106 protein-coding genes, 3 tRNA genes, 1 riboswitch and 1 other annotated feature (1 of these 111 running past the window's edge) are annotated in these 115,343 nt (G+C 40.0%); of the genes, 44 read left to right on the top strand and 65 right to left on the bottom strand.

Features of this window, described 5'->3' with window-relative positions; translation table 11 throughout:
* The 6 genes from PR834_RS11095 to pspA all read right to left on the bottom strand — a co-directional run.
* Nucleotides 1-118, bottom strand: partial view of a YcjF family protein gene (locus tag PR834_RS11095; protein WP_094961775.1) — the 5' portion only. 938 nt of this gene lie to the left of the window's left edge; the window shows 118 of its 1,056 coding nt (coding positions 1-118); it begins with the start codon at nt 116-118; the stop codon falls past the left edge of the window.
* The gene (locus tag PR834_RS11090; RefSeq protein ID WP_004910478.1) at nt 115-1,512 is read right to left on the bottom strand and encodes a YcjX family protein; all 1,398 of its coding nucleotides are present in this window, start codon (nt 1,510-1,512) and stop codon (nt 115-117) included. Before PR834_RS11090 ends, PR834_RS11095 begins: the two co-directional genes overlap by 4 nt.
* Nucleotides 1,513-1,594: 82 nt before the next feature.
* Nucleotides 1,595-1,774, bottom strand: a complete 180-nt coding sequence (locus PR834_RS11085) for a hypothetical protein (protein ID WP_004263903.1) — start codon at nt 1,772-1,774, stop codon at nt 1,595-1,597.
* Nucleotides 1,775-1,856: 82 nt separating this feature from the next.
* On the bottom strand, nt 1,857-2,213 hold the full coding sequence (gene pspC, locus PR834_RS11080; protein WP_004263899.1) for an envelope stress response membrane protein PspC: 357 nt from the start codon (nt 2,211-2,213) through the stop codon (nt 1,857-1,859).
* Nucleotides 2,213-2,443: an envelope stress response membrane protein PspB gene (gene pspB, locus PR834_RS11075; RefSeq protein WP_004263897.1), complete on the bottom strand. Its 231-nt coding sequence runs from the start codon at nt 2,441-2,443 to the stop codon at nt 2,213-2,215. The genes pspC and pspB overlap by 1 nt, the downstream gene beginning before the upstream one ends.
* Before the next feature lie 80 nt (nt 2,444-2,523).
* A complete protein-coding gene (pspA, locus tag PR834_RS11070; protein ID WP_004263893.1) occupies nt 2,524-3,189 on the bottom strand; it encodes a phage shock protein PspA in 666 nt (221 codons plus the stop codon).
* Nucleotides 3,190-3,467: 278 nt separating this feature from the next.
* On the opposite strand from pspA, the gene pspF reads away from it, so the two are divergent.
* The 7 genes from pspF (at nt 3,468) to sapF (ending at nt 11,267) form a co-directional block, all read left to right on the top strand.
* Nucleotides 3,468-4,484: a phage shock protein operon transcriptional activator gene (pspF, locus tag PR834_RS11065; RefSeq protein WP_004263890.1), complete on the top strand. Its 1,017-nt coding sequence runs from the start codon at nt 3,468-3,470 to the stop codon at nt 4,482-4,484.
* 488 nt (nt 4,485-4,972) lie between these two features.
* Nucleotides 4,973-5,578, top strand: coding sequence for a hypothetical protein (locus PR834_RS11060; protein WP_004263883.1), 606 nt, complete (start codon nt 4,973-4,975; stop codon nt 5,576-5,578).
* Nucleotides 5,579-5,943: 365 nt separating this feature from the next.
* On the top strand, nt 5,944-7,629 hold the full coding sequence (gene sapA / locus PR834_RS11055; protein ID WP_094961772.1) for an ABC transporter substrate-binding protein SapA: 1,686 nt from the start codon (nt 5,944-5,946) through the stop codon (nt 7,627-7,629).
* Complete coding sequence (sapB, locus tag PR834_RS11050) at nt 7,626-8,591, top strand: putrescine export ABC transporter permease SapB (protein ID WP_172767277.1); 966 nt, start codon at nt 7,626-7,628, stop codon at nt 8,589-8,591. Before sapA ends, sapB begins: the two co-directional genes overlap by 4 nt.
* Entirely contained in the window at nt 8,578-9,468 is an 891-nt protein-coding gene (gene sapC / locus PR834_RS11045) for a putrescine export ABC transporter permease SapC (protein WP_094961770.1), read from the top strand. The genes sapB and sapC overlap by 14 nt, the downstream gene beginning before the upstream one ends.
* Nucleotides 9,468-10,463 carry a putrescine export ABC transporter ATP-binding protein SapD gene (sapD, locus tag PR834_RS11040; RefSeq protein WP_094961769.1) on the top strand — a complete coding sequence of 332 codons (996 nt, stop codon included), beginning with the start codon at nt 9,468-9,470 and terminating at the stop codon, nt 10,461-10,463. Before sapC ends, sapD begins: the two co-directional genes overlap by 1 nt.
* On the top strand, nt 10,464-11,267 hold the full coding sequence (gene sapF, locus PR834_RS11035) for a putrescine export ABC transporter ATP-binding protein SapF (protein ID WP_004263864.1): 804 nt from the start codon (nt 10,464-10,466) through the stop codon (nt 11,265-11,267).
* Nucleotides 11,268-11,325: 58 nt separating this feature from the next.
* On the opposite strand, the gene PR834_RS11030 is transcribed toward sapF, so the two are convergent.
* Nucleotides 11,326-12,192 carry a DUF817 domain-containing protein gene (locus tag PR834_RS11030; protein WP_094961768.1) on the bottom strand — a complete coding sequence of 289 codons (867 nt, stop codon included), beginning with the start codon at nt 12,190-12,192 and terminating at the stop codon, nt 11,326-11,328.
* Between the two features lie 306 nt (nt 12,193-12,498).
* Here PR834_RS11030 and gstA point away from each other — a divergent pair, with 306 nt between their 5' ends.
* Nucleotides 12,499-13,104 carry a glutathione transferase GstA gene (gene gstA / locus PR834_RS11025; RefSeq protein ID WP_272536671.1) on the top strand — a complete coding sequence of 202 codons (606 nt, stop codon included), beginning with the start codon at nt 12,499-12,501 and terminating at the stop codon, nt 13,102-13,104.
* A 114-nt stretch (nt 13,105-13,218) separates the two neighbouring features.
* On the opposite strand, the gene pdxY is transcribed toward gstA, so the two are convergent.
* The 4 genes from pdxY to anmK all read right to left on the bottom strand — a co-directional run bounded on the left by pdxY (nt 13,219) and on the right by anmK (nt 17,548).
* Complete coding sequence (gene pdxY, locus PR834_RS11020) at nt 13,219-14,082, bottom strand: pyridoxal kinase PdxY (protein WP_262960816.1); 864 nt, start codon at nt 14,080-14,082, stop codon at nt 13,219-13,221.
* Nucleotides 14,083-14,316: 234 nt separating this feature from the next.
* Nucleotides 14,317-15,591: a tyrosine--tRNA ligase gene (gene tyrS / locus PR834_RS11015; protein WP_094961766.1), complete on the bottom strand. Its 1,275-nt coding sequence runs from the start codon at nt 15,589-15,591 to the stop codon at nt 14,317-14,319.
* Between the two features lie 161 nt (nt 15,592-15,752).
* Complete coding sequence (pdxH, locus tag PR834_RS11010) at nt 15,753-16,406, bottom strand: pyridoxamine 5'-phosphate oxidase (protein ID WP_272525187.1); 654 nt, start codon at nt 16,404-16,406, stop codon at nt 15,753-15,755.
* Between the two features lie 20 nt (nt 16,407-16,426).
* On the bottom strand, nt 16,427-17,548 hold the full coding sequence (gene anmK / locus PR834_RS11005) for an anhydro-N-acetylmuramic acid kinase (protein WP_172412250.1): 1,122 nt from the start codon (nt 17,546-17,548) through the stop codon (nt 16,427-16,429).
* Between the two features lie 530 nt (nt 17,549-18,078).
* On the opposite strand from anmK, the gene PR834_RS11000 reads away from it, so the two are divergent.
* Nucleotides 18,079-18,546, top strand: coding sequence for a glycine zipper 2TM domain-containing protein (locus PR834_RS11000; protein ID WP_036958672.1), 468 nt, complete (start codon nt 18,079-18,081; stop codon nt 18,544-18,546).
* Nucleotides 18,547-18,982: 436 nt separating this feature from the next.
* Here PR834_RS11000 and slyA read toward each other — a convergent pair whose 3' ends face one another.
* Nucleotides 18,983-19,417 (bottom strand): transcriptional regulator SlyA, encoded by a 435-nt coding sequence (gene slyA, locus PR834_RS10995; RefSeq protein ID WP_094961765.1) that lies wholly within the window; start codon nt 19,415-19,417, stop codon nt 18,983-18,985.
* 535 nt (nt 19,418-19,952) lie between these two features.
* Complete coding sequence (locus PR834_RS10990) at nt 19,953-20,192, bottom strand: DUF1289 domain-containing protein (protein ID WP_004263835.1); 240 nt, start codon at nt 20,190-20,192, stop codon at nt 19,953-19,955.
* A gap of 168 nt (nt 20,193-20,360) precedes the next feature.
* Between PR834_RS10990 and gloA the strand changes: the two genes are divergently transcribed.
* Together gloA and rnt are read left to right on the top strand one after the other, a co-directional pair.
* Entirely contained in the window at nt 20,361-20,768 is a 408-nt protein-coding gene (gene gloA / locus PR834_RS10985) for a lactoylglutathione lyase (protein WP_036958666.1), read from the top strand.
* Between the two features lie 144 nt (nt 20,769-20,912).
* Nucleotides 20,913-21,557, top strand: a complete 645-nt coding sequence (gene rnt, locus PR834_RS10980) for a ribonuclease T (protein WP_096863975.1) — start codon at nt 20,913-20,915, stop codon at nt 21,555-21,557.
* A 100-nt stretch (nt 21,558-21,657) separates the two neighbouring features.
* On the opposite strand, the gene PR834_RS10975 is transcribed toward rnt, so the two are convergent.
* Nucleotides 21,658-22,005, bottom strand: coding sequence for a Grx4 family monothiol glutaredoxin (locus PR834_RS10975; RefSeq protein ID WP_262961204.1), 348 nt, complete (start codon nt 22,003-22,005; stop codon nt 21,658-21,660).
* 481 nt (nt 22,006-22,486) lie between these two features.
* On the opposite strand from PR834_RS10975, the gene sodB reads away from it, so the two are divergent.
* The gene (sodB, locus tag PR834_RS10970; RefSeq protein ID WP_262961205.1) at nt 22,487-23,065 is read left to right on the top strand and encodes a superoxide dismutase [Fe]; all 579 of its coding nucleotides are present in this window, start codon (nt 22,487-22,489) and stop codon (nt 23,063-23,065) included.
* A 441-nt stretch (nt 23,066-23,506) separates the two neighbouring features.
* Nucleotides 23,507-24,532, top strand: coding sequence for an HTH-type transcriptional repressor PurR (gene purR / locus PR834_RS10965; protein ID WP_110591620.1), 1,026 nt, complete (start codon nt 23,507-23,509; stop codon nt 24,530-24,532).
* Between the two features lie 9 nt (nt 24,533-24,541).
* Here the strand turns inward: purR and punR are convergent, their stop codons facing one another.
* Nucleotides 24,542-25,447 carry a DNA-binding transcriptional activator PunR gene (gene punR / locus PR834_RS10960; protein WP_004263815.1) on the bottom strand — a complete coding sequence of 302 codons (906 nt, stop codon included), beginning with the start codon at nt 25,445-25,447 and terminating at the stop codon, nt 24,542-24,544.
* A 123-nt stretch (nt 25,448-25,570) separates the two neighbouring features.
* Between punR and punC the strand changes: the two genes are divergently transcribed.
* From punC to PR834_RS10945, 3 genes are all read left to right on the top strand, one after another.
* Nucleotides 25,571-26,797: a purine nucleoside transporter PunC gene (gene punC, locus PR834_RS10955; protein ID WP_094961763.1), complete on the top strand. Its 1,227-nt coding sequence runs from the start codon at nt 25,571-25,573 to the stop codon at nt 26,795-26,797.
* Nucleotides 26,798-27,113: 316 nt separating this feature from the next.
* Entirely contained in the window at nt 27,114-27,872 is a 759-nt protein-coding gene (locus PR834_RS10950; RefSeq protein ID WP_004263811.1) for a helix-turn-helix transcriptional regulator, read from the top strand.
* A gap of 24 nt (nt 27,873-27,896) precedes the next feature.
* On the top strand, nt 27,897-28,169 hold the full coding sequence (locus PR834_RS10945; protein ID WP_004263806.1) for a putative quinol monooxygenase: 273 nt from the start codon (nt 27,897-27,899) through the stop codon (nt 28,167-28,169).
* A gap of 213 nt (nt 28,170-28,382) precedes the next feature.
* On the opposite strand, the gene PR834_RS10940 is transcribed toward PR834_RS10945, so the two are convergent.
* Complete coding sequence (locus PR834_RS10940) at nt 28,383-29,048, bottom strand: riboflavin synthase (protein WP_004263802.1); 666 nt, start codon at nt 29,046-29,048, stop codon at nt 28,383-28,385.
* 275 nt (nt 29,049-29,323) lie between these two features.
* Between PR834_RS10940 and PR834_RS10935 the strand changes: the two genes are divergently transcribed.
* From PR834_RS10935 to PR834_RS10910, 6 genes are all read left to right on the top strand, one after another.
* Nucleotides 29,324-30,697 carry an MATE family efflux transporter gene (locus tag PR834_RS10935; RefSeq protein ID WP_110591619.1) on the top strand — a complete coding sequence of 458 codons (1,374 nt, stop codon included), beginning with the start codon at nt 29,324-29,326 and terminating at the stop codon, nt 30,695-30,697.
* Nucleotides 30,698-30,855: 158 nt separating this feature from the next.
* Nucleotides 30,856-30,932: transfer RNA gene (locus PR834_RS10930), tRNA-Val, on the top strand.
* 30 nt (nt 30,933-30,962) lie between these two features.
* Nucleotides 30,963-31,039 (top strand) — tRNA-Val (locus PR834_RS10925).
* Between the two features lie 30 nt (nt 31,040-31,069).
* Nucleotides 31,070-31,146, top strand: a tRNA-Val gene (locus PR834_RS10920).
* A gap of 418 nt (nt 31,147-31,564) precedes the next feature.
* Entirely contained in the window at nt 31,565-32,977 is a 1,413-nt protein-coding gene (gene pykF, locus PR834_RS10915; RefSeq protein WP_181489631.1) for a pyruvate kinase PykF, read from the top strand.
* Between the two features lie 481 nt (nt 32,978-33,458).
* Nucleotides 33,459-33,695 (top strand): major outer membrane lipoprotein, encoded by a 237-nt coding sequence (locus PR834_RS10910; RefSeq protein ID WP_004263789.1) that lies wholly within the window; start codon nt 33,459-33,461, stop codon nt 33,693-33,695.
* Between the two features lie 96 nt (nt 33,696-33,791).
* Here the strand turns inward: PR834_RS10910 and PR834_RS10905 are convergent, their stop codons facing one another.
* The 9 genes from PR834_RS10905 to ydiJ all read right to left on the bottom strand — a co-directional run bounded on the left by PR834_RS10905 (nt 33,792) and on the right by ydiJ (nt 44,617).
* Entirely contained in the window at nt 33,792-34,856 is a 1,065-nt protein-coding gene (locus PR834_RS10905) for a L,D-transpeptidase family protein (protein ID WP_004263785.1), read from the bottom strand.
* Between the two features lie 228 nt (nt 34,857-35,084).
* Nucleotides 35,085-35,501, bottom strand: coding sequence for a cysteine desulfuration protein SufE (gene sufE / locus PR834_RS10900; protein ID WP_036958665.1), 417 nt, complete (start codon nt 35,499-35,501; stop codon nt 35,085-35,087).
* A 33-nt stretch (nt 35,502-35,534) separates the two neighbouring features.
* Nucleotides 35,535-36,773, bottom strand: coding sequence for a cysteine desulfurase SufS (sufS, locus tag PR834_RS10895; RefSeq protein ID WP_272536653.1), 1,239 nt, complete (start codon nt 36,771-36,773; stop codon nt 35,535-35,537).
* A 5-nt stretch (nt 36,774-36,778) separates the two neighbouring features.
* Nucleotides 36,779-38,086: a Fe-S cluster assembly protein SufD gene (sufD, locus tag PR834_RS10890; RefSeq protein ID WP_112307417.1), complete on the bottom strand. Its 1,308-nt coding sequence runs from the start codon at nt 38,084-38,086 to the stop codon at nt 36,779-36,781.
* Entirely contained in the window at nt 38,061-38,807 is a 747-nt protein-coding gene (gene sufC / locus PR834_RS10885; protein ID WP_004263776.1) for a Fe-S cluster assembly ATPase SufC, read from the bottom strand. Before sufC ends, sufD begins: the two co-directional genes overlap by 26 nt.
* 45 nt (nt 38,808-38,852) lie before the next feature.
* Nucleotides 38,853-40,352 carry a Fe-S cluster assembly protein SufB gene (gene sufB, locus PR834_RS10880; RefSeq protein ID WP_004263774.1) on the bottom strand — a complete coding sequence of 500 codons (1,500 nt, stop codon included), beginning with the start codon at nt 40,350-40,352 and terminating at the stop codon, nt 38,853-38,855.
* A gap of 16 nt (nt 40,353-40,368) precedes the next feature.
* Nucleotides 40,369-40,737, bottom strand: a complete 369-nt coding sequence (sufA, locus tag PR834_RS10875) for a Fe-S cluster assembly scaffold SufA (RefSeq protein ID WP_004263773.1) — start codon at nt 40,735-40,737, stop codon at nt 40,369-40,371.
* A gap of 410 nt (nt 40,738-41,147) precedes the next feature.
* Nucleotides 41,148-41,564, bottom strand: coding sequence for a 1,4-dihydroxy-2-naphthoyl-CoA hydrolase (gene menI / locus PR834_RS10870; protein WP_094961759.1), 417 nt, complete (start codon nt 41,562-41,564; stop codon nt 41,148-41,150).
* Nucleotides 41,564-44,617 (bottom strand): D-2-hydroxyglutarate dehydrogenase YdiJ, encoded by a 3,054-nt coding sequence (ydiJ, locus tag PR834_RS10865; RefSeq protein ID WP_004263769.1) that lies wholly within the window; start codon nt 44,615-44,617, stop codon nt 41,564-41,566. The genes menI and ydiJ overlap by 1 nt, the downstream gene beginning before the upstream one ends.
* Before the next feature lie 256 nt (nt 44,618-44,873).
* On the opposite strand from ydiJ, the gene ydiK reads away from it, so the two are divergent.
* Nucleotides 44,874-45,989: an AI-2E family transporter YdiK gene (gene ydiK / locus PR834_RS10860; protein WP_004263767.1), complete on the top strand. Its 1,116-nt coding sequence runs from the start codon at nt 44,874-44,876 to the stop codon at nt 45,987-45,989.
* Between the two features lie 706 nt (nt 45,990-46,695).
* Here ydiK and ppsA read toward each other — a convergent pair.
* Nucleotides 46,696-49,074, bottom strand: coding sequence for a phosphoenolpyruvate synthase (gene ppsA, locus PR834_RS10855; protein WP_272536652.1), 2,379 nt, complete (start codon nt 49,072-49,074; stop codon nt 46,696-46,698).
* Nucleotides 49,075-49,335: 261 nt separating this feature from the next.
* Here ppsA and ppsR point away from each other — a divergent pair, with 261 nt between their 5' ends.
* From ppsR to PR834_RS10830, 5 genes are all read left to right on the top strand, one after another.
* Nucleotides 49,336-50,199, top strand: coding sequence for a posphoenolpyruvate synthetase regulatory kinase/phosphorylase PpsR (gene ppsR, locus PR834_RS10850; RefSeq protein ID WP_004263762.1), 864 nt, complete (start codon nt 49,336-49,338; stop codon nt 50,197-50,199).
* 123 nt (nt 50,200-50,322) lie between these two features.
* A complete protein-coding gene (locus PR834_RS10845; protein ID WP_272525189.1) occupies nt 50,323-51,372 on the top strand; it encodes a 3-deoxy-7-phosphoheptulonate synthase in 1,050 nt (349 codons plus the stop codon).
* 367 nt (nt 51,373-51,739) lie between these two features.
* On the top strand, nt 51,740-53,884 hold the full coding sequence (locus PR834_RS10840; protein ID WP_196724790.1) for a TonB-dependent receptor domain-containing protein: 2,145 nt from the start codon (nt 51,740-51,742) through the stop codon (nt 53,882-53,884).
* 115 nt (nt 53,885-53,999) lie between these two features.
* Entirely contained in the window at nt 54,000-55,049 is a 1,050-nt protein-coding gene (locus PR834_RS10835; protein WP_196724789.1) for a hemin-degrading factor, read from the top strand.
* 630 nt (nt 55,050-55,679) lie between these two features.
* A complete protein-coding gene (locus tag PR834_RS10830; protein ID WP_004910390.1) occupies nt 55,680-56,051 on the top strand; it encodes a helix-turn-helix domain-containing protein in 372 nt (123 codons plus the stop codon).
* Between the two features lie 78 nt (nt 56,052-56,129).
* Here the strand turns inward: PR834_RS10830 and PR834_RS10825 are convergent, their stop codons facing one another.
* The 11 genes from PR834_RS10825 to btuC all read right to left on the bottom strand — a co-directional run bounded on the left by PR834_RS10825 (nt 56,130) and on the right by btuC (nt 67,107).
* Nucleotides 56,130-57,146: a lipoate--protein ligase A gene (locus tag PR834_RS10825; RefSeq protein WP_110591611.1), complete on the bottom strand. Its 1,017-nt coding sequence runs from the start codon at nt 57,144-57,146 to the stop codon at nt 56,130-56,132.
* 63 nt (nt 57,147-57,209) lie between these two features.
* Nucleotides 57,210-57,695 carry a C40 family peptidase gene (locus PR834_RS10820; RefSeq protein WP_036958662.1) on the bottom strand — a complete coding sequence of 162 codons (486 nt, stop codon included), beginning with the start codon at nt 57,693-57,695 and terminating at the stop codon, nt 57,210-57,212.
* 82 nt (nt 57,696-57,777) lie between these two features.
* Nucleotides 57,778-58,185, bottom strand: a complete 408-nt coding sequence (gene arnF / locus PR834_RS10815; RefSeq protein WP_004263744.1) for a 4-amino-4-deoxy-L-arabinose-phosphoundecaprenol flippase subunit ArnF — start codon at nt 58,183-58,185, stop codon at nt 57,778-57,780.
* Nucleotides 58,182-58,529: a 4-amino-4-deoxy-L-arabinose-phosphoundecaprenol flippase subunit ArnE gene (arnE, locus tag PR834_RS10810; protein ID WP_004263742.1), complete on the bottom strand. Its 348-nt coding sequence runs from the start codon at nt 58,527-58,529 to the stop codon at nt 58,182-58,184. The genes arnF and arnE overlap by 4 nt, the downstream gene beginning before the upstream one ends.
* Complete coding sequence (gene arnT / locus PR834_RS10805) at nt 58,526-60,184, bottom strand: lipid IV(A) 4-amino-4-deoxy-L-arabinosyltransferase (protein ID WP_004263740.1); 1,659 nt, start codon at nt 60,182-60,184, stop codon at nt 58,526-58,528. The genes arnE and arnT overlap by 4 nt, the downstream gene beginning before the upstream one ends.
* A gap of 7 nt (nt 60,185-60,191) precedes the next feature.
* Nucleotides 60,192-61,085 (bottom strand): 4-deoxy-4-formamido-L-arabinose-phosphoundecaprenol deformylase, encoded by an 894-nt coding sequence (gene arnD / locus PR834_RS10800; protein WP_004263737.1) that lies wholly within the window; start codon nt 61,083-61,085, stop codon nt 60,192-60,194.
* Nucleotides 61,085-63,070 carry a bifunctional UDP-4-amino-4-deoxy-L-arabinose formyltransferase/UDP-glucuronic acid oxidase ArnA gene (arnA, locus tag PR834_RS10795; RefSeq protein WP_272525190.1) on the bottom strand — a complete coding sequence of 662 codons (1,986 nt, stop codon included), beginning with the start codon at nt 63,068-63,070 and terminating at the stop codon, nt 61,085-61,087. The genes arnD and arnA overlap by 1 nt, the downstream gene beginning before the upstream one ends.
* Nucleotides 63,070-64,062, bottom strand: coding sequence for an undecaprenyl-phosphate 4-deoxy-4-formamido-L-arabinose transferase (arnC, locus tag PR834_RS10790; RefSeq protein WP_004263733.1), 993 nt, complete (start codon nt 64,060-64,062; stop codon nt 63,070-63,072). Before arnC ends, arnA begins: the two co-directional genes overlap by 1 nt.
* Nucleotides 64,062-65,207, bottom strand: a complete 1,146-nt coding sequence (gene arnB, locus PR834_RS10785) for a UDP-4-amino-4-deoxy-L-arabinose aminotransferase (protein WP_096863957.1) — start codon at nt 65,205-65,207, stop codon at nt 64,062-64,064. The genes arnC and arnB overlap by 1 nt, the downstream gene beginning before the upstream one ends.
* A gap of 119 nt (nt 65,208-65,326) precedes the next feature.
* Nucleotides 65,327-66,103: a vitamin B12 ABC transporter ATP-binding protein BtuD gene (locus tag PR834_RS10780; protein WP_272536651.1), complete on the bottom strand. Its 777-nt coding sequence runs from the start codon at nt 66,101-66,103 to the stop codon at nt 65,327-65,329.
* 2 nt (nt 66,104-66,105) lie between these two features.
* Entirely contained in the window at nt 66,106-67,107 is a 1,002-nt protein-coding gene (gene btuC, locus PR834_RS10775; RefSeq protein ID WP_272536650.1) for a vitamin B12 ABC transporter permease BtuC, read from the bottom strand.
* A gap of 116 nt (nt 67,108-67,223) precedes the next feature.
* On the opposite strand from btuC, the gene PR834_RS10770 reads away from it, so the two are divergent.
* Nucleotides 67,224-68,273, top strand: coding sequence for a RhoGAP domain-containing protein (locus tag PR834_RS10770; RefSeq protein ID WP_272536649.1), 1,050 nt, complete (start codon nt 67,224-67,226; stop codon nt 68,271-68,273).
* A 63-nt stretch (nt 68,274-68,336) separates the two neighbouring features.
* Here PR834_RS10770 and ihfA read toward each other — a convergent pair whose 3' ends face one another.
* From ihfA to PR834_RS10715, 12 genes are all read right to left on the bottom strand, one after another.
* Entirely contained in the window at nt 68,337-68,633 is a 297-nt protein-coding gene (ihfA, locus tag PR834_RS10765) for an integration host factor subunit alpha (protein WP_004263721.1), read from the bottom strand.
* A gap of 4 nt (nt 68,634-68,637) precedes the next feature.
* Nucleotides 68,638-71,025, bottom strand: coding sequence for a phenylalanine--tRNA ligase subunit beta (pheT, locus tag PR834_RS10760; RefSeq protein WP_272536648.1), 2,388 nt, complete (start codon nt 71,023-71,025; stop codon nt 68,638-68,640).
* Between the two features lie 14 nt (nt 71,026-71,039).
* Nucleotides 71,040-72,023, bottom strand: a complete 984-nt coding sequence (pheS, locus tag PR834_RS10755) for a phenylalanine--tRNA ligase subunit alpha (protein WP_004263717.1) — start codon at nt 72,021-72,023, stop codon at nt 71,040-71,042.
* A gap of 123 nt (nt 72,024-72,146) precedes the next feature.
* Nucleotides 72,147-72,276, bottom strand: a sequence feature (Phe leader region).
* A complete protein-coding gene (gene pheM / locus PR834_RS20445) occupies nt 72,226-72,270 on the bottom strand; it encodes a pheST operon leader peptide PheM (RefSeq protein ID WP_136134757.1) in 45 nt (14 codons plus the stop codon). Its footprint overlaps the feature before it by 45 nt.
* Nucleotides 72,277-72,365: 89 nt before the next feature.
* Nucleotides 72,366-72,722: a 50S ribosomal protein L20 gene (gene rplT, locus PR834_RS10750; protein WP_004263714.1), complete on the bottom strand. Its 357-nt coding sequence runs from the start codon at nt 72,720-72,722 to the stop codon at nt 72,366-72,368.
* 46 nt (nt 72,723-72,768) lie between these two features.
* Nucleotides 72,769-72,966 carry a 50S ribosomal protein L35 gene (rpmI, locus tag PR834_RS10745; protein WP_004263702.1) on the bottom strand — a complete coding sequence of 66 codons (198 nt, stop codon included), beginning with the start codon at nt 72,964-72,966 and terminating at the stop codon, nt 72,769-72,771.
* A 95-nt stretch (nt 72,967-73,061) separates the two neighbouring features.
* Nucleotides 73,062-73,601: a translation initiation factor IF-3 gene (gene infC / locus PR834_RS10740; RefSeq protein ID WP_071524539.1), complete on the bottom strand. Its 540-nt coding sequence runs from the start codon at nt 73,599-73,601 to the stop codon at nt 73,062-73,064.
* A 346-nt stretch (nt 73,602-73,947) separates the two neighbouring features.
* Nucleotides 73,948-74,487, bottom strand: coding sequence for a translation initiation factor IF-3 (gene infC / locus PR834_RS10735; RefSeq protein ID WP_071524538.1), 540 nt, complete (start codon nt 74,485-74,487; stop codon nt 73,948-73,950).
* 3 nt (nt 74,488-74,490) lie between these two features.
* On the bottom strand, nt 74,491-76,419 hold the full coding sequence (gene thrS, locus PR834_RS10730; protein ID WP_004910357.1) for a threonine--tRNA ligase: 1,929 nt from the start codon (nt 76,417-76,419) through the stop codon (nt 74,491-74,493).
* A 256-nt stretch (nt 76,420-76,675) separates the two neighbouring features.
* Entirely contained in the window at nt 76,676-77,263 is a 588-nt protein-coding gene (locus PR834_RS10725; protein WP_272536647.1) for a hypothetical protein, read from the bottom strand.
* Between the two features lie 85 nt (nt 77,264-77,348).
* Entirely contained in the window at nt 77,349-77,798 is a 450-nt protein-coding gene (locus PR834_RS10720) for a methyltransferase family protein (protein ID WP_272536646.1), read from the bottom strand.
* Nucleotides 77,799-77,901: 103 nt separating this feature from the next.
* Entirely contained in the window at nt 77,902-78,300 is a 399-nt protein-coding gene (locus PR834_RS10715) for a hypothetical protein (RefSeq protein ID WP_094961745.1), read from the bottom strand.
* A 657-nt stretch (nt 78,301-78,957) separates the two neighbouring features.
* Between PR834_RS10715 and PR834_RS10710 the strand changes: the two genes are divergently transcribed.
* On the top strand, nt 78,958-79,662 hold the full coding sequence (locus PR834_RS10710) for a MarC family NAAT transporter (RefSeq protein WP_004263665.1): 705 nt from the start codon (nt 78,958-78,960) through the stop codon (nt 79,660-79,662).
* Here the strand turns inward: PR834_RS10710 and PR834_RS10705 are convergent.
* Complete coding sequence (locus PR834_RS10705) at nt 79,656-80,282, bottom strand: transglycosylase SLT domain-containing protein (RefSeq protein WP_233618327.1); 627 nt, start codon at nt 80,280-80,282, stop codon at nt 79,656-79,658. The genes PR834_RS10710 and PR834_RS10705 overlap by 7 nt on opposite strands.
* Nucleotides 80,283-80,592: 310 nt before the next feature.
* Between PR834_RS10705 and PR834_RS10700 the strand changes: the two genes are divergently transcribed.
* Genes PR834_RS10700 through PR834_RS10685 form a run of 4 tightly spaced genes read left to right on the top strand, consistent with a single transcriptional unit; the run spans nt 80,593 to nt 84,142 of the window.
* Nucleotides 80,593-81,504, top strand: a complete 912-nt coding sequence (locus PR834_RS10700; RefSeq protein ID WP_036958656.1) for a metal ABC transporter substrate-binding protein — start codon at nt 80,593-80,595, stop codon at nt 81,502-81,504.
* A 1-nt stretch (nt 81,505) separates the two neighbouring features.
* Entirely contained in the window at nt 81,506-82,396 is an 891-nt protein-coding gene (locus tag PR834_RS10695) for a manganese/iron ABC transporter ATP-binding protein (protein ID WP_109911242.1), read from the top strand.
* Entirely contained in the window at nt 82,393-83,283 is an 891-nt protein-coding gene (locus PR834_RS10690; RefSeq protein ID WP_004263652.1) for a metal ABC transporter permease, read from the top strand. Before PR834_RS10695 ends, PR834_RS10690 begins: the two co-directional genes overlap by 4 nt.
* Nucleotides 83,276-84,142 (top strand): metal ABC transporter permease, encoded by an 867-nt coding sequence (locus PR834_RS10685; protein WP_096863947.1) that lies wholly within the window; start codon nt 83,276-83,278, stop codon nt 84,140-84,142. Before PR834_RS10690 ends, PR834_RS10685 begins: the two co-directional genes overlap by 8 nt.
* A 103-nt stretch (nt 84,143-84,245) precedes the next feature.
* Here PR834_RS10685 and PR834_RS10680 read toward each other — a convergent pair whose 3' ends face one another.
* Genes PR834_RS10680 through PR834_RS10665 form a run of 4 tightly spaced genes read right to left on the bottom strand, consistent with a single transcriptional unit; the run spans nt 84,246 to nt 94,386 of the window.
* Nucleotides 84,246-85,598, bottom strand: coding sequence for a hypothetical protein (locus PR834_RS10680; protein ID WP_272536645.1), 1,353 nt, complete (start codon nt 85,596-85,598; stop codon nt 84,246-84,248).
* Nucleotides 85,595-91,903 carry an AAA domain-containing protein gene (locus PR834_RS10675; protein ID WP_272536644.1) on the bottom strand — a complete coding sequence of 2,103 codons (6,309 nt, stop codon included), beginning with the start codon at nt 91,901-91,903 and terminating at the stop codon, nt 85,595-85,597. Before PR834_RS10675 ends, PR834_RS10680 begins: the two co-directional genes overlap by 4 nt.
* Before the next feature lie 16 nt (nt 91,904-91,919).
* The gene (locus PR834_RS10670; RefSeq protein ID WP_197701515.1) at nt 91,920-92,552 is read right to left on the bottom strand and encodes a 4Fe-4S single cluster domain-containing protein; all 633 of its coding nucleotides are present in this window, start codon (nt 92,550-92,552) and stop codon (nt 91,920-91,922) included.
* Between the two features lies 1 nt (nt 92,553).
* The gene (locus PR834_RS10665; protein ID WP_036958655.1) at nt 92,554-94,386 is read right to left on the bottom strand and encodes an AAA family ATPase; all 1,833 of its coding nucleotides are present in this window, start codon (nt 94,384-94,386) and stop codon (nt 92,554-92,556) included.
* A gap of 277 nt (nt 94,387-94,663) precedes the next feature.
* Here PR834_RS10665 and PR834_RS10660 point away from each other — a divergent pair, with 277 nt between their 5' ends.
* Nucleotides 94,664-95,533, top strand: coding sequence for a fructosamine kinase family protein (locus PR834_RS10660; protein ID WP_004263637.1), 870 nt, complete (start codon nt 94,664-94,666; stop codon nt 95,531-95,533).
* A 425-nt stretch (nt 95,534-95,958) separates the two neighbouring features.
* Here the strand turns inward: PR834_RS10660 and PR834_RS10655 are convergent, their stop codons facing one another.
* Nucleotides 95,959-96,498, bottom strand: coding sequence for a YniB family protein (locus PR834_RS10655; protein ID WP_110591598.1), 540 nt, complete (start codon nt 96,496-96,498; stop codon nt 95,959-95,961).
* A 295-nt stretch (nt 96,499-96,793) separates the two neighbouring features.
* Here PR834_RS10655 and hxpB point away from each other — a divergent pair, with 295 nt between their 5' ends.
* From hxpB to PR834_RS10635, 4 genes are all read left to right on the top strand, one after another.
* Nucleotides 96,794-97,459, top strand: a complete 666-nt coding sequence (gene hxpB / locus PR834_RS10650) for a hexitol phosphatase HxpB (protein WP_004263628.1) — start codon at nt 96,794-96,796, stop codon at nt 97,457-97,459.
* 192 nt (nt 97,460-97,651) lie between these two features.
* Nucleotides 97,652-98,227, top strand: coding sequence for a metal-dependent hydrolase (locus PR834_RS10645; RefSeq protein ID WP_272536643.1), 576 nt, complete (start codon nt 97,652-97,654; stop codon nt 98,225-98,227).
* A 181-nt stretch (nt 98,228-98,408) separates the two neighbouring features.
* Nucleotides 98,409-99,800, top strand: coding sequence for an L-cystine transporter (locus tag PR834_RS10640; protein ID WP_004263624.1), 1,392 nt, complete (start codon nt 98,409-98,411; stop codon nt 99,798-99,800).
* A 246-nt stretch (nt 99,801-100,046) separates the two neighbouring features.
* Entirely contained in the window at nt 100,047-100,436 is a 390-nt protein-coding gene (locus PR834_RS10635) for a YkgJ family cysteine cluster protein (protein WP_094961737.1), read from the top strand.
* Nucleotides 100,437-100,531: 95 nt separating this feature from the next.
* Here PR834_RS10635 and PR834_RS10630 read toward each other — a convergent pair whose 3' ends face one another.
* The gene (locus PR834_RS10630; RefSeq protein ID WP_272536642.1) at nt 100,532-101,536 is read right to left on the bottom strand and encodes a luciferase-like monooxygenase; all 1,005 of its coding nucleotides are present in this window, start codon (nt 101,534-101,536) and stop codon (nt 100,532-100,534) included.
* 179 nt (nt 101,537-101,715) lie between these two features.
* Between PR834_RS10630 and PR834_RS10625 the strand changes: the two genes are divergently transcribed.
* On the top strand, nt 101,716-102,111 hold the full coding sequence (locus PR834_RS10625) for a hypothetical protein (RefSeq protein WP_272536641.1): 396 nt from the start codon (nt 101,716-101,718) through the stop codon (nt 102,109-102,111).
* 379 nt (nt 102,112-102,490) lie between these two features.
* Entirely contained in the window at nt 102,491-102,679 is a 189-nt protein-coding gene (locus tag PR834_RS10620; RefSeq protein ID WP_004263611.1) for a YegP family protein, read from the top strand.
* A 144-nt stretch (nt 102,680-102,823) separates the two neighbouring features.
* Here PR834_RS10620 and PR834_RS10615 read toward each other — a convergent pair whose 3' ends face one another.
* Nucleotides 102,824-103,141, bottom strand: a complete 318-nt coding sequence (locus PR834_RS10615; RefSeq protein ID WP_172767286.1) for an AzlD domain-containing protein — start codon at nt 103,139-103,141, stop codon at nt 102,824-102,826.
* A gap of 2 nt (nt 103,142-103,143) precedes the next feature.
* Entirely contained in the window at nt 103,144-103,809 is a 666-nt protein-coding gene (locus tag PR834_RS10610) for an AzlC family ABC transporter permease (protein ID WP_272536640.1), read from the bottom strand.
* 82 nt (nt 103,810-103,891) lie between these two features.
* Between PR834_RS10610 and PR834_RS10605 the strand changes: the two genes are divergently transcribed.
* Both PR834_RS10605 and PR834_RS10600 read left to right on the top strand, forming a co-directional pair.
* Nucleotides 103,892-104,452: a helix-turn-helix domain-containing protein gene (locus tag PR834_RS10605; RefSeq protein WP_144140111.1), complete on the top strand. Its 561-nt coding sequence runs from the start codon at nt 103,892-103,894 to the stop codon at nt 104,450-104,452.
* A gap of 67 nt (nt 104,453-104,519) precedes the next feature.
* Nucleotides 104,520-104,696 carry a DUF2526 family protein gene (locus PR834_RS10600; RefSeq protein WP_196724778.1) on the top strand — a complete coding sequence of 59 codons (177 nt, stop codon included), beginning with the start codon at nt 104,520-104,522 and terminating at the stop codon, nt 104,694-104,696.
* A 127-nt stretch (nt 104,697-104,823) separates the two neighbouring features.
* On the opposite strand, the gene PR834_RS10595 is transcribed toward PR834_RS10600, so the two are convergent.
* From PR834_RS10595 to dalD, 6 genes are all read right to left on the bottom strand, one after another.
* Nucleotides 104,824-106,008, bottom strand: a complete 1,185-nt coding sequence (locus PR834_RS10595; protein WP_272536639.1) for an amidohydrolase — start codon at nt 106,006-106,008, stop codon at nt 104,824-104,826.
* Nucleotides 106,009-106,064: 56 nt separating this feature from the next.
* The gene (locus tag PR834_RS10590) at nt 106,065-107,300 is read right to left on the bottom strand and encodes a Zn-dependent hydrolase (RefSeq protein WP_272536638.1); all 1,236 of its coding nucleotides are present in this window, start codon (nt 107,298-107,300) and stop codon (nt 106,065-106,067) included.
* A gap of 6 nt (nt 107,301-107,306) precedes the next feature.
* Entirely contained in the window at nt 107,307-108,530 is a 1,224-nt protein-coding gene (locus tag PR834_RS10585; RefSeq protein ID WP_004263585.1) for a hypothetical protein, read from the bottom strand.
* A 640-nt stretch (nt 108,531-109,170) separates the two neighbouring features.
* Nucleotides 109,171-110,460, bottom strand: coding sequence for an MFS transporter (locus PR834_RS10580; protein WP_004263579.1), 1,290 nt, complete (start codon nt 110,458-110,460; stop codon nt 109,171-109,173).
* A gap of 90 nt (nt 110,461-110,550) precedes the next feature.
* Entirely contained in the window at nt 110,551-112,020 is a 1,470-nt protein-coding gene (gene xylB / locus PR834_RS10575) for a xylulokinase (protein WP_004263576.1), read from the bottom strand.
* 11 nt (nt 112,021-112,031) lie between these two features.
* Nucleotides 112,032-113,420, bottom strand: a complete 1,389-nt coding sequence (gene dalD, locus PR834_RS10570) for a D-arabinitol 4-dehydrogenase (protein WP_272536637.1) — start codon at nt 113,418-113,420, stop codon at nt 112,032-112,034.
* A 177-nt stretch (nt 113,421-113,597) separates the two neighbouring features.
* Here dalD and PR834_RS10565 point away from each other — a divergent pair, with 177 nt between their 5' ends.
* Nucleotides 113,598-114,548: a sugar-binding transcriptional regulator gene (locus PR834_RS10565; RefSeq protein ID WP_094961245.1), complete on the top strand. Its 951-nt coding sequence runs from the start codon at nt 113,598-113,600 to the stop codon at nt 114,546-114,548.
* Between the two features lies 1 nt (nt 114,549).
* Here PR834_RS10565 and crcB read toward each other — a convergent pair whose 3' ends face one another.
* Entirely contained in the window at nt 114,550-114,930 is a 381-nt protein-coding gene (gene crcB, locus PR834_RS10560; protein WP_004263566.1) for a fluoride efflux transporter CrcB, read from the bottom strand.
* 236 nt (nt 114,931-115,166) lie between these two features.
* A riboswitch (Fluoride riboswitch) is annotated at nt 115,167-115,236 on the bottom strand.
* Nucleotides 115,237-115,343: the final 107 nt, after the last annotated feature.

Below are 115,343 nucleotides of genomic sequence, written 5' to 3'. Positions count from 1 at the left end.
CTGGAGTGAATTTTTCGAGTTCTCGTTCATCAAAAACTTGGGCTTTTTTTAGCGATTCTTTCGTATCATTTTCACTACTTTCAGCGAAATCTAAACGCTGTTTTAAAGGTTCATTCATTTCAGTTTATCTCCCAACAAAAATTCAAGCGCACTGTCCATACGAATATGTGGCAATGGTTGATCCATTGGCGTTGGCCTTGGTCTGAAATCTTCAAATTGAAAACCTTGAGTTTGCCAGAATTGCTCATTTGGCAACCGTTTTGGGACTTCACCAGGATAAAACATTAGCGGTTGTCCATCACTTAACCGATTCCCTTTTAACGCAGGTAATTTTTCACCTTTATAATCCACAAGGCCACTTTCGGTTGCTTGTATTGATGCTAAACCAACACAATCCATGCTGATCCCTTCAAATGCAGCATGCTGCCATGCCTCTTGCACTAATTGTTGCAATAAAGCCACTAAATTTGCATGCTGATCTGGTGTTACATGGTCTGACTTGCTCGCCGCAAAGAGTAATTTATCAATACAAGGTGAAAATAAACGCCTCAATAATGTGCGTTTACCATAATGAAAACTACGCATTAATTGAGTTAACGCCATTCTCATATCATTAAATGCATCAACACCACTATTTAACGGTTGCAAACAATCAACTAAAACAATTTGTCGGTCAAAACGTTGGAAATAATCACGATAAAAACCCTTTACAACATGCTCACAATAATATTGATAGCGTTGCTGTAATGCGCCAATATTGGTGTTTTTTCCTGCCTGTGCGAGCTTTTTATCACCATATTTGGCTACATTCGGCCATGGGAAAAATTGGAGTGCGGGTGCTCCTGCTAATTCAGCCGGTAAAACGAAACGACCTGGTTGAATAAAATGTTGCCCTTGGGCCTTGCATTCAACTAAATACTGGGTGTAGGCAGCAGCAATTTCAGCCAGCAAATTTTCGTCAACAGGCGCTAAAGGGTCACATTTTTCACACAATGCCAGCCATGGTTGGGCTAAATGTGCACGCTCTCCCTTTATTAAGGTGTTCATTTGTTCAGACCATGCTAGATAATTTAAATCTAGCATAGGTAAATCCAACAACCATTCGCCGGGATAATCCACAATCTCTAAATATAATGATGAGTTATCGACAAAATGGCGCAAAAAAGAGTCTTCTGAACGGTAATGCAATTTAAGGCGTATTTCACTGACACCCCGTGTTGGTGTTGGCCATTGCGGTGGTTCCCCATAAAGGGATGCAATACCTTCATCATACGCAAAGCGTGGTACTGACAAATCACGGTGAGGTATCCGTTTCACCCCTAACAACCGCTTATCACGCGCGGCAGAAAATAAAGGGAGCCGTGCGCCCGCATTCACATTCAATAATTGGTTCACCAGTGAAGTAATAAATGCGGTTTTTCCACTACGGCTAAGCCCTGTTACTGCGAGCCTAACATGACGATCAACACTTCTATTCATCAAATCAGTTAATTCACTGTGCAGTCGTTTCATGCTCCTCCCAAGACTTATCCTTTCAATTTAAACTCATTTTACGTCATATTGCGTTCTATAATTTAGCATAAAACAAATTGTATTAGGTTAACCGTTTAATTAGTACATTAAGCAACCATTTACTTGTCAATAACTTAATAAGTTTACCTATGAACCCTGCTGGGCCATACGTCATGAGCAACACTGCGGCTAATCGAATACCTTTTCGTAGCAAAAGTTTCTTTGCAAATTTTTTAATTCGATAACGAACGTTGTTTGCCATATTTCACTCACTTTTTTATCAAAAACAAAAGGGATTTGGTTTTGAAACCTAATCCCTTATCATGTGATGGTGATGCGATTTATTATAGATTTCGAAATTTACTGTTCACTGTATAAGTATCTGACGTAACGTATCTTTCAATCTGGCGTAGCTTCATTTCACCTGATTTTAATTGTGTATCGATTTGGTTAATAAGACTACTGACTTCTGGGCCAATATCTTGCTGTGAACGGTAGCCACTTGGTGCCGTTTCTACGACAAAGCACATCACGATATACAAAATCAAAGTAATACCAAAACTGACAAATAGAGCCAATACGGCTAATGCTCTAACCAAAGCAACTGGAAGTTCTAAATACTCAGCAATACCCGAACACACACCACCGAACACACGTCTATCCGTTAAACGGTAAAGTTTGCGGTTGCGAAATTGAGTCATTATTTTTGCCTCCAATTTGGGTGTTCTGCATCCAAAATATCTTCAAGCGTTTTAATGCGTTGCTGCATCTGTGATGCTTGTTCTGCTAATTGCATCAAACGTTGTACTTCATTTTCAGTTAGCTGACTCCCTTGCCCACTGTTTTTTTTGCTGTAATGTAGCCACAGCCAAATAGGCAGAATAAAAATGAGAAAAATGATTAATACGAGAGACAGAAAAACGTAGCCCATCACATATCCTTATACATATGGTTAACCTATCTATGGCACTGATACGATATTACTAACGTACCAGTGCATCAAAATAACTGTTACTGATCTTTATTGATTTTAGCTTTAAGTGCCGCTAATTGCGCACTTATTTCGTCGTCTGCTTTTAACTCTGCAAACTGTTGATCCAGTGATTTTTGTTTCCCAATACCATAACTTTGGGCTTCACCTTCCATATGGTCTATACGGCGCTCAAACTGTTCAAAACGCGCCATTGCTTCATCCAGTTTGCCGCTATCCAGCTGGCGACGTACATTACGACTAGATTGTGCGGCTTCCATACGAACAACCATTGATTGCTGTTTCGCACGAGTTTCTTGCAGTTTGTTTTCTAATTCAGTGATTTCACCTTTCAAACGAGTCAAGGTTTCATCAACAATAATCAGCTCGTGTTTTAAGGTATCGACCATTGCACTCACTTTTTGCTTTTCAATCAGTGCCGCACGCGCTAAATCTTCTTTATCTTTCACCAGCGCTAATTCTGCTTTTTCTTGCCAATCAGCAACTTGTTTTTCGCCCATCTCAATGCGACGTTCTAAACCTTTCTTTTCTGCTAAAGTACGTGCTGATGTTGACCGGATTTCAACTAACATATCTTCCATTTCTTGAATCATCAGACGGATCATTTTTTGCGGATCTTCTGCTTTGTCTAACAAAGAAGCGATGTTTGCATTAATGATATCGGCAAAACGTGAAAAAATACCCATTGTTTATATCCCCTTGATGGATTTAATCATTCTGTAGCGCCTCGACCTGATTTGGCTTCCAACCCATACCTGACGCTCCGTAAGTCTAACAACAATTCGCATGTTGCTGTATTTAGCTATTGCTATTACATATTTCAAATAGCAATTCGCGTGCCAACTTTTAAATTAATTCATATTGATATGATTTTAAAGAGAATAATTATAAGCTTCCCCTGAAAATCATTTTAGTCTATAGTTCAAATATCGGCATTTTAAACCAACTATTGGTGAAAAAAACCATGAAAGAAACCAATGAACCTATTCTTGGCGTTTCAAGTAACTTTCTCGATGTACTCGAACAAGCCTCTGAACTCGCACAACTCAATAAACCTGTTTTAGTTATCGGTGAACGCGGCACGGGTAAAGAGCTTATCGCAGATAGACTCCATTATCTTTCCCCTCGCTGGCAAGAAGCTTTTATCTCTCTCAATTGCAGCGGACTCAATGAGAATTTGCTGGATTCTGAATTATTTGGACATGAAGCGGGGTCTTTTACGGGAGCCCAAAAACGCCATCAAGGGCGCTTTGAACGAGCTGACAAAGGTTCTCTTTTTCTTGACGAACTCGCGACTGCACCTATGTCAGTTCAAGAGAAACTCCTGCGTGTCATTGAATATGGCGAGCTTGAACGTGTCGGTGGAAGCCAAGCTTTACACGTAGATGTGCGTTTAATCTGTGCCACAAATGCCAATTTACCCGAACTCGCCAAACAAGGTCGTTTTCGAGCCGACCTCTTAGATAGACTGGCTTTTGATGTCATTCGCCTTCCCCCATTACGTGAACGGCAACCTGATATATTATTATTAGCAGAGCATTTTGCTATTTTAATGTGTGGTGAATTAAAACGTTCGCACTTTACAGGTTTTACACGACATGCCCAACAAGCCCTGCAAAACTACCCATGGCCAGGTAATGTACGCGAATTAAAAAATGTCATTGAGCGTTCAATATACCGCCATGGAAACCATGCTGAACCCGTTGATAATATTATTTTCAATCCATTTGGTGAAAAACTTGCTGAGCTGCATGAATCACCAAGCCCCCAACCCATACAGCCTTCCCAACAAGCAAATACCATTTTACCTTCACTACCTTGTGACTTACGTCAGTGGCAACAGCAATCTGAAAAAGCACTATTAGAACAAGCGCTAGCAGATTGTCATTTTAATCAGCGTAAAGCAGCACAACGGTTATCTCTAAGTTATGACCAACTGCGTGGTTTAATTAAAAAACATCAAATAAATATTGAAATTTAATAGTCATTAGTTCAAACAATCCAAATTTATTGTTTGAACTAATGCAATATACTTAGAGATAAAAAGTTTAAATTTGAAAATCGTGGGCTTTATTATTACTAAATGTTTCCAATTTCACATTGCACTTTTAAATATTACTTATCACTTAATTACTAACAGCATTAGTAAAAAACCAAATAAAATAAAAACAATAAATAACAATTAGTTAAAAGATAACTTCATCATAAAAAATTAAGCAAAATTACACTAAAAACCATTTTGACACCCCCAAAAAAAGTGATAATTAGTAATTTCCACTAGCTATTATATAAAAAATATAATTTTCTTTAGCACGTTTAGTTAATTATATATAGATAGATAATTCTATTTTAATATGATTAATGCTGTTTTATTATTTGTATTTACACCTTGTCATATTTAACTACTGTGCGAAATATATTTATATGATATCTCTATTAATATAATTCTTATTATATGAGGAGCCTATTATGAAAAATATAAATGTACTAGCGATCACCTTTTTTCTTCTAGGGTTATCTCCTACGGTTAATGCGCAATCATTGATGAAAACATTTTCTTACTGTGATGCCGCTTTCTTCAAGAAAATAAAAGATGACCCTGTTTTAAACGATATTTCTAATGCATTGAAAAATAACCAATTAGGCACCAATGAACACGTTTCTGTTAATCTCAATTTTTCACCAACCGGTATTGTGACTTTTAACCGTTTTTTTGTTAGTCATAGTAATTTTGATAAATATGATGGCTTCGCCTATTTAGGCTTGCGTGGTCAATACTATTTTTGGGGATTTGAAACAACACAAAGCCTTGAAGAGGTTGTCCGCTATACGTCATCAAGAATTGCGATTATAAAGGTAGGAAATACTTATATCTACTCACCGATGATCCGCCATAATTTGCAAAGTAAATGGGTATTTAACGAACACGCAACGCAAGATTACAACTTGGAACCAAATGCTGCTGAAAAAATGCTGATTATTGAAAAAGATGAGCAAAGAGGTGTTGTTCGTTTCTTATGTACCCTTCAAGGCAACGTAACCGATGAAGACTTACACTATGTGGGTTTAAAATAATAGCTAGAAATTAAGCTAAACAAGCTCATCTATTTCTCCATAAAAAAAAGCCAGCACCCAAGCTGGCTATCAAATAAAACACTGGAAGCAATGTGAGCAATGTCATGCCTTGTCTACATAAGCACTCGGCTTAAGTGACAAAACGAATGATAATCGTTATCAGTGTCATTTGTAAAGCTTTTTAATGAGATTTTTTCTCATTAAGACATACTTCAATGATTAATATAATAATTTAAGTTGATTATTATATTAACATCATCCATTTTAGCTTAATTTTCATACGTTATGAGGCTAAATTTTGCTTATACCCTGTATCCCCATTTTTACGCTACAATAGGTCAATTCTCGTTAACGATGTCAGTGGTATGCGCCTATTAACTGTTTGGTTTTTATTTATCATTTCTGTGTCTGCACAAGCGCTTAATAACCAAGAGCGCTTTACCGATATTGTGGCTAACGAGGTCCCTGCAGATATACGCCAAAAAGGCTTTATTTACTGTGTAAATGGGGTCGTTACCACGTTTAACCCACAATTAGTTAGTAGTGGGCTAATTGTCGACCCTCTCGGTGCTCAAATTTATGATCGGCTATTAGATGTTGATCCGTTCACTTATCGCTTGGTTCCTGAACTGGCTGCTAGATGGGAAGTTTTAGATAACGGTGCAACTTACCGTTTATACTTGCGTAAAGATGTAAAATTCCAAAATACAACTTGGTTTACACCTACACGCAATATGAATGCTGATGATGTTGTGTTCAGCTTTTCCCGCATGTTTGAGGTGAATCACCCCTATCACTACATCAATGGGGGGCATTACCCTTATTTCGATAGCTTACAGTTCGCCAACAGCGTGCAAAGCATACGTAAAATTAATAACCATACAGTGGAGTTTCGTTTGAACTCTCCTGATGCGTCTTTTTTATGGCATTTGGCGACACATTATGCTCCTATTCTTTCATCCGAATATGCCGATTTCCTTTCAAGCATAAATCGCCAAGAGCTGATCGATTGGCGACCAATTGGTACGGGGCCATTTCATTTAGATGACTACCAAGCAGGGCAATTCGTTAGACTTCTTAGAAATGACAATTATTGGAAGGGCTTGCCTCGTATGGAAGAAGTGGTTGTTGACATGGGAGCAGGTGGAACTGGCCGTATTTCAAAATTACTCACTGGGGAATGTGACGTTTTAGCTTACCCTGCCGCAAGCCAGTTAAAGGTATTACGCGATGACCCGCGTTTACGAATTTCTATGCGTTCTGGGATGAATATTGCCTACCTCGCATTTAACACCAGCAAGCCGCCATTAGATAAGCTAAAAGTACGCCAAGCAATTGCGTATGCAATTAATAATGAACGTCTAATGCAATCAATTTATTACGGCACGGCAGAAACAGCCGCATCTATTTTACCAAGAGCATCATGGGCTTATGACAATCAAGCAAAGATCACCGATTATAATCCCGAACTTTCTAAGCAAATGCTCAAAGAGATGGGATTAGAAAATCTAAAACTAGATTTATGGGTACCAATCGCCTCCCAATCATATAACCCAAGCCCACTTAAGATGGCAGAGCTTATCCAAGCTGATTTAGCGCAGGTCGGTATTGTGATGAATATCCGTTCTGTCGAAGGCCGTTTCCAAGAAAACCAATTAATGGATAGAAGCCATGATATGACATTAGCGGGTTGGACAACTGACAGTAATGACCCAGACAGTTTTTTCCGTCCGCTACTGAGTTGTGCAGCAATTGGTTCCCAAACCAATTTAAGCCATTGGTGTAACCCTGCCTTTGATGAAATCTTACATAAGGCACTATTGACACAGCAATTAGCCGCACGTATAGATTATTACCACCAAGCACAGCAAATTTTAGGGGAAGATTTACCCGTCTTACCCCTCGCCTATTCTTTACGTTTACAGGCCTACCGCTATGATATAAAAGGCCTAATGATCAGTGCGTTTGGTAATACCTCATTTGCTGGCGTGTATCGTGAAATGGAGCAGCCTGAAAAAGTTTCTCCGAAAAAACAGAGGCAGAAACCATGATTATTTATTCACTGCGTCGTTTTTTACTTTTATTAGTCACGGTGTTCTTCTTATCGCTAGTCAGCTTTAGTTTAAGCTATTTTACGCCTAATGCACCTCTGAGCGGCGCATCACTTATCGATGCCTATATTTTTTATTTTGAAGGCTTACTCCATTTTGATTTTGGTGTTTCAAGTATCAACGGGGAACCCATAACGGAACAATTAAGGGACACATTCCCTGCAACCATGGAGTTATGCATTTTAGCGTTTATTTTTGCTTTAACGACAGGTATACCACTCGGTATCATTGCTGCATTTTGGCGTAACAAGCCTGCAGATATTGCTATCAGTGTCTTTGCTTTATTAGGATTTTCTGTCCCTGTATTTGTACTTGCACTGGTTTTAACTCTCTTTTTCTCATTACATCTAGGATGGCTTCCTGTATCTGGCCGAATTGACCTATTATATAATTTAAAAACGGTGACTGGCTTTGCCTTGGTTGATGCATGGCTTTCTGACTCCCCCTATCGTAACGATATGATTATCAATGTACTTGAGCACATGGTGTTACCTGTCCTCACTTTAGCACTCGCACCAACAACCGAGGTTATTCGGTTAGTACGTAATAGCACCGAAGAAATCGCCAGTGAAAATTATATCAAAGCAGCCGCTATTCGAGGGCTTTCACGGATTAAAATCATTCGCCGCCATATTTTTCATAATGCTATTCCACCGATTATTCCTAAGCTTGGCTTACAGTTTTCTACGATGTTAACACTGACCATGGTCACTGAACTCGTTTTTAACTGGCCGGGGCTTGGTCGTTGGTTGGTTACAGCAATCCGCCAAGAAGACTACTCTGCGATTTCTGCTGGGGTGATGCTAATTGGTGCGCTCGTGATTACTGTAAATGTGCTGTCTGATATTTTAGGTGCCATGATGGACCCATTAAAACATAAGGATTGGTATGTCCTCAGATAATTTTTATCGTGAACAAAAAATGCCATCCCCAACTCGAGTGGTATGGAATATCTTCTCATCAGATGTAACCTCTATGGTGGGGTTTGTTGGTGTGTTGGTTTTATTAATTTTATGTTTTGTTGGCTCTTATCTGGCACCTTATGCACTAGATCAACAGTTTCTAGGTTACCAACTAACGCCGCCGTCTTGGTCTCATTATGGCGAAGTGGCATTCTTCTTTGGTACAGACGATCTGGGCCGTGATATTCTAAGTCGGCTATTGATTGGTACTAAATCGACATTTGGTGCCGCTATTTTAGTCACACTGATTGCGACACTCATTGGATTAGTTCTCGGCTGCTTAGCTGGGATGACTCGTGGGTTAAAATCTGCAATTTTTAACCATATACTCGATACGTTACTGTCAATTCCTTCCTTATTACTGGCAATTATTGTTGTCGCCTTTATGGGCGCTAGCCTACAAAATGCAATGTTAGCTATTTGCCTTGCATTAATTCCACGAATGGTAAGAACTATCTATGTCGCTGTACATGATGAGTTAGATAAAGAATACATCGTTGCCGCACGCCTTGATGGCGCTTCAAACATTTTTATTTTATGGTATACCGTACTTCCTAACATTACCCCTATTCTCGTCACTGAACTGACTCGAGCACTTTCTATCGCTATTTTAGATATTGCTGCTTTAGGTTTTCTTGATTTAGGTGCGCAACTTCCCTCTTCTGAATGGGGTGCAATGCTAGGTGATACTTTAGAGCTTATCTATGTGGCTCCTTGGACGGTTATCTTGCCAGGTGCTGCCATCATGATAAGCGTGCTTTTTGTTAACCTTTTAGGTGACGGGCTACATCGTGCCATCAACGCGGGGGTTGAATAATGCCACTTCTAGACATCCGCAATTTAACTATCGAATTTATGACTGCAAATGGCCCCGTCAAAGCGGTTGACCGCGTTTCAATGACGCTATCTGAGGGGGAAATAAGAGGTTTAGTTGGCGAATCAGGTTCCGGAAAAAGCCTTATTGCAAAAGCTATCTGTGGCGTGACTAAAGATAATATTCGAGTAAAAGCTGACCGTTTTCGCTTTCAAGACATTGACTTACTAAAACTCAGCCCACGTAAACGCCGCAAACTAATTGGCCATAATATCTCGATGATATTTCAAGAGCCACAATCTTGTCTCGATCCAGCTGCTGATATTGGTAAACAGCTTATCCAAGCTATCCCAGGGTGGACTTATAAAGGCCGCTGGTGGCAACGTTTTAATTGGCGTAAACGTCGTGCTATAGAGCTATTGCACCGTGTGGGGATAAAAGATCATAAAGATATCATGCGCAGTTATCCTTATGAATTAACCGATGGTGAATGTCAAAAAGTCATGATAGCGATTGCCATCGCTAACCAACCCCGGTTATTAATCGCTGATGAACCCACCAATGCGATGGAGTCAACTACTCAGGCTCAAATTTTCCGTTTATTGGATAAATTAAACCAAAACAATAATATGGGAATTTTACTCATTAGTCATGATATGGAAATGATGTCGAAACTTGTTGATCGCATCAATGTACTCTATTGCGGGCAAACAGTTGAAAGCGCAACTCCTGAAGATATTCTACAACGGCCACGCCACCCTTATACTCAAGCACTAATCCGCTCAATCCCTGATTTTGAAAGCCCTCTTCCCCATAAAGGGCGGTTAAATACGTTACCTGGTGCAATTCCTTCACTTGAACATTTGCCCATTGGTTGTCGCCTTGGACCTCGTTGCCCCTATGCACAACGAACTTGCATCAACGCGCCACAATTACGCAATATTAAAGGCCATCTCGTTGCTTGCCATTACCCGCTAAACACCGAGGAACAACCCTAAATGGAAACCTTACTTGAAGTCCGTAATCTCACAAAAACTTTCCGTTTTCGTGAAGGGTTATTTCATCGACACGAATTACAAGCCGTCAAACCCGTTAGCTTTAACTTACAGGCAGGCCAGACATTAGCTATCATTGGCGCCAATGGCTCAGGAAAATCAACCCTTGCGCGAATGTTATCAGGCGTTGTAGAACCCACCAGCGGCGATATTTTCATTCGTGGACAACGCCTGAATTTTGGCGATTATAGCTACCGTTGCCAGCGTATTCGCATGATTTTCCAAGATCCAAGTACATCCCTAAACCCAAGGCAGCGTATTGGTCAAACGCTTGAGCTCCCTTTAAAATTAAACACTGACTTAACTGGAATAGAACGTGAAAGGCGTATTATTCAAACGCTTCGCCAAGTCGGGTTACTCGCCGACCACGCTGAATATTATCCACACATGTTAGCATCTGGACAAAAACAACGTATTGCATTGGCAAGAGCACTTATTCTACAACCCGAAATTATTATTGCTGATGAAGCGTTAGCTTCGTTAGACATGTCCATGCGCTCGCAAATCATCAACTTAATGTTAGATTTACAAGCAAAACAAGATATTGCATTTATCTATGTTACCCAGCACTTGGGGATGATGAAACACGTCAGCGATAAAATGCTTGTCATGGATAAAGGCGAAGTTGTTGAGCGTGGTAATACCGCAGAGGTTTTAGCTGCCCCTCTTCACGACGTTACTCGCCGGTTAATTGAAAGTCACTTTGGTGAACCCCTGTCGATTGATGCTTGGCGACAAGACTTGTAACTGTTATTCAGTTGTCTGTGGGTAAACACCTTCACAGGCAACAAATTAAACATCTTATTTAACGTGCTATCGTCACATTGGCTTTAATATGTTTAAGGTGAACGACTATCGTAAATGTGACAATCACCAACAGTGACCATGCTCCCCACTTACCTGCATGTACCATTGACCAAGCACCAATTTGGTTTGGATACTGCCAAACACCAAAAAATGTCCCAAAATTCTCAGCTAGCCAAATAAAAAAACCAATTAGCATAAATGCAAGTAATAATGGCATTTTTCGCTCTTTATCTAGCGGAGTGTAAAAAACCATACTGCGCGCATACAACCCCATAATAAACGTCGCTAAATACCAACGATAATCATCAATATAATGGTGGCTAAAAAAATTAATATAAATAGCCAGTGCGACTAGTGTCGCCATCCAATAAGGTGGATAGTGTTCAATTCTTACTTTAAAAAATCGCCAAGATTGAATGATATAGCTCCCTACGGCGGCATACATAAAACCAGTAAATAGAGGAACTCCCCAAAGTTTCGTATAAGCCTCATCGGGATATTGCCAAGAACCTATCGTTGCTGAAGTTTTAAATAGCTCCATCATAAAACCGACTAAATGGAAAACACAAATAGCCTTTAATTCATCCCAAGTTTCTAACTTTGACCACACTAACAAAGCTTGAAAAGCAACGGCAAAAATTAGTAACAGGTCATAGCGAGGGATACCTATTAATCCTTTAGCTGGGACTAAGAATAGTGCCAAAAAGAAAAAACCAGCGAATAAACAAGAACGAGCATTAATTAAACCGAAAAACCAAAACTCTAATAGAAAGCGTTTAATTCCATGGCTATTATTCGGCTGGTGAGCCATTAAAATTTGGTCTAACTTTCCTAAAAAATTCAATTTCTGACACAAACTGGTCATCTATTCACTCACCTATTCTTTTATTATTCGGTTTGTTTTCTTTCCGAAGATTAGGCGAGGAGTTTAGCAAAATCGAATTACTCTACATAAGGTAACTATCTTAAATTTATGCATTTTTATTATTTATAGCTTTAATCACTAGATTTACACTACCTATTAATATTGACGATACTTTCCATCCAATTATGGGTTTTATTGTTTAACTCGCACCTGATGGCAATTCGTTAATAGAAAGTAATGATATACTTAAGCAATATGTGTTTATTTGCTATATGAATGCCAACTCAACAATTTAGGAGTTTTATGATGAAATTATATTACGCTCCCGGTGCTTGCTCACTTTCTCCTCACATCATTCTGCGTGAAACAGGTTTAGATTTCAGTATTGAACGAGTAAATATAAAAGAGAAAAAAACCGAGAAAGGTGAAGACTTTTTAGCAATAAACCCAAAAGGACAAGTACCCACTTTAGTGTTAGATAATGGCGAACAACTCACAGAAGGTGCTGTAATTGTCCAATATATTGCGGACCAAAAACCGGATCGTAACCTAATCGCACTTCCTGGTTCTATGAAACGTTATCACCAATTAGAAGCTTTAAACTTTATTTCGACAGAACTACATAAAAATTTCTCACCTTTATTCACTCTAGGAACACCAGAAGAGTATAAAGATACTGTCCGTAATGTATTGTTTAATAAGTTTGCGTATGTTGATAACGTGCTCGCTAAACAGGCTTTCTTTGCTGGAGATACTTTTAGTGTCGCAGATGCCTATTTATTCACTGTGAGTAATTGGGCAAAACACGTTGGGCTCGATTTGACTAGCCTGACCCACCTGCAAGATTACAGTGCTAAAATAGCTAAACGCCCTAATGTTCAAGATGCATTAAAAGCGGAAGGACTAATCTAATCTGTAAAATAGCACGCTTTCAGTAGTGCGCTGTATGGTTGTTGATAAAGCGGGATAAAACATAGTTTTCCCGCTTTATGTTATCAACTAAAATTTTATCAGCTGAAAAGCAGCTTAATCTAATTGTGTTGCACAGAAGTTATGTTCTGGGTTAACCATTTTGTCTTGAGCAGCGACGAGTTGTAATTCGTACTCCCCCATCTCTTTGGTTTTTATCATCACTTCATATACTGCAGCAGCAACGTGCTCTAACCCCTTATCTAAAGGCTCACCTTTCAATAAGTTAACCAACATTAAACCACTGGTCAAGTCACCAACACCTACAGGTTGTTTTTCACCAAAGTCAACAAGAGGACGGCTAACATGCCAACTGTGCTCTGCTGTTACAAGGATCATTTCAAAACGATCTGCGCGATACCCTGCTCGGCTTAAATGTTTAACAAGAACGATTTTAGGGCCTTTGTGACACAATTCACGTGCAGCTTGGGTAGCTTCTTCAACATTTTTAATTGTTCTACCCGTTAATGTTTCTAATTCTAATAAATTTGGTGCGATAACATCACTCGCGGCCAATGCACGCTCACAAAGGAATTCAGCAACTCCCGGAGCAACAATACAGCCTTTCTCCGGATGCCCCATTACTGGATCACAAAAATAGAGGGCTTGCGGATTAGCTACTTTGACCCTTTCCACGATAGCAAGAATATCATTTCCTTGCTCAGCTGAACCGATATAACCGCTTAATACAGCATCACAAATTTCTAATTTATGGATTTTAGCTAAACCATCAATGATGTCGGTTAAGTGTTGTGCGGAAAAAACACTTCCGGTCCATTGTGAATACTGTGTATGATTCGAAAACTGTACGGTATTGAGTGGCCACACATCTACGCCCATTCGGCACATAGGAAATGCGGCAGCACTGTTTCCTGCATGGCCGAAAACAACATGGGATTGAATTGATAATACGCTTTTCATTGAAAACCCAAAGAATTGTTATGTCGAATGAAGAGAAATCAGTGATTATCCGTTGCTAATATGGATATACTCCAAATAATTCTAATTACATGTAAGCGGCTTGAGAAAATAGCTCGAATTATATACATCGATATATAATTCGAAGAGCATAGCACAATTAACACTCATGCAACTTGAAGTATGACGAGTATAGCCCGGAAAATTCCGGGCTGATATTACAAAGGTTAGTCAGAGCTATTTCCAATTAATTAAACAGTCGTTTTTCTTACCACGACGGATCAAGGTATAACGACCAAACAGGCGATCTGCGTCAGAGAACACATACATTGGCTCTGTTTGTTTTTGGCCATTAATTGATACCGCGTTAGAACTAATTGCCGTTCTTGCTTGCCCACGAGAAGGCACTAACTCTGAATCAACTAAAGCTTGCTGTAAATCCGCACCTGCTTCCAAAGTGATACAAGGCATGCCATCTTGAGCCAATTGCTCAAAATCAGCTTCAGTTAAATCAGATACTGCACCAGAGAATAAGCTTTCTGTAATACGTTTCGCTGCTGCTAACCCTTCTTCGCCATGTACCAGTTTAGTGACTAACTCCGCTAATACATATTGAGCTCGAGGTGCCTTTCCACTGTTTTTATCTTCTTCTTCTAGCGCATTGATTTCATCTAGTTCCATGAATGTGAAGAATTTTAAGAAGCGATAAACATCCGCATCTGCAGTGTTGATCCAGAACTGATAGAATTTATACTGGCTGGTTTTCTTGGAGTCTAACCAAACTGCACCACCTTCAGTTTTACCGAATTTAGTGCCATCTGCTTTAGTAATCAGAGGAACCGTCATACCAAATACTTGGTTTTGGTGTAAGCGACGTGTTAAATCGATACCGGAAGTAATGTTACCCCATTGGTCTGAGCCACCAATTTGCAGCTCTACACCCATCTCTTTGTTCATATTTGCGAAGTCATAACCTTGTAAAAGGTTATAAGCAAACTCAGTAAAAGAGATACCAACGTCATCACGATTTAAACGTTGCTTAACAGACTCACGGTTAATCATTTGGTTAACCGAAAAATGTTTACCAATATCGCGCAAGAAAGTCAGCACATCCATTTTGCCAAACCAATCATAGTTATTAGCAAGGCGTGCACTGTTATCACCACAATCAAAGCTTAAAAACGGTGAAACTTGGTTACGGATTTTTTCTACCCACTCTTGAACGGTTTCTGTGGTGTTTAATTTACGCTCAGTAGCTTTAAAGCTCGGGTCGCCAATAAGGCCCGTTGCACCACCGACCAACGCCACAGGCTTGTGCCCGGCTAGTTGGAATCGTTTTAAACACAGCAAAGGAACCAGATGTCCCAAATGCAAGCTATCAGCGGTAGGATCGAAGCCACAATAGAGAGAGATAGGGCCCTGCGCCAGTCTCTCTGCTAACGCATCCTCATCCGTTACCTGGGCAACGAGGCCCCGCTCTTGCAATTGTTTAATCAGGTTATTGCTAGACATCAATGACTCCATCAGTTGTATTTTGTCTATCTATTTTGGTTTGAATGACCAGTAAGTTTGAGAGGCTTATCAAAAACTCACCAGTGTAATTTGTCAATTTACTTAAATGAGGCTATAGCATAAAGCGCATATCAATTAAGTGCCAGCTAAAAAACATGATCCTAAGGGGCTAATCTATCAATTTTCCAGCCATCACCTTCTCGCTGGTATAAAAAACGGTCGTGCAAACGGTGTGCACCGCCTTGCCAAAATTCAACACTATTAAATACCACTCGATATCCTCCCCAAAAACTAGGCAATGGGACGTCACCGTTCTTAAATTTTTGTTTTAGTTCTAAAAATTTCCCTTCTAAAATACCACGCGCTGAAATTCTAGAAGACTGAGCTGATGCCCATGCTGCAATTTGGCTATCTTTCGGCCTACTATGAAAATATTTTACAACTTCAATAGGGTTTAAACGCTCAGCAACCCCAGTGAAATTGACTTGGCGCTCTAATGGGTACCATGGGAAATGTAGACTAATTTTATTATTTTTTTCTAAATGCTGTGCTTTTCGGCTACCTAAATTGGTATAAAATACAAGGCCTTTATCATCAAAATGTTTTAAAAGTACAATACGCTGGTAGGGTTGCCCGGCTTCATCCACAGTAGCAACACACATTGCTGTTGGGTCACTCAAGCGAGCTTCACACGCCTGCTTCATCCAGAGTTCGAAAAGCGTCAGTGGGTTTGGCGTTAAGTCATTACGTCTTAACCCACCTTTTGTGTATTCACGACGTACCGATGCAAGATCTATTTCACCTAGCTCGTTCATTTTTATGTCCTTTACCACAGTTATTTTTTATCGGTATTTTTAGGGTATATTGCCCCAAGCACAGTCTCTTTACTTGCCCCAGTAACAGAGGCTAAATTTCCAGGAAGACCAGATACCGTTCTAGCAGCTAGCCATGCAAAAGCCAAGGCTTCCATGTCATCACCACTTAAACCAAATTTATCACTTGGTGCCACTTCAATTCCCGGAAGCAAGGCTGCCATCCGTTGCATTAGAAAAGTATTCTTTGCCCCTCCACCACATACTATTAAGCGCTCACAACCGCCACACAGTAATACTTGTTCTGCGATAGAAGCTGCGGTTAATTCGCACAGAGTGGCTTGAACATCGTCAGCTGAAATTGATGGAAAATGAACTAAATGCTGCTCTAACCATTGTGTGTTGAAATACTCACGCCCCGTACTTTTCGGTGATGAACGTCTAAAGTATGGGTCACTTAGCATCGCTTTTAGTAATGCATGATCAACTTGACCTCGACTTGCCCATTCACCGTCTTTATCATATGCCTGTTGCTTTATACGCCAGCTCCACGTATCCATTAACATATTTCCCGGCCCTGTGTCATAACCCTTAACATAGGCACCAGGTAATAAAGCTGTGACATTAGCTATTCCACCAATATTTAGTACAATTCGTTTTTCTGTAGGGTGACCTAAAACAGCTAAGTGAAATGCAGGAACTAAAGGTGCTCCCTGTCCCCCATAAGCCATATCTCTTCGGCGAAAATCACCTACCGTCGCGATCCCTGTTAAAGCGGCAATACGGTTGTTGTCGCCTAATTGCATAGTAAAAGGCTGTTCGCCATCGGGCTCATGCCAAACAGTTTGACCATGGCAACCGATAGCAATGATATCTTCAGATGTTAAACCAGTTTGAATAAGAAGTTGGTTTACCGCATCTGCATATAAAGAGCCTAACTCTCGATCAATTTTACCAACCTCTGATAGCGTTGTTGTTTGCCCTTGGCATATATCTAAAATTCTTTTTTTTAATTCAATGGGAAATGCAACACTCAAACTGGATTGCTCTGCGACAAATTTGTCACTAATTGCGGCAAGAACGACATCAACACCATCTAGGCTAGTTCCTGACATAACCCCTATGTAACGACCTGATTTCATCATTATTCTTGTTCCTTCAGAGTGCACATTAACTTTACAACGCTCAGCTACAAAAGATTGTGCTTTGATGACAAATTTTGTCAACAATTCGATGCAATTTCTCGGAGCGCTTCGCAGGAATAATAAATAAATGCTCTAAAACTAAAAATTGCTAGACAACCCAACTAAAAAGACGTTTTGTAATATCTGAAACTTTCATTTTCAATATAATGATACATAATACATTTATCAGCTTAGCAATACTGTTTAGTATTTCAGCTAAAGTTTTAACGACTATTCTTTTAGCAACTGGTGCGAAATGATGCTCATAAGCTGACTACCCTATATGAATATTTAACAAAGAGTGCCTTATTGAATGAAATCATCTCGAATTTGAGATATTTTACCTAGTGTTTACACTCTATTTAAATCAAAATCGGTAATCTAACCATCGCTTTTTAATATCATTATTTTGATACTTGTTGTGTTTATGGTGAAAACAAATATACGATGCTATGTTAGTGCCACAGACAGCAAATCTCATAGGAGTTCTTATGCTTAAGAAAGTTTTTGTAGGTGTTGTAGCAGTTGCAGCTTTATCAGGCTGTGTCAATACCAGTACGCTTTCTGGTGATACTATTTCAGCCAAGGATGCGAAACAGGTACAGACTGTGACTTATGGTACTGTTCTGAATGCTCGCCCTGTGACTATTCAAGCTGGTGAAGACGGTAACGTGATTGGTGCAATTGGTGGTGCTGTTCTTGGTGGGTTATTAGGTAACACCATCGGTGGTGGTACAGGTAACACATTAGCAACTGCCGCAGGTGCTATTGCAGGTGGTTTAGCTGGTCAGGAAGCTCAAGGCGCATTAAATAGAAGCCAAGGTGTTCAATTAGAAATCCGCCTCGATAGCGGTAAAAACATTGTTGTTGTTCAAAAACAAGACCCAAGCACCTTCCGTAATGGCCAACGTGTTATGATTGCGAATAGCGGAAATACTGTTACTGTGTCTCCTCGGTAATCATACAGTACTAAATTAGGCATGCTCACCGGCCATGGCCGGTGAGCATTACTTACAAATAGTATTGCTGAATGATATCGTTACTTTATGGTAGATAATCATATTTTTTATTTATTGTGCATGGCTTTTGAATGACACAATTTCTTGTTTACATATAAATGCCTTGCATTCAAATCAATAAATTTATTTTAGCCTATCTCCTTTAATAAAGTATTTATTAGTATCTACCGATAAATTAGCTAGCTAACAATTAAAAATGAAGGTATCACAGCGAAAAAATAATTAATAGCCTTAACTATATTTCATAATAATAATGATTTAATGAAAATTATAACCAAGTGTAATTACTATTTCATTAAAAAATCATATACTAAATTATTTTAAACACAAATTTAATAATTAATATGTCATTCATTAGCTAGGCATATTTTTTACATCAAGAGTCATTTTGTAGCCTCAAGATATTTTTTTCAAGTTTCATAAGTAACTGTGATAGTTGGTAAAGCTCATCTTTACTAATGTTGTTCAGTATTTCTATACGCGTATTATTTATGACTTGGTCTACCGTTTTAATAAAGGGTTCAGACTCTTCCGTTAATTTTATTCTTTTAGCTCTCCTATCATTTGTACAAGTATGTCTAGAAATCAATTTTTTTTCCTCTAATTGATCTAGAGTCCTTACTAATGAAGGCTGTTCAATACCAATCGCTTTCGCTAACTGTATTTGAGATTGCTCAGGTGGTAGTTGACTTATATTATGCAATGTAACCCAATGTGTCTGTGTAAGCTTAAGAGGCTTCAAACGATAGTCGATTAATGCTCTCCACATGCGAACAACACGTGATAACTCTGTCCCAATTTGTGATTCCAATTTACCCTCCTTTATATAATTATAATGTCTAAAAAATATACCGTCCTCATATTATTTTTTGAATTATATATTAATTTCCTTTTATATTTACAGCTTTTTATTTATACATTAGCTATTAAATACCTATTCCTAGTTATAGTAGCTGTTTTATTATGCGATATATCTCTAATTAATACATCACTGATTCATCCATTATCTCAATCTAGGATTAATCAGATAACCTATCAATTATCTTATTAATAAGAATAGCCGCACTCTCCTTTTTGATCTATCTATTTTAGCTCTTATAGTAGCCATGAATAACAATAAAAAAAGTAACGCCAAATAATTCTTTAAAAAACAAATAAATATAGTTAATCTTAAAATCATGTTAATTACAGTCATTTTGATTCAACCTATACCTATTTTGAATAAATAAAATTTTATTGAAATATAAACCAAGAAATAAATATTTTGCTAATAATTCAACCTGAATTAGTTTACATTAGAAATAAAACATTTGATTTATTTTTATGATTATATTTAAAACTGTGAACTAAAATAGTTGTTGTTGTGTATCTATGATTTTTTCTTGTTCTGTTTTTTTATTTAATATTCTTAAATAACGTTGACGACATAAACGAAGTACATTTCGTTTTTCAGTATCAGAGAATTTTAGCCAATTAAAACGCTCATCACGAGTGCGATAGCAACCTCGACAATAGCCTTGTTCATTACTTTGGCAAATACCACGGCAAGGGCTGGGGATCTCAAAAAATTCAAGTTGTTCCGCCATAAGTTTCCCCTTCAAAAGAAAAAATCACTGATAAATGTATGATATACTCCTGAAAATGAGTATTACCATTATTTGTTCAAAAAACAAACTGTAATCATTGTATTTATTAATTTAAGCACGTTATATTAATAAGTAAATCGATTCAGGCTGATTCTAAGAGGTTTAAAAATGCGCTTACTCCATACTATGTTACGTGTTACTGATATGCAGCGTTCTATTGATTTTTACACGAAAGTGTTAGGCATGCGTTTATTAAGAACTAGTGAAAATACAGAGTATAAATATTCTCTCGCATTTGTTGGCTACAGCGATGAAAGTGAAGGCGCTGTAATCGAGTTGACCTATAACTGGGGGGTTGACCAATACGATATGGGTAACGCATATGGTCATATCGCCTTGGGCGTCGATGATGTTGCAAAAACATGCGATGATATACGTAGTGCAGGAGGTAACGTAACACGTGAAGCCGGCCCTGTTAAAGGTGGAACAACAGTGATTGCTTTTGTTGAAGACCCTGATGGCTATAAGATTGAGTTGATCGAAAACAAAAGCGCAAGTAAAGGGTTAGGCCATTAATTAACTATATAATTTAAAAGTACTATATAGTTTAAAGTTTAGGTGCCAAATCTAGCGCCTAAACTTTTATCACTGTTTACCTGCAAATTTTTACTGGTTTTGGCATAATGTTACCTAACCAGAAAACTAAAATTGAAAGTCCTAATGTCTGAAAAAAACAATCCAAATGCCCTAGTGAACCGTTTCAGGGGATACTATCCTGTCGTTATTGATGTTGAAACAGGCGGGTTCAATGCTAAAACTGACGGCCTGTTAGAGATTGCTGCCATCACCTTAAAAATGGATAAAGACGGCTGGCTCTCCATGGATGAAACATTACATTTTCATGTAGAACCTTTTGAAGGTGCTAATCTTGAGCCATCTGCTCTTGCCTTCACAGGGATTGATCCAACAAACCCTCTACGCGGTGCTGTTAGTGAATATGAGGCTCTTCATGCGATATTCAAAGTCATTCGCAAAGGAATGAAAAATACAGATTGCAATCGTGCAATTATTGTCGCTCATAATGCAAATTTTGATCACAGTTTTGTGATGAATGCAGCCGAACGAGCAGGTTTAAAACGTAATCCTTTCCATCCATTTGCAACCTTCGATACTGCGGCACTGAGCGGCTTAGTATTCGGTCAAACAATTCTAGCAAAAGCTTGTGTTTCCGCAGGTATTCCATTTGATGGTAAACAAGCTCATGGCGCACTGTATGACACCAATCGAACGGCTCTGCTATTTTGTGAGATCGTTAATAAATGGAAAAAGCTGGGTGGTTGGCCAATTATTGAAGAACCCCAATAATTTTTTAATTAATCGCTATTACATAAAAAAACCGTGTTTGATAAAAAGTAATAAGTGCTTTCATCAAATACGGTTTTTACGTTTTTATTTATGGCTTAATTTAGTCTGTGCTAGCTTCATCTGCTGGACGATACTTATCAGCAGTTTCTTTAATTAGAGATTGGAGCTCACCACGCTGGAACATTTCCATGATGATATCACAGCCACCGACCAGCTCACCGTCAACCCATAGTTGAGGAAACGTTGGCCAATTTGCGTATCTTGGCAATTCAGCGCGGATATCTGGGTTTTGTAAGATATCGACATATGCAAAACGCTCACCACAAGAAGACAGAGCTTGTACTGCTTGAGCAGAAAAACCACAGCTCGGAAGTTTAGGAGAGCCTTTCATATATAATAAAATTGGGTTTTCTTTAATTTGGCGCTCAATTCTTTCAATAGTTGTCATTTTTTAACTTCCTTAAAACAAAGATGCAGGTTTTGCAGTCAGCCGGTAACTGAGAGTCTACCGCAACTTAACAGAATACATTGACTGATATAATAGGAAACTGAATTGTTTCATACAATATGCCAGTTTTATAGGGGCATTACTATAGCATTCCAAAAAACAAAAAGGCACCTTTTCTATCTTCTCTCTACTTAAGTCAAACAAGTAGCTATTTCTAGATAAAAACCGAAACTTAATATTTTTAGATTTTTCGATTACAATATCTATATGATTTTTATGTGTAATATCTCTATTTATTTGTTAACATCTTAGTAACGCCATTACCTTTATCTTTGTATGGTTTATCGTGTTATCATTAATGTATTAAGTATCATATCGCCAATAGGCGAAACTGTAATGATAAGCTGTCACATATTATTTCGCTCATTTTAAGAGCAAACACCCTAAGTATATTGATATAAAAGCAATCAAGGAGTACGCAATGTCATTTGAACTACCCGCTTTACCGTATGCAAAAGATGCTTTAGAACCTTATATCTCTGCTGAAACCTTAGAATATCACTATGGTAAGCACCACAACACTTACGTTGTTAACTTGAACAACCTCATCAAAGGCACTAACTTTGAAGGAAAATCTTTAGAAGAAATCATTAAAACTTCTGAAGCAGGCGTTTTTAACAACGCGGCACAAGTTTGGAATCACACTTTCTATTGGAATTGCTTAGCACCAAACGCTGGTGGCGAGCCAACAGGTAAAGTCGCTGAAGCTATCAATAAGGCATTCGGTTCTTTTGCTGAATTTAAAGCTCAATTTACTGATGCAGCAACCAAAAACTTCGGTGCGGGCTGGACTTGGTTAGTGAAAAAAGCAGATGGTAAACTTGCTATCGTAAATACATCCAATGCTGCAACACCTATTTCTGGTGATGATAAGCCTGTGTTAACTGTCGATATTTGGGAGCATGCTTATTATATCGATTACCGTAACGCTCGCCCTAAATATTTAGAAAATTTCTGGGCGCTAGTTAACTGGAAATTTGTGGAAGAAAATTTAGCATAACAATTTCTGCTTATTGCTAGGTATAGATACAATAAGGGCGAGATATTCTCGCCCTTATTAAATTCACCCTATTCGAGGCTGAAATAAAATCAGAAAATATGTGCAGCAAGAAATATAATCAATGCTAATGAGCCCAACGCAGCAAGCAAACCATATTTAACATCTGTATCCATGAGTTCCTCTCATCCAAACGTAGTTAGACAACCAAATAACCATACAAAAATCAATGTTATTCAGTATACATATCTAAAAAAGTAAAACTAGTGTCTATATCACATGTTATAACATCAATTATTTCTTTCGTTTTTGCGCTAGATCAGACAAAATCGACAACAAATCGCTAAATTATTGCCAGCAAAGGATCAATGCATCAATATGCAGGTAATTTTTTAACAAGAATTCTTATAGAGACCGGTTATTGGTCAGGAGTTTTTTCCCCCCATGGCAACGATTAAAGATGTGGCGAAACGCGCTGGCGTATCTACCACAACCGTATCCCATGTTATTAATAAAACGCGCTTTGTAGCTGATGACACTAAAGCTGCGGTTTGGGCTGCAATTAAAGAGCTCAATTATTCGCCAAGTGCGGTTGCCCGTAGTCTAAAAGTTAACAACACAAAGTCGATTGGGTTGTTGGCAACCTCATGTGAAGCTCCTTACTTCGCAGAGGTAATTGAATCAGTTGAAAATAGCTGTTATGAAAAAGGTTATACGCTAATCCTTTGTAATTCTCATAATAATTTGGGAAAACAAAAAGCGTATTTGCAGATGCTGGCACAAAAGCGTGTTGATGGTTTACTCGTAATGTGCTCCGAATATCCTGCCCCCTTAATCAGTATGCTGGAAGATTACCGCAATATCCCAATGGTAGTGATGGACTGGGGAACTTCCCGTGGCGATTTTACCGATAGTATTATTGATAACTCATTCCACGGTGGCTATCTTGCAGGACGTTATTTGATTGATAGAGGGCATCGTGATATCGGAGCCATCCCTGGTTCTCTTGAAAGAAATACGGGTATTGGTCGATTAACTGGCTTTAAAAAAGCGATGGAAGAGGCCAAAATCACCATAAAAGATGAATGGATTGTTCAAGGGGACTTCGAGCCAGAATCAGGCTATAAGGCAATGATGCAAATTTTAAGCCATAAGCAACGCCCTACTGCCGTTTTCTGTGGCGGTGATATCATGGCAATGGGGGCAATTTGCGCCGCTGATGAGATGGGATTGCGTGTCCCACAAGACATTTCAATCATTGGCTATGATAACGTGCGAAATGCGCGCTATTTTACCCCGGCATTGACCACAATTCACCAACCAAAAGAGCGTTTAGGCCAAATGGCTTTCACAATGCTGCTCGATCGTATTGTAAATAAGCGCGAGGATGCTCAAACAATTGAAGTCCACCCTCGCCTTGTAGAACGCCGTTCCGTTGCTGACGGCCCATTTATCGATTATCGTCGATAATACGCATAATTAGTTTGAAAGCCACTCGGCATTGAGCGTTTCGTTATCGCCAAGGTAATCCAATAACCAATTCAACGCTGGTGATGTATTATTTTCCACCCAAGTTAGACAACAAGGACTGGGTGGAAATGGCTGTGCTAATGCTAGTTCAACTAATAAGCCTTTTTCGCAAAACGAAGCCGCACGATGCTCTGGCACCATTCCGACACACAACCCGTTAACCAAACAAGCTAGACCATTTTCCCAAGAAGGTACGACAAGACGACGTTGATTATCAAGAGCCCATGTATCACGTTTTGGTAGATTACGAGAAGTGTCTTCGAGACATAAACTTGGAAACTCGCGCATTTGGTCGTCTGTTAGCTTGCCGCTTATATTCGCTAATGGGTGTTTAGGGCTCGCCACACACATCCATGACATAAAACCCATATCACGGAAACTATATCTTTCACCAATCGGTGAGGCTCGAGTAGCTCCAATAGCAACATCTACACGCCCATCAGCAAGTGCATCCCAAACACCATTAAATACCTCAGGATGAATGAAAAGTTCAATATCTGGAAAGTGACGATAGAAATCCAGTATCAATTGCTCTGCTCTCTGTGGTTTTACAATGCAATCAACAGCAATACTAAATTGCCCCCGCCAACCATTAGCAACCTGCTGGCATTGATGCCTTGTATCTGTCATTTTTTTGATAACAGAACGACTTTCCTTAATAAATATCGTTCCAGCTTCTGTTAGAACAACATCGCGATGTCGACGCTCAAATAGCGGAACCGCAAGCCATTCTTCAACTTGCTTGACGGTATAACTGATTGCAGAAGGTACACGGTGTAACTCTTCAGCAGCACCACTAAAGCTCCCAGTTCGGGCAACAGCATCAATCACTTCTAGTGCATGCGCAGACCACATAACCTCTCCTTTCAAAAATTTTGATAGCAAGATCCAAATATTACCGTTTCACAACCTAAAAAAATAGCCTATACAATGGCATCATCATTAACATTTTTTTTAAATATCAGATAAGTAATAATTATGTCGAATACTGTGAAAAAAAATTCCCCTGGATTTATGGTTTACCTTGCAGGACTTAGCATGCTGGGGTTTTTAGCTATTGATATGTATTTACCTGCATTCGGTGCTATGCAAGACACCCTGCATACATCAGAAGGCGCTATCAGTGCTTCTCTCAGTATATTTTTAGCCGGTTTTGCCTTCGCTCAATTGTTATGGGGACCATTGTCAGACAAACTTGGCCGTAAGCCTGTGCTCATTGTGGGCTTAACTATTTTCATTATCAGTAGCTTAGCTATTTATTGGGTGGAAACCGCAACACAGTTATTAACACTACGATTTTTACAGGCTGTTGGTGTCTGCTCCGCTGCAGTTTTATGGCAAGCTCTTGTTATCGACCGCTATGATGAAGCAAATACCCAAAAAGTTTTTGCTTCTATTATGCCGTTAGTTGCGCTATCCCCTGCTTTAGCACCATTATTAGGAGCATGGGTACTAGAACACCAAACATGGGAAGCAATTTTCCTGATCCTAATGGCTGTGGGTATATTACTTTTATTGCCAACACTCTTTTTGAAAAATGTTTCAGTTAAAACAATAATTGATGACAGCCAACCACAAGCTAAGATTTCTTTCTCAAACTTACTCAGTTCACCAGTTTTCAGCGGTAATGTGCTCGTTTACGCTTCATGCAGTGCGGGTTTTTTCGCTTGGCTAACCGGCTCGCCTTTTATCTTACGTAATATGGGTTTCAACCCTGCGGATATCGGTTTGAGTTATATTCCACAAACTTTAGCCTTTATTGTTGGTGGGTATGGCTGCCGTATTTTATTAGCAAAAGTCCGAGCAGAAACAATATTTCCATTGTTACTTGTTGGTTATGCGGTAAGCATGTCTATTTTATTCATCATGGCTATTTATACCACACCATCATTAACTATGATCTTGATCCCATTCTGCTTTATGGCAGCTATGAACGGAGCCTCTTACCCAATTGCAGTATCCAAAGCACTAAATGCATTTCCTAGCGCCAGTGGTAAAGCTGCCGCATTACAAAATGCCTTACAACTAGGTTTATGTTTTTTAGCCAGTCTACTTGTTTCTGCTCTTACTTTCGACCCATTGTTAGCAACAACTGGGGTGATGGCAGTAACGATCATTCCAATGGCCATTGGCTATTTTATGCAACGCTGTGCAAGCAAAAATAACCAAACTATTAAGCAGGTTGATTGCCAAACGAATTCATAAAGTATAGCTTACCGACTCAATCATGCCGAATCTTATCGGCATGATTTTTATTTTAGCAAATTCATAAAAATTTCCTTCAGTGTATAGCACTAGTGACCATACGGTAATATATGTTCAGTATTTTGCTATATAACCAATAGCCGATTATTCTTGGCTGGTAAAACCTTACCTTTCTCATCAATTTTCTTAATTCAAAGCGGATTTCACTAAAAATTAAAGTTTTAATTTTGTCATCTACTAAGATATAGATATTTCATGGTTAATTTTCTTGTTAAAAAACGTTATCATTGCGACATTAAATAATGAGTGCTCAAGAATGATGTTAAAACAGTACTATCCACCAGATGAATTAAAATCCTTTGTTAGTTCTATTTTGATAATCAAAGAGTTTACAGAAGCAATTAAAATTTTCCCTGGAACAGGTGCTGAAATCTGGGTTTCATCAGATGCATTTCGCATGACAACTGATAACGATTCAATAACAGACCCTTACCAGCTGATTATTCCTAGGGTTAATACATTTACTGCTAGCCCTAATCATTCAAAAGTCATGGTATTACGTATTCGTCATGATGCCTTACGTTTTCTACTGCCTCAAAGAACATTAAACTATACTGACACCCCAATCGCACTAAATGAGATATGGAAAGACCGCTGGTTTGAAGCTTTAGCTAATTCTTCATTTAAAGAGTTGTTAGATTGCTTTAATAGGACTAAAGCTAAGAAAAAGCCTCACTTCATTGATGAAGTTTTAGAATTACTGTATCGAAATCCAACAAAAAAAATCACAGAAATTGCTGAAGAGACAGGATTACACGTCCGAGTCATTCAAAAAGAGTTTTTGAAAGAATACGGCATTACACCAAAAAGGTACCAGATCAATTGCCGCTTAGAACATGTTTTAAAAAGTATGGTAGTAGAACAAGACACCTACCGTTGGTTTGAAACAGGGTATTATGATCAATCCCACTTTTACCGTGATTTTAAAAGATACTTTACTATGACGCCGTCGGCATTTTTAAAATCGAGTTATTCGCTTTTTTACAATACAAAAACTAAGTACCCATTAAGATAGTTCTTAATACATAAGGAGAACGGAATGAGTATTGTTGTGTATGCCCAAATTACAACAGAAAGGACAGATGGGTATTTAACGAAAGAAATCGTTCGCGACTTAGCAAAACTGAGCCGCCGAGAGAAAGGATGCATTCAATATGATCTTATGGCTAAAGAAAATGGTTATATTGTTTTTGAGGAATGGGAAGACACTCAAGCATTAGAGATGCATAAAAATAGTCCGCATTTCAGGCGATTAGTTGAAGCAATTGAACGTGATAACGCCAGCTTCTCTGTCAACTTCAGTGAAAAATGATCTATTAATATTGAAAACCGGAACTAGTCATATTTTTTGATAATGTTAATTTTCATTATTTAATAGAACTTCATGACAGACATTCAATAAACAAAGACTAACCATATTTTATTTAGGCTATAGCATAAATCATTATAGCTATAGCCTACTTGGCTGTTTCTTCTGCTATTTTTCTTTAAAGTAAATAACGCGGTTATCACCTTTTACGTCTGTTTACTCTGTTTTCGCTATATCCGCCATCTCTTCTGCTTGCTGTAGTAATTTTTCTTGTTCTTTTTGATTTAAAACACGCTCAACGGTATCAACAATAGCCTGAGTTTGAGGGTCTATCTCAATATTTATTTTATCACCCAACCGTTTTTTACCTAATGTTGTTCTCTCTAATGTTTCAGGGATGAGATGTACGCAGAACCGATTGTTGATTACATCTCCGACCGTTAAACTGATACCGTCAATCGCGACAAAGCCTTTATGCAAAATATATTTCATCAAAGATTTATCACGAATTGATAACCAAATCTGGTGGTTATCTTCAGATGTGAAGATCTTACTAATTTCAGCTGTTGTCATAATATGACCTGAAACAACATGGCCACCGATTTCGTCACCATATTTTGCAGCCCGTTCGATATTAACAACATCACCTTCTTGTAATTCCCCCAAGTTAGTTAATCTCAGGGTTTCTTTAATTAGATCAAAACTAACTCTTTCACCATCAATCTTTGTTACCGTCAAACAACAACCATTATGTGCAACGGAAGCCCCTGTTTCTAAACCTATAAGTAATTCTGGGGTAAATTTCATTACATGAGTTCGAAAGTTGGCCCTTTCTGTAATTTCAACAATAGGAGCAGTCGCTTGAACAATGCCTGTAAACATAATGATTCTCAGTGTAGTGGATTAATAGGCTCAGTTTACATCAGAATTGTTAGAGATCTATCCTATTTGAGTGATAAACAAAACGATAATAAACCTAGTATGTAACAATATATTAGGTTCTAAAATGCTCTTTTATAGTTTGTTACCATATCATTATTGGAATCCATTTAGAAACGGGATAGAATAAGCGGTTTTTAGCAATCGATGTGTTTTTAGTAACTCATTTATTTTTCTAGTTTTTTTCTCTTACTTGCTTTTATTACAAAGGTGTATGCGTGCAGAAATATTTTACAGAAGCGCGTAGCTTGTTGGCACTTGGTATTCCTATCGTTTTAGCTCAATTTTCACAAACTGCAATGGGGTTTGTGGATACGGTTATGGCTGGAAGTGTTAGTGAAATTGAGATGTCCGCAGTTGCAGTTGGGTTTTCCATCTGGCTGCCAGCTATTCTTTTTGGCCAAGGAATTTTGATGGCATTAACCCCAATCGTTGCACAAATGAATGGGTCAGGCCGTCGCAACCTAATAGGCGACCAAATTCAACAAGGTCTATGGTTAGCGCTACTTTTAGCCTTAGGCATTATGTGCCTTCTTTATAACAGTCAGCTTATTATTAGCAATATGCCCCATATTGATAAAGAATTGGCAGATAAATCTGTCCGTTTTTTACATGCCATTATGTGGGGAGCTCCAGGCTACTTATTTTACCAAGTATATCGTAGCCAATGTGAAGGGCTTTCAAAAACCAAGCCGGGGATGGTGATTGGTTTTCTTGGCCTAATGATTAATATTCCTATTAACTATATCTTTATTTATGGTCACTTTGGTGCACCTGCTTTAGGTGGTGTGGGTTGTGGTGTCGCCACTGCATCAGTGTATTGGGCTATGTGTCTGATGATGAGATGGTATGTGAAACGTGCTACTGCGCAGCGTGATATTCGCCCTACACTCTCTTTCACATCGCCAAATCCATTAATCTTAAAGCGAATTATCGTGTTAGGTACGCCTATTGGCCTGGCACTTTTCTTTGAGGTCACTTTATTTGCCGTCGTTGCACTGCTAGTCGCCCCATTAGGGGTTGTTGCAGTAGCTGGTCACCAAGTTGCGTTGAATTTCAGTTCTGTGATGTTTATGTTCCCATTATCATTAGGAATAGCAGCAACCATTCGCGTAGGTTATAACTTAGGACAGAAATCGACTGAAGCTGCTAAAGTTTCATCTTATACTGGTATTACTGTTGGCTTAATGGTCGCTTGTTTTACTGCAGTTCTCACCGCCGTTTTCCGTGAGCCGATTGCAATGATGTATAACAAAAACCCAGAGGTCGTTGTTTTAGCAAGCAGCTTAATGTTATACGCAGCTATTTATCAGCTGTCAGATTCTGTGCAAGTTATTGGTGCCGGAATTTTACGTGGTTATAAAGATACGCGTTCAATTTTCTTTATTACCTTCACTGCATATTGGTTACTTGGCTTGCCTTCTGGTTATATTTTAGCGTTAACTGATTTCATCGTACCAGCTATGGGGCCTAAAGGCTTCTGGATTGGCTTTATTATTGGTTTAAGTGCCGCTGCAATAGGAATGGCAACACGAATTATATGGATCCATAAGCAAACAGAGGATGTTGTCTTACTTCGCTCAGCTCGCTAATTGACGGTTTTTTAAGCTTTTTATTATGGGAGAAGATGTATTTCGCACCAGATAGTTTTAAATACGAACAAACTATCGCGAAAATACATTTTCCCCTTGCCAGATGAACTTCATAACGTTAATATTCATCCCCGTTGTCACCGAGATATCTTTTAGATGCGTCCGTAGCTCAGTTGGTTAGAGCACCACCTTGACATGGTGGGGGTCGGTAGTTCGAGTCTACTCGGACGCACCATTTCTAGTGAACACAATGTTAATTTTCAGCGCGTCCGTAGCTCAGTTGGTTAGAGCACCACCTTGACATGGTGGGGGTCGGTAGTTCGAGTCTACTCGGACGCACCATTTCAAATTAACACAATCAAATTTTCCAGTGCGTCCGTAGCTCAGTTGGTTAGAGCACCACCTTGACATGGTGGGGGTCGGTAGTTCGAGTCTACTCGGACGCACCATTTTATTTATCTCCCTGCTACCTAAAATTTCTCTTGATTGTCTATTATTATTCCCTTAATTTGTTGCGCAACAAATTAACTTCCTTAATTTTAAATGAATTTTTGATCTGAATGGTCTCTTCTTTCAATTTAGTAAAATTTGATTTGTCTCACAGTTTTTTGTTGTCTATAATACTCACACTGGCTGAAAGGTTTCACCAGTAGTAAATCAATACGTTAGCTTTAATTGAATTTGTCATCTACACTATAATAAGAAACAAAATGTGACAAATTTAAGTGTAAAAATGCATTAAACACCAGACTGTCGCCTATTCTTATAAATGAGTTGCGCAACAAAATTTACCATGCGTACGATTTATAAAATGTACTAAGCATCGGCGACAATACCGATTTCCTTTATAACATTAGATAGACTGCCATGAAAAAAACCAAAATTGTTTGTACTATCGGTCCAAAAACCGAATCAGAAGAAAAACTGACCCAACTTCTTGATGCTGGCATGAATGTCATGCGCCTCAACTTTTCTCACGGTGACTATGAAGAACATGGTCAACGAATCAAAAACCTTCGTTCTGTTTGTGCCAAAACCGGCAAACAAGCAGCTATTCTGCTAGATACCAAAGGCCCTGAAATTCGCACCATGAAATTGGAAGGTGGTAACGATGTTTCTCTCGTTGCGGGTCAAACTTTTACATTTACTACCGATACCTCTGTTGTAGGCAATAAAGATAAAGTTGCCGTGACCTATGCAGGCTTAACTTCAGATTTAAAAGTTGGCAATACCGTATTAGTTGATGATGGCTTAATTGGCATGAAAGTGACTAATGTCACTGCAACTGAAGTCGTTTGTGAAGTTTTAAATAACGGTGACCTCGGAGAGAAAAAAGGGGTTAACCTGCCAGGTGTTTCTATTGGCTTACCTGCATTAGCAGAGAAAGATAAAGAAGATTTAGTTTTTGGTTGCCAACAAGGTGTTGATTTTGTTGCTGCTTCATTTATTCGTAAACGCTCAGATGTCGAAGAAATTCGAGCTCACCTGAAAAAACATGGTGGTGAGAACATCCAAATCATTTCTAAAATTGAAAACCAAGAAGGTTTGAATAATTTTGATGAGATTTTAGAAGCCTCTGACGGCATCATGGTTGCTCGCGGTGACTTAGGGGTCGAAATCCCGGTTGAAGAAGTTATTTTCGCCCAAAAAATGATGATTGAAAAATGTGTTGCTGCGCGTAAAGTCGTGATTACTGCTACACAAATGTTAGATTCAATGATCAAAAACCCACGCCCTACTCGTGCAGAAGCGGGTGACGTAGCCAATGCTATTTTGGATGGTACTGATGCAGTTATGCTTTCAGGTGAAAGTGCGAAAGGTAAATACCCTGTAGAAGCCGTAACTATTATGGCGACTATCTGTGAGCGTACTGACCGCATCATGCAAACTCGTATCGATAGTCAAAAACCAAGCCAACGCCTACGTGTCACTGAGGCTGTATGTCGTGGTGCAGTGGAAATGTCTGAAAAATTAGATGTTCCACTAATCGTTGTAGCAACCTACGGCGGTAAGTCTGCTAAGTCTGTTCGTAAATATTTCCCTACTGCACCAATCCTCGCGTTAACGACTAATGAAGAAACTGCACGTCAGTTATTGTTAGTAAAAGGTGTGATCCCAATGATAGTTGGTGGATTTACATCTACAGATGACTTTTATCGTGAAGGTAAACGCGCAGCTCTAGAAAGTGGATTAGCGGTTCCTGGTGATGCTGTTGTGATGGTTTCCGGTGCGTTAGTACAAAGCGGTACAACCAATACCTCTTCAGTTCACGTGCTGTAATTAAATTTTATTTGTCTTTTAAAAGGCCGATAGAGATCACTTGAAGTGAACCCATAAAGTTGGACACTTTTAGTTAAGCGGCTTGTAAGGCCTGATTTCGATATTCAATCGGAGTCAGGCCTTTTAATTTGAATTTAACATATAGTGCTGCCCTGATGTAACTATTCATTTATTTCATTTTCTCTAGTAAATATCTTATTGCTATTTAAGCGTAATATCATAAAACGCACTCAAATTGGTCAAATAACAACCTTCATTGATCTTAATTTAAATTTTTCTTCTTTTTCCTAGTACTAAATATAAAGTATTTCTAGCAAAACTTTATATTTAGTACTAGCATAAGACATAGTAAGTGCCATACCCTAATTTTCATTAGGTTGTTTTAAAGGGATATAGCAAGCTGTAAATAACAGTCTTAGCTCTATTGTTTGGTGACTTGCTTTTTATATTTTCAAGATAAATCAATCTAGAGGGTAAAATAATGATTCGTACTAAAATTGTACTGGGCTCTATCGTATTAGCTTCAGCATTACTAGCGGGTTGTTCTAACAGCACTGAAGTGCAAAAACTCTCTTCAGACGTACAAACTCTGAATGGTAAAGTTGATCAACTGAGCAACGACGTTCAGTCTCTGCGTTCTGACGTACAGACAGCTCAAGAAGAAGCAGCACGTGCTAACCAACGTTTAGACAACCAAGTTCGTACTTACAAAAAATAAGTTAGATTTGGTCGTTGTCTAGTTGAAACGGCGCTTCTTTGAAGCTAATAGTATTTATGAGGGCCTATGAAAATAGGCCCTTATTATTTGGAGTAGTTATTCAACTACAGAGGAAGAGCGATATTTAGTAGGAAGCACTGCGCTGACTTTATGGTCATAGATAGGCTGTGGCTGTGAAATAGTAAAAGGTTCAATAGGAACTAACCCTTCGTGCTGCGTTTCAGAGTCTGAAGAACTATTACCCTGATCATTATTCACACGCACAGGCATCCCAGAACGCCTTGCTAGCTCTTTTTCTACTAAAGCCTTATCAACCCCTTCATTTTCCAGAAAACGCTTGAAATCGTCAGTCAGTTTGATTGGCATTGTTTGTGGGTCATCATTACTTGTCCGAGATAATGGCTGATGCACCTCAATGTAATAACTACCATCAGTTTCTTTGGAGTATTTTACAGGCTGATCAATAACTTGGACACGAGTTCCTTTTGGTACTGTCTTGAATAACGCTTCAATATCATCAGGACGTAAACGAATACAACCGGAGCTCACCCGCATACCAATACCAAAATCTGCATTAGTACCGTGGATCAGATATTCACCACGCCCATATGCTAGTCGTAATGCATACAAGCCCATTGGATTTTCAGGACCTGCTGGAACGACTGCAGGAAGCGTTATACCTTCTTTAGCATAATTTTTACGGATGTTCGCCGTTGGCGTCCATGTTGGATCTTTAATTGATTGGCTTACTGAAGTTACCATTTCAGGTGTATCACGACCTAATTGGCCAATACCTATAGGGTAAACAATCACTTCTTCGCTGTTCGCCGGATAATAATATAAACGCAGCTCTGCTAAATTAATCACAATTCCGGTTCTTGGCGTTGACGGTAACAACATTTGTGCTGGAATGATAAGCTCTTTTCCAGCTTCAGGAAGATACGGGTCCGTTCCAGGGTTTGCTTCAAGCATGCCTAGTAGCCCAATTTGGTGCTCACTGGCAATGGCTTCCAGTGGACGCCCGTCATTGGGTACGATATACGTGTAATTTTCCCCGATAAGTCGAGTGTTACTGTCAGGTAATGGATATTCTTTTGCTTGAGCTGGAGCCAATAAGGCGCTCATGACAAACAAACTTGCCACCGTCAAAACTCTTTTCATACCTACTCCAAGGAAAATAATGTTCTTACAATAATTCAATGATTATTGTTCATAATAGCAACTATCTCTCATATCTTTAATACTAAATAAATATTTTTATTAAGTATTAATATGGAAGTAGTCTTTTTATGATAACTAAATACGATGACTTTAAAGAATTGCTCGGATAAAGAATAATACCCAAGAAGTAAAATATAAGAGAGGGAGCATAAGGCTCCCTCGGTAAGATTATACTAATTGTGCCGCTCGCGATAAAATTGTGCGGATCATCGCATTCAAACCTTGAGTACGTGAAGGTGTTAAATGCTGCTCTAATGCTAATTGTTCAAAAAATGACTTCACATCAAGTGCTAATATTTGTTGCGCTGTTTTACCTTGAAAAAGAATAATAACAATTGCAACTAGCCCTTTAACGATGGCTGCATCGCTATCACCTGCAAACGTAATTGTCCCGTCCGCTTGTTTTTGCATATCAATCCACACTTGGCTTTGGCATCCAGCGATTAAATTATTATCGCTTCTTTGTGCCTCAGAGAGTTCAGGTAAACGCCCCCCTAGCTCTATCATATAGAGGTAACGCTCCTCCCAGTCCTGACAGCGAGAGAAATTACGTAATAACTTACTTTCATCGGGTAATGCGGGCATGCTCAGTTCCTTTACCATCTGTTTCTTATGTGCTTAGCCTAACAATTTTTTGATGCGCTGTAACGCATTGCATAAAGAATCGATTTCTTCTTTGGTGGTGTATATCCCTACAGAAGCGCGGCACATAGCGGGAACTTGGTAATGTTCCATTAATGGTAAAGCACAATGATGCCCAGTACGGATTGCAATGCCATACCTGTCAAGGAAAGACCCAACATCATAAGCATGGTGCTTGCCTAAATTGAAAGCCAGAACACCTTCCCGTTGGTCATTGCCATATAATATAACTGAAGGTATTTCTTGCAATTTCTTAGAAGCATAAGCCATCACTTCAGCTTCATGAGCAAATACATCAGATAAATTTAGTGCATTTAAATAATCAAATGCCGCCCCTAAACCAATAATTGCGCTTACATTCGGTGTTCCCGCTTCAAAGCGCCAAGGTGCGTCAGCAAAAGTGATCCCTTTGGTCAGGCTGACTTGGCGGATCATCGCCCCACCACCTTCCCATGGTGGCATCATATCCAAAATAGCTTTTTTACCATAAAGGATACCAATACCCGTCGGGCCATATAGCTTGTGACCTGAAAACACATAGAAATCACAGTCTAAGGCTTGTACATCAACCTGCTGATGCATTGCACCTTGCGCACCATCAACCAATACCGTGATTTCACCGCCTTTTGAAGCAGCAATTGCTCGTGCTTGCTTGATTATCTCCTGTACGGGATTAACTGTTCCCAATACATTAGAGATATGTGTAAAGCTCAATAATCGCGTACGTGAATCAATGACATCATTTAATACCTCTAACTGTAGCCTACCATCATCAGAAATTGGGATAACTCGGATTTCAAAACCAATTTCTTCAGCTAACATATACCAAGGTACAATATTCGCATGATGTTCCATTTCAGTGATGACAATATTGTCCCCTTCATGGAAATACTTTAGACCAAAACTATTTGCTACTAGGTTAATACCTTCCGTTGTGCCTTTAACAAACACAATTTCTTCATTTGAAGCTGCGTGAATGAAAGCGGCCGCTTTTTGACGAACCTCTTCCATCATTGTTGTAGCATTTGCGCTGAGAGTATGTATACCGCGATGAACCGCAGCATATTGATTCAACGTAAAATCACTTTCTTTTTCAATGACTTGAAAAGGCTTTTGTGCACTTGCTGCACTATCCAAATAGACTAATGGATGATTATTGACAAACTGAGATAAGGCAGGAAAATCCTGCCTGACTGAAGCGACATTGAATAGCATGGGGATTAAACCTCCGCTAAGCGCTGGCGGATGTTTGCCATCACAGCGTGTTTTAACTCTTCCGATTCAATAGATTCTGTAAGTTCTGCAGCAAATGCGATGATAATCATATGTTTTGCTGCTTTACCCTCAATGCCTCTTGAACGCAGATAAAACAGTTGTTCGTCATCAATACGGCCGACCGTTGCACCGTGACCACACTTTACGTCGTCCGCATAAATCTCAAGCTGAGGTTTAGTATCAATTTCAGCTTTTTCACCTAACAACAACGTATTGTTAGTCATCTGACCATCTGTTTTTAATGCATTCGGCGCTACTTTAATCATGCCATTAAAGACAGCTTTACTGCTATCCATCGCAATGACTTTATGTAGTTGGCGGCTATTACAGTAACCCTTATTGTGCTCTAAATACGTACGAGTATCTGCAATTTCATTGCCTTTAGGCAGCAATAAACTGTTAAGTTCAAATTCTGTATTTTCACCATCAAGGCGAGCACTGGTATGGTTTCGCGTTAATAATGCGCCAAGTAAAAAGCTCGTACTTTTCACCCGACTATCACGCCCAATAACAATATCATTGTGAGCAAAATGCTGAGCCAGACCATTTTCAATATTTAACTTAAAGTGACTAAAATCTGCATTATCACCGACTTCAACCGTTAAACGGCTGCCCGTCATGTGCATTTGGTCATTCAAACTGACATAATGCTCAATCACTTGAGCTTTGCTGTTCGCATCTAACGTTAAATGGTAGCGATACTGGCTAATATTCGTAGCCTGTTTATCGCTGCTACCCGTTGAAATATTCAGCAGATACAATGGTTTCTCTGCTATTTTATTTGCAGCAAGATGAACAACTAACGGTTGTACCGCCAAGCTTTCTGTTAAATGCAAGAAAATCTCGCTATTTACAGGCGAAGGAAGCAAGTCTTGGTTATCAAGCAAAGACACTTGGAATGGCCCCATATCAATGGAGCTTAGTGCTGAACTATAGCGCCCATCAATTAAAACAAGGCGATAGGCGTCAATCGGCAGAGCCAATGCTTCACAGTCTTTTGCTTCAACATCGCTATCACTAAAACGATACTGAGCCTCAAGTACCGTATTTAGTGGTGTATAGTGCCAATCTTCATGGCGAAACGCAGGCAAGCCAACTTGTTTTGCCATTTCCCAATGCGTTTTAGCATGTTGAGAATTCACACCGTGTCGTTGCTCAAACAATTCAGAAAAACGTGACATTGCTTGCTCATTGAGCTTTGCAACTTCAGCACGTTTTTGTGCTCTTTCACTGTTGGTCAATAAGCCAGCCATAACCCTGCTCCTCCAGTTTTTTCGCTAAACTGAAATCACCTGATTTGATGATTTTCCCTTGATATAACACGTGGACAAAGTCAGGCTTTACATAATCCAAAATGCGTTGATAGTGGGTTACGATAATAAATGAACGTTCAGGCGAACGTAATGAATTCACACCGTTAGCCACAATTTTCAGCGCATCAATATCTAAACCGGAGTCAGTTTCATCAAGAATACACAATTGAGGCTCTAGAGCTGCCATCTGCAAGATATCGTTACGTTTTTTCTCACCACCGGAAAAACCCACGTTAACAGAACGAGCAAGTAAATCTTCTGGCATTTCTAATAATTTGATTTTATCTTCAATAAAATCTTGGAAATCAAAACGATCTAATGCTTCTTGCTGGCGATATTCTCTGACCGCATTAACGGCGGTTTGTAAGAAAAATTGGTTACTGACCCCTGGAATTTCAACAGGGTATTGGAATGCGAGGAAAACGCCTTCCCCTGCACGCTCTTCTGGATCTAACTCAAACAGGTCTTTACCTTTAAACGTCACTTCACCGCTATCAATTTCATACTCTTCGCGGCCAGCAAGTGTGGCTGATAATGTACTTTTACCAGAGCCATTTGGGCCCATGATGGCGTGAACTTCCCCTGGTTTTACTTCCAGAGATAACCCTTTTAAAATCTCATTACCTTCTACACTCACGTGTAAATCTTTAACACTTAACATATTTACATGCCTTTAGCGCCTTAGCGCAAATAAACTCGATTAGGATCAACCAACACTGTGCTCTAAGCTGATTGCCAGTAATTTTTGTGCTTCTACGGCAAATTCTAATGGAAGCTCCGAGAACACATCTTTACAGAAACCATTTACAATCATTGATATCGCATCGTCTTCGCTGATACCACGTTGTAAACAGTAAAATAACTGGTCTTCTCCAATACGTGAGGTTGTCGCTTCATGTTCGAGCTGTGCCGTATTATTTTTAACTTCCACATACGGGAAAGTATGTGCACCGCACTGTGTACCAATTAACATAGAGTCACATTGGGTAAAGTTACGAGCATTATGTGCACTTGGTAAAATTTTCACTAAACCGCGATAACTGTTTTGGCTCTTACCTGCTGAAATACCCTTAGAAATAATCGTTGAACGGGTGTTTTTCCCGATATGGATCATTTTCGTTCCGGTATCTGCTTGCTGATTACCATTTGTTAATGCAACAGAGAAAAACTCACCGACAGAGTTATCCCCTTTAAGGATAACGCTTGGGTATTTCCATGTGATGGCAGAGCCAGTTTCTGACTGCGTCCATGACATTTTTGAATTTTCACCTTCACACAATGCACGCTTAGTCACAAAGTTCAGGATCCCACCGGCTTCGCTATCTCCACCGGAGAACCAGTTTTGGACAGTCGAATATTTAACTTCGGCATCTTTATGAATAATCACTTCAACAACCGCCGCATGGAGCTGATAGCTATCACGAACAGGCGCAGAACACCCTTCGATATAACTGACATAGCTACCTTCATCGGCAATTAAAATCGTACGCTCAAACTGGCCTGTTTTGGCTGCGTTGATCCTAAAATAAGTTGATAGCTCCATTGGGCAATGTACGCCTTTTGGTACATACACAAACGTACCATCTGAAGCTACCGCCGCATTTAATGCCGCAAAAAAGTTATCATGGCTCGAAACGACTGACCCGAGATATTTCTGCACCAGTTCAGGGTACTCTTGAATAGCCTCACTGAACGAACAAAAAATAACCCCATGTTTGGCTAAGTCATCACGGTAAGTTGTAGATACCGAGACCGAGTCAAAAATGGCGTCAACCGCAACAGCCTTCCCTTCACGTACAGGAACACCCAATTGGTTAAAAGCTTCTTCAACTTCAGCCGTTAAATAATTATTGGTTTCCGCTACACCTGTGCCTTGGGTTGCACCAGATTGCGAACCACAGGTATCATCACATGAGCCACAAGATGGCGCAGAATAATAGCTATAGTCTTGATAATCGAGATTTGGGTAATTCGCTTTAAGCCAATGAGGCTCTTCCATGCCTTTCCAGTGATTAAAGGCATCAAGACGGAATTGGAGCATCCACTCAGGCTCATTACGTTTTGCTGAAATTGCGCGGATCACATCTTCGTTGATGCCTTTCGCCATTTCATCAGTCGCGACTTCGGTAAAGAAGCCTTCTTTATAACGCTGGTCATCAAGCCAGCTTTGAACATCATCGCCAACTTCTACATTGCTCTGTGACATAATCTGACTTCACATGTTAAACGCCGAAGCTTTCACCACACCCACAGGCATGTTGGGCTTTCGGGTTATTGAATTTGAAAATTTGATTCAGCCCTTCTTGGACAAAATCAACGACTGTGCCATCAATAAATGGCATTGCTTCTTTTGGCACATAAAGATGTGCGCCATCGAGTTCAAATAACAGGTGTTGCTCTGTTGGGTTTTCGATCATTTCAAATACATAACCAAAACCCGCGCAGCCGGACTGTTTTACGCCAAGTGAAAGCCCTTTAGTGTTTGGGTTTTGCACCATCAATTTTTTGATTTGTTTTGCAGCGCTTTGTGTCAGGCTAACTCCCTGCCAATTGTTTTCATCAAATGAAAATGTCTCTACACCGTCAGTCATATTGACCCCACATTTCTTATGGCTTTTCAGCCTGTTATCAGGAGATTAACTCTGCCTACCCTATGGTAATGATTAGCTAATTGACTTCAACCATTTGTTTTAAGAGGTTATAGCTATTTTAGCTCTTTTCTTGCTCATTATCAGGTTAAAAAACAAACAAGCACCTAGCAAAATAAGATCAACCCATTGATAAATAATGAATAAGTAGAGTTGTGTTTTTTATTTAAATTTGTACTAAATAATACACTTAAATGACACAAATTAATAAAGATGCATTTATTATACAACTTAATTAACTTGATAAAAAATGAATTTATAGAAAGAATGGCCATATAACCATACAATAATAAGGGTTTTATAGGGTGTTCTGGCATTTAATTAGCCAAAAAACCCTATATATAGAATGGTTATTATTCAAATAATACCGCAGTTGTCAGGCGAGAAGTACAACACAATTTGCCTTGTTCATTGAAAATTTCAATATTCCACACTTGCTGGCGACGTCCTAAATGAATAGGCTTACAAATACCTTTTACAACCCCTGAGCGAGCAGCACGAACATGATTTGCATTGATTTCCAACCCGACCACCTTTTGTTCCCCTTCCGAGCACATATAACCCGCAATTGAACCCAAGGATTCGGCTAACACAACAGAAGCACCGCCATGCAATAACCCAAAAGGCTGTTTGGTACGATGATCGACAGGCATTATTCCCTCTAAATAATCATCTCCAATTGCCGTGATTTCAATGCCAAGATGCCCTAACATGCAGGTTTTTGACATTTCAGCGAGTTGTTGCAAATTAAATTGACGTTTCCAAATCATTAAACTATCTCCAACAGTGCTTGAATCGGATGTTTTATCGATACATTTTCCATTCGCTTAACTTGGCTACGGCAAGAATAACCTGAACTTAAACAGCGATCTTTTGGCAAAGAAGACATCGCGCCTTTCCACGATAAATCATAAATTCCTTTTGAATTTTGAAGATTGGCCACTTCGTGCCCATAAGTCCCTGCCATGCCACAACAGCCAACACTAACATTATTTAATGTTTGCCCAAAGCGAGCAAATAACGCTGCCCATTGATTCGCACTATTAGGTAAAGCCGTTGATTCCGTACAATGACCGAAAAAATACCATGGTTGTGTCGAAGCCACTTGCACATTGTGTGGTTCAGGCAATGTCATTAACCACTCATGCGCCAACATCACCGTAAATTGGCACTGTTCTTTGCCTAAAATTTCATGATATTCATCGCGATAACAAAGTACCAGTGCAGGGTCAACACCGACCATTGGTAACTGTAATTTTGCCACTCGATTTAAAAAGTCCGCTGTCTTGCGAGCTGTTTTAGCAAATTTCGCTAAAAAACCTTTGATATGTTGCGCTTTTCCATTCGGTGAAAACGGTAACAATACAGGTTTAAGACCTAACTTTTCAATTAAGCGGACAAAATCTGCCACCACTTTGGCATCGTAATAGCTAGTGAAAGGGTCTTGAACCACCAGCACATATTTTTCACGCTGTGAATCCGCCATACTTTCAAGTTGTTCAAGCGTAACAGAAACCGCGGCATGGCCTGAAAGTTCTTGTTTTAATGTGGGTTGAGAAAATAACGGTAAATCCACCATACCAATGGTGTGTTGGCTCAGTTTTTGCACCACCGGTTGACGTAAAAAGAAATTAAATACGCTAGGTACCTTGGAAAGTATTGGTGCACTCGCTTCGACGTTTGCAACAATATGGTCCCGAATAGGTCGCAAATAACGCCCATGATACAATGCTAAAAATTTAGCTCTAAATGATGGCACATCAATTTTAATCGGGCATTGTGTTGAGCAGGCTTTACAGGCGAGGCACCCAGCCATTGAAGCTTTCACTTCATGAGAAAAATCATAATCCCCTTGCTTCGCACGCCAAGTATTACGGGTTTTCTCGATTAAGCCTCTTAATGAAGGCTGGTTGTGCGTAATTCCTTTTTCAAGGTGTTCTGGTGTAACGCCTTGTTCCGCTAGCAACCTTAACCATTCACGAACAAGTGTTGCACGGCCTTTCGGAGAATGGACTCGTTGACCACTCACCTTCATCGATGGGCACATTGGGCTCTTTACATCAAAATTGAAACACAGCCCATTGCCATTACACTCCATAGCACCACGGAACTCTTGGCGCATTTGGACTGGAATTTGCCGGTCATACGTTCCTCGCTTGATGTCATCAACCTGCTTCATCGGTGCATCCAACCCCGCAGGTGGGCAAATTTTACCTGGGTTCAAACGGTTATCGGGGTCAAATGCCGCTTTAATATTCCGAAGCTCACCGTATAATACATCGCCAAAAAATTCAGGACTATATTGCGCACGGAAACCTTTCCCATGTTCCCCCCACAAAAGCCCACCATATTTAGCGGTTAATGCCACAATTTCATCAGAAATTTGTTTCATCAATACTTCTTGCTGCGGATCACACATATCAAGCGCAGGACGCACATGTAATACCCCTGCGTCCACGTGGCCAAACATGCCATAATTCAAGTTGTGACTGTCTAATAATGCACGGAATTCCACTATATAATCAGCAAGATGCTCAGGAGGAACACAAGTATCCTCAACAAACGGAATTGGCTTTGCAGCCCCCTTGCTGTTCCCTAACAGCCCAACTGCTTTTTTACGCATGTTATAAATGCGCGTAATATCTTCAAGGTCATGACAGGTTTGATAACCAATCACGCCGGCTTGGTTATTCGCCATTAACTCATCAAGCCGCTGACAAAGGCTTTCAGTTAATTGGTTAATTTCCGCTTCATCATCACCACTAAACTCAACAATATTCAGCCCCAACATTTCCTTATTTGGAATGTCAGTAATCAATGCTTTAACTGAGTGCCAAACAATATCTTCACGCGCTAAATTCAATACTTTCGAGTCAACTGTTTCAACAGACAAGGCTTTTGCATCAACCATAAAAGGTGCATTACGCAATGCGGACTCAAAAGAGTCATATTTGACGTTTACTAAGCGGCGTACTTTTGGCAAAGGTGTGATATCAAGCGTCGCCTCGGTAATAAAGGCTAAAGACCCTTCAGACCCAGTCAAGATACGGGTAAGGTCAAATTCTGTTAGTTCATCATTAAATACATGACGTAAATCATACCCTGTCAGGAAACGATTTAACTTGGGAAATTTTTCTTCAATTAATGGACGTTGCTCTAAACAGCGTTCTAATACTGTTTTATATATACGCCCCACTGTTGAATCTTCTGACGCAATCGTTTGGGCGAGTTCGATAGGCATAGCACGTGTATCTAGGCATTCTCCACCTAACACCATGGCTTTAACGCCTAACACGTGATCAGAGGTTTTACCATATACTAATGAGCCTTGACCAGATGCGTCAGTGTTGATCATTCCACCTAATGTTGCTCGGTTGCTGGTAGATAGCTCCGGCGAAAAGAAATAACCGTAAGGTTTGAGGTATTGATTTAATTGGTCTTTGATGACCCCAGCCTCAACTTTAACCCAACCTTGCTCTGGGTTTATTTCTAAAATCCTATTCATATAACGGGACATATCCACAACAATCCCTTCAGTTAAGGATTGCCCATTAGTTCCCGTCCCACCACCCCGAGGTGTAAAGCTGAGCTCACGAAATTTCGCTTGCCCCGCAAGCCGAGTGATAATTTGTACATCTGCACTCGAACGCGGAAATACAACCGCTTGGGGTAATAGTTGGTAAATACTATTATCTGTTGCCATGGATAAACGCTCAGCATAGCTGGTGCCGTTATCCCCAGTAAAACCCTGTTCTTGTAGCTCATGCAAGAACTCAATAACTAGATGACTAAGATGAGGAGCTTCTGATATACGCGGGATCATTATTAACGATGACTCTTGTTGTTTAGTGTTCGCATTACTCGTTATGTACTATCTTTATTTTAAGTTGCACAATAGTGTCTTAGGTCTATGATGGGTTACCTTCACAGCCTGTAAAGACAGCACAGCCGCTGATGACATTGTCATTATGAACCATATCACAATATTGTTTTTTTTAACCGTGAAAAAAAATTACGTTATTTTCACCTAAAAATTTGCCACAGACACAGAATTTTCATTTGTAAAGGACCAGTCATTAATGGAAAAATCGCAAAAACGCTTGGATCTTCCCAAACTTATTTTCGGCCTATTATCCATCGTTTTAATGATAGCAGCCTGCTTTTGGGTACTTAATCCATTTATTCTTGGCTTTGTATGGGCTGGAATGATGGTAATTGCTACTTGGCCACTATTATTAAGACTGGAAGCTCGCTTATGGCATAAGCGCTGGTTAGCTACATTGGTGATGGTTCTTCTTATATTACTGCTGTTCGTTATTCCATTGGGTATTCTAATTGGCAGTATCATTGAAAATAGCACACCACTTATTGATTTAGCGAAATCGCCGTCAAGCTTAACATTGCCTGATTTAGAATGGCTCAATACCATTCCAATGGTGGGTGAGAAAATTTACTATGCATGGCATAGCTTAGTCGCCAGTGGGGGGAATGCTTTACTTGCTAAAATTCAACCCTATTTTGGCCAAGCTGCTGGCTGGTTTGCTACACAGGCCATTAGCGCAGGAAGATTTGTTTTTCACTTGATGCTAATGCTGCTATTTAGTGGATTGCTCTACCTTAAAGGCGAATCTGTCATGGTTAGCATCCGTCACTTTGCGGTCCGTCTCGCAGGGATCCGTGGGGATGCTGCCGTCGTGTTAGCGGCACAATCTATTCGAGCTGTTGCCCTTGGTGTAGTCGTCACCGCGCTAATTCAAGCCATCGTCGGAGGAATTGGACTTGCCTTGTCGGGTATTGGTTATGCGGCCATCTTAACTGTCTTACTGTTTATATGTTGTGTGGCGCAATTGGGGCCTCTACTCATTATGGTGCCATCCGTCATTTGGCTATTTTGGACAGGTGATACGACATGGGGAATTATTCTTGCTATATGGGCCGCCGTTGTTGCCACTATGGATGGCGTTCTTCGCCCATGGCTCATTAAAATGGGGGCTGACTTACCAATGGTTCTGATCCTTGTTGGTGTTATTGGTGGAATTTTATCATTTGGCATGATTGGTTTGTTTATTGGCCCTGTTGTATTAGCCGTTTCATATAGCTTATTAAAAGCTTGGATGAATGAGGTTGCAGTTCCAAGTGAAGACTTAACAGAAACTGAAAAATTTCTAGAAGAAGAGTTTTCGATTAAAAAGTAGTGCGCAGTTGATTAGTAGCAGGCATGTTCAAGCAAGACATGTCTGCTAACTTAATAAGTATTGCTCCATTAATATTTAGAAACAATATTTAACATTCTAACGTTAGTATTTAGTCTAATTTATGTTAACATAAATCTATTGAATTAATTCTCTTTAAGTAACAATGAGTAATATTAATATTGAGAGTGTTCTTAATGATTGTATAATATGAATAGTTTAATATTCTATTATTGAATCATATGGATATAAAAAGCTATGCCCCTCCCTTTTTAGGCGTCGCTTTATTTAACTGAATTGCTGTGTGTAGTCTTTGCCTGTCAGCCCATGATAGGCTTTTTTTTATCTTCATTTAATATGAATATTATTCATATCGTAATCAGAACATCACTTTATAATTATTGATTAATATCAATTTTTGACATAACTAGCAGTTTTCATACTCCTTTAGCGTTATATAATTAAATAAATTTCGTTATTTCTATTTAAGGTATATTTTCTGCCCAAACTAAATACACAAAATAAGAGTAATTATATTCTTTTTTTATTTATATCTAAAAAGTATTATATGAATATTTATTTAGAACTGTTTGCTATCAACCTATTAATAATAGTATTAATCAATTTCTGTAATAGGTAATTTTAATCAAATAAATGCGAAGGCTGAATGTTATTCACATTCAGCCTTGATGATTAAAAAACGAGATAACTATTGATTCTCAGCTATCGTCAGCCATGTTTGTACCACGGTATCTGGATTCAAAGATAAACTATCAATACCTTCATCTACCAGCCATTGAGCAAAATCTTGATGGTCGGATGGCCCTTGACCACAAATACCTACATATTTGTTTTGTCGTTTTGCAGCCTGTATAGCCATAGATAACATGGCTTTTACCGCATCGTTTCGTTCATCAAATAACTCAGAAACAACACCAGAATCCCTATCAAGACCTAATGTTAACTGAGTCATATCATTCGAACCGATAGAGAAACCGTCGAAATGTTCGAGGAATTGATCTGCCAGTAAAGCATTTGATGGAATTTCGCACATCATAATGACTTTTAGACCGTTTTCACCACGTTTCAAATCATGTTTAGCCAGCTCAGCAACTACAGACTCAGCTTGTGCAACTGTCCGCACAAATGGGATCATAACTTCAACATTCGTTAATCCCATAGTGTTGCGAACACGTTTAACCGCTTCACATTCTAATGCAAAACAGGCACGGAAACTGTCAGATACATAGCGCCCTGCACCACGGAAACCTAACATTGGATTTTCTTCTTCAGGTTCATAAATATCCCCACCGACTAAGTTGGCATATTCATTAGACTTGAAGTCAGATAAACGGACAATAACGCGTTTTGGCCAGAAAGCAGCGGCTAGAGTAGAAATCCCTTCGGTTAATTTACCGACATAAAATTCAATCGGGTCATCATAACCCACCATCATTTGGCGAATTTCTGCTTGTAACTCAGGAGATTGCTGATCAAATTCCAGTAATGCCCTTGGGTGAACACCAATCATACGATTGATGATAAACTCAAGTCTAGCTAGACCCACACCTTCATTAGGTAAGCAAGCAAAATCAAATGCACGGTCAGGGTTACCGACATTCATCATGATTTTGACATCTAGATTTGGCATATCACTCACTTCAGAACTGTGAATTTCAAACGCCAGTTTACCTTCGTACACAAAGCCCGTATCACCTTCTGAACAAGAAACTGTCACTTCTTGGCCTTCTTGCAAACGGTCAGTCGCATCACCACAACCCACAACCGCAGGAATGCCTAATTCACGCGCGATAATCGCAGCATGGCATGTACGTCCACCACGATTCGTAACAATCGCAGCGGCTTTTTTCATGATAGGCTCCCAATCAGGGTCTGTCATATCGGTAACAAGTACATCACCCACCTGAATTCTATCCATTTCACTCAAGTTATGTATGACTTTAACAGCCCCAGAGCCAATACGATGACCGATTGCACGTCCTTCAACTAAAACTTGTCCTTGTTGTTTTAATTGATAACGCTCCATCACTTGTTGATTAGAGCGAACGGTTTCTGGCCTTGCTTGGACAATATACAAACGCCCATTATGACCATCTTTTGCCCACTCAATATCCATTGGGCGACCGTAGTGCTTTTCAATCTGTATAGCTTGGCGTGCAAGCTCTTCCACTTCGAGATCAGTTAAAGAGAAACGATTGCGTAGTGCTTCTGGCACATCTTCAATTTGTACTTGTTTACCGTGCTCTTTACTGTTGGCGTACACCATTTGTAATTTTTTAGAGCCCAGGGTACGGCGCACAATTGCAGGACGGTTATTGGCTAACGTTGGTTTATGGACATAAAACTCGTCTGGATTCACGGCGCCTTGCACCACCATCTCACCTAAACCATACGCAGAGGTAATAAATACGACTTGGTCGAAGCCCGATTCAGTATCAATCGTAAACATAACACCCGATGAGGCTAAATCTGAACGTACCATGCGTTGAACGCCCGCGGACAGTGCTACACCGCGGTGGTCATAACCTTGGTGAACACGATATGAAATCGCACGGTCATTAAACAATGAAGCAAAAACGTGTTTAATCGCAACTAATACAGCGTCAATTCCTTGAACGTTAAGGAATGTTTCCTGTTGCCCTGCAAACGAAGCGTCAGGCATGTCCTCAGCAGTTGCCGATGAGCGGACAGCAAATGAAGCTTCCGCTTCACCTTCTGACAGTTGTGCGAAAGCATCACGAATATCTTGTTCCAACTCCTTCGTCAATGGTGTATCAATCACCCATTGACGGATCTGAGCACCTGCTACAGCCAGTTGGTTCACATCATCAATATCCGTTTCATCTAGCAGGTTATAAATGCGTTGATTTACACCGCTCTGCTCCAGAAAATCATTAAACGCCTGTGCGGTTGTCGCGAAACCGTTAGGTACGGATACTCCCAGATCAGATAAGTTAGTGATCATTTCACCGAGAGAAGCATTTTTGCCCCCGACACGGTCAACATCATTCATCCCTAATTGGTTATACCAAAGTACATTACACGGAGTGAGGCCATTTGTGGACATTGAAAGCGATCCTTTTATAGCAATTTAGTGACAGAGTACAAATCGTAAAAAATCTCGTTGGCGAAATTTCGCCTCGTGAAATAGACTAGCACAGACGCTAAGAGAAGATGGACTGGTGAATCGTTCCATCACTGAAGAAAACTTTTTTGTTCTAAAAATCGTTCAAAAAATGGCTATAGTTTCCCCTATAAACTAATTTTTAAACTTTAAACAAAGATAATATTTCCCAATATCCAGTGATAAATACAATAGAGACGAATAATGATGAGCGAATTAGGAGCAATGAATAATATGGTAAGCCAAGTTCAACGTACTGTTTTTTTTATTTCTGATGGAACAGCGATAACCGCTGAAACTTTGGGACACGCCGTACTTTCTCAATTTCCTCTGTCATTTATTTCTTATACTCTGCCGTTTGTAACAAGCGAAGCTCGTGCACATGAAATTAAGCAAAAAATAGATATTATCTTCGAAGAAACCCAGTTGCGTCCTTTAGTGTTCTATTCGATTATCTCCCCTGAAGTTAAGCAAATCATTACCCAGAGTGCAGGTTTTTGCCAAGATATCGTCCAAAGTCTAGTCGCCCCAATTCAGAAGGAAGTCGGCCTAGAACCTGAGCCAAAACTCAACCGAACCCATGGCCTATCTATGCAAAATATGAATCAATATGATGCACGTATAGCTGCTATTGAATACACACTGGCTCACGACGATGGGATTTCTTTACGAAATTTAGACCAAGCTCAAGTGATACTAATTGGTGTTTCACGTTGTGGCAAAACGCCAACAAGCCTCTACTTAGCGATGCAATTTGGTATCCAAGCGGCAAATTACCCATTTACGGCTGATGATATGGATAATTTACAATTACCTGCAGCATTACGCCCATATACACATAAATTGTTTGGTTTAACTATTAGCCCTGAACGGCTAGCAGCTATCCGCGAAGAGCGCCGTGAAAATAGCCGTTATGCATCCATAAGGCAATGCCGTATTGAGATAGCTGAAGTGGAAGCTTTATTTAGACAAAATAAAATCAACTACTTAAATACAACTAACTATTCTGTTGAAGAAATTTCAGCAAAAGTGATTGATACCATGGGCTTACAAAGACGAATCTTTTAATGAATACAAATAAAAAAAATATTCATTCCTGCTAAGTTGGAGGTTGAAATTAAGCCATATTCGTTTATTGTGATCTTAATCACTTATAGGGCATATGCCTATTAAAGTTCTTTGAGAAAGAAAATGCACAAAACTGATGAATTACGTACTGCGAGAGTGGACAGTTTAATTACCCCACAAACTCTTGCTGATGAGTTTCCTATTTCCCAAAAAGTCGCTGAAAACGTGACAGCGTCACGAAAACGCATAGAACAAATATTATCCGGCCAAGACCCACGTTTACTGGTCATTGTCGGCCCTTGTTCCATTCATGACATTGATGCCGCTATTGAATACGCTAAAAGACTAAATGTGTTAAGAGAGTGTCATCAAGACCGTTTAGAAATCGTCATGCGGACTTACTTTGAAAAACCACGTACTGTCGTTGGTTGGAAAGGGTTAATTTCTGACCCTAACCTCGATAATTCTTGCCAAGTCAACACTGGTATCCGGTTAGCTCGTAAATTATTGATTGAAGTTAACCAGTTAGGGTTAGCCACGGCAACCGAATTCCTTGATATGGTCACGGGCCAATATATTGCCGATCTCATTAGTTGGGGAGCAATTGGCGCTCGCACAACAGAAAGCCAAATCCACCGTGAAATGGCATCCGCATTGTCCTGTCCTGTAGGTTTCAAAAATGGCACCGACGGCAATATTAATATTGCTATTGATGCGATAAGAGCTGCAAAGGCGCAGCATATGTTTTTATCGCCGGATAAGAATGGCCAAATGACCATTTACCAAACCAGTGGTAACCCGCATGGCCATATCATTATGCGTGGCGGTAAACAGCCTAATTACACGGCTGGTGACTTAGCAGCAGCCTGTGACAAACTGCGTAAATTCGAATTACCAGAGCATTTAGTGGTCGATTTCAGCCATGGTAATTGCCAAAAAATTCATCGTCGCCAACTCGAAGTTGCACGAGATATTGCGGAGCAAATAAAAGATGGCTCGACCGCTATCAGTGGAGTGATGGCAGAAAGCTTCTTAGTTGAAGGCACACAAAAAGTGGTTTCTGACCAACCGTTAGTTTATGGCCAATCTATTACCGACCCATGTCTTGGCTGGGAAGATACCGAACAACTTATTGAAATTCTTGCTCAAGCTGTTGAGTCACGCTTTAAATAAGCCAAATCATTCCAATTTTTTTATTATGAGCCCTTTAGTGAACATAGAAACTAAAGGGCTTTTATATTTACAAAAAAAATAATTATCATTTAATGCATAATTAAATAATATAATAATCTAATTAATAAAATAAATACAGAATTTTAATCCAAAAAATCCTTGACCCACCTCGCACCAACGATAATAATTCTCACTACAAACTAATTTATCCGTTAGAACTTCTGTAGCCTAGCCCATTATTCGCTACGACATTACAGGGCTAAATAGTTCTAATAAATAAATGAGTTACATAAATATTTATTGCATGCCACCCAGATTATTTATCCAGGCAGCCAGCAAATTCTGAAACCAAAGGAAAGGATTTCCTATGCTGTTTAAATCGATGCCTGCATCAATCCATCAAGATCATAAAATATCACTCTCAGCTATTGCTGCCACCGTTGTAATGACCGGGTTTAGCAACACCGCTTTAGGTGAAAACTTATCGACTACAAAAGCGAATACCCGCGACATTATTCACGTTTCGACCTCACCTCTTAGTTTAGAAAATATCGCTGTAGCAGAACAAGTCGATGTAATTGATGCAAAAGCGCCTGAATATCAATCTGCGACATCCGCCTTAGATTTACTAAAAGGCCAAGCTGGAGTATTTGTTTCTGGTTCTAATAGCACTTATGGCCAGGGCATTCAAATGCGGGGTTATGATTCACGAGGTGTTAAAGTCACCGTTGATAATATCACCCAAGACTTTTATTCCGGCTTATATGAAGCTACATTTATTGACCCCACCTTAGTAAAAAAAGTCTACGTCCATAAAGGCGCATCATCTGTACATCATGGCGGCGGCGCGTTAGCCGGAGTCGTATCATTCAAAACAATAAATGCAGCTGACATATTAAAACCAGGGCAAAAAATCGGTGGTCAGGTCTTTAGCGGTATTAACCGTAATGATCACGGTTACTATGCAGGTGCAACGCTATTAGGCAGAACTGAATCAACAGATACTCTGTTTACCTATAGTCAACGTAAAAAGCACCTACTCGGCTCACCCGAGTTTGAAGAGGTTGATAATACTGAACAGCTAAGCAACTGGATGCTCAAAAGCAGCTGGCTTGCCCACCCTTCATATAACTTGACGTTACAATTAAAAGAATACCGCAACAACAGTTTAGGGGTAAAACAACCCGCTAAACCTTCAGAAAAAAATAGATATCCAAATACACCGCATGAAAGACAAAGCCATCAGCGAGATGTTGCCATTAGCCAATTTTTTACACCCAAAAATGAGGTAAATTGGCAAGCCCAGTGGGATATTTATTATACAGATTTATATTTAGATCAAACTGATACAGTTAAGGTCAAGAGCAAACCAAAAGAGTATGGCTCTGAAACGCGAAATCAATATACCTATGGGACTAAATTTACTAATAGCTTCACTTTACCTATGTATAACTGGGTGAATCATCATATTCAAAGTGGTTTCGAATATTATCAGCAAAAGCAAACGTCAAATCAGTATGCAATAAGTTATCCACCAGCAGAACTTGATAACCTGTCTGGCTGGTTAGTCAATGACATGACATTGCATCAATTACCGTTAACTTTATCAATTGGAACGCGCTTTACACAATACCGTGCATCGAGGAATAATTTCCCTGAAAATAAACATATCAACTTGTCATCCCGTATGGCTGTTAGTATTACTCCAACCCATTGGCTCAATCTTTACTCATCATACGCTGAAGCATACCGTACTCCACGTATGTCCGAGCTTTATAACAATTCAAACCATTTCACTATACCCTTTTTTGGCACTCCCTCGAACTTTCGTCCATCGCCTGATTTACGTCCAGAAACGAATAGAACCCTCGAAACAGGTATAAAAATCAGTTTTGATGGGGTATTTATTGATAATAGCGACCTTCAATTCGGTTCAACCTACTTTAAGACCAAAGCTAAAAACCATATTGCCCTTGAAGGTCTTTATACGCCAAGGTATGGCCAATGGTTCCCAGATGAACTTTATTATATCAATATCCCCAGCGCATCCATTTATGGCATCGATAGCTTTATAAGCTACAGAACACGGTGGTTTGAGTTAAATATCAATCACAATAAAACCACAGGTAGAGAAGACGGCTCACATTATTCTCTTTCGTCTATACGTCCTGAAACACTAACGGCTCGATTCAATGTACCGGTTGCTAGTACTGGCTTTACTCTAGGTTGGATAGGGGAATTCTCTGCAAGAACGCAACTTCAAGGTAACGATAAATATAAAAAGTGGCATCACAGATCTGATAAAGGCTTAGACCGCTATCATAAAGAAGTCATTCAATATGCGGGCTATAGCATTCATGATTTCTATGTGAATTACCAAGCAGATCAATTCATAAAAGGGTTAAGTTCGACTCTCACAATGAAAAATGCATTTGATAAGCCATATCTATCTTCCACTGGCGTACCCCAAGAAGGTCGGAACTTTTATCTCAACATGAATTACAACTGGTAGTTAAGTAGTAAAAAACCATGTTATCAACTGATTTTATTAAATTTATCAGCAGTATAAAAAATAAATCAGTTGATAACTTTTCACTATGTCTTTTAATTTTATTAAGGAAAAATTTGTGAATTCAAACCTCTATAATGATTACCTGCAAGCTAAGAAAACGCACTCTGATAAGCACTCCCAAGAAATAGCGGCCTTACTTGGCGTATCAGAGGCCCAACTAATTCATTGTCGTGTCGGTAAAGATAATGTTCAACGATTGGTCAGTAAACCTGTTGATATCTTGCAAGATTTAACCACAATAGGAAAAGCTATAGGGATCACTCGTAATCAGTACGCTGTTAGTATTCAAACGGGTGCATACAATAACCCAAAATTCAGTAACCACGGTGGGCTATTTCTAAACCCTAAAGCATTAGACTTACGCATGTTCTTTGCGCAGTGGAGCTCAGTTTTTGCACTCACTGAAAAAATGCCAGAGGGAACTCGCCACAGTATTCAATTTTTCGATAAATATGGTGATTCGTTACACAAGGTCTTTTCCACCGACAACTCTGATATAGCTGCTTGGCAAGCCATGATAGAGCGCTACAGCACATCAGAGAATCCGCCTATCGAACCTAAAACAATTTCGCCATTTTCAGAACAAAAAATTAGCGAAGAACTCGCCTCTCAATTAGAGCAACAATGGCGTGAGATGACCAATGTTCATCAGTTTTTTGGTATATTAAAGAAACACAATTTAAGTCGTCAGCAAGTTTTTCGTGTCGTTAGCCAAGAATTAGCATGGCAAGTCCCTACTACGGCTTTATCTGAATTACTCTCTCTTGCATACCATGCAAAAAATGAAGTTATGCTCTTTGTAGGAAACCGTGGGTGTGTGCAAATATTTACAGGAAAAATAAATGAACTGTCATCACTCTCTGTTGAAAGTTCTCAAACTGATTGGTTAAATGTTTCAAGTACAAACTTTAAACTTCATATCATTGAAAATGGCATTTCTGAGTGCTGGGCCACACGTAAGCCAACTAAAGATGGCTTTGTGACAAGTCTTGAGGTCTTTGATACCCAAGGTAACCAAATTATTCAAATGTATGGCCAGCGTATTGAAGGCACTCCCGAACAAATAGAATGGAGCAAGCAAATTCTTTCGATATCTCGCATATAATAAAAGAATAATAAGAAAGTAGATAATCTGTCATGGTAATTTTCTAAATACTTTTCAATCAGAAATTGTGGTTTGAATTAGACATGAAAATTGCCATAGACCCTTTACCTCATTAATTCACAACAACGATACAAGCCACTTTTTGATATAGAAATAGAATAATCATCCATCTCTCGCATAAAGTATTTAACTTACCGCATATATTAGTTATTCATACTACGAAAACTGTAGTTACAAGCACTTTCAATCATAACAATTACCTCGGAATTTCCTGTTTATTGTTATAGAAATACGATTATAAATGAAGCAATAATATTTCAATTATTTACTTGGTTAATAATTTCGAATAGCTTGAACAATTTTTTTGAACATGATGAAAACTTTCTCTTTTTCTCATCTATAAAAATGACATAAAAACATAGTTACTTGAATTAAAAGAATTTTAAACATACAATATTGAATGTTTAAAATGTTAATTTTTTCAACATCTATTGTACTGATAGTTATTCTCATTAAAAAACCGCACGTTTAGCCTATCGATATATCGGAAAAACAGGAAGAATAGACCCTAATTTCGTGAGTTATTATTAGTTATTAATGAACAATAGCCTACTTGAGTAGGAGGTAAATATGTCAGAAAGTGTAGTCAACGATATTGTTAAATGGCTTGAAAGTCAGTTGCAGCGCAATGAAGGCATCAAAATCGACACAATTGCCGATAAAAGCGGCTATTCAAAATGGCATTTACAGCGTGTTTTCAAGGAAATGAAAGGCTGCACGCTTGGTGAATACGTCCGTAAACGTCGTTTATTAGAAGCAGCTAAATCATTACGTGAAGGCAACTTACCTATTCTTGATATCGCATTGCAATATGGCTTTAGTTCACAGGCGACATTTACCCGCATCTTTAAAAAGCACTTTGATACAACGCCTGCAAAATTTCGCCAATCAGGTGAATTACCTGAATGCAAAAACTTTATGACTTGTAGCTGTCATAACTGATTATTTTAGAACATCCCTTCCTATTAGTTATTTGCAATTTTGAAGTCTATGTCTGAGCCGACTATGTCGGCTCTTTTTTTAACTTAATTCATGCACTAACCAGTTTTCCAAATCAGCTAACTGCTCCTGCAATTGAGGCCATTTTACGGCCATTTGTTTACCTAAAGAGCGTATTGTTTCTGTCTGATATGTTTTACCCGTCAATTGCTCACTTAACCACTCCAAAGGGGATGGGTCTAAGCTATCTGTAAAAAACTGACAGCGATTTATCACGCCTTTTTCGATATCAAAATGAAACTCGATTCCTCCCCAAGAAAAACGTGTATCTGAATAGTGAGTGAACGCTGGTGCTTGCCCAAAATTCCATTCCCAACTACTTTGCTTAGCAAAGGTTTCTGGAAAATTTGGCAAATCAGGTAATCTTTCAGGGGAAATATACTCTGCTTCGACCGTTTCACCGAAGTAATTAAAAAAGCTTTTAATTATTCCCTCACAAACAATTTCATGAGAAATATTAGGAACAAGTTCAGATAAATTAGCTACACGAGAACGCACTGACGTGATCCCTTTTGCCTGTAATTTTTTAGGATCTGGATTCAGGTAATTAGCTAAACGACTTAAATCTGCATTAATCAGCAAGGTTCCATGGTGAAAACCTCTATCTTTCGTTTCTCTGTATGCAGAACCGGATATTTTTCGCGGACCACTTTCTGTATCTAAAACCAAATCATTGCGACCTGAAATTTGTGCGTTAATACCGACCTGTGCTAATCCATCAACAATGATTTGTGTAGAAACTGTTTTATCATATTCTGGCTTTCCCGCCATAAATGTGAAACAAGTGTTACCTAGATCATGAAAGACAGCGCCACCACCACTACTGCGCCGAGCTAAACGAACATTATCTTCTTCCATCCGCCGTGTATTACATTCTTTCCACGGATTCTGAGCGCGCCCTATGACCACGGTATCCGCATTTCTCCAAAGAAACATAACACGTTGGTCGGTTGGCATTTGTCGGAAAATAGTTTCTTCAACCGCAAGGTTAAACCAAGGGTCGTAGGATTCTGAGATGAGTAAACGTACTGTTGACATTGAGCTATCCTTAAAACAAAACTTGCCCTTAAGATAGCATAATCACTGAATAAAATAGTGAATTTAGATACGTCTTGCTTGCCAAAACACTTTTCGCCAATAAACGTTATCCATTGATGAACGAATTACCCCTTTACTCGTTGATGCGTGAATGAATGTATTATCGGTATCGTAAATCCCCACATGCAATCCATTCTCCCCTGAACCTGTTTTAAAGAACACCAAATCCCCTGGCATCAAATCAGATTTATCAATCCGTGTGCCTAATTGAGTTTGATCTACTGTTGTTCGAGGTAACTGAATGGCAAAACGGTCGTTAAATGTGCGATAGACAAAACCGGAACAATCCACACCATTTTGATTCATTCCACCATAATGATAAGGCGTACCATACCATTGCTCTAGCTGGTCTTTTAATTGCGCTATCGTCATGATTGGGTCTGATAATTGTGTTTTTAATGGCGGCGGCGTTCTTTTAACGGATGTCGATGAACAACCAATTAAAACTAAACACAATAATAGTGGTAGGTGTTGTATTTTGATAACCATAAAGCACCTTATTTATCTATCTTATTGCGATAACTTGCTTATATTATAGTGCGTGAAGACTATAATATAAGCAACTAAGAAATTATTCCGTTCTATCACTTGGTGATTTATTGGGCCGGCTAATTAGCCATACCCCTAATAAAATAAAGCCAATTCCAATGGCCTTTAGTCCTGTCGCAGGTTCATTAAACCAAGGTAAGAAAACTGCTAATAAATAAACGAAAACATAGCTTAAGCTAATAAGCGGATAAGCTTTATTCAATGCTATGTGTTTTAAAGCTAATAGCCAACATAACATCGATAACGCATAACAAACTAACCCTAAAAAAATAATTCCTAAGCTAGTAATATTTGCGAGTAACCACTCTAATTGTAGCCAATGCCAGCCAAGTGTGAATGAGGGTAGTTCAACTACCCCGGCTTTTAAGCTCAGTTGAGCGACTGTGACTAATAAAGCACTGCTAATCACCCACAAATAACCCTTGTTCATACGCCGATACTCATTAGCAAAATACCAAACATAATGGCAGCAACCCCTAACCAGTGGTTAAGCCCAGTTTGCTCTTTATAAACAAACTGGCCAATTAAAGTAATTAATACAAAATTAATACTTAACATTGGATAAGCGATACTCAGCGGCATGGTTTCCAATAATTTCAACCAAAACAACATGCCAAGGCCTAGCATAAAAACCGCCAGCACCAGCCACCGAAAGGCTGATGCTGTTTTATTGGTTTTATTACTCTGCCAATTGACGACGGCTTGCTTTTGAGCCACTTGCCCAACGCAGGTCAAAACGCTAACCAGCAATAACAGCAGTAGTTGTGCAATCATTGTTGATGGTAAACCACAATCGCCATACGTGAATTTTTAATGACTTCATCTGGCTTAGGAATATCCGGTAACCCTTCTTTACGGCCTAATAAAAAGACAACAGTTACCTGCCCTTCTTTACGTGCTTTTTCTAGCCACTGTGCAAATTGATCCGGTTTAACTAAGCGATGTTGGCTATCTGGGTATTCCAAACCGTAACTTAGCTCTCCACTACTATTGTATAAATAGATATTGGAATTTTGTGTTTCCCACGCAAGGCCTGCTGCGACCCCAACATTACTTGCCATCAAATATTTGCTATTCATCAGTAAATCATGATTTTGATGAATAAAGTTTTGAGGTAATTTAGAATCGATGGTGTTGTTCGGCAGAGCACTACCAATACACAAACTCACGGCCAAAGAGCACGAGGCTGCCCATAACCAATATTTAGCATTTAATACCGTACATAGGTAACCGATAATCGCCCAAATAGAAAATGCAACGACACCTAACACCATTTTTGACCATTCATCAGGTTCGTATAACGGTTTTTTGATCACCGTGCTCACGACAATTACCGCTATAACCGCAGCGATCCCTAATACAACATTAATGATCCCATTGGCTTTCAATGCTTTCATTTTACCATTACGAACGCAATCAACCCCATACTTCGCCATAAGCAATGCCAATGGCGCCATAAACGGTAACATATACGTTGGTAACTTACCGCGGGAAATACTGAAAAAGATAACAGGAACAACAAACCAGCACAGTAAGAAAAACATATCGGGGCTAGATTTACGTTCTTTCCAGCCTTTCATTATCGCACCTGGCAACAGCCCTGCCCATGGAATAGCGCCAAGAATGATAATTGGAATATAATACCAAAACGGTGCAATATGCTGCGCATCATCTGCTGTGAAACGCTTAATGTGCTCAATCCAAAAGAAATAGTGCCAATAGTCTGGTTCTTGTTTTGCAACCGCCAAAGCCCATGGCAAACTGATAATAACCGCCGAAATTATTGCAAGCGGCCCGTACTTAAGTAACTCAAGGAACCGCTTTTGATAGATTGTGACAGGAAGCATGACTATCACGGGGATCGCAAGGGCTAAAAAGCCTTTAGTCATAAATGCCATGCCACAAGCCAGCCCAAGACAAAGCCATGCCGCTAGTTTAGATTTTACTTCTCTCGATTTCATTGCCCACAAACAACAGAACATGCTTGCCGCTATCCATAAAGACAACATTGGGTCGAGTACACTGTAAGTTCCGATGGAGAATACCAAGAACATTGAGATATAAATGAGGCTAGCAACATAAGCAACGTGGTTATTACGCCACATCATTTTTGCCATACGGTAGACAAGTAATGCACTGAGGAAAATACAAAAAACCGAACCAAAGCGAACAGCAAAATTAGTTTCACCAAAAATCATTTGGCTAATATTGTTTATCCAGTAACCTGCTACTGGTTTTTCAAAATAACGTACATCCAGCATGTAAGGAACAATCCAATCCCCACGCTGTAACATTTCACGGCTAATTTCCGCATATCGTGTTTCATCTGGTTGCCAAAGTAAACGGCTATCCAACGGCAATAAATAGGTTAAGATAAAAAAAAGAGCCAGCAGAGAGGCTCCTACTTTGCTCGCTCGGTTATTCAACATAGGTTGCTTATTCCTCTTCTTGGCAGCCTAGCCAGCCTTCACGCCCAGGGAATGGTGCCCTCACCACACGCCCTTTTGGCAATGAATTCAAATCGTCTGGCAGTAATTCACTCAATGTACAGAATTGGATATCTTCTTGTGTAATTCGTTCCAATAATTGTGAAAATTGTTCCGATTTAGACATCCCTTCCACTTCAGTGTGAATAGTATAAACTGGAATGCCTTGATCTTCTTTAATTGCTTGAAGAATAAAATCATTAAATGCCTCATCACTCACGACTGTTCCCACAACTTCATCGTAAGTCGGCAGTGTTACAGGAATTTGAACTGTCCCTAATGAGCCATCCGCTAAAATTGGCCTAAATGGATATTTACCACGGCAATCACTGTTGTAGTCAAAGTTAAACGTTTGTTTAACTTCCAATACGCGCTCATCGCCTCGCCAACCAGCGACGGCTGAACAAGTCACACGATGCCCAATAGCTTGCTCCAATGCATCAACACCTAGCTTAACCTGCTCTGTCAGTTGCGGTTTGCTCCATTTCGCAACCTTAGCCTGCCAGCCTTGATGATCCCATGCATGTAAGCCAACTTCATGGCCAGCATCCAAGGTTTGTTTCATCAAGTAACCTAAATCCTTAGCAATTTTTTTACCCGGCCATGCTGTGCCCGCTAATAAGATATCTAACCCATAAAGGGATGCTGCATTAGACCTAAGCATTTTCCACAGAAATTTAGGACGCAAAAGGCGCCATAAATGGCGCCCCATGTTATCGGGTCCTACGCTGAAGAAAAAGCTGGCCTGAATATTATGCTCTTTGAGCACTTTGAGTAACTGTGGAACCCCTTTTAATGTACCTTGGTAAGTATCCACATCAATTCTCAAGCCAACTTTTTTCATTAGTCTTTATTACCTAACTCTTCAACAGCACCTTGTAAAAAGAAATCTAATGTTTCTTCAATGGTATCTTTCATATCGATAGTTGGAACCCAGTCCAGTAAACGACGTGCGTTTTCAACACTTGGTTTACGGTGTTCAACGTCTTGATACCCTTGGCCATAATAGCTGCTGCTTTCGATTTCACGGAAACCTGCAAATGGAGGGAATTTTCCACGTTGTGGGTGTTTTTCGAAGCTTTCCAGCAACATTTCCGCTAATTCACGAATACTGGCTTCATTCGTTGGGTTACCGATATTGATGATTTGGCCGTCACACTTACCATCTTTATTTTCGATAATACGGAACAGTGCTTCAATACCGTCTTTAATATCTGTAAAACAGCGTTTTTGTGCACCACCATCAACCAGTTTAATCGGAGAACCTTCAACCAAGTTCAAGATCAACTGTGTAATTGCACGAGAACTACCAATACGCGCAGAGTTCAAGCTATCTAAACGTGGTCCCATCCAGTTAAATGGACGGAATAAGGTGAACTTCAGACCTTCTTTTGCACCGTATGCCCAAATCACTCGGTCAAGTAATTGTTTAGATACTGAGTAAATCCAACGTTGTTTATTGATTGGACCTACGATCAGGCGTGATTCATCTTCATCAAACTCTTTATCATCACACATACCATAAACTTCAGAAGTTGATGGGAAAATGATGCGTTTGTTGTATTTCACACAGTAACGTACAACTTTTAAGTTTTCTTCGAAGTCTAACTCGAAAACACGCAGTGGGTTACGGGTATATTCGATTGGCGTCGCGATCGCAACCAAAGGCAGAATAACGTCACATTTTTTGATGTGATATTCAATCCATTCTGTATGGATGCTAACGTCACCTTCAATAAAGTGGAAACGTGGGTTACCAATAAAACGTTCAATTGCGGAAGAACCGATATCCATACCATAGATATCGTAATTACCGTCTTTTAACAGGCGCTCAGTCAAGTGGTTACCGATAAAGCCGTTAACACCAAGGATCAGAACACGTGTACGACGTTTTACTTGTGCCGTTGGTTTTGCACCAACACGAACATCTGTCACGATACCCATTTCGTTAGCAAGGCGGCTACCTTGCATATATAAACCCGTCTCACTTTGGCCACTAATCACTTCGATAGCACCTTGACCACAAGCGATACGCAGTGGGTCACTCGAAAGTACCGTACCTGCTGGTTTACCTTGGTTATCATCTAAAACGCGTGCGCGCCAAATAACCATTTTGCGTGCACCTAAATAGGTAAACGCACCTGGGTAAGGTTCAGTCACTGCACGAATCAAGCAGTTAACGTCTTTTGCACTGTCGTTCCAATTAATCAAACCATCTTCAGCGGTACGACGACCAAAGTACGTTGCTTGACTTTCGTCTTGTGCAACGGCTTTGTAGCTACCAGTTTCGATTAATGGCAGTGTTTTCTCCAGCAAAACTTCCGCCGCTTCACGGACTTTTGCATGTAAAGTTAGGCTAGTGTCTGTATCGGTAATAACCACTTTTTCTTGAGCAATGATATCGCCAGCGTCGGCTTTAGCTACCATTTTGTGTAAGGTTACACCTGTTTCGCTTTCGCCTTTTAATAATGCCCAATTAATAGGCGCACGACCGCGATATTTAGGGAGTAATGAACCATGTAGATTAAACGCACCTTTAGGCGCGATAGCTAACAGCTCTTCACTCAACATATCACGATAGTAGAAGGAGAAAATCACATCAGGTTTCATTTCGCGAATACGTTCAATCCACAATGGGTGATTAACGTTTTCAGGCGCAAAAACAGGAAGCTCCATGTCAGCACTTAAACGCGCAACAGAGGAGTAAAAGTGGTTTTCATTTGGGTCATCAGTGTGGGTAAACACTGCTTGGATATCAAAACCTGCTTTTTCAAGCGCTTTTAGCCCTACGCAGCCAATATCATGATAGGCAAAAACAATAGCTTTCATTAGTCTTCTTCCTGATTTTTGTCGGATTTCGCATCTGCTCCAACGACTTTTTGAATAAAATAACGGGGTCTCGCGCGCACATCATTGTAGATCCTACCAATGTATTCGCCCAATAAACCCATGGCAACAAACTGTGCACCAATAAACATAAAGAGTACTGCAAACAGCGTGAATACGCCATCTGCGGCCCACTCTGCGCCAAAAATTAAACGCAATGCAATTAACAATACCGCTAATAAAAAACCGCCAGCGGCGATAATACTACCGACAACACTCAATAAACGCAGTGGTGCCGTAGTCAGGCATGTTAATAAGTCATACATTAAATTAATCAGCTTCATAAAGCTGTATTTAGAATCACCAAACTCGCGTTCTGCATGCGCTACATCAATTTCAATGGTTCTACGTGCAAATGTATTTGCTAAAATAGGAATAAATGTACTTCTTTCATGACATTGCAACATAGCTTGAATAATATGACGGCGATACGCACGTAACATACAGCCATAGTCACCCATAGAGCGGCCTGTTGCTTTGGTGATCATCGCATTAATCATTTTAGACGCTGTTTTGCGAAACCAAGAATCTTGGCGATTCGCACGGCGTGTACCAACTACATCATAACCTTGCATCGCTGTTTGCACTAAACGAGGGATTTCCTCTGGCGGATTTTGCAAATCCGCATCCAAGGTAATTACTAAATCGCCATCCGCTTGGTTAAAACCTGCCATAATAGCAGAATGCTGCCCATAATTACGGTTTAAAATAATTGCAATAACGTGGTTTTCTGGATTTTCCGCTGCTTCTGTAAGCATTTGCGCTGAACGATCGCTACTACCATCATCAACTAAAATTAATTCATAAGATTGAGTTAATTGTTTACATGACTTGATAGTACGTTCTAGTAATTGCGGTAAGCTCTGCTCTTCATTATAGACAGGGATTACCACTGAGACTTTTTTTATCTCATCAAATTCATCTGCGTGTGACACTATTTTGACTCCAAAAGAACTGCTTCTACAGCTTTGACAACCCGTTCAACATCTGCATCCGTCATATCGGGAAATAAAGGTAATGAACACAATGTGGCGCTATTCCAAGTTGATTCAGGTAAAACTAATTCAGGGTATTTTTCGCGATAATATTTTTGAGTATGTGCGGCGCGAAAGTGCAACCCTGTTCCAATATCATGCTCTTTCAATTTTTCCATGAATGTATCGCGATCAATTCCACATTCGGCTTTATCGACACGTACCATAAATAAATGATTCGCATGTAAATGTGAGTAGCTAGGTACACTCAACATTTGCAAAGGAGAGTTTTTCAGCAATTCACGATAACGAGCAGTTAGCTCAGCACGACGCTGATTTAATTGCTCTACTCGTGATAACTGCACCACTGCAATCGCGGCATGAATATCCGACAAATTATATTTAAAACCGGGTTCAACAACCTCTGCTTGCGGCTTACGGCCTTGCATTTGTCTATCAAACGCATCAACGCCTAGACCGTGAAACTTAAGCGTTCGTACACGCTGAGCGAGCTTGTCATCATCTGTTGCGACTAATCCCCCTTCCGCACAGGTGACATTTTTGATGGCATGAAAAGAGAAAATAGACGTTCCCTTTTCGCCAATCCACTCATCTTTATAACGAGTACCCACTGCATGTGCTGCATCTTCGATTAAAGCTACACCGGCTTTTTGAGCAATCAAACGCAATGCGTCAAGATCACAAGGAGCCCCCGCATAATGAACTGGGATAATGGCCTTTGTTTTTTCTGTTAACGCTTTTTCTACGGCATCGGGTTGGATCATTAATGTGTCACGATCAACATCAATCATCACAGGGGTTGCACCAAGCAATTCAATCATGTTAATCGTAGAAACCCATGTTTGTGATGGTGTAATAATTTCATCACCAGGGCCAATACCTAATGCCATTAAGACAACATGCATCCCCGCTGTTGCAGAAGAAAGTGCAATCGCATGCTTACAGCCATAACGCTTACAAAAATCTTCTTCTAATTGATGATTCTGTGGGCCTGTAGTTATCCAGCCTGAACGCAGAACTTTTTCAACTGCCTTGACCTCTTCATCACCGATTGCCGGTTTTGAAAATGGTAAGAAATTGCTCATATTGTTTATAGCCTAGTTTTCATTGTGAATAGAATATTCTAGTTAATTATACTTTAACCGAACCTCAACACCTGCAAACATTGCGGGATTATCATGCAAAAATAAGTGATAAAAACACCTTATTGCTTATCCGTTAAATTTATAACCTGCCACACCCGGTGAGATGCACTGTGGCTTAACTTAATTTCAGACATAAATATGTCAGATAAATTTTTTTCTGTCATTATACATTCTGGTTTCCCTACTGCGACTAACTGTCCTTGTTTTATCATCCAAATACAAGATGCATTTTTATACGAATGGCTAAGATCATGACCACTCATTATAACGGTTCCTAAGCAATCACAAAAATATTTAATCCATTTATCAAGCATTGCTTGCTGAATAATATCTAAATTATTGGTCGGCTCATCCAATAATATAAATTTCCCCTCGCATTGCTGTTTATCCCAGACCTGCAAAAATGCTGCTACAATTCGGACTCTTTGCCATTCACCACCCGAGAGTTGGTTAATAGGTTTACTTAATAATGATGTTAGTTGAAAATCGCCACATAAACGCTCAAAAACACCAGCAGAAAACACTGTGTTAGGTGAAAACAGGCCAACATATTGAAAAACTTTGAGTATTGGAATGTAACTAACTAATTGTGAAAGATAAGCACGTTGTTGGCTCAATTGAGCAATATGATATTGCCGTATGCTTCGTCCACCAATTAAAATATCGCCACCTACAGGCAAATAACCGCTTATCGCAGCTAATAATGTACTTTTTCCGGCCCCATTGGCACCCAATATATGAATTTGTTCACCAGCTAGCACTTGAGCTGAAACATTGACCAAGCGTGTATCGATAGTAATATTTTTAATATCAATAATTAATTTATTTTCCATCATTTTTACCGCCATTGTTGGTGACGAATTAACAAGAAAATAAATACCGGGGCCCCTAAGGTTGCCGTAATAACACCAATGGGAACTTCCGCATTGGCGATTAATAACCGAGACAGAATATCTGCTGTTAATAACCCTAATGCCCCTGCCACTGCAGAACCAACCAATAATACGCGGTTATCTGTTAAACCACTTAATCTCAATATATGAGGAATAACTAAGCCAATAAAGCTAATCGCCCCCGCAATAGCAACGCTGAGACCAATTAATACACCGCTAATAATAATCAATATAAAACGCCATTTATGAATTGAGATACCTAATTGATAGGCTTGTACCGTTCCTAATGAAAGGTAATTCAGTATATTTCCTTGGAAAAGCACCCAAATTAAAAATGGCAAGCAACCAATAACAAGACCAAATTGTCGCCAATCAACCCCACTAAAACTCCCCATCATCCAATAGAGTAACTGTCGCAAATCAAGGTTGCTGCTCATGTACACCATCCATGTCATACAGGCGCCACTAATCACGCCCAGAGCAACACCAACAAGCAATAAACTTGAATTATTCAAGTTTTTACGGCGAGCAAAATAGAGCAATATGGAGGTAAAAAATAGTGCTCCCATAATTGCGCTAATACTTAATAGCCAATAGTGCGTCACGCCTGAAGACAATAATACAGCCAGCACCACAGCAACACCTGCACCGTTACTTACCCCCAATAAGCCAGGCTCGGCCAAGGGGTTTTCAAATAAGGCTTGCATGATAGCCCCTGTGACTGCAAGAGCTGCGCCAATAACAATCACCGCAAGTGTGCGGGGAAAACGAATTTGTCCCACGAACATGTGTCCTGCATCACTCATCCATTGTGTTGGTGGTAACCACACTTCACCTGCACACAGAGAAAATAGCACAGCAGTAATCAGCAAAGCACTCAATAGACTAATTAGCTTTAAGTCGGAACATCGCTGTTGATGATGCAAATTTTCAAGTTGCTGATCCATTGAATTTTTTCTTATTTTTCATTAAGTCAGGAAATTATAGCTTTTTATGTAAGCAAAGCGATAACAATAATCTTATGCTCCTGCATAATTTAACGACCTCATCAAAAGGAAATTATATGGGTACTACATCAAATACAAATCTTCATCCTAGGCTTAAATCATTTAACCTACAACCAGCCCAACCAATAGAGACTGTATATAGCGAAAGAAAGGGGTTTTTTGCATCCATAAAGAAAATAATAAATAGCTGCAAAAGTTTCTTTGGTTTCGTCTCAAATCACAATTTCGAACCTATAAATATAGAAAATGTAAAGTTCAAGGCATTGACAGAACAAGAAAAATTAGTAAACAGTACTATTTCTGATACCGTTAGCAGAAACGCACTTTCGCCACATGAAGTCTCTCTGTTAGAAACAAAACCACCTATTATACAAACACTAGTTAAAATCCTAATTGAAAAAAATAACGCCCTATCAACGGAAGGAATTTTTCGAATTCCAGGTCAAGAAACAGCCATGCAATTTATAAAAGATAATATTAATAAATCAAATTTAGCTGATTTAGATACTTGTAACCTAGCAGGGGCGTTAAAATCTTTATGCTCTGAAGTAAATAGTAATTTTCCCTCAGAAGAAAATAGAATGAGTTTGCTCATGAATCAACATCACGAAGACTACCTCAATCTGTTGAAAGTTAAAGTAGGAGAAATATTCACAGAAAAATCAGAAAATCACAATGCGTTACTGAAAATAATTGAAATGTTAGAATTTAACATTTTCACTCAACAAAAAGCACAGATATTCAAACAACAAGTTTCAAAAGCAGAAGATTTAGGTGGATGTAACGAACATACTAGAAAACTAATTCGCTATCTTTTCGATGAAATCACAGAGAATTCTAGTCAATGGAAAGCTTCAGTATTAAAGCACAGCGAAGTAATGAAATCACCCTTAGCTCAAACACTAGCCCCTCTAATTGCTGGGATAGTAAAAAACTCAGACAAAAATAAAATGTCTGCACATAATCTCGCTATTGCAGCAAAAGCTCTACTCATACCTGCAAATACCTTTTCAAAGAACACTAAACCAGAAGACATAACTTTAAGAGAAAATATGTCTACCCATTATTTTGAAGCTATTGCTACTTATATGGCTAATAAATACTAACTCTGCACTTTTAGTAAAAACAAAAGACCGCCTAGGCGGTCTTTTTCATATCAAACGATATAATTACTCTTTCGGAGTTGCTTTTTCCACACGGCTTTTTAATTTTTGCCCTGGGCGGAAAGTAACAACACGGCGTGCAGTAATTGGAATATCTTCCCCAGTTTTTGGGTTACGTCCAGGACGTTGATTTTTATCACGTAAATCAAAGTTACCGAACCCAGATAATTTTACTTGCTCACCGTTTTCTAAGGAAAGGCGAACCTCTTCAAAGAAAGTTTCGACAAGGTCTTTAGCATCACGTTTGCTAACACCCAGTTTTTCAAACAAATTTTCTGACATTTCAGCTTTAGTAAGCGCCATAGGATTAGTCCCTCAAGGAGGCTTGGAATCGCTGTTTTAACGCAGCAACACACAGATCAACGGTAGCGGTAATCTCTTCTTCTTCCATCGTACCTTGGGTATCTTGGAAGACAAGACTGATAGCAAGGCTCTTGTAACCGTCCGCTATCCCCTCACCACAATACACATCAAACAAGTTTATGCCAACTATATGATTTATGCCAACTTTTTTACACTCTGCCAAAACTTCTGCAGCGGCGACATTTTCTGGCACGACTACAGCGATGTCGCGGCGGTTCGACGGATAGCGTGAAATCGCCTTAGCTTCAGGGATGACACGTTGTGCTATCGCATCACTACGAACCTCAAACACCACCGTACGACCATTTAAATCGAGTTTACGTTCTAACTCTGGGTGAACAACACCGATAAAGCCAATGTGTTCATTACCCAGATAAATCCCAGCACTTTGACCTGGATGTAATGCAGGATGTGCCTCAGATTTAAATGTAATTTGATTTAGTTTCCCAGTCAATTCAAAAACAGCTTCAAGATCACCTTTTAAGTCAAAGAAGTCAACAACTTGTTTATCTAATGACCAATGTTCTTCAAATCTGTTACCTGTAATGACCCCTGCCAGCATAGGTTCTTGGCGAATTCCATATTCTGCTTGATTATCAGGAATAAAGCGCAGACCTGTCTCAAATAAACGAATTCTATTTTGTTGACGATTCTGATTATAGACAACAGTACCTAATAAACCAGTCAACAATGACAAGCGCATTGCAGACATATCAGCAGAAATTGGGTTAGGTAAAGCTAATGCTTCTTGCTGAGGATGTAATAACGTTTGAATTTTAGGATCAACAAAGCTGTAAGTGATGGCTTCTTGATAACCACGGTCGACTAACATCGCTTTAATGCGCTTCAATGGCAAGTTAGCTTCTTTGTGATCTGTCATGATCAAATCAGCACGTAGCGGTACGTCTGGAATGCTGTTGTAACCATAGACACGTGCCACTTCTTCCACTAAGTCTTCTTCGATTTGCATATCGAAGCGCCAGCTTGGAGCAACAACATCCCATGTATTAGCAGAAACCGTCACCTCACAACCTAAGCGAGTTAAGATATCAGTCACTAATTCATCTTCAATAAAATGACCAATTAAGCGGTCTAATTTTTGACGAGTCAGTTTGATATTTGCCGCTTTCGGTAAATGTTGTTCATTAGTGACATTAATGATCTCACCAACTTCACCGCCACAAATCTCAACAATTAACGCTGTAGCACGCTCAATGGCTTTAAACTGCAATTGAGGGTCAACACCACGTTCGAAACGATGTGAAGCATCTGTGTGCAAACCGTAATTACGCGCACGACCTGTAATTGATAATGGGTCAAAAAACGCACACTCTAACAGAATATTTTTGGTTTCAGTATTAACACCAGAGTGTTCACCGCCAAAAATACCTGCAATACCTAATGCTTTTGATTCGTCAGCAATCACTAATGTGTCTGATTTTAATGTCGCTTCACTGCTATCGAGCAGAACCAGTTTTTCACCTTCTTTTGCCATACGAACGACTATCGCGCCGTCTAAGCGGTCTAAATCGTAAGCATGTTGAGGTTGACCCAGTTCTAATAATACATAGTTAGTAATATCAACTACCGCATCAATCGAACGTACGCCACCACGACGTAACTTTTCCTTCATCCACATTGGAGTTGGAGCCGATACATCAATATTTTTGATTACACGACCAACGAAGCGAGGACAAGCATTTGGTGCTTCAACACGAATTGGGAAAGTATCTTTAGTGGTTACAGGTACTGTGTTAATTGCAGGTTCAGATAGCGCTAATTTATTAATAACAGCAACGTCACGCGCAACACCTAGAATACTTAAACAATCGGCACGGTTAGGCGTTATGCTAATTTCAATCGCATTATCATCCAGTTTCAGATATTCACGGATATCTGTTCCAATTGTTGCATCTAAAGGTAATTCGATGATCCCACTATGGTCATCAGAAACACCGAGTTCTGAGTAGGAACACAACATCCCCTCAGAAGGTTCGCCTCGCAGTTTTGCCGCTTTAATTTTAAAATCACCCGGTAATACTGCACCTACCGTTGCGACAGCAACTTTAAGACCTTGACGACAGTTTGGAGCACCACATACGATGTCGAGTAAACGCTCACCACCAACGTTAACTTTTGTCACGCGCAGTTTGTCTGCATTTGGGTGTTGGCCGCACTCAACCACTTCACCTACCACAACACCGTTAAATTGACCTGCTACACCTTCAACACCATCAACTTCAAGGCCCGCCATGGTGATTTGGTCTGATAATGCTTCACTACTGATCGCCGGGTTTACCCATTCGCGTAACCATAGTTCACTGAATTTCATGAGATAGACCCGCCTTATTTAAACTGTTTGAGGAAACGAAGATCATTTTCGAAGAATGCACGTAGGTCAGAAACACCGTAACGCAACATTGTTAAGCGCTCCATCCCCATACCAAAGGCAAATCCAGAGTAGACTTCAGGGTCAATACCTACATTGCGCAATACATTTGGATGCACCATTCCGCAGCCTAATACTTCTAACCATTTACCATTTTTACCCATAACATCAACTTCCGCTGAAGGTTCGGTGAATGGGAAATATGATGGTCTGAAACGTACTTGAACTTCCTCTTCAAAGAAGTTATTCAAGAAATCATGCAATGTGCCTTTTAGATTGGTAAAGCTGATATCTTTATCAACAATCAGGCCTTCTGTTTGATGGAACATTGGTGTATGCGTTTGGTCGTAATCATTACGATATACACGACCAGGAGCAATGATACGAATCGGTGGTTGTTGGCCATTCATTGTACGGATTTGTACACCCGATGTTTGCGTACGCAGTAAGCGTTTTGCATCAAACCAAAAAGTATCATGGTCAGCACGCGCGGGATGGTGAGCAGGTATATTTAACGCATCAAAGTTATGATAGTCATCTTCGATTTCTGGACCAGTTTCAACAGAGAAACCTAATTCGCCAAAAAACTCTTCAATTCGCTGAATTGTACGGGTCACTGGGTGTAACCCACCATTTTCCATACGACGCCCAGGTAATGACACATCAATTTTTTCTGATACTAGACGTGCATTAAGAATTTCAGCTTGCATCGCGTCCTTACGGGCGTTCAGTGCATCTTGAACCTGTACTTTAGCTTCATTTATCACAGCCCCTGCTGCTGGGCGTTCCTCAGCAGGCAGATCACGCAACGTTTTCATCTGTAGTGTGAAATGGCCGCTCTTGCCTAAATATTCAACACGCACTGATTCCAACGTAGCAACATCTTGGGCCTGTTCAATGGCTGCTTTTGCCTGTGCAACCAACTCAGCGAGATGTGGCATTGTTTCCCCTTTATGACCACTTGGTCTTTTTGCTAGTTATTCACTATATATATTAAGCTTCACATTCTATTTGGTAATGAATGAATACTTAACTGATTTTACTGTACTTAATCTAAAACTAGAAATGAAAAAGCCTCCCTAAGGAGGCTTTAGCGTAACTTTTCATTTCTTTTTTCTATTTACGCGAAAAAGCCCCCGAAATTCAGGTGCTAAAGTAAAAAAAGAAACGAAAAATCACAGAATGCATGTAGTAAACTCTCAATAACTAACTGTATCTAAAGTATTAACACAAATAGCTATAAATGAAAAGAGGAAGTTTCCCTCCTCTTTCCAAGCAAACAATTAAGCTAAAGCGCCTTTCGCTTTTTCAACTAAAGCAGTGAATGCTGCTTTATCGAAAACTGCGATGTCTGCTAAGATCTTACGGTCGATTTCAATTGAAGCTTTTTTCAAGCCATTGATGAAGCGGCTGTAAGACAGACCGTTCTGACGAGCCGCAGCGTTGATACGTGCGATCCACAGTTGACGGAACTGACGTTTACGTTGACGGCGGTCACGGTAAGCGTATTGACCAGCTTTGATTACCGCTTGAAATGCTACGCGGTAAACACGTGAACGTGCACCATAGTAACCTTTCGCTTGCTTCAGAATTTTTTTGTGACGTGCACGGGCGATTACACCACGTTTTGCGCGAGCCATAAGCTATCTCCTATCGTCTTTATCTTATATTAACTAAATTGTTTACTTATGCGTAAGGCAGGCAAGCAACTACCAGACCCAGATCGCCCTTAGATACCATTCCTTTCGGACGTAAATGGCGTTTACGCTTAGTTGACTTTTTAGTCAGGATGTGACGAAGGTTTGCATGCTTACGCTTAAAGCCACCGCCTGCAGTTTTTTTAAAGCGCTTTGCTGCGCCACGTACAGTTTTAATCTTTGGCATTTCTTTTATTTCCAACTTCGCATTGTGATTAACTACGAATTAATTAGGCGAATAACATCTATATTGCTATAAACGAGTATTACTTGCAGGCCTAATTATTTCTTCTTCGGTGCCAGCACCATGATCATCTGACGCCCTTCAATTCTTGAAGGGAAAGACTCCACGGATGCCAGTTCTTCCAGATCAGCTTTGATGCGGTTAAGCATTTCCAGACCGATCTGCTGGTGAGCCATTTCACGACCGCGAAAACGCAGTGTAACTTTAGCTTTATCACCATCTTCCAGAAAGCGAGTCAGGTTGCGTAGTTTGACCTGATAATCACCTTCATCTGTACCAGGGCGGAATTTAATTTCCTTCACCTGAACAACTTTTTGTTTCTTTTTTTGCTCTTTTTGAGATTTGCTCTTCTCATAAAGGAATTTGCCGTAATCCATGATACGACAAACTGGCGGTTCAGCATTTGGGCTGATTTCTACTAGGTCTACACCTGCTTCTTCAGCTTTTTCAAGCGCTTCGCGTGCGCTCATGATGCCTAACTGTTCACCGTCTAAACCCGTTAAACGGACCTCTGGAACACGAATTTCATCATTGATACGATTTGGACGTGTTGTTGGGATTCTTTTTCCGCCTTTAATACTTCATTCCTCCAATTGGATAAAGAGATTTGCTTCTCTCAAGCAAATACACTCGTCACTCAATAGTTACTACTTGACGCGTGTACGATATTCTTTGTTTGTCTTTATGCGCTATGCGCTGACAAAGTGATTCGACCGCGGATTTTAATGCTTCTTGCCGGATTACTCAAGTAAATCTTGCAATAAATCACACTGAACTGTTTGAAAACTTGGATTTTGAGGGAAATTTGTAGCATTGAAGCAATTATTTTTATTCATTAGATAAGACAAATAAAATAGAGAAGCAGCGCCCAAATGAGCGCTGCTCGACTCTAGCAATTACTTCGCTATAACCATACTGGCTTAATTATTTTTTCTTTGGTGCCAATACCATGATCATCTGGCGTCCTTCAATCCTTGATGGGAATGATTCTACTGATGCCAGTTCATCCAGATCGGTTTTGATGCGGTTAAGCACTTCTAAGCCAATCTGTTGGTGAGCCATTTCGCGACCACGGAAACGCAGTGTCACTTTAGCTTTGTCACCATCTTCCAAAAAGCGAATTAAACTACGTAGTTTAACTTGGTAGTCGCCTTCGTCTGTTCCCGGACGGAATTTAATTTCCTTCACTTGAACAACTTTTTGTTTTTTCTTTTGTTCTTTTTGAGATTTGCTTTTCTCATAAAGATATTTACCGTAGTCCATGATACGACAAACTGGTGGCTCAGCATTTGGGCTGATTTCGACTAAGTCGACACCTGCTTCTTCTGCTTTAAAGAGGGCTTCACGCACACTCATTACACCAAGTTGCTCACCGTCTAAACCAGTGACACGGATTTCTGTTGCGCGAATTTCATCGTTAATACGATTTGGGCGCGCCGTTGGGAGTTTTTTTCCGCCTTTAATACCTTATTCCTCCATCTGATTGAGTTGACGACTGCGGATCTCTTCAAGCAGTTTTGTCATGAATTCGTTGACATCAAGGCTGCCTAAGTCTTTACCACGACGGGTACGTACAGCAACTTTACCTGATTCAACTTCTTTATCACCACATACTAACATGTAAGGGACGCGACGCAGCGTGTGTTCACGGATCTTAAAGCCGATTTTCTCGTTACGTAAGTCCGCTTTCGCACGAATGCCAACACTTTGCAGCTTGCTTACTAATTCTTGAACATAATCTGCTTGGCTATCAGTAATGTTCATTACAACCACTTGCTGTGGTGCTAACCATGTTGGGAAAAAGCCTGCATACTCTTCTGTTAAGATACCAATGAAGCGTTCTAGTGAACCTAACACTGCACGGTGGATCATAACAGGAACGATACGTTCGTTATTTTCACCTACATAGGAAGCTGTTAAACGGCCCGGTAAGAAGAAGTCTAACTGGACAGTACCACATTGCCATGCACGGTCAAGGCAGTCGTACAGTGTAAACTCGATTTTCGGACCATAAAATGCGCCTTCACCTGGTTGGTATTCAAACTCAATACCTTTTGATTTCAGTGCATTCGCTAAGTCTTCTTCCGCCCTATCCCACATCTCGTCAGTACCGATACGTTTTTCAGGACGGGTTGATAGTTTTACGACAATTTTTTCGAAACCGAAAGTTGCGTAAACATCATAAATCATTTCAATACAGCTAGTTACTTCGCTTAAGATTTGCTCTTCAGTACAGAAGATATGTGCATCATCTTGAGTAAAGCCACGCACACGCATTAAGCCGTGCAGTGCACCTGATGGCTCATTACGGTGACAGCTACCAAACTCTGCCATACGCAATGGTAAGTCACGGTATGATTTCAAACCTTGGTTGAAAATCTGTACGTGACCTGGGCAGTTCATTGGTTTCACACAATATTCACGGTTTTCAGAAGAAGTCGTAAACATCGCGTCTTTATAGTTATCCCAGTGACCTGTTTTTTCCCACAGCACGCGGTCCATCATGAATGGACCTTTAACTTCTTGATAGTTATAAGCTTTCAGTTTAGTGCGTACAAAGGTTTCCAGCTCACGGAAAATTGTCCAACCGTCATTATGCCAGAATGCCATACCTGGCGCTTCTTCTTGCATATGGTATAAATCTAATTGTTTACCAATTTTACGGTGGTCGCGCTTAGCTGCTTCTTCTAAACGTAATAAATAGGCCGCTAATTGTTTTTTATCGGCCCATGCGGTGCCGTAAATACGTTGCAGCATTTTGTTATCGCTGTTACCACGCCAGTATGCGCCAGCCACTTTCTGTAATTTAAAATGGTGGCAAAAACGCATATTCGGTACGTGTGGACCACGACACATATCAACATATTCTTCGTGATGATATAAACCAGGGCGGTCATCTTGGCTAATATTTTGATCTAAAATTTCAACTTTATAGTCTTCGCCACGGGCAACGAAAGTTTCACGAGCTTCGCTCCAAGAAACGCGTTTTTTCACCACATCATAATCTGTTTTGGCAAGCTCAAGCATACGCTTTTCAAGCTTTTCCAAGTCTTCCTGCGTCAGCATATGGTCTAAATCGACATCATAGTAAAAACCATTATCGATAGTAGGGCCAATCGCCATTTTCGTGTTTGGCCATAGTTGTTTAATTGCATGACCTAACAGGTGAGCACAAGAGTGACGAATAATTTCGAGTCCGTCTTCATCTTTACTCGTAATAATGGATACGTTTGCATCATGTTCAATTATTTCACATGCATCGACACGTTCGCCATTAATTCGTCCTGCAATACAGGCTTTAGCTAAACCTGCGCCGATGTCACGAGCAACATCCATCACAGAAACGGGGTGGTCAAACTGACGCTGACTTCCATCAGGAAGAGTAATAACAGGCATTAAAAAATCCTTATCAGCAGTGGTGACCCACACGAAAGATCACTTGCTTGATTATTCCAAAGTTATAAATCAATACGTTACTAACGATTTCTCACTTCACAATGCAAGACATGTACACAAATATGGGCAATTTAAGTACCCTATTTCGTTACATCGTGAGTAACTCAACTACTAATGATAACACAGACCTATTTTATGGTGATAGCGTAATGCCGCTAATTGTTCTTCTTCATATGAAAAATCAATACCTTCCCGATTAAATGGCAAATAAGTTATCTAATGCAGGAAATAGTTTCTCTTTTTGCTCAAAAAACACGCGATACCAATGGGATCCACTAGGTGCAATTATCTCTTCGCTGATTATCTTATTTTGTTGAAGAGTAATAACCGATTGAATTGATTTCCATAAAGAGTAAATGATATAGAAAGTGGCTATTAACGAGAGTAATAGTACATAAATATTATCTAATTTCTCTATTTGCCAAAATAAATAAATACAAAAGATAATTTGAATTAACGCCCGAATAATAAAGGCAATACTAAAGAATGACTTCGCATGCTGTATCGTTGCAAAACAGGGATTGGAGAGAGTTTGTCTTCTTTCTTGGACTGGAATACCATTCACATATACCATCCAATCAGATGTATCGCTATTTTTTAAGACTATTCCTTTTTCCTTCATTCCATGAATTTTAAATGAGACTACGACAGCCCAAACAACCCCGATGGTAAATAAATAAAGTATAAAACCACTTACCGAAAAAAAAGCAAAAAATACGCTGAACATTATAAAACATGCGAGTTTACTGGAGTATATCCAAAATGGCACCACCTGATAGTTCATGATTATCCTTAATATGTTTTGCGTAAATTCTAAATTTGAAGTATACAAAACAGATTAAATGATAAAGCGTCTCATTTCCACCAATCTATAACCAACGTCTCGTTTGCTTGCTATATTTTTCCCACTCCTTCTTAAATGATGCAGATAAAAAACGTTCTTCCTGTGGGATCGTGTATAAATCAGTAATCAGCCAAAATACTAACCCTGCGACCAAAAAATAAGGAGAATGTGAAAAGAAAGCTAAAGCCAAGCTCATTGATGTAAAAGCTAAATACATTGGATTACGTGAAAATCGGTAAGGCCCGTTAGTCACTAAATGCGTTGCCTTAACCGTAGGATTTGGTGATGTTTTATGTTTATAAAAGTAGTAAAGACTCGTCGCGACCCAACTCACACTCTCCAGTGCAATTAATATACCTAAAATTCCCATCCAACCAGAAAACGTCCAGTCTAAAAGACCTTGCTTGGAAAGAAAATATACAGCGACCCCATTAGCGACTAACCAATTCAATAATGGCAATTTAAATATATTCATTGCGTTACCTGTAAGCCAAAATGATGCTATTAGCATAGCATAAATGAATATATAAATTTGAGTGGAGGAACATATAGAGGAGTGATATTAACTACAAAAATAATTAGTTATTGGGAGTTAAGGAAAACACACTCTTTAAACCTTCTAATTTACTATATTCTTGCTGGCAAACTAAATTTCGTACATCACTGGGCATGGAATCAATTCTGGTTTGAATATTGGCAAGTTGTTCATCTAAACTATTCATTCCCTTTACATCAACAATGTCCTGATTCACTTTAAGATAATCAGTAAAACTTTGCAGGTTATCCTCTAGACTATTACAAATATCATTACTGGCTAAACTCTGCGGTAAAATAGCACTGAGCGATGTTGGTAAGACTTGGGATATATTCGGATAAATGCTTTGCTTCCACTGCTGAGGAAAAACGATTAGTAACATGGCGGCAGCCAAAACTAATAGCATCGACGCCCCGGCTAATGTCGCTATAAGTTTTTTCATTCTTTTTCCTATTACTCAAAATTAACTGAAAATAGGATAACCAACTCTGCGTAAAGCTATTTTTAAAACTAAAAATCCTTTGTAAAGAAATCCATAACTCTTTTTAATAAAATTTCATTTCTTCATACGGTTTTTCTTGGCGGCATTTTATTAGTTACAGCTAAAGTTAAATGGTTGATTCCGTTTAACATATTCTTTTCCTCCTTATTTGCATGTCATCGTGAATTCTTTTAATGAATTTACATAAATTATCAGTAAATAACATTGCAGCAGATATACTGTATCCCATATCAACTTAAAGACAACCTGTTACGAAATGCCCTTAACCTTTTTATCCCCCATAAAAAGGTTTTTTTTTGCCTTTAAAAATTGAATACTTTTACCACAATCACTCATCTTGCTGTTATTTAACAAATAAAATAAGTTATTCACAGATGAAAGCCATTGTTATCCACAATTAATGTGAACAACTCTTATTATCTACAAACTAATAAATGATAGTTAATATTAACTCTTACTCATCAGTATGCTAACCACCTCCTACCATAAAATATCTCACTAGATATAAATGCTAACCTACAGATCTATAAGAAATTTTGCTATCATTTGAGATAAGGTATTTTATTCACATTAATCAGGAGCTTGAATCTAACTTCCATGACAAATTTTCTTGAGCTATTTCAAGCCGTTGGTATTGGTCTGGTACTGTTACTTCCTCTCGCCAACCCTTTAACTGCAATTGCAGTCATGTTAAGCATCTCTGCTAATATGACAAAAGAGCAGCGTGACCATCAATCGTTATTGGCTTCTATTTATGTATTCGCAATCATGACAATCGCTTTTTATGCAGGCCAATTAGTCATGAACACATTTGGAATATCAATACCAGGACTGCGAATTGCAGGCGGGCTAATTGTGGCATTTATTGGATTTGGCATGCTGTTTCCTAGCAGTGATGTTGGGGAAGACCCAACCGCCAATGCCCTTGATGATCCAAATGTCCCTAAAAAACGCCAAGAATCACCTAGCATTGCCTTTGTTCCTCTTGCTATGCCAAGTACCGCAGGCCCTGGTACTATTGCTATGATCATCAGCTCCACTGCATCATTACAAGGTAATGTTAGTTTTGCCCCATGGGTTTTAAAAGTCGCCCCCGTAATTACCTTTTTTATTGCAAGTCTCATCGTTTGGATTGGTTTAAGAGGCGCAACTTCTATTATGAGGTGGCTAGGAAATAGCGGTATTGATGCAATCGCACGGGTGATGGGATTTTTATTAATCTGTATGGGAGTGCAATTTGTAATCAACGGAATTGTTGAAATTGTCGCGCAACTCCCACACTTAATGCGTGAATATCAATAAGACATAGCTAATGCATTGTAAGCATTTTTAACTTTCCACAAATAGCGTGGGGCTTGCGGTGCAGGATGTTTTGTTTGTACATGTTGATAAAATTCTTCCGGCGATAAGCTGTTAATCATTGCAATCGCCCTACCCTTATCATTATCAAATGTTCTTAATAACGCTCCAGCCCCGTTCACATAAGCGACAACAGTTGCATAATATAACGTCTGAGGGTGGCTTATTCCAGCAAGGTGCTGTTCCCTTAAAATACGAATATAGGCTGTGCCAATATCAATATTTTTTTGTGGATCTTTTAGGTCACGAGTACTCGGCTCCCCTGACTTCCCTTGGTAACGGTATGCGTCACGCCCCGCTGTCGAAGCTTTAATCTGCATCAAACCTATTGCGTTGGATTTACTGACAACTTCAGGCCTAAAATTGGATTCGACCTCAATAATAGCCCTAATTAAAGCTTCATCAACACTATAACGAACCGCAGAATCACGAATAAATTCATCAAAAGGCGTTCTTGGAAATGTCGTATTTTGTGTGGCTATTGGCCCTGTAGGCTCTAACATTCGCTGTTTTGTTACAGGCCTATCTGGCTCGCTTGAACAACCTGCTAGTAGCAGTAGCATAAAAGTACCGCCAATTATTTTTCTCACTGTCGAATCCTCTACGATGGAAGCCGATGGCAGAATAACTAATCCTAAGAAAAATAAAATAATTTTTACTTAACTTTTACTTCAGGACGTGTTTTAGTCATACAAATAGCCATGGGACTTAGAAGCCTATAATGACGAATAATGCTATTCCACACTGTTTGTATTTATTTTTCACAATTGATATTGATAATCATTATCAATTAGGATATAAAATATAATTGTTATAAACCTTAACAACTGTATGTTAAAAAACGCTAAACCAATAATGTCAGGGTCAACTTTTATGAAGAAGAACGTATCTCGATTATCTGCACCTTTACTAACCAGTATGTTTGCTTTGGTAGCAGTCATCTTTTTTAGCCAACCTGCTTTTGCTAAAAAGTTTAAAGTCGTAACCACTTTTACCATTATTCAAGATATCGCTCAAAATGTAGCTGGAGATGCAGCAATTGTCGAGTCTATAACGAAGCCTGGTGCGGAAATTCACGGTTATCAACCGACTCCTAAAGATATTATGAAAGCCTATGATGCAGATTTAATCTTATGGAATGGGATGAATTTGGAAGTTTGGTTCCAACGTTTCTTTGAAAATTTCAAAAATGTTCCTGCAGTCGTAGTCACTGAGGGTATTGAGCCAATGCCAATCCGTGAAGGTGAATATAAAGACAATCCAAACCCACATGCATGGATGTCTCCTGCCAATGCTAAAATTTATATTGAAAATATTCGTCAAGCTCTGGTCAAATATGATCCTGAAAATGCAGAAACATATAATGCCAATGCTAAAAAATATGCGCAACAAATTGCTGAACTTGATGCCCCTTTACGTGAACGTTTAAATCGCATTCCAGAAAATGAACGTTGGTTAGTCTCAAGTGAAGGCGCATTTAGCTATTTAACGAAAGATTACGGCTTTAAAGAGGTGTATTTGTGGCCAATCAATGCAGAAGAGCAAGGCTCTCCTCAGCAAGTGAAAAAAGTGATTGATACTGTCCGTAAATACAACATCCCTGTGGTATTCAGTGAAAGTACCATTTCTGATAAACCTGCTCGCCAAGTCAGTAAAGAAACCGGGGCAAAATACGGTGGCGTGTTATATGTTGATTCATTATCAACTGCCGATGGCCCAGTACCAACATATATAGACCTTTTAAATACGACTGTAGACACGATAGCGAAAGGATTTTCACAGTAATATGAATCACTCAAGTCAATTCGAACACCCGAATCTTATCGTCGATGATGCGACTGTGACATATAATAATGGTCACACCGCTATCTATGACGCAAGCTTTACTATCTCTGGTGGCTCTATTTGTGCCTTAGTTGGCGTAAATGGTAGTGGCAAGTCAACGTTATTTAAAACCATTATGGGGCTTGTCACCCCATCTTCTGGCAGTGTGACATTAAATGATCAGCCGATAAAAACCGCGCTTAAAGAAAATGTGATCGCATACGTCCCACAAACAGAGGAAGTTGACTGGAATTTCCCCGTTCTCGTTTCTGATGTTGTGATGATGGGCCGTTACGGCAAAATGGGTTTTTTCCGCATCCCTAAACAAGCCGATAAAGATGCGGTCAAAATGGCATTAGAACGGGTTGACCTTGCAGGCCTTGAACATCGCCAAATAGGCGAACTTTCAGGCGGTCAGAAAAAACGAGTTTTTTTAGCGCGGGCGCTCGCACAAGAAGGTAAAGTTTTACTCCTTGATGAACCCTTTACTGGGGTTGATGTTAAAACTGAAAATGCCATTATTGACCTGCTGCGTAGTTTGCGTGACGAAGGCCATCTAATCCTCGTTTCAACTCATAACTTGGGTAGTGTGCCTGAGTTTTGCGACCACGTTATCTTAATCAATCGCACTGTTTTAGCGAGTGGACCTACAGAAACAACATTTACGCAACGAAACCTGCAGCAAGCTTTCGGCGGTGTATTGCGTCATATTAACCTGTCAGGTCAAGAGCTTCATGACGATGATGACCCTCGCTCTGTCACTGTCATTACCGATGATGAAAGAGCGGCTGTATTCTATGGTCATGACCATGATGCGCCCGTTCGAAAAAACCAAGCTAAGGGTTCCGAATGATTGAGATGTTATTACAGCCCTTTGAATATGATTTTATGATAAAAGCTATTTGGGTCAGCGCCATTGTTGGTGCTGTCTGTGCGTTTTTATCGGCGTATTTGATGTTGAAAGGCTGGTCATTAATGGGAGATGCGCTCTCCCACTCTGTTGTTCCTGGGGTAGCTGGTGCTTATGCTTTAGGTTTGCCCTATGCGGCTGGAGCCTTTTTTACTGGGATCCTCGCGGCACTGGCCATGACATTAATAAAGCATCTAACTCGTTTACGTGAAGATGCTGTCATTGGCTTTATTTTCTCTACTTTTTTCGCAGCAGGTTTGTTGATTGTTTCATTGAACCCAACATCTGTGAATGTACAAAGTATTATTTTTGGTAATATTTTAGGTATTGCGGATTCTGACGTATTACAAGTAGAAATTATTATTGGCATTTCATTCATTGTACTGCTGTGCTTATGGAAAGATTTATTAGCCGTTTTTTTCGATGAAAGCCACGCTCGTTCAATTGGCTTGAACCCATTACGCCTAAAAATTATTTTCTTTACATTATTAAGTGCTTGTACTGTTGCAGCCCTACAAACAGTTGGTGCAATCCTTGTTATCGCAATGGTCGTCACTCCGGGGGCAACCGCCTATTTATTGACCGACCAGTTTAAACGTTTACTCATTATTTCAGTCACAATTGGTACCGTAACCAGTGCTGTTGGTGCTTATATCAGTTATTTCCTCAACGGTGCTACAGGTGGGTTAATTGTTACACTACAAACTATTATTTTCCTGTTGGCATTTTTCTTTGCACCTAAGCACGGTATTTTTGCCTCAAAACGTAATGCAAAAAAGGAAGTAGCTCGGCTGCATCAGTCACACCGACAAGGAGCATCTCATGAGTGATTTCATTGACTTACTGATGGCTCCGTTTGCTTTTCCTTTTATGCAAAAAGCATTGATTACCGCCATTGTTAGTGGGACCGTATGCGCTATCCTTTCTTGCTTTTTAGTATTGAAAGGTTGGTCATTGATGGGTGATGCAATTTCCCATGCCGTTCTGCCGGGGATCATTATTGCTTCTTTACTCGGTATCCCATTGGCGATAGGGGCCTTCGCATCTGGCTTATTCTGCGCTGTCGCGACAGGGTATTTAAAAGAAAATAGTCGGATAAAAGAAGACACCGTCATGGGGATTGTGTTTTCTGGGATGTTTGCTATCGGCTTGGTTATGTTTGCTAAAATAGATACCGAACAACACCTTACACATATTTTATTTGGTGATATTTTAGGGATCACGGATAGCGAGTTTAAGCAAATATTGCTATTTGCAGGGGTCACTATTGCAATTATCTTACTGAAACGTAAAGATTTTATGCTCTATTGTTTTGACCCAAACCAAGCCCGTGTGATTGGCCTCCCCGTCAAGCTGATACATTATGGTTTACTGTCTTTACTTGCATTAACCATTGTCGCTTCACTGCAAGCGGTTGGGATCATTTTAGTTATTGCCATGCTGATCTCACCAGGAATTATTGCATTTGTCCTATGTCGGAGCTTCGGCAAAATGCTCGTCGTCGCTATCATCGCTTCTGTAACATCAAGTGTTATTGGAACCATCTTGAGTTTTCACATTAATGCGACGACTGGGCCAACCATTGTTGTTACGCAGGCGGTTTATTTTGTAATAGCCCTGCTCTATAGCAAGCTAGTACTGGCACGCAAAAGAAGTCAGACCAACCCACAAAGTATGCATACCGCATAATAAATGGCAGATATAACAAAAAAGCTGAATTCACGCATAATGAATTCAGCTTTTTTATTTTAAATAATGCCCTAATATGTGACTAAATCTTCTTTAGTGATACCTATTTACTGCGTGTTTTTAACTGGTTCACCGCAATATTACGACGTTGCTCTTCAGATTGGGTTTCATGCACTTTCATTTCCCCACTTCCCGCTGGTAACGCCTGCTCAACAACAAGTTCCGCATCCGTCTGAGCAATAATATCTTGTAATTGTTGGTGCTGATTACACCAAATTGCATCAACATCCTGGTCTCGATAATTATCCCGCTCTGCAGAAAAAGCCACTGTACGCGCTTGAAAACGAGCTTGTTTTCCACCTAATTCTAGTCCATACCCCGGCGTTGCAGGGTGTGTGACAACCACTTTGCCATCATCCAGCCATGCTTTAACATCAGTATCTTGAACTTGATAACCGAGTTTTCCTAACCCTTCTAATACCGTTTTCCTTTGTGCAGTGGCAACAACCTGTTGTTCTGCAGTACTTACGGCATTATTCAGCTTATCTATCCATGCAGTTAACACTTCTATCGAGCTTGATTGTATACTCGCTAGCGCATTCGAAATCATGGCTTCATTTTCATTACTCGCAAAAATAGCCAATTCATCACAAAGTTGTTCAATTTTATCGATAAGTTCAATTCGTTGCTGACTTAACTTCAATTGCCCAGCTAATGTCATGATCAATGAATCGGCACGTAAATGGCGCTGTGTGCCTTCTTTAAACTCTTCAAGCTCAAGCAGTTGTTGTTCCGCACGCTGAGCTTCATCAAGCGAAGTCATCAGTTTTAGCTTTTCAATCATCAATAGAATCTGCTCACATTGCTTGGCAAACGGCGTTTGAGGTAAGCCTGATTGCCAAAATTGCTTCACGCCTTCAGATTGTGCTTTTAGCTGGCTCAATAATGCCGCTGCCGATGGTGTTAGTGAAGTTGATTGTGAACTCAATAAAGCTAATACTTTAAAAATTAATTTATTAGATTGGTTTTCATCCAGTTCACTAGCCGAAATTAATTGCGTAAGAAGTTCGGTCTCATTTGGCAGTTTTTCATGTACCAGTGCGATTAATTCAGCCAAATTATGTTCTCTGTACTTTTTTGTTCGGGCTAATAACGCTTGTTTTTCAAGTTGTTGCTCACGAACTTCCTGTACTTCGTTATTCAGTGTCCCAGTAAACTCAACCAATTGGTTATTTAATAAACTTAAATTGCGTGCTGACAATGTGGCAACCAGTGCCTCATTTTCCATTAACTGCTGGTATGCTTGTTTGATTTGTGCAATACGCGGCTGATGATATTGGCTGCGGTTTGCCAATTCATTCCACTGTTTAAATCGACGTTTAACTACCGCAAGCTGACGCCGACACTGAATTTCATTCATTTCCCTAACAGTTATACGATGAACCGATGAACTCATAACGCACCTTCTTGCGGATTATGACTCTCTATTTGAGAGAGGGATGAGGTTAATAAAGCCTGAGAAATGGCATCATGCAGTTGTTGCTGCGCCAAATCACGATTTTGATACCATTCGATAATAGAAACCCGGTAGCGTGCTGGTATCACTCGTGCCAGAACAGCACTGCGCCATAGCTCCCTAGAACGCGCTGTTTTTAATAGTGGGTGTGATGGTATGTCGCATTCAATACCGATGAGCAAACGGCCACTGGTTCGGTCCTCAACAATGCCATCAAAATGGAATACCCCATTTTGGCTTGCGGTGGTCACCTGCCAGCCACTTTGTCGAATAAAACTCATTACCGAATCGACAAACGCATTTTGCGGGAGCGTTTCGTTATCAACCGCTGACTGTGTATGACACATGCGACTAAGTAATTTTTTATTTTCTTTTTGCATTAATGGGTTACACGCATTTAACGCATAAGCCAGATAACCTTGTAAATAATCTCTTGGAATTTCCGGTTTGCGGTAAGTGGTTAGTAAATCAGAAATTTCATCTATTGGCATTGATGACATTATTACGACTTGCTGACGAGCACGAGTGATGGCGACATTTAAACGCCGTTCACCACCAGTTTGCCCTAATACCCCGAAGTTACGCCTGAATGTCCCCTGCGCATTGCGACCAAATGTGGTAGAAAATAAAATCACATCGCGTTCATCACCTTGCACATTTTCCACATTTTTCACAAAAAATGACATATCTTCGTCATCGTGAGTGCGTTGGTTTTCCTGCGTATACGCCTGAAGAAAATCTTCATCCTGTGCTGCACGTAATTGAATTATTTGATTAATTAATGTTGCTTGTTTTTGGTTAAACGTGACTACCCCCACAGAGGGTCGTTGTTCGAAAGGCCGTTGCCACAGTGAAGCTAAATGATCCACGATAGCGACTGCTTCAGCTTCATTGCTTTGGTTAACATATGTACCATTGACTTGAATAAGCTGTAATGGCTTAATTTTACTGACCATTTTAGAAGAAAACTGCGCTGGAATATTAAGCCTATTTTCATAGAAAGCAAAATTGGAGAAATTAATCAGCTCTCGATAAGCAGAACGATAATGAATATCCAATGTATGAATAGGCAATACTGTACGTGCTAAATGTAATAAATCAGGGCAATCACTAATTTGCCGGTAATCCCATTGATCTCCTGCCAATTCTTGTTGGTCATCGTCTTCTTCATCAATATCGTCTTCAATTTGCTTGCCTGTGAAAAATTTTGAAGGTGGCATTTGCTTTTCATCGCCACTAACAATAGCCTGTTTGGCTCTAAATAAAGTCGATAAGGCAAATTCAATCGGCATCTGTGAAGCTTCATCATAAATCACACTGTCAAACATGGCACCTTCAAGTGGAAGTACCTGGCTCGCTACATCGGGTGTCATCAACCAAACCGGTCGTAATTGCATTAACCCAATATCTCGACCTTCTTGTATAAATTCCCTTAAACGTCGCGCTCTTGGTCCTGCTAAACGAGTAATTTCTTCCCATTCTCGGCGGTTCCCTAACGTTTTGATATCTATATTGGCCGTCAATGCCAATTTATTGAATTGTTGTAATTGTTTTTGAGCATTTTCTAGTTCAGCTAGGTCTGACATCAGCTGGCCGTGATTAGTACTTAATGCAGGCAATGTTGCCAGCAATTGAGCTTTAGTAAACAGACAGAAATAATAGTTAATTGTTTGAATTAATTGATCTCTCCATTGCGTTGTGCCCCCTTCAGTTGCGATAAGTTGTCCAATAGCCGGTTTTAATAGCGTTAAGATCCCCCAATGCTGCTCGGTAAAATGTTGTGTTTCTTCCCGAAACGATTGGTAACGCTGTAAATTTTCTTTCTGTTGCGCTATCAGCACCAGTTCAGTCGTATATGACTCACCGTTTACGATGGCCATCAGAAACCGTTCAACGGTTTCTGATGAAAATACGCTATCTAGCCGACTTATTTGGTTTAAGCTTTCCGTTTTTGCGCGTAACTTAGCTATTGCCGCCCTGACTTCATGACATTGATGGATAAACCCGGCTTTTTGTTGCTGAGTAATCGCGTCTATAAAATGCAAAGGCTCAGGGTACTGAGCGAGAAGCTCAGCCATATCTGCCACTCGTTTTAATTGCATGACCAACGGTTGCAATGTGCTACGCCACAGGTGGTTTGGCTGAAGCTCAAGACCAAGCTGTTGATATAATGGTTGTAATTCCCTTTCAAGTAAACGCCATTGTTGTTCAACGGCAATGGTATTAAGCACTGACGTCTGTTTTTCAGTCGTAGGCGCTAAGCCACTAGCCGCCATAAATGACTGCAATTGGTTTTGCCGACGGTAGTAATACGGGTTCAAGAAACGTAACCATGACCTTTGCATTGTTTCCATCAATGCTCGCGATAATTGGGCAAGATGGTCATTATCAATCCCCCTAAACACAGGGAATAATAACGGGTCGATATTTTCTTCATTAATCGATAATAAACGCTGATACAACAGCTCAAGTTGGTTAATAACTAAATTTCCCGTTTCACTGCTAAATAGCGTTAACCAACGGGAGAAATCCTGCCATTGTTCAGCCGTTAATTGGTTAAATTGTGCTTCATGCTGTGATAACCATTGCTCATGAGTCGATAATTGAGTCAACGTAATTTGCTGATATGGCGTTTTATAAGCTTCATCACGTTGCTTTTCAGTATCGATCAATCCCATAATAGATTGATTAAACAATAAGTATTGAGGGTCATTCACCGTAAACTGCGATAAGGCTTTTAGTGCATTATTTTCATAATCCAATTGCCACCAAGTATACGCATGTGACTTCAAATCATCCGTTAGTTGCTCAATCGTATGGCTATCAAATTGTGCTAATAAAGGCTTAATGTGCTGTTCATCAATATCAAAATGAGGAAGCTTTTCAAGTTCAATCAATTGGCTTAATACTTGTTTATAAGAAACTTGAAACTTTTCGTCGATATTATTGAGTGAGTGAAAATACCTATCTATTTTTTGTTCAAATAGCTGAACGCGATTTACAAGATGAATTCTCTCTCCCTGCCAATCAAGCTCAACGAGCTGGCTTTTTTCTTGTCCCCAAAGTTGCTCAATTTGTTCTCTCACCGCCAAAATAATCTCACGGCCTTTTTGGCTTTGGCTGATATATAGTGCTCTATCCCCTAATCCATTAGCAATCAAACGCTTATAGACTACTTCTAGTGCAGCAGGTTTTTGACACACCACTAAAACGGTTTGCTGACGCCCTATCGCATCTGCAATCAAACTCACGATGGTTTGGCTTTTCCCTGTTCCTGGCGGCCCCTCAATCAGCAGCCCCGTGTTAGCTTGTGCAACTTGAACAACTTGTTCTTGTGATGGGTCTGCCAATGACAATGCATACTGATTAAGTAAATTATCTGGCTGTGTTTCACTCGTGCTATTGAGCGGTGAGACTTTTAGCATTGTCGCTAAGGCTGTTTGGGAAATAGGTAGCCCAGCAATTTGCTGTAAATCGCTACTCATCGCCTGTCCAATAAACGAGGTATGGAAGAGTACCGCTGAACAACAGATTTGTGCACTATTCTCTGCAATTGGAGTAGTGATCGACGGAAGTGGCGCGAGTTCTGTACCTTGTATCGGTAATAAAGACGTAAGTGTCTCCATCATATCTTCAATGGTTAAACCTGCTTTAGATAATAAATTATCTAATATTGTTTGCCACTCACTCACCGGAGGTATACCCGCAAAGCTTGCCAGTGCTGGATTTAAGCGTATTGCCGCCCTCTCATGATCAAAACTAAGCTGTATAGGGCTGTTTTGAGCTAAAGAAGTCCGTAATGAAACGGGCCATAAAAATAAAGGTGCTATTCGCGGTTTAATTTGATTCGGCTGTGTGTGCAATAATAAGAATGGGAAACCAAGGTACATGCCATCAATACCTGTATCCCGTTGATATAACTGCGTATCTGATTGTAGGATCCGTAATCGGCCATTGACGCCTTTATGCTGTAATAGCAAATCACTATCAATGGTAACCGTGCTTTTTTTGCGGTTCAATAAATGTTCAAGTAATGCACTTGCAGGGCGAACGGGGCTATCGCATTCCATTAAATCGATTCGCCCAGTATTTTGCGTTAAACGCATACGCACTAAGTTTCCACGCTGTGTTACTGACGTGAGCTTTTGTGTAAAAAACCTTAGAACTTCAAGAACATATTTTTGTGATTCGGGTACTTGCCAGTGTTCGAATGGAATAGCCAGCAATACGAGAATTTTGACTAACGGCAAGCGACGCATTAATAAAAAGTCATCAACCCAACCATCTAATTCAGGGATCCCTATACGTTTGAAATCACTGACTCGGTGGTTAATGAGCTGGTATAGTTCCCCTCTTGGTAACAAAAGTTGGTTTTTGGCTATTTCGCTATCAAAATTGTGGATATCATTGTGTTTTGCTAATTCAAAAGATTGCTCGACTAATGCAGTCAGTGAAACAAATTGCCCAATATCGGCACTTAGCAATAAAATATAATCAATTTCTTGCAGATTTTGTCTATCTAATAAGGCTTGTAGGCTTTCATTATGTGAGTCAGGAAATTGGCTATGCAGTAATTCCCAACGCGCAGCGAGCTGGCTTATTGACGTGATTAACAAATACAGTTTCAAGCTTTCTTCATTGAGTAATATATTCAACTGTTCAGCACGTTGGCGTACTAAACATTGGCGGTGGTAGAGCTGCACTAACCAATGTTGTGGGTCGATATTCTGAATATGTTGAGTTAATGGCTCACTAATTAGTGCGTAAGCAAGAATAGGCTGTTCTAATAACCAAGCTGGTGTGATGATTTCACCACGGTAAATAAATGGCATATTCGGGTTTAGGATTTTTAAAGCTAAAGTGAGTTTAATATCTTGATTAATTTCACTTTGTAAGGCTCCATCTAGCGTTTTGGGGCTATCTAAAAAAGCCCGAAGTTGTTTGAGTTGTTCCTGACTATTATCAAACTTTGCTAACCACGACGTTAATTCCCCGCGTAGCAAAAATTGGACTGCACCATCCCAATGAGCTTGTTCACCAGCAACCATGGCAAAAGTATCTGGCTGAGAAAATTGCTGACCGGCAAACTGGACTTGATGGTATTGAGTTGGCGAGCCTGCTATCGCACTTTTCGGTGCTTGGACCGCTTTCCCCTCTAGCCATGCTGACACCTGCGGCCATTGCCAACGTAAAAAACGATCCCGGCACAATAACCCGCGCAATAATAGTTGTAAGTTGGGGTCTAAATCATCAGGAAAATCAACGCCATTAGTCATGACTTGGATTAAGAACGCATTATCATGAACTTGAGCAAAACACTGCCCTTGGGTCAGTTGTTCTAATAAAATAACCCCAAGACTCCACCAGTCTGATGCGGCGCTCACACCGCCTGCTAAGGTTTCTGGTGCGCTATAACGGGAAATATCTAAGGGTGTTACGATATCAAGGTCAAATTCAGACAAACTCGCAGAGCCATATTCAATTACCACAATATCTAAAGGCTCGCAGCTGCGGATCAATAAATTAGCGGGACATAGATTGCGATGACGTAAGCCATGCTCAGTAAATGCCGCTATCGCTTGCCCCATTTCTTCAACCAATTTGGGAATTTCATGTAACTGCCAAAATTCCCCTTGCTGAACAAATTGGCTCAGTGAGCCACCTTCCAATAATTCAGTCACATGCCAAGCGCGGTTTTCCCAGCGTCCCGTTTCATAAAACTCAGGCACATGGTCTGTTGGGATCAATTGAAGTACTTGATAAATCGTAGGGTCAGGTTCTTCACCTTTTTGATATAAGGTAAGCACACCATTTTTGTCGTTTTCAATATGTGTGACTAAATAACGTTCACGTGGGCTATCGTTTTGGTTAATACGTCGTTCAAGCCGCCAATTGCCAATCAGTCGTTGAGATTGCTCCTCAATATTGCTTAGTTCAAGAGCTGCATCCGCCCCACACTCAAGGCAGATAAAATCCCCCTCATCCATGGAATGCCCATTCACACAAACTCTTTGTTCAATAATTTGGTTATTTTGATTATTCTCATCAATACTGAGTTTTGGGCTCTCCATCGAGGTATTGTGCTCATCAATGGGGCGCCAACCCGTTTCATGAATAGCTTCAGGGGTTAAATCCCAGCCACAAAACTGATTATCTCCTTGTGGTGTTTTAATTTGCCCAGCACAAAAAATTTCAGTTAACGGTCGCTCTGTTTGGCAATGTGGGCAAAAACGTATCATGGTCATCCATTCATCCAATTAATTATTTTTTTAGTTGTCGCAAGGATTGATCTTGCTGTTCAATCAAGGTCCGCAAACGCAACATATCGTTACGTTCAGGAACCCCCGCCAAAAATAGCCGCCCTGTTTCATCAAACGCTAAATCCAGTACTTTATCTTCTGGTGTTATCGAGCGCTGATATGCCATAAATCGCGCTTTTCCTAATGGCGTTAACATATGCAATTGCTGATTATCACTGCCTTTGAGCATCTGGGTTTGCGGAAGATCCACAATAAATGGCTCACTAATTAAGGCATCAATATTGGGAGCCATTTGTAAAACACGCTCTTCAATGTGTTCCCATTGATAACCGCTATAGACTAAAATATCCGCATCGGTTAGCTGTTTAATCCCTTTCACTAATGCGGATAAGGCTTCAGGCTGTTCAAACGGTTCTCCCCCTGAAATCGTGATGCCATCTGCGAATGGTAACCACTCCGTTATCTGGTCCAGTAATTGTTTCACCGTGATGCTATTGTCTTTCACTTGCCATGTATCAGGAGAAAGACAGCCTTTACAACGTAATGAGCATCCCTGAAACCAGATACCAATACGCTTTCCGGGGCCTAGGGCCGTAATGGGAAAATGAACTCGTGAAATATTAACATTCACCACATCAATTACTCATCGCTGCTAACGTGATTTGCGTTGTTTCACCTGTGGCAATTTCGACAATTTGATAAGCCGAATTAGGTTGTAAATCTTGGTCGAAAACAGCGCGAGATAATGGGTTAATTAAATAGCTTTCTAATTGGTTACGTATACCTCGACCGCCATTAGATAAATCAGCTAAGCAATGTTGTTTTAACGTTTCTTTGGCTTGTGGTGAAATTGAAATAGTCAGTGATTGCTTTTCCAAACCAGAAAGAATATTTCCCACCATTTGTTCGAATATTTGTTGTGCCACATCGGGGCGAATAAAATCAAAAACAATAATGTTTTCCCCAATTCGGTTGAGCAGCTCTGGTCTATTTAACACTAATTTAAAGTGACGTTCGATTTCACTTTTCACGTTACGCGTCACCGTTTCGAAAGGCTCACTCGGCTGGACATTCGCTACCCGCTCACCATTTGCATCCAAACGATAAATGCCAAGATTTGACGTAAAAATAATCAACGACTCTGAAAAATAAACGCGATCACCACGTCCTGAGGTCAATACACCATCATCAATAATTTGTAGAAATTTATCCATTAAATGAGGGTGTGCTTTTTCTATCTCATCAAACAACACCACACTAAACGGCTTTTCACGAATGGCATTCGTCAATTCACCACCAGAATCATAACCGACATAGCCAGGAGGAGCGCCAATTAAACGTTGGTCTGCATGTTCTGCACTAAATTCAGACATATCAAAGCGGATATACGCACTTTCATCACCAAATAGCAATTGAGTGACCGTTTTCGCCAGTTCCGTTTTCCCGACACCCGTTGGCCCCGCTAGAAACAAAACGCCTCGAGGTCGCCCACCTTTATGCCCCCCCACTCCGGTCATTGCACGTTTAATAATGTCCAATAAATGAGTGACGGCATGTTGTTGTCCTTTAACTCGGCGAGAAATAATCTCTGGGGCGTTATGTATTTTCTGCTTATCAATTTTTTTCCAAGGGTCTTCCGTTATGCCTACTTTATAACGTCGTACCGCATCACTAATACGTGTCACAGGGACATTTTCAATCCGTGCGAGCTGCACTATCGCCGTTAAGTCCAGTAACAAGAGTCCTTCTGTTTCATCAATAAAGTCATTAAATAAGCTGTCTTTATCCGCTTGTTCTATGCTATTAACATCAGATAATGAAGCTAACAACATTGGCGTAAGAACCCGACGAACTTGGCTGTCAGGCTTCGCAACAGGAATGGCTCTCACTCGTGGGTTATTAACTAAAAACCAATCAGGTAAATCGGTTTCTTTCTCCACAATCCAAAAAATAGAATTGTAGAACGGCTGGTTATTTTCCCCTGCTGGTCGCGTTTTTGCTTGGTGAGAAACCACCAGAGCCCGAGTAAATAAGCTGTGCTCAGCGGGAGTCAGGTTATCGCGATGGGAAATCAAGCAAGAGGCGAAATCAATACATAATGCAATTGGCTGCTGCTTATAGTTAATAAATTTTTCCAGCAAATGATTCAACATATCAATACCACCAGCAGCTTTATCATCAGCCATATGCAAACCTAAGTTTTGCATCAATGTGGCACTCGCTTGCGAGTTTTCTGTGGGGCTCGCCACGCATTGAAAACCAATCAGTGGTGTATAGGTAATAACATAGGCATACCCTGCCTGAAACAAGTTATTAAAGAGTGCTTGGTTAAACGGCAGTGGTGTCACTACCCTAGGCGCAATTTCGCTGGCTTGTAGGTCTCGAACATTGCCAAATAGAACAAACTGACTTTTCAGTGGAATAAATCGCAGTAAGTCTCTTAACCAGCGCGGTTTTTGAAAATCCATGTTCATAGCACCCCTTGAGTATGAAAGTATTCTTTGCAGTTTACCTGAAATCACTAGCAAATGGCGTCAAGATCTTGAACTCATACCGTATTATCTGAACATTCTCATTTAGATAGAAATAGGCTAAATTTAAAGCAGAACAGGTTTGTGTTTATTGTCTGATAATTGTTCAATAATTTCGTGATAGCTTCTTCTTTTTAAACAATTATCACTGTTAATTCCTAAACTGTCGCTATAGTATTGTATTAATGAAGACCAAAGCAGAGCGAGGTGAGTCATGTGGCAAGCAATGTGTCGTTTATTAAGTGAACACTTAGGTGAGGCGGAGCTACGTAACAAAGTCATTCTGTCTGGTGGTGATATTCACCATACGTTAAGAATTGACTATGGCGAACACACCGTGTTCATTAAACAAAATCGGCGTGAGTTTTTGCCTTTATTTAAACAAGAGGCTGAGCAACTTGAAATGCTCGCTAAAAGCCAAACGATAACCGTTCCTAAGGTTTACGGTGTTGGTAGTAATAAGCACCACAGTTTCCTTCTGCTCGAATACTTCCCTCTTAAGCCTTTCGACAACACCAATGCATGGCATTTTGGCCAACAATTAGCGCGTTTACATCAATGGGAAGAGCAGCCTAGTTACGGGTTTGATTTTGATACTATGCTAAGCACAATTGTGCAACCTAATGGCTGGGAAAAGCGTTGGAATTCATTTTTTGCAGAAAAGCGTATTGGCTTGCAATTACAACTCGCGTCCGAAAAAGGAATGGTATTTGCGGATATTCAGCAAATTGTCGATATTGTTAAAGAGAAACTTGCTGGGCATCAGCCACAACCCTCTTTATTACATGGTGACTTATGGCCAGCTAACTGTGCTATCACTCAAAATCTTGAAGGTGTGCTATATGACCCCGCATGTTATTGGGGTGATAGGGAGTGTGATATTGCGATGTTGCCATTATATCAAGATCTTCCGATCCAAATTATTGATGGCTACCAAAGTGTTTGGCCGCTCCCTAATGGCTTTTTAGATAGACAACCAATATACCAACTTTACTATTTACTTAACCAAGCCCATATCTTTGGTAACGAACAAAGCTACCAGCAAGCACGCACGATTATTGATAATCTACTCAACGAAAAATAAGCTCCTGTTTTTTAGCATTTAGCACGACAAATAATTAATTTTCTAAATAATTCGAACTGTGGCAAGGCGGCGATTGAGGATAGTTTGGGGAGCATACACAAGTATGTGACCCGAGAAGCTAAACGCAGCCAACACCCTCATAGTATGGAGTACGACGAATAATTAATTTTCTAAATAATTCGAGCTGTAGCAAGGCGGCAATTGAGGATAGTTTGGGGAGAATACACAAGTATGTGACCCAAATAGCCGAAAGAAGCCAACACTCTCATAGCATGGAGTACGACGAATAATTAATTTTCTATATAATTCGCATTATGAGTAGGCGGCAAGTGCAGATATCTCGGGGAGCATACACAAGTATGTGACCCGAGTAGCTAAACGCAGCCAACACCCTCATAACGCGAAGTATGACGAAAATTCGAAAATTACCAATTAAGGAAACATAGAAGAAAATACAACGCTAGCCCCAATACAATTGGCCAAAAATAAAGAAGAAAAAATTGAGTGAATATCGTATGACGAGGAATAGTCACCTTAGCTTCAAGCTCTTCTTTTGAGATGTCTATCCCTTTTGCTTTTTCTATGATTACGTGATCTTCTAGGCTTTCACGAATAAACTTAATTTGCCGGTACATGCGCAAACCTGATGCACTTAACGCGAGCCCAACAAAAATAAAAATAAAGATGATGATAAAGCTGATATTACTGCCGGAAAACCCATTAGCGACTTGAGGTACTGGTGAGTTATTCCAAAAGAAATTTAGGAATGGTGTACTTTGACGGGTCATTTCCGCCATTAATTTAATAAAATCATTAGCGACTGCATTAATCCCTTCTCCTGCGAGCCCCTTCATGCCTGCCAGTTTAATTAAAGACGCCAATGTCGAAATTAATGCTAACAGAAAAACAACCCAACCCAGAATACGTTTGCCGATTGCGACATAATTGGCATTATGGTAATTCATTACTGCTTTTCCTCAGCGTTATGATTTTTGATAAATTTTTACAATGATTATTCAACGCTAATCATAGCTGAAAATATTCATTGCCTCCAAATTTCAATTCACGATTAATAATAATATATAGACTTTCAGACTAATCAAAATAGTGAGGCTATTCATTACCATTATACTTTTACTTCATACTGTCCGAATATTCCTCAATATTAGACTAATACTGATTTCAAGTAATACGCTTAAAGTCAGTTTACTGATATCATGACTTCTTCGTTAATAAATACGACATGAATGGAGTTTTGACATGTACCATAATCTTCCCATCCAATCGGTCATTTTTGATATGGATGGTTTACTGATCGACTCGGAACCTTTTTGGGCACAGGCTGAACTTGAGATTTTTTCACAATTGGGTGTTGACGTTTCAATTGCGGATACCCTGCCTGATACCTTGGGTTTACGTATTGACCATGTGGTGGAGCTTTGGTACCACGCTTCCCCTTGGCAAGGATGCAGCCAAGAAGAAGCCACACAACGCATCATTGACCGTGTTGTTGGCTTAGTTGAAGAAACTCGCCCTATTCTACCGGGTGTGCAACATGCTATGGAACTTTGCCGTTCAATGGATTTAAAAATTGCGCTGGCTTCCGCCTCTCCTTTGTACATGTTAGAAAAAGTATTAAACCTTCTGGATATTCGTGATTATTTCTCCGCGGTTATTTCCGCATCTGATTTACCCTTGAGTAAACCTCATCCTGAAGTTTATCTTAAAGCAGCAGCTGAGTTATCGACTAAACCCGTCAATTGCGTTTCATTAGAAGATTCATTTAACGGTATGATTTCTGCAAAAGCCGCCAGAATGCGTTCAATTGTGGTGCCTGACAGCAAGCATTTTAATGACCCGCGCTTTGGTTTAGCGGATATCAAATTAGCCTCACTGAATGACTTAAAGGCTGAACATTTACGTTAAGAATACCTTGAGTGTCTAATAAGTGTTCTCCCCTATCTAATTTAGGTAGGGGTATTGTGTTAAATTATAAAATACTTCCCTTATTTGCTAATAAATAAGAGTTTTTTTATCTTTCTACCACTATCATATTCTTTTCAAACACTTTATACTGCCAATCAACTGTATAGATAAACAGATGGTATTTTATCCACCATGACAGCTGAAGGGCATCTGCTTTTTTCCGTCGCCTCTTTAATAATGGCTCATAAACTTCAAATCACCCCAGAGATTGCTCATGGTGATTGGCTGCACATGGTTCCAGGGGCCTTATTAGGCGCATTATTGCCCGATATTGACCACCCCTCTTCAATTCCTGGTCGACTACTACGGATTTTTTCATTACCCATTTCCAAATTGTGTGGGCACCGGGGGTTTACTCATAGCTTAGTTGCATGGTTACTTTTGATGATTTCTTGTTATCAATGGATACCAACCGAATGGGCAATTCCAAATGATATTATCCAAGCTTTTTTATTAGGTTATATCAGTCATCTAGTCGCTGACATGCTCACCCCTTCAGGAGTACCATTCCTATGGCCACTCCCTCAACGTTTTTGTTTTCCCATGATCCGCGGTAAAAATAGCCAACGTGGAGAACGCTTTGTTGCCATTTTTTTGACTGTTTGTGCCTGCTTGTTACCTGTAGGTTATCAATTTGATTTTTATAGCCATGTTGATGTGATCTTAAAATACATTCATAATCAAATAGATACATATCTCCCCACATAAATTATAGTTTTGTAATATAATGTAAGTATGAATAATACTATATTATTACTTTTTGATATAAGAAATGTGTTTTATCAACTGATAACATATAACCAGTTGTTTGAAGCAACTAAATCCTTATAACCAATAAGGACTAAAGGGCAAGTAACATACCTTATAAAAATATGATTTGGAGTTCGGAATGAATATTCCTCTAATTATTAATGTGCTCGGCTTTGTAGCACTACTAATACTGTTGGCAAAACTAGGGGCTAAAGGCTGGAGCCTATCTAAAAAAGTGTTAGTCGGTCTGGTTTTCGGTGTTGCCTATGGGGTAGTACTGCACCTCGTGTATGGTAGTGGCCACCAAACGGTAAAAGACTCCATTCTGTGGTTTAATATTGTCGGAAATGGTTATGTGCAGCTATTACAAATGGTGATTATGCCATTGGTATTTGCTTCAATACTAAGTGCAGTGGCAAGGCTACATAAAGCTTCTTCGCTAGGTAAAATTAGCTTTTTAACAATTGGCACCTTGTTATTTACCACAGCTATTGCGGCGTTAGTTGGTATTTTAATTGCCAATTTATTCGGCCTGACTGCCGAAGGTTTAGTGCAAGGTCAATCCGAAACAGCACGTTTATCAGCAATAGAAAGCAACTATATTGGGAAAGTTTCTGACTTAACCGTGCCTCAGCTAATCTTATCGTTTATTCCAAAAAATCCATTTGCAGATTTAACTGGTGCAAACCCAACGTCAATTATTAGTGTCGTTATTTTTGCTGCTTTCTTAGGTGTTGCCGCACTGCAACTGTTTAAAGATGATAAAGAGCGTGGTGAAAAAGCCTTAGCAGCGATTGATGTTATGCAAGCTTGGGCAATGAAATTAGTTCGCTTGGTCATGCGTTTAACGCCATATGGTGTGATGGCGCTGATGATTAAAGTCGTAGCAAGTTCAAACTTGCATGACATCATCAACCTAGGCACTTTTGTTATTGCGTCCTATGTTGCGTTAGGCATTATGTTTGTTGTACATGGTATTTTAGTGGCGACGACTGGCTTAAACCCTATTAAATTCTTTAAGAAAGCGGGCCCGGTTCTGACATTTGCATTCACTAGCCGTTCAAGTGCTGCAAGTATTCCACTAAATATTGAAACACAAACACGTCGTTTCGGTATTCCTGAATCGATTGCTAGCTTCTCTGCATCGTTCGGAGCAACAATTGGGCAAAATGGTTGTGCGGGTATTTACCCTGCAATGTTAGCCGTGATGGTCGCACCGACAATGGGTATTAATCCATTCGACCCGCTGTGGATTGCGACATTAGTCGGTATCGTGACTATCAGTTCCGCAGGTGTCGCGGGTGTTGGTGGCGGTGCAACTTTCGCCGCGTTAATTGTACTACCAGCGATGGGCTTACCAGTTACATTAGTTGCTCTGTTAATTTCAGTTGAGCCATTAATTGATATGGGTCGTACTGCATTGAATGTCAGTGGTTCAATGACAGCAGGCACAGTGACTAGCCAGTTGATGGGTGAAACAGATAAAGCAATATTCAATCAAAATGATGACGCTGATTTAAAACATGTTTAATTTATCATTATGATTCAAACGAAACCTGCCTTCTGGCAGGTTTTTTTATGATTATGATAAGTATGTGAAATTTATTTACCTTGGGGAATATCAAAAAAATCAGTTTTTTGTGCTGAATAATATTGCAATAAACTGGAATAACGTAAGATAATAAAGCCTGAGCAACGTTTTCTTGAGCTTCCTGCTTGTGTTGCGTCAACCCATTTTCTATGGGTATTTTATCAACATCATTTATGGTTTTTTAATATGACTAATAATGTCCATATCCTAAAAACTGATCCTTCAGATAACCCTTGTGTAAGCTGCGGTGCATGTTGTGCCTATTTTCGTGTCTCTTTTTATTGGGCTGAGGCTGAAAGTGGGGGTGGTGTTGTACCACAACATTTAACTGAGCAAATAACCCCATTTATGAGTTGTATGCAGGGAACAAACCAAAAACATAATACGCGTTGTAGCGCTTTAGAGGGCACCATTGGAGAATGCGTGTCATGTTCGATATACACACAAAGGCCTACACCTTGCCGCGAGTTTGAACAATCTTGGCAAGATGGTATTTACAATGAGGCGTGCGATAGAGCACGTGCTGCTCATGGTTTACCCCCTTTAGAGCCTCATCAACCACAAATAGCGTGCTAGCCGTCAATGACCCAGATTTTTCTGGGTTATCTCTTTTTTGAGCCAAATCTGAAAAATGCGTCCTTGCACACGTGTTAATCATCCAGCTATTTAAATTACATGATTTCGTTCATTACCTGCATCGCCAACTCAAAAGAGTATAAACGAGCTTGATGATCAAAAATTTGGCCATTTACCATAATTTCATCCGCTTGAGTTTGCCGTAATATCGTATCCAACCCATGACGTACCTTGGTTTTATCCCCTACCAATGACATGCCTAATGCTTGTTGAACACCAAATTTTTCAGCGGGTGACCAAATATTTTCCATACTCTCAACAGGTGCAGGCAATTGAGAAGGTTGACCACGACGTAACATAACAAAGGCTTGCTGCATCGACGTAAATAAAAACTCTGCTTCACGTTGAGTATCCGCGGCAATGATATTGATACAAACCATCGCATACGGCTTAGAGAGTCTCTGAGATGGCTGGAAATTAGCACGATAAACTTCCAACGCCTGTAATAATAAATCAGGGGCAAAATGAGAAGCAAAAGCAAAAGGAAGCCCCATTTGCGCGGCTAACCTTGCACTGTATAAACTTGAACCTAACAACCAAACCGGAATTTTTTCACCAAAGCCTGGCACTGGACGCACTGCTGGGTCTGGGTTTATAGCATCAAACCAATTAATAATTTGCGCAACATCTTGCGGGAAATTATCGATATCCGTATTCATATGGCGGCGTAAAGCTTGCATCGTTCGCTGATCACTTCCAGGAGCACGCCCTATGCCTAAATCAATACGTTCAGGGTAAAGTGTGTTTAGTGTGCCAAATTGCTCTGCGATCACCAACGGGGAATGATTCGGCAACATAACGCCACCAGAACCTAAACGTAAATTGTGAGTATTTGCGGCAAGATAGCCTATTAACACCGAAGTCGCCGCGCTAGCAATCCCAGTCATATTATGGTGTTCCGCAAGCCAATAGCGGTGGTAACCGAGTTTTTCTGCTAATTGAGCAATATCAAGGGAATGAGCAAAGGCCTCTTTCGCCGTCGAACCCTGAATGATTGGCACAAGGTCGAGTAAAGAAAGGGGAATTTTTTTATCTGACATACACACTCACTTTGTTAGAATTTTGTTGAACCTAACTTACCATCCTAGACTATCCCCTTTGATGTCTCCAGCACTGAAATTTGTATTAGCACAAGTAGTCTAAAAATGTAAATTACCGTCTAATAAGCCACTGTTTTATATAAATTATGGTTCAAGCTTGAATAAAAAGTGCAGTAATTATGGAGCTTCCGTCAGGGGAGGTAAAAGCGATTGCGAGACAATATGAATTGATGAATGATTTGCCCATCACCAATACAGAGGATACTGAAATGAAAAAATTAAATACCGGTTTATTAGCTTTAGCATTATTAACCGTCGGCTTTACCGCAGCAGCAAATGGCGTTAACCACAAAATGCCTCGTCAGCACATGAGTAATCATCACAATATGGTATATAGCGTTGCGGAACAAACGATGACACCAAATGAAACTGCAAAAAAGCTGGCCAATAATGCGCCCAAAATTGAAGATGGCAAACGCTATATTGTCAAAGTTACAGTGATGGAAGTCCCTGAATTTAAACCAATGAATGCCATGCCAACACCAGAGCCAATTCGTGTCCCAGCTACACAGTAATAATGGTATCAATAAAAATTAATTAAGTTATCGGCAAAACCTTTTATATTGATAAGTACAACCAGATAGCACCTATCAATAAAAGCCGATATCTTATCCAGACAATAAAGAGTTCTACACTCTAAATAACTCATGGTGCAGTTAGGCGACGAATGAATTCCGTCAACAACGCTGTAACTTGAATTATGACGAGTATATATATCCTACGATTGCCTCTGTATACCAGAGGCTTTTTTTTAAAAAAGTTTCTCTGAATTGGACCTTCCTCTCTAGTAATAACACCTAATAGCGACTACTCTTAATTCAAGCAGATTGTTAATAACTGTAATTTATTAACACTTTGTTTGACATCCCTTAAATAGAAAATCAGGAGCTTATCATGGGGTATTTTGAATTAAAAAAATCCACTAAAGACGTTGCTCAGCCTTACTATTTCGTTTTAAAAGCAGCGAATCACGAAGTGATTGCAAAAAGTGAAATGTATGCATCTAAGCAATCTGCGCTTAAAGGGATTGCCTCTGTCCAAAAAAATGGCTCTTCTGAAACAATAAAAGATCTAACTGAGTAAGTTTCTGTGGCCCCAGTCTTCTGCGAATCGGGGCCACTTTTTTATCTGTTGGCTTATATAACTTACATAAATACACGCTATTGCAAGTAACACAATTTAAATTAATTGCTATTCAATTTAAGCACTAAGTAAATTAGCCACTAATCAAATGAACCTAAGTAACGCAGTAACAACCGCTGCTGACAACACAATGATAATAAATGGTTTTTTAAACCAAGTCAGTACACCTGCCACTAATACCCCTACAATTTTAGGCCAATCCGAAACTTCATCACCTGAAAATAACGTAGACGTTGCCGCAACTGAAAATAAAATAACAATGGCTGCTGCTGAAAATAATACTTTGCTATTCTCCGAAAGGACTACTCGACCGCGTAGCAAAGCCCCTGATGCTCGCATTAAATAAGTACCAACCGCCAACAACAGTATTCCGCTAATAATTAACCACGGGTTATTTGTCACTATTATTTCCTTATATAAACAACCAAGCTCAATAATGCCAGTAATACAGGGATCCCCGCTGGTAGTATCGGTGTCGTTGCAACAGCGATAACGGCACCGATAACGGCGGTTAACCGCAGGCGTTTATCCGATAACGCGGGCAATGAAAGCGCTAAAATAATCGCAGGGAACATCGCATCCATACCATATATATGAGTATCATTAATAAAGCTGCCCAATACCTCACCTATCACAACACCAATTGGCCAACACAATAGAATACCTATCCCACACAACCAAAAAGCCGCACGTTTTTCTGATTCAGTTTCTTGAGCTAAGCCAAATACAACACTCTCATCATTCATAATATGATAGCCCAATAGCGACTTTGCTCCCTTCCCCGTTAAATCACTCGTTGCAAAACTAAAGGGGATATGTCGTGAATTGACTAATAACCCCGCGAGTGCAGCAGAAAGCGGACTTCCACCAGCAAAAATCACGCCGATAAACAAAAACTCGGACGCCCCTGCGAGCACTAAAATAGATAAAGTCACTGGTATCCACCAGTCAAATTCCTGTGAAAGCGCCAATGCACCATAAGAAATGCCAACAATTAAGTCAGCAAAACAGACAAGAGCTATATTTTTCACTGTGCTATGATTTAGCTTTGAGCTTATTGAAGTTAGCATTCCTAGGCCGTTCGATATATAATACGTTTGTTCATTATGTCGATAGATAGTATAAAGTGCAATCTAAATAGGAAAATTAAAATTGAATCTACCTTCACCTCCCATTGAGTTGATTTCAAAAGCCCTTGTTCGTGAAAGACAAAAAAGCGGGCTATCCCTATCAGAGCTATCTCGCAAAGCGGGTATCGCTAAATCTACACTTTCTCAATTGGAATCAGGTAGTGGTAACCCAAGTATTGAAACCTTATGGGCTCTTTGTGTGGCGTTGGATATTCCTTTCGCACGGCTAATTGAAGAAAAGCAAGAAGCTGTCACAGTGATCCGCCATGGAGAGGCGATACCGGTCAGTGCCGAACACGCGAATTATTTGGCCTTTTTACTCTCATCAGCTCCCGCAGATTCGCGACGTGATATTTATACTGTGGTTGCCCAGCCCGGTCGTGATCGTATTTCAGAACCTCATATGCATGGCGTCAGCGAGCACATCATTATTATGTCTGGCAGAGCGTTAGTCGGCCCATTGGATAACCCTGTTGAGCTACAAGTTGGGGACTATATTCACTACCCCGGAGATGAGCCACATATAATGCGAGCCTTAGAACCGAATACAATGGCAGTTATGGTGATCGATAAACAAAATTAATCGCCTATCTAGCCCAATAGATTTTGCGTTATTATAGCTTTAGTGAATATTAATTGGAGCCTGTGTTATGTCCTACTATGATGAAATTGTTGAAAAAGTAAACCAATTGATTGATGAAAATTCAGTTCATAAGATGAATGAAATGCTGATGCAGCTATCCCATGACCCACAAATCAACCAAGAACAACGTTTTGAACAACAACAGCGCTTAAGAGAAGCTATTTTTATTCATCACAACGAATAGCAGCCAAATATATGGCCGCTATTCGTACTCTTAACGGATCTTAATAACCAAAACAAATAGGCAGTAGGGTTAGTGGTAACCCCGGTATTGGTAAAATAACTAGCCCTAATAGCATTAACATACTCAATTAAAACTCCTGTTGCTGTAAATAACTCCACGCATACTGGGCATGAAGTTCAGCACCTGTCGCCATCGTGTCTTCATCAATATTAAAACAACCATGATGATGTGCCCATTGAGTGTCCTTTTCGGCATTTCCTGTGCCTAACAGAGCAAAGCACCCCGGGATGTTTTCAATGTAGAAGCTGAAATCTTCACCACCCGGTGTTGGTCTTTCGTTAATCAGAGCTTGCTCACCAAAAGCTTGTGAAATGACTGATTGAGCCAGTAGCGCACTGCGCTCCTCATTGATAACCGGTAATGTCCCATAGATATAATCAACCTGTACAGTCGCCCCATAAATAGCCGCAGTGTGCTCGGCATAACGGCGGATCGCAGCTTCGATGCGGTTACGAGTTTCGATATCAAAACAACGTACCGTACCATCCAATACTGCATTTTCTGCAATAACATTGAAGCGTGTCCCGACATCCATTTTACCTATCGTGACCACGGCTGAGTCTAAAGATGAGGTTTCTCGGGACACAATCGCTTGTAAATTCATGACAAATGCTGAAGCAACAACTGCTGCATCAATAGTTGCTTCTGGCATAGAACCATGACCACCACGGCCTTTAAAAGTGACTTTCAGTAAATCAGCAGAAGCAAAAGACCCACCCACATTACAAGATACTTTTCCTGATGGTGTGGTTGTCCAAATATGCATACCAAAAACGTTATCCACATTTTCGATTGCGCCTTGTTTGATCATGGCTAATGCGCCTTGAGCAATCTCTTCTGCAGGTTGGAAAATTAAACGCACATTGCCGGCTAATTCTTCTCGCACCTCATACAATGCTTTGGCTGCCGTTAATAGCATTGCCGTATGCGCATCATGACCACAAGCGTGCATTTTGCCTTCAATAGTCGATTTATATTCTAATGAATCATTCAACTCCAAAACTGGTAATGCGTCTATATCTGCACGCAGAGCAACTGTTTTACCTGGCTTACCGCCTTTAATTTCCGCAATAACACCGGTAGGCTCGGTTAGCCGATACTCGATTCCGATTTTGTCTAATTCTTCAGCAATACGTTGCGTGGTGCGTACTTCTTCAAACGGTAGCTCAGGGTGAGCGTGTAGATCTCGACGAAAAGCAATCATTTCAGGTGTATATTTTTTGATTGCGGCTGTAATTGTTTTATTAATCATTTTTCTACCTTTTACCCTATTGCTCAACCAGATACTGAATCTGGCTCACTTATTAATTAACATTCTATTAATGACTTAACGGTAGCAAACATCACATCTGCTCCTCGCGCGATTTGTGCATAATCCGTCCATTCATCTGGGTGATGGCTTAACCCATTACGACTTGGCACAAATATCAGTCCCGTTTGAGTTATGCCTGCAAAAATCATAGTGTCATGCCCCGCGCCACTGACCATTGAACGAAAACGTAAGTTTTGGTCGCTGGCATGTTGTTGCATTAGTTGATGAATATCACTATTGAGCTCCGTTGGCTGAACATATAACGGCTGAACAATATCGCTTGAAATCGCTAACGAATTGCTAACCTGTTCTGTTAATTCGATTATTTGTTCAATCACTTTACGTAACGAAATGTCATTTTTAGAGCGAATATCGACGCTAAAAGTGACTTCGCTTGGGATGACATTCGCCCCATTAGGTAATACTGATAACCGGCCTACGGTCGCAACCGTATTATCCCCTGCCGCCTTTGCTAGTTCAGGAATATGACTAATAATTTGGCTTGCACACACTAATGCATCGGCTCGCATATTCATCGGCGTAGTACCTGCATGGCCTGCTTTACCTGTCAGTTTAATCTCTAACTGACTGATACCTACGATAGTTTCTACGATCCCTATATCTTCATTTGCCTGTTCTAACACCGGGCCTTGTTCGATGTGTAATTCTAAAAATGCTTTGACCTTTTTAGGGTCGAGCACAGCTTGTGATGCATGATCAGCATTGAACCCTGCCTCTGCCATACGCTGCGCCGCACTTACACCCTGCCTATCTTTGAGTTGGTATAATTCTTTTGTACCAATCAAACCCGTTATCACACTTGAAGCCATCAAACCCCGGCCAAAACTGGTCCCTTCTTCTTCAACCAAGGCAATGACTTCTAAGGGATATTTCGGAGTTAAGTTTTGTTCACGAATACGCGCTACGACATCCAAACCTGTAACAATCCCTGCCGGGCCATCAAATGCCCCACCATGAGGAACAGAGTCAAAATGAGACCCCACAATCACCGCAGGCAAATCAGGTTGCTGGCCTTCTAAGCGCCCATAAATATTACCAATAGCATCTTCTCGAACTTGTAATCCTAAAGCGCGCATTTCTTGTTTTAGGTAATCACGCGCTTGTTTATCTTGTTCGCTATAGCTCATCCGAGTAGTGCCCTGCCCCGGTGTTGCAGTGTATTCTGCTAACTGTTCTAAATGACGCTGAATTCTTGAAGTACTTGTTTCCATTATTTTTTACCCTGCAATTGGAACAATATAAGCCACCATAATACCTGCTAATACAACAGAAACCATGGTCACAGAAATAAAGCCACCAACTAGCATCGGCCCTAACATATGGCTAGTTAATACTTGGCGTTCTTTTTCATCTTTCGTTAATGCGTTGATCGCTTCGTTAGTAATGATGTAGTCAGCAGGGAAACCATATAAAGCCGTTAGAGCAACAGCAAATGCCATTTCTTTGGTAACGCCTAATATTTTACCAACCACCCATGATGCAAGGTACATTCCAATAACCGCTGCACTAATTAACACCACCATCGGATAAACTAGACGCAATAACATATCAGGAGTCGCATGGTTTAATGTATCGAAGATAAATAACATTAAGGCCATAATGGCGAACCCAAAACCATTGGCTTTTTGTAATGGTTGTCTTTCTAAGAAACCTAACGAAGAGGCAATAACACCAAATAATAAACACAATACAAATGGGCTAATACTCACATAAGGGGCTGCAAAAGATGAGGCTAAATAAGCCAAATACCCTACCGCAGCTAAGCGTAAGAATTTAAAATAGCTGGTGTTATAGTGGTTAGGGATTTTCTTGAACATACGTGGCATTTCATCTTCAGATACCACTGCTTTAACTTCAACATCTTTTGCGCCATCAACAGATAATGTTTCTTGCCATTGGCCATTGCGATATTTTTCTAGAACTCGACGCCCTTCTTTTTTTAACATCACGGCAGTGAGTGGATAACCTGCAAACCCCTGCATAACGTAAATTAAAATAGCGAAAACCGAAAGGTCAACTAAACCTGCCTCAGCAGCACCTTTTGACATAATTAGCGAAGAAACGATTCCACCAACTAACGGAGGAACTGCAACTAATACAGTATTTAAATCAAATAAGGCAATACCGACAATAAAGGTCAAGAAAATAATGCCTAAAATCCCAGCTAAGGAGATAAGAATAGTTTTCCATTGGCGCAACAATTCTTTTAACGATAATAAGGTTCCCATATTTGTAATTAACAAATACATTAAGGTAACCGCAACGACTTGAGGAATACCGGCAATACTCACAATATCTTTTGGGAAAATAGTCCAATAACCTAAAAGAAAGAGCACTGCGCATACAAATACGGAGGGAATCCAAGCCTTAGTTCTAACGGCTATAGCATCCCCAATATATAATATCCCCACTATCAGAAACAGAGCTAACATCTGTGACATAACTTTTTCCCCGCACTTATCTTTTTTTATTAGATTATTTTTTGGTATTGAAAACTATTAATTTTAATTAAGGTTAGATTATAAATTTTATTTGGCGCAACAAAACACCAATATAGAGAGTATTTCGCTACAAATACACGAAATTGCAACAAAATTCATCATAACACCGAAAATTCAGATGTATAGAGAGCCAAACAGGATTTAAACAGCTTGGAATAAAGGTATGCAGTGAACTAAATAGTCAGATATAACATTGAAAGGGGTCAAGCACCTTAATATTCTCTAAATGCAGGTTTATAAGCTAATATTTTATGTCATTTAACTTATTATTTACAAACAAATCAACTATAGTTTATTTTTTAATCTATGAAATTATATTCTATTGTCCATGGCTGTATTTTCAATAAATATCGTAATAAGATGAAAAATCACCTTATAAATATGACCAATATTTCTATTTATAGGAAATATTCTACTTTATTTTATTTTTAAACCGTTTCTCTTTATATTGCTGTTGAAAAGGATGATATCCCTTCATCTCCAATTTAGTTTGTTTTGGCAATAAAGTTTATTTAAACAAAGAAAAACCCCATAGATAATTCACTACCTACAGGGTTTAATGAGTAATAGATAAAGTAATTTAATGACTAGTTTGTTGTTCAGCCGCTACCTTAGCTGGTTTTATTTTGCGATTATTTTCAAAGCCGGGTTGTGGCACTTTAATAAAGAATGTCAGTATTCCTGCAAAGATATACAAACCTGTATATGCCCAAACAACACCCACAATATCAAAGAAAGGCAATACTAAACTGGCTATTGCCGGTGCAGCAAAATTACTCAGCCCCGCTGAAAGGTTATAAATTGAGACCGCAGCACCTTTATGGTGTGGCTCAATACTTGGGAATACCGCCGTCATTGGAACAAATGCAGCCACAAAAATACCTAATAAAATGGCGGGTATTAATGCGATGGCAAAATTATGACCAAAATAAACCGGTAAGTAATAAAACATTAAGCTGGATATTGCCATACCTAGGCACCCAAACCACCTAACTTGGCGGATCCAACCAATATGTTCACCAACAATTCCCCAAAAAATATTCGTAAAAATAGTGACAAAGAAGAAAACCGCCCAAATCTGTAACCATTCAGAGATGGTGAACCCTAAGCGGTCAACAAAGAGTAATGGCATGATGATTGCAAAACCAAACAACGAAATAGTGTTGATAATGCGGATTAAACTTGCCATAAAGATGTCTTTGTTGGTAAATAAAATGGTGGCAGCCCGCGACAATTCAGCCATTTTATCTTTCATGGGTAAATTAACTTTGGAGCGATCAACTGGAATGTTACGTAGGCTAAAATAAGCAATTGCGCCACCAATAGCGACCCAACCGATGGCCATCCATAATGTTCCTGTTTCACCCATCATTGGGATTGAAAAACTAGGCAGATAACTGCCGATAACACCAATACCTACCGAGTACATCGCCCAGAACCAACCCGTAGCCGCAGCAAGATGCGCTCGAGGGATGACTTGCACCAGCATCATCATAAATGAATAAATAAACAATGGATAAGCCAGCCCACGAATACCATAGAATAACAGCATCAAGGTATAGCTTTTCATACCGAGACCAAATGCCATAAATAAGGCATGCATGACAATCCAGAGAATAAACCCGATCATCATGGCTTTTAGGGGGGTGATAATTTCAGCCACAACACCAGATGCCCACGCCGCAACGGCTGCCATTAAACCATAGACAGTAAATACCATCGCGGATTGCGCCGGTGTAAACCCTAAATCAGTAATATGTTTTGATAAAAAAGCCATTTCAAAGCCATCACCACTCATAAAGATAGCGATGGCAATAAAACCCCAGAACAAATGCTTAGGTAGACCAAGCCAATACTGCTTCTGTTCCATTGCAGTTTCCTCATTTTAATTTTGTTATTTTAATCAATCGCGAAGAGATAACCGTGGCGGTGATATGTAGGGAAACACCGCCACACTCGCCTACTGCGGCAATAATTCCCTTGCTTGTTTTTGCTGTTGGTATAATAAACGGAAAACATCAAGCCGTTGATTTAACCAAGTTTGGCACTGTTTTTGTGGTAAATAGGTACTCAGCACTTCTGGTTTTTGGCACACGGTTTCTGTATTACCGCCGTCCGCCAGCCATGCCAAACGAGCCGCACCTAAAGCCCCCGACGAACTCGCCGGGTGAGTCACAATCGGTATATCGATAACATCAGCAATAAGCTGCGCCCAAACAGGACTTCGTGCTCCTCCCCCTGTTAAGCTACACTGGCTAATTTGCGTTCCCGTTTGCGTTAAAACCTGCATGCCATCCGCCAGAGCGAAGGTCACTCCTTCAATCACCGCATAACCAAGCTGAGCACGCGTTGTTTCATTTTTTAACGCAAAGAATGAGCCCATTGCGTAAGGGTCATTATGGGGTGTTCTTTCCCCTGATAGGTAAGGCAAAAATACTGGCGCTTGCTTCTTCTCGTCATCGGTCAATTGCCCCACTTCATCCATTAGCTGGTTTTCCGTTGTGGAAAGAAGCTGGCAAAGCCAACGCAAACAGTTGGCAGCACTTAACATCACACTCATTTGGTGCCAACGATTTGGCAATGCATGAGCAAATGCATGGACGCCTTGGTGTGGTGCTGCTTGTAGCTGATTATTAACCACAAAAATGACGCCAGAGGTGCCCAAAGAAATTAGAGCATCTCCGTCATTAACCGCACCAACACCAACAGCAGAAGCCGCATTATCACCGCCTCCACCAGCGATAATTACATCGGCGCTGAGCCCCCATTGGGAAGCTAAATCCGCCCGTAACACACCGCTTTTTTCAGCGCCTTCAACTAAAGAAGGCATTTGTTCACGAGTTAAATTAGTTGCAGCCAATAGTTCATCAGACCAATCACGCTTAGCCACATCTAGCCATAATGTGCCCGACGCATCAGACATATCACTGGTAAATTGACCAGTCATTTTCCAACGTAAATAATCTTTAGGAAGCAATACCTTAGCAACTTGTTTGAATATTTCTGGTTCATGGCGTGCGACCCACAATAACTTGGGCGCCGTGAAACCTGGCATCACTAAATTAGCACCAATCGTTAGAAACTCAGGGTGATTTGCCATTAACCATTCACATTCCTTCGCACTGCGGGTGTCATTCCATAAGATACAGTCACGAAGTACTTGGTGTTCGCTGTTTAATAATACTGCGCCGTGCATTTGGCCCGATAAACCAATCGCTTTCACCGCTGCCCATGCTTCTGGGGCTTTTTGGCGCAAGGTAGCCGCAACCGCGTTAGTGGCTTCCCACCAACTATCTGGTGATTGTTCTGCCCATTGAGAATGTGGCCTTTGTACTGTTAATGCCATGTGACTTGAGGCAACAATTTCGCCCTGAGCATTAATTAATACGGCCTTAAGTTCTGAAGTGCCTAGGTCAATTCCGAGGTACATCGCCTTTCTCCTTACAGAGGTTGTTGAGGTGACTTGAGCCAATTTTCAACTTTTTCAACCGTGTTGCTCATCAATTCGTGGAATTCAGTAGAATGAGCGAGTGAGCCGAACAACATTTCACTTGAGACAAATTGCGACAATGCGTCACTGCTATTCATCATTTTTTGATATAGTGCCACATCCAACACACCATCCTGATATTCATAAGGTAATTCACCACGAGCCCAGCGCTGTAAAAATACGAAAAATAAAGCGGGCAGCACAGCCGTCGCAGCCGGAATCTGCTGACGCTGATAGCATTCTTGGAGTGTTGGCGTAATAAAACCAGGTATTTTTGATAAGCCATCTGCGGCTACACGTTGGTTAGTATCCTGAATATAAGGATTACTAAAGCGTGCGAGTACCACATCACGGTATTGTTCTAAATCGAGAGGACTCGGCGATAATGACGGGATCACATCTTGTGTCACATAATTCCATGCCATTTGTTTGATAGCAGATTGGCGGGTGCTTTCATCAATAAAGCTCAAACCGATTAAGGTGCCTGCCCAAGCAATGCAACTGTGGCTTGCATTCAGAATACGAATCTTCGCTTCTTCCCAAGGTAAAACGGACTCAACCATTTCTACATCGACATTTTCTAATGCAGGACGTCCATTAATAAAGTCATCTTCAATCACCCACTGAATGAATGCCTCTCCCATAACAGGTGCTTTATCATCCCAACCAGTATGCTGTTTTACACGTTCAGCCACATCTGGGGTTGGGCGAGGCGTGATCCTATCAACCATGGTATTCGGCGAACGCGTATTTTCTTTCACCCATTGGTACAGCTCAGTTTCACCTTTTAATTGTAAAAACGATAAAAAGCCGTGTCTAAAGCGTTCGCCATTGTGGCGCAAATTATCACAATTTAACAAGGTCACAGGTTCACCATGAGCCGCTAAACGTGCACGTAAAATTTGTGTTAATGCACCATATATCGTGCTCATTTTGCCCGTTAAATCCGCTTTAATGTCTGGCTGTTCTGCATCTAACTCATGCTGTGGGGTTAAATAATAGCCCGCTTCTGTGACTGTAAAAGCAATAACACGTGTTGCTTTATCACAACCTTGTTCCACTAACTGGCTTAAATTCTCATCCCAATGCAATACTTTGCACACTGAAGTAATTTTTTCATAATGACGCTCACCTTCAGGTGAAACTGTTTCAAGGGTATATTCCCCATTTTGCTTGGTTAAGTTATCAAGCAATGCATTCGCATCATTGCGAATATTCCCTAAGGCAATTGACCAACTATCATCCCCTTGTTGACACAAGCGGTGCAAATACCACGCTTGGTGAGCACGATGAAATGACCCAGCACCGATGTGCATCCACACTGATTTCTGCTTTAGCATTGTGACTCCTTACCCTAAAATTAAATAATTGCTATTTTTTTGGGCATATGCCCGTTTGTTATATTTTAGTTTCAATCTGATCACAATTACTGCGATAATGCTCACAGTATTGACTTTTGCCCTTTTAATAAACAATTGCCCAGAATTACAATAAGCGAAACCAGCAGGAGAATGTTCATGCAGAAAGAATTAAAAAAAATGGAACAAGCTGCACGTGCGGCATGGCTATATTTTGTGGCAGGCAAAACACAACAGGAAATTGCGCATGAACTTGGGCTATCAAGACAAGTCGCCCAACGCCTTATTTCATTAGCAAAAGAACAAGGTATGGTTCAGGTGCAAATCACGCACCCGATTACGGAGTGTTTAAGACTCGCTAATGAAATCCAGCAAAAGTATCACCTAACACATTGCTTTGTCGTCCCGTCAGGGCAACTAGATACAGAAGCGACACTCGACATGATTTCAGTGGCAGGTGCTGAGCTCATGGAGCAATTAATCGAACCCGATAAACCTCAAGTTATTGGTATCGGTTCAGGCAGAACATTACGCAGTATTATTGACGCTCTTCCTTACCTAGAAACCTCTCAGCACCAATGTGTTTCATTAATAGGTGCTATTGCCCGTGACAGCTCAGCAACACGTTATGATATTCCATTACGTTTTGCAGAAAAATTACAATGCCGACACTATATTCTACCTGCACCACTTTATGCTGATAGCCCAGAAGATAAAGCAATGTGGTGCCAACATCGCGTGTATAAGGAAGTCACGGAAAAAGCCTTGAATGCAGATATTACCTTTATTGGTATTGGCGAAGTCGGCAAAGGATGCCCACTCAATTCTGAAGGTTTCGTCACGGATGAACAATTGGAAATGTTGTTAGAAAAAGGTGTCGCCGCAGAGCTATTGGGGCATTTTATTCAAGCTAACGGTGAGCGACTTTCTACGGCTTTGGATGACACACACACCAGTGTCCCACTGTTCCCTTCCCCAAATAAGCCTGTGATCGCATTTGCGGGTGGTGTGCACAAAACAAAAGCCATTCAAGCCGTTATGAATGGCGGTTGGGTAACAGGTTTAGTGACCGATGAAGCCACTGCGCATCATTTATTAGCGAATAAATAAATTATCCCTGTGTCAGCCAATGATGGCATAACATACCAAGCAAGGTAAATATTAAGGCACCAATTACGTGGATAGCAATGGTGCTAATAGCGAAACCCAATTTACCTTCTTGGATTAGCACCAACACTTCGAGTGAAAAGGTCGAAAAGGTGGTAAATGCGCCGCAGAAGCCAGTCACAATGAATAATTTATAGGCAGGGCTAATATTTGCATTGGCAAAGTACGAAATGGCAAAACCAATGACAAAGCCGCCAACCAAATTGACCGCAACGGTACCTAGAGGAATATTTGGGTAAAGGTGATTGAGTCTTAGGCTAACAAACCATCTTAGCCATCCGCCAAGCACTGAACCAATCGCAATTGCAAATAATGAGGCATACATAGAAACTTCCTTTAATGTCTGGCGGGATAAATGAAAGGAAAGTCTCCCAGTTATACTCTAAATAATTCGAGTTACATGTAGGCGACAAACGAAGATAGTCCGATGAGCATACACAAGTATGTGATTCGGCTAGCGCAGTGCAGTCAACACCCATGTAACTTGAAGTATGACGAGTATAGATCATTTATGCCCTAAATTAGGGCACATAATACCTACGTACCCCATCAAATGAAAAGGTTAACGTAGGCATCATCAGCCCTCTACGGGCGGTTTTATATAAGGAGGAATGCCATCTCCCAAAGGTTTACATAAAAATAATAAGGCAACTAATTAGGTGATGCAAACCTATTTTATAATAGATACCCTAAATAGTTAGGGGTCATAACTAAGCAGAAAACGAATAAGTGAGTGTC

Origin of the sequence: Providencia sp. PROV182, from assembly GCF_028480325.1 — a bacterium.
Taxonomy (GTDB): Bacteria; Pseudomonadota; Gammaproteobacteria; order Enterobacterales; family Enterobacteriaceae; genus Providencia; species Providencia hangzhouensis.
Note: the sequence above shows the minus strand (reverse complement) of the source record. Positions and strands in the feature narration are given on the sequence as shown.

Excerpts from the sequence above, each read along its gene's own strand:
- PR834_RS11090 (WP_004910478.1), bottom strand. The coding sequence starts at position 1,512 with ATGAAACGACTGCACAGTGAATTAACTGATTTGATGAATAGAAGTGTT.
- PR834_RS11085 (WP_004263903.1), bottom strand. The coding sequence starts at position 1,774 with ATGGCAAACAACGTTCGTTATCGAATTAAAAAATTTGCAAAGAAACTT.
- pspC (WP_004263899.1), bottom strand. The coding sequence starts at position 2,213 with ATGACTCAATTTCGCAACCGCAAACTTTACCGTTTAACGGATAGACGT.
- pspB (WP_004263897.1), bottom strand. The coding sequence starts at position 2,443 with ATGGGCTACGTTTTTCTGTCTCTCGTATTAATCATTTTTCTCATTTTT.
- pspA (WP_004263893.1), bottom strand. The coding sequence starts at position 3,189 with ATGGGTATTTTTTCACGTTTTGCCGATATCATTAATGCAAACATCGCT.
- pspF (WP_004263890.1), top strand. The coding sequence starts at position 3,468 with ATGAAAGAAACCAATGAACCTATTCTTGGCGTTTCAAGTAACTTTCTC.
- PR834_RS11060 (WP_004263883.1), top strand. The coding sequence starts at position 4,973 with ATGAAAAATATAAATGTACTAGCGATCACCTTTTTTCTTCTAGGGTTA.
- sapA (WP_094961772.1), top strand. The coding sequence starts at position 5,944 with ATGCGCCTATTAACTGTTTGGTTTTTATTTATCATTTCTGTGTCTGCA.
- sapB (WP_172767277.1), top strand. The coding sequence starts at position 7,626 with ATGATTATTTATTCACTGCGTCGTTTTTTACTTTTATTAGTCACGGTG.
- sapC (WP_094961770.1), top strand. The coding sequence starts at position 8,578 with ATGTCCTCAGATAATTTTTATCGTGAACAAAAAATGCCATCCCCAACT.
- sapD (WP_094961769.1), top strand. The coding sequence starts at position 9,468 with ATGCCACTTCTAGACATCCGCAATTTAACTATCGAATTTATGACTGCA.
- sapF (WP_004263864.1), top strand. The coding sequence starts at position 10,464 with ATGGAAACCTTACTTGAAGTCCGTAATCTCACAAAAACTTTCCGTTTT.
- PR834_RS11030 (WP_094961768.1), bottom strand. The coding sequence starts at position 12,192 with ATGACCAGTTTGTGTCAGAAATTGAATTTTTTAGGAAAGTTAGACCAA.
- gstA (WP_272536671.1), top strand. The coding sequence starts at position 12,499 with ATGAAATTATATTACGCTCCCGGTGCTTGCTCACTTTCTCCTCACATC.
- pdxY (WP_262960816.1), bottom strand. The coding sequence starts at position 14,082 with ATGAAAAGCGTATTATCAATTCAATCCCATGTTGTTTTCGGCCATGCA.
- tyrS (WP_094961766.1), bottom strand. The coding sequence starts at position 15,591 with ATGTCTAGCAATAACCTGATTAAACAATTGCAAGAGCGGGGCCTCGTT.
- pdxH (WP_272525187.1), bottom strand. The coding sequence starts at position 16,406 with ATGAACGAGCTAGGTGAAATAGATCTTGCATCGGTACGTCGTGAATAC.
- anmK (WP_172412250.1), bottom strand. The coding sequence starts at position 17,548 with ATGATGAAATCAGGTCGTTACATAGGGGTTATGTCAGGAACTAGCCTA.
- PR834_RS11000 (WP_036958672.1), top strand. The coding sequence starts at position 18,079 with ATGCTTAAGAAAGTTTTTGTAGGTGTTGTAGCAGTTGCAGCTTTATCA.
- PR834_RS10990 (WP_004263835.1), bottom strand. The coding sequence starts at position 20,192 with ATGGCGGAACAACTTGAATTTTTTGAGATCCCCAGCCCTTGCCGTGGT.
- gloA (WP_036958666.1), top strand. The coding sequence starts at position 20,361 with ATGCGCTTACTCCATACTATGTTACGTGTTACTGATATGCAGCGTTCT.
- rnt (WP_096863975.1), top strand. The coding sequence starts at position 20,913 with ATGTCTGAAAAAAACAATCCAAATGCCCTAGTGAACCGTTTCAGGGGA.
- PR834_RS10975 (WP_262961204.1), bottom strand. The coding sequence starts at position 22,005 with ATGACAACTATTGAAAGAATTGAGCGCCAAATTAAAGAAAACCCAATT.
- sodB (WP_262961205.1), top strand. The coding sequence starts at position 22,487 with ATGTCATTTGAACTACCCGCTTTACCGTATGCAAAAGATGCTTTAGAA.
- purR (WP_110591620.1), top strand. The coding sequence starts at position 23,507 with ATGGCAACGATTAAAGATGTGGCGAAACGCGCTGGCGTATCTACCACA.
- punR (WP_004263815.1), bottom strand. The coding sequence starts at position 25,447 with ATGTGGTCTGCGCATGCACTAGAAGTGATTGATGCTGTTGCCCGAACT.
- punC (WP_094961763.1), top strand. The coding sequence starts at position 25,571 with ATGTCGAATACTGTGAAAAAAAATTCCCCTGGATTTATGGTTTACCTT.
- PR834_RS10950 (WP_004263811.1), top strand. The coding sequence starts at position 27,114 with ATGATGTTAAAACAGTACTATCCACCAGATGAATTAAAATCCTTTGTT.
- PR834_RS10945 (WP_004263806.1), top strand. The coding sequence starts at position 27,897 with ATGAGTATTGTTGTGTATGCCCAAATTACAACAGAAAGGACAGATGGG.
- PR834_RS10940 (WP_004263802.1), bottom strand. The coding sequence starts at position 29,048 with ATGTTTACAGGCATTGTTCAAGCGACTGCTCCTATTGTTGAAATTACA.
- pykF (WP_181489631.1), top strand. The coding sequence starts at position 31,565 with ATGAAAAAAACCAAAATTGTTTGTACTATCGGTCCAAAAACCGAATCA.
- PR834_RS10910 (WP_004263789.1), top strand. The coding sequence starts at position 33,459 with ATGATTCGTACTAAAATTGTACTGGGCTCTATCGTATTAGCTTCAGCA.
- PR834_RS10905 (WP_004263785.1), bottom strand. The coding sequence starts at position 34,856 with ATGAAAAGAGTTTTGACGGTGGCAAGTTTGTTTGTCATGAGCGCCTTA.
- sufE (WP_036958665.1), bottom strand. The coding sequence starts at position 35,501 with ATGCCCGCATTACCCGATGAAAGTAAGTTATTACGTAATTTCTCTCGC.
- sufS (WP_272536653.1), bottom strand. The coding sequence starts at position 36,773 with ATGCTATTCAATGTCGCTTCAGTCAGGCAGGATTTTCCTGCCTTATCT.
- sufD (WP_112307417.1), bottom strand. The coding sequence starts at position 38,086 with ATGGCTGGCTTATTGACCAACAGTGAAAGAGCACAAAAACGTGCTGAA.
- sufC (WP_004263776.1), bottom strand. The coding sequence starts at position 38,807 with ATGTTAAGTGTTAAAGATTTACACGTGAGTGTAGAAGGTAATGAGATT.
- sufB (WP_004263774.1), bottom strand. The coding sequence starts at position 40,352 with ATGTCACAGAGCAATGTAGAAGTTGGCGATGATGTTCAAAGCTGGCTT.
- sufA (WP_004263773.1), bottom strand. The coding sequence starts at position 40,737 with ATGACTGACGGTGTAGAGACATTTTCATTTGATGAAAACAATTGGCAG.
- menI (WP_094961759.1), bottom strand. The coding sequence starts at position 41,564 with ATGATTTGGAAACGTCAATTTAATTTGCAACAACTCGCTGAAATGTCA.
- ydiJ (WP_004263769.1), bottom strand. The coding sequence starts at position 44,617 with ATGATCCCGCGTATATCAGAAGCTCCTCATCTTAGTCATCTAGTTATT.
- ydiK (WP_004263767.1), top strand. The coding sequence starts at position 44,874 with ATGGAAAAATCGCAAAAACGCTTGGATCTTCCCAAACTTATTTTCGGC.
- ppsA (WP_272536652.1), bottom strand. The coding sequence starts at position 49,074 with ATGTCCACAAATGGCCTCACTCCGTGTAATGTACTTTGGTATAACCAA.
- ppsR (WP_004263762.1), top strand. The coding sequence starts at position 49,336 with ATGATGAGCGAATTAGGAGCAATGAATAATATGGTAAGCCAAGTTCAA.
- PR834_RS10845 (WP_272525189.1), top strand. The coding sequence starts at position 50,323 with ATGCACAAAACTGATGAATTACGTACTGCGAGAGTGGACAGTTTAATT.
- PR834_RS10840 (WP_196724790.1), top strand. The coding sequence starts at position 51,740 with ATGCTGTTTAAATCGATGCCTGCATCAATCCATCAAGATCATAAAATA.
- PR834_RS10830 (WP_004910390.1), top strand. The coding sequence starts at position 55,680 with ATGTCAGAAAGTGTAGTCAACGATATTGTTAAATGGCTTGAAAGTCAG.
- PR834_RS10825 (WP_110591611.1), bottom strand. The coding sequence starts at position 57,146 with ATGTCAACAGTACGTTTACTCATCTCAGAATCCTACGACCCTTGGTTT.
- PR834_RS10820 (WP_036958662.1), bottom strand. The coding sequence starts at position 57,695 with ATGGTTATCAAAATACAACACCTACCACTATTATTGTGTTTAGTTTTA.
- arnF (WP_004263744.1), bottom strand. The coding sequence starts at position 58,185 with ATGAACAAGGGTTATTTGTGGGTGATTAGCAGTGCTTTATTAGTCACA.
- arnE (WP_004263742.1), bottom strand. The coding sequence starts at position 58,529 with ATGATTGCACAACTACTGCTGTTATTGCTGGTTAGCGTTTTGACCTGC.
- arnT (WP_004263740.1), bottom strand. The coding sequence starts at position 60,184 with ATGTTGAATAACCGAGCGAGCAAAGTAGGAGCCTCTCTGCTGGCTCTT.
- arnD (WP_004263737.1), bottom strand. The coding sequence starts at position 61,085 with ATGAAAAAAGTTGGCTTGAGAATTGATGTGGATACTTACCAAGGTACA.
- arnA (WP_272525190.1), bottom strand. The coding sequence starts at position 63,070 with ATGAAAGCTATTGTTTTTGCCTATCATGATATTGGCTGCGTAGGGCTA.
- arnB (WP_096863957.1), bottom strand. The coding sequence starts at position 65,207 with ATGAGCAATTTCTTACCATTTTCAAAACCGGCAATCGGTGATGAAGAG.
- PR834_RS10780 (WP_272536651.1), bottom strand. The coding sequence starts at position 66,103 with ATGATGGAAAATAAATTAATTATTGATATTAAAAATATTACTATCGAT.
- btuC (WP_272536650.1), bottom strand. The coding sequence starts at position 67,107 with ATGGATCAGCAACTTGAAAATTTGCATCATCAACAGCGATGTTCCGAC.
- PR834_RS10770 (WP_272536649.1), top strand. The coding sequence starts at position 67,224 with ATGGGTACTACATCAAATACAAATCTTCATCCTAGGCTTAAATCATTT.
- ihfA (WP_004263721.1), bottom strand. The coding sequence starts at position 68,633 with ATGGCGCTTACTAAAGCTGAAATGTCAGAAAATTTGTTTGAAAAACTG.
- pheT (WP_272536648.1), bottom strand. The coding sequence starts at position 71,025 with ATGAAATTCAGTGAACTATGGTTACGCGAATGGGTAAACCCGGCGATC.
- pheS (WP_004263717.1), bottom strand. The coding sequence starts at position 72,023 with ATGCCACATCTCGCTGAGTTGGTTGCACAGGCAAAAGCAGCCATTGAA.
- rplT (WP_004263714.1), bottom strand. The coding sequence starts at position 72,722 with ATGGCTCGCGCAAAACGTGGTGTAATCGCCCGTGCACGTCACAAAAAA.
- rpmI (WP_004263702.1), bottom strand. The coding sequence starts at position 72,966 with ATGCCAAAGATTAAAACTGTACGTGGCGCAGCAAAGCGCTTTAAAAAA.
- thrS (WP_004910357.1), bottom strand. The coding sequence starts at position 76,419 with ATGCCTGTTATTACTCTTCCTGATGGAAGTCAGCGTCAGTTTGACCAC.
- PR834_RS10725 (WP_272536647.1), bottom strand. The coding sequence starts at position 77,263 with ATGAACTATCAGGTGGTGCCATTTTGGATATACTCCAGTAAACTCGCA.
- PR834_RS10720 (WP_272536646.1), bottom strand. The coding sequence starts at position 77,798 with ATGAATATATTTAAATTGCCATTATTGAATTGGTTAGTCGCTAATGGG.
- PR834_RS10715 (WP_094961745.1), bottom strand. The coding sequence starts at position 78,300 with ATGAAAAAACTTATAGCGACATTAGCCGGGGCGTCGATGCTATTAGTT.
- PR834_RS10710 (WP_004263665.1), top strand. The coding sequence starts at position 78,958 with ATGACAAATTTTCTTGAGCTATTTCAAGCCGTTGGTATTGGTCTGGTA.
- PR834_RS10705 (WP_233618327.1), bottom strand. The coding sequence starts at position 80,282 with ATGCTACTGCTACTAGCAGGTTGTTCAAGCGAGCCAGATAGGCCTGTA.
- PR834_RS10700 (WP_036958656.1), top strand. The coding sequence starts at position 80,593 with ATGAAGAAGAACGTATCTCGATTATCTGCACCTTTACTAACCAGTATG.
- PR834_RS10695 (WP_109911242.1), top strand. The coding sequence starts at position 81,506 with ATGAATCACTCAAGTCAATTCGAACACCCGAATCTTATCGTCGATGAT.
- PR834_RS10690 (WP_004263652.1), top strand. The coding sequence starts at position 82,393 with ATGATTGAGATGTTATTACAGCCCTTTGAATATGATTTTATGATAAAA.
- PR834_RS10685 (WP_096863947.1), top strand. The coding sequence starts at position 83,276 with ATGAGTGATTTCATTGACTTACTGATGGCTCCGTTTGCTTTTCCTTTT.
- PR834_RS10680 (WP_272536645.1), bottom strand. The coding sequence starts at position 85,598 with ATGAGTTCATCGGTTCATCGTATAACTGTTAGGGAAATGAATGAAATT.
- PR834_RS10675 (WP_272536644.1), bottom strand. The coding sequence starts at position 91,903 with ATGACCATGATACGTTTTTGCCCACATTGCCAAACAGAGCGACCGTTA.
- PR834_RS10665 (WP_036958655.1), bottom strand. The coding sequence starts at position 94,386 with ATGGATTTTCAAAAACCGCGCTGGTTAAGAGACTTACTGCGATTTATT.
- PR834_RS10660 (WP_004263637.1), top strand. The coding sequence starts at position 94,664 with ATGTGGCAAGCAATGTGTCGTTTATTAAGTGAACACTTAGGTGAGGCG.
- PR834_RS10655 (WP_110591598.1), bottom strand. The coding sequence starts at position 96,498 with ATGAATTACCATAATGCCAATTATGTCGCAATCGGCAAACGTATTCTG.
- hxpB (WP_004263628.1), top strand. The coding sequence starts at position 96,794 with ATGTACCATAATCTTCCCATCCAATCGGTCATTTTTGATATGGATGGT.
- PR834_RS10645 (WP_272536643.1), top strand. The coding sequence starts at position 97,652 with ATGACAGCTGAAGGGCATCTGCTTTTTTCCGTCGCCTCTTTAATAATG.
- PR834_RS10640 (WP_004263624.1), top strand. The coding sequence starts at position 98,409 with ATGAATATTCCTCTAATTATTAATGTGCTCGGCTTTGTAGCACTACTA.
- PR834_RS10635 (WP_094961737.1), top strand. The coding sequence starts at position 100,047 with ATGACTAATAATGTCCATATCCTAAAAACTGATCCTTCAGATAACCCT.
- PR834_RS10630 (WP_272536642.1), bottom strand. The coding sequence starts at position 101,536 with ATGTCAGATAAAAAAATTCCCCTTTCTTTACTCGACCTTGTGCCAATC.
- PR834_RS10625 (WP_272536641.1), top strand. The coding sequence starts at position 101,716 with ATGGAGCTTCCGTCAGGGGAGGTAAAAGCGATTGCGAGACAATATGAA.
- PR834_RS10620 (WP_004263611.1), top strand. The coding sequence starts at position 102,491 with ATGGGGTATTTTGAATTAAAAAAATCCACTAAAGACGTTGCTCAGCCT.
- PR834_RS10610 (WP_272536640.1), bottom strand. The coding sequence starts at position 103,809 with ATGCTAACTTCAATAAGCTCAAAGCTAAATCATAGCACAGTGAAAAAT.
- PR834_RS10600 (WP_196724778.1), top strand. The coding sequence starts at position 104,520 with ATGTCCTACTATGATGAAATTGTTGAAAAAGTAAACCAATTGATTGAT.
- PR834_RS10595 (WP_272536639.1), bottom strand. The coding sequence starts at position 106,008 with ATGATTAATAAAACAATTACAGCCGCAATCAAAAAATATACACCTGAA.
- PR834_RS10590 (WP_272536638.1), bottom strand. The coding sequence starts at position 107,300 with ATGGAAACAAGTACTTCAAGAATTCAGCGTCATTTAGAACAGTTAGCA.
- PR834_RS10585 (WP_004263585.1), bottom strand. The coding sequence starts at position 108,530 with ATGTCACAGATGTTAGCTCTGTTTCTGATAGTGGGGATATTATATATT.
- PR834_RS10580 (WP_004263579.1), bottom strand. The coding sequence starts at position 110,460 with ATGGAACAGAAGCAGTATTGGCTTGGTCTACCTAAGCATTTGTTCTGG.
- xylB (WP_004263576.1), bottom strand. The coding sequence starts at position 112,020 with ATGTACCTCGGAATTGACCTAGGCACTTCAGAACTTAAGGCCGTATTA.
- dalD (WP_272536637.1), bottom strand. The coding sequence starts at position 113,420 with ATGCTAAAGCAGAAATCAGTGTGGATGCACATCGGTGCTGGGTCATTT.
- PR834_RS10565 (WP_094961245.1), top strand. The coding sequence starts at position 113,598 with ATGCAGAAAGAATTAAAAAAAATGGAACAAGCTGCACGTGCGGCATGG.
- crcB (WP_004263566.1), bottom strand. The coding sequence starts at position 114,930 with ATGTATGCCTCATTATTTGCAATTGCGATTGGTTCAGTGCTTGGCGGA.